The sequence below is a fragment of the Terriglobales bacterium genome, from assembly GCA_035573675.1.
GTDB lineage: Bacteria > Acidobacteriota > Terriglobia > Terriglobales > Acidobacteriaceae > DATMAB01.
The window spans coordinates 1-113,750 of the sequence record DATMAB010000017.1 but is presented as its reverse complement, the minus strand read 5'-3'; the positions used below and the strand labels follow the sequence as shown (position 1 = coordinate 113,750).

Annotated in this window: 102 protein-coding genes, 4 tRNA genes and 1 riboswitch (1 of these 107 running past the window's edge); of the genes, 49 read left to right on the top strand and 57 right to left on the bottom strand. The window is 64.4% G+C overall.

The window, feature by feature from the left end:
• Both VNK82_07850 and VNK82_07845 read right to left on the bottom strand, forming a co-directional pair.
• On the bottom strand, positions 1-335 hold the start of the coding sequence (locus tag VNK82_07850; protein ID HXE90858.1) for a S9 family peptidase. Its footprint begins 1,687 nt before the window's first position; the window shows 335 of its 2,022 coding nt (coding positions 1-335); it begins with the start codon at positions 333-335; its stop codon lies off the left edge, out of view.
• 98 nt (positions 336-433) lie between these two features.
• Positions 434-1,546, bottom strand: a complete 1,113-nt coding sequence (locus VNK82_07845; protein HXE90857.1) for an ABC transporter substrate-binding protein — start codon at positions 1,544-1,546, stop codon at positions 434-436.
• Positions 1,547-1,660: 114 nt separating this feature from the next.
• Here VNK82_07845 and VNK82_07840 point away from each other — a divergent pair, with 114 nt between their 5' ends.
• A complete protein-coding gene (locus tag VNK82_07840; protein HXE90856.1) occupies positions 1,661-2,071 on the top strand; it encodes a PPOX class F420-dependent oxidoreductase in 411 nt (136 codons plus the stop codon).
• Between the two features lie 56 nt (positions 2,072-2,127).
• Here VNK82_07840 and VNK82_07835 read toward each other — a convergent pair whose 3' ends face one another.
• Positions 2,128-2,457, bottom strand: a complete 330-nt coding sequence (locus tag VNK82_07835; GenBank protein ID HXE90855.1) for a 4a-hydroxytetrahydrobiopterin dehydratase — start codon at positions 2,455-2,457, stop codon at positions 2,128-2,130.
• A gap of 41 nt (positions 2,458-2,498) precedes the next feature.
• Complete coding sequence (locus VNK82_07830) at positions 2,499-3,140, bottom strand: hypothetical protein (protein HXE90854.1); 642 nt, start codon at positions 3,138-3,140, stop codon at positions 2,499-2,501.
• Between the two features lie 40 nt (positions 3,141-3,180).
• On the opposite strand from VNK82_07830, the gene amrS reads away from it, so the two are divergent.
• Positions 3,181-4,314, top strand: coding sequence for an AmmeMemoRadiSam system radical SAM enzyme (gene amrS, locus VNK82_07825; protein ID HXE90853.1), 1,134 nt, complete (start codon positions 3,181-3,183; stop codon positions 4,312-4,314).
• Positions 4,315-4,644: 330 nt separating this feature from the next.
• Here the strand turns inward: amrS and VNK82_07820 are convergent, their stop codons facing one another.
• Positions 4,645-5,820, bottom strand: a complete 1,176-nt coding sequence (locus VNK82_07820; protein HXE90852.1) for a sulfite oxidase — start codon at positions 5,818-5,820, stop codon at positions 4,645-4,647.
• A gap of 102 nt (positions 5,821-5,922) precedes the next feature.
• On the opposite strand from VNK82_07820, the gene VNK82_07815 reads away from it, so the two are divergent.
• Positions 5,923-6,411 carry a DinB family protein gene (locus tag VNK82_07815; GenBank protein HXE90851.1) on the top strand — a complete coding sequence of 163 codons (489 nt, stop codon included), beginning with the start codon at positions 5,923-5,925 and terminating at the stop codon, positions 6,409-6,411.
• A gap of 488 nt (positions 6,412-6,899) precedes the next feature.
• Positions 6,900-7,100: a cold-shock protein gene (locus tag VNK82_07810; GenBank protein ID HXE90850.1), complete on the top strand. Its 201-nt coding sequence runs from the start codon at positions 6,900-6,902 to the stop codon at positions 7,098-7,100.
• A 69-nt stretch (positions 7,101-7,169) separates the two neighbouring features.
• Here the strand turns inward: VNK82_07810 and VNK82_07805 are convergent, their stop codons facing one another.
• The 4 genes from VNK82_07805 to VNK82_07790 form a co-directional block, all read right to left on the bottom strand.
• On the bottom strand, positions 7,170-8,117 hold the full coding sequence (locus VNK82_07805) for an MBL fold metallo-hydrolase (GenBank protein ID HXE90849.1): 948 nt from the start codon (positions 8,115-8,117) through the stop codon (positions 7,170-7,172).
• An 88-nt stretch (positions 8,118-8,205) separates the two neighbouring features.
• The gene (locus tag VNK82_07800; protein ID HXE90848.1) at positions 8,206-10,014 is read right to left on the bottom strand and encodes a DUF885 domain-containing protein; all 1,809 of its coding nucleotides are present in this window, start codon (positions 10,012-10,014) and stop codon (positions 8,206-8,208) included.
• Between the two features lie 227 nt (positions 10,015-10,241).
• A tRNA-Leu gene (locus tag VNK82_07795) sits at positions 10,242-10,328 on the bottom strand.
• 70 nt (positions 10,329-10,398) lie between these two features.
• On the bottom strand, positions 10,399-10,842 hold the full coding sequence (locus VNK82_07790; protein ID HXE90847.1) for an ATP-binding protein: 444 nt from the start codon (positions 10,840-10,842) through the stop codon (positions 10,399-10,401).
• 105 nt (positions 10,843-10,947) lie between these two features.
• On the opposite strand from VNK82_07790, the gene VNK82_07785 reads away from it, so the two are divergent.
• The gene (locus VNK82_07785; protein ID HXE90846.1) at positions 10,948-12,600 is read left to right on the top strand and encodes a hypothetical protein; all 1,653 of its coding nucleotides are present in this window, start codon (positions 10,948-10,950) and stop codon (positions 12,598-12,600) included.
• Here VNK82_07785 and VNK82_07780 read toward each other — a convergent pair.
• Complete coding sequence (locus tag VNK82_07780) at positions 12,597-13,799, bottom strand: mechanosensitive ion channel family protein (GenBank protein HXE90845.1); 1,203 nt, start codon at positions 13,797-13,799, stop codon at positions 12,597-12,599. The two genes, VNK82_07785 and VNK82_07780, sit on opposite strands and share 4 nt — an antisense overlap.
• Before the next feature lie 101 nt (positions 13,800-13,900).
• On the opposite strand from VNK82_07780, the gene VNK82_07775 reads away from it, so the two are divergent.
• Positions 13,901-14,461 (top strand): LemA family protein, encoded by a 561-nt coding sequence (locus VNK82_07775; protein HXE90844.1) that lies wholly within the window; start codon positions 13,901-13,903, stop codon positions 14,459-14,461.
• 41 nt (positions 14,462-14,502) lie between these two features.
• On the opposite strand, the gene VNK82_07770 is transcribed toward VNK82_07775, so the two are convergent.
• Both VNK82_07770 and VNK82_07765 read right to left on the bottom strand, forming a co-directional pair.
• The gene (locus tag VNK82_07770) at positions 14,503-15,738 is read right to left on the bottom strand and encodes a tetratricopeptide repeat protein (GenBank protein HXE90843.1); all 1,236 of its coding nucleotides are present in this window, start codon (positions 15,736-15,738) and stop codon (positions 14,503-14,505) included.
• 67 nt (positions 15,739-15,805) lie between these two features.
• Entirely contained in the window at positions 15,806-17,431 is a 1,626-nt protein-coding gene (locus VNK82_07765) for a DUF4331 domain-containing protein (GenBank protein HXE90842.1), read from the bottom strand.
• 284 nt (positions 17,432-17,715) lie between these two features.
• Here VNK82_07765 and VNK82_07760 point away from each other — a divergent pair, with 284 nt between their 5' ends.
• Entirely contained in the window at positions 17,716-18,057 is a 342-nt protein-coding gene (locus VNK82_07760) for a PilZ domain-containing protein (GenBank protein HXE90841.1), read from the top strand.
• Between the two features lie 2 nt (positions 18,058-18,059).
• Positions 18,060-18,707: a response regulator transcription factor gene (locus tag VNK82_07755; protein HXE90840.1), complete on the top strand. Its 648-nt coding sequence runs from the start codon at positions 18,060-18,062 to the stop codon at positions 18,705-18,707.
• A gap of 27 nt (positions 18,708-18,734) precedes the next feature.
• Here VNK82_07755 and VNK82_07750 read toward each other — a convergent pair whose 3' ends face one another.
• Positions 18,735-19,529 (bottom strand): hypothetical protein, encoded by a 795-nt coding sequence (locus VNK82_07750; protein ID HXE90839.1) that lies wholly within the window; start codon positions 19,527-19,529, stop codon positions 18,735-18,737.
• 299 nt (positions 19,530-19,828) lie between these two features.
• Between VNK82_07750 and VNK82_07745 the strand changes: the two genes are divergently transcribed.
• A complete protein-coding gene (locus VNK82_07745) occupies positions 19,829-20,467 on the top strand; it encodes an abortive infection family protein (protein HXE90838.1) in 639 nt (212 codons plus the stop codon).
• Between the two features lie 129 nt (positions 20,468-20,596).
• Here the strand turns inward: VNK82_07745 and pruA are convergent, their stop codons facing one another.
• The 5 genes from pruA to serS form a co-directional block, all read right to left on the bottom strand.
• A complete protein-coding gene (pruA, locus tag VNK82_07740) occupies positions 20,597-22,189 on the bottom strand; it encodes an L-glutamate gamma-semialdehyde dehydrogenase (GenBank protein ID HXE90837.1) in 1,593 nt (530 codons plus the stop codon).
• Between the two features lie 84 nt (positions 22,190-22,273).
• Positions 22,274-22,486, bottom strand: coding sequence for a hypothetical protein (locus tag VNK82_07735; protein HXE90836.1), 213 nt, complete (start codon positions 22,484-22,486; stop codon positions 22,274-22,276).
• 193 nt (positions 22,487-22,679) lie between these two features.
• A complete protein-coding gene (locus tag VNK82_07730; GenBank protein HXE90835.1) occupies positions 22,680-23,375 on the bottom strand; it encodes an outer-membrane lipoprotein carrier protein LolA in 696 nt (231 codons plus the stop codon).
• 18 nt (positions 23,376-23,393) lie between these two features.
• Positions 23,394-23,768 (bottom strand): hypothetical protein, encoded by a 375-nt coding sequence (locus VNK82_07725; protein HXE90834.1) that lies wholly within the window; start codon positions 23,766-23,768, stop codon positions 23,394-23,396.
• An 84-nt stretch (positions 23,769-23,852) separates the two neighbouring features.
• A complete protein-coding gene (gene serS, locus VNK82_07720) occupies positions 23,853-25,139 on the bottom strand; it encodes a serine--tRNA ligase (GenBank protein HXE90833.1) in 1,287 nt (428 codons plus the stop codon).
• A 126-nt stretch (positions 25,140-25,265) separates the two neighbouring features.
• On the opposite strand from serS, the gene VNK82_07715 reads away from it, so the two are divergent.
• From VNK82_07715 to VNK82_07700, 4 genes are read left to right on the top strand one after another with little or no spacing between them, the layout of a single operon-like run.
• Positions 25,266-27,395, top strand: a complete 2,130-nt coding sequence (locus VNK82_07715; GenBank protein ID HXE90832.1) for a metallophosphoesterase — start codon at positions 25,266-25,268, stop codon at positions 27,393-27,395.
• 30 nt (positions 27,396-27,425) lie between these two features.
• Positions 27,426-30,191, top strand: a complete 2,766-nt coding sequence (locus VNK82_07710) for an Npt1/Npt2 family nucleotide transporter (GenBank protein ID HXE90831.1) — start codon at positions 27,426-27,428, stop codon at positions 30,189-30,191.
• A gap of 46 nt (positions 30,192-30,237) precedes the next feature.
• Positions 30,238-31,806, top strand: a complete 1,569-nt coding sequence (locus VNK82_07705) for an alkaline phosphatase family protein (protein ID HXE90830.1) — start codon at positions 30,238-30,240, stop codon at positions 31,804-31,806.
• A complete protein-coding gene (locus VNK82_07700) occupies positions 31,803-32,753 on the top strand; it encodes a dihydroorotate dehydrogenase (protein HXE90829.1) in 951 nt (316 codons plus the stop codon). Before VNK82_07705 ends, VNK82_07700 begins: the two co-directional genes overlap by 4 nt.
• Before the next feature lie 2 nt (positions 32,754-32,755).
• Here the strand turns inward: VNK82_07700 and VNK82_07695 are convergent, their stop codons facing one another.
• The 11 genes from VNK82_07695 to VNK82_07645 all read right to left on the bottom strand — a co-directional run bounded on the left by VNK82_07695 (position 32,756) and on the right by VNK82_07645 (position 43,822).
• Entirely contained in the window at positions 32,756-33,175 is a 420-nt protein-coding gene (locus tag VNK82_07695; GenBank protein ID HXE90828.1) for a hypothetical protein, read from the bottom strand.
• 58 nt (positions 33,176-33,233) lie between these two features.
• The gene (locus VNK82_07690; GenBank protein ID HXE90827.1) at positions 33,234-33,689 is read right to left on the bottom strand and encodes a nuclear transport factor 2 family protein; all 456 of its coding nucleotides are present in this window, start codon (positions 33,687-33,689) and stop codon (positions 33,234-33,236) included.
• 61 nt (positions 33,690-33,750) lie between these two features.
• Positions 33,751-35,166, bottom strand: a complete 1,416-nt coding sequence (locus tag VNK82_07685; GenBank protein ID HXE90826.1) for a TolC family protein — start codon at positions 35,164-35,166, stop codon at positions 33,751-33,753.
• A 79-nt stretch (positions 35,167-35,245) separates the two neighbouring features.
• Positions 35,246-36,649: a copper oxidase gene (locus VNK82_07680; GenBank protein HXE90825.1), complete on the bottom strand. Its 1,404-nt coding sequence runs from the start codon at positions 36,647-36,649 to the stop codon at positions 35,246-35,248.
• Between the two features lie 96 nt (positions 36,650-36,745).
• On the bottom strand, positions 36,746-37,147 hold the full coding sequence (locus VNK82_07675; GenBank protein ID HXE90824.1) for a hypothetical protein: 402 nt from the start codon (positions 37,145-37,147) through the stop codon (positions 36,746-36,748).
• A gap of 85 nt (positions 37,148-37,232) precedes the next feature.
• Positions 37,233-37,670 (bottom strand): hypothetical protein, encoded by a 438-nt coding sequence (locus tag VNK82_07670; GenBank protein HXE90823.1) that lies wholly within the window; start codon positions 37,668-37,670, stop codon positions 37,233-37,235.
• 172 nt (positions 37,671-37,842) lie between these two features.
• Positions 37,843-38,643, bottom strand: a complete 801-nt coding sequence (locus VNK82_07665; protein HXE90822.1) for an MBL fold metallo-hydrolase — start codon at positions 38,641-38,643, stop codon at positions 37,843-37,845.
• 131 nt (positions 38,644-38,774) lie between these two features.
• Complete coding sequence (locus VNK82_07660) at positions 38,775-39,707, bottom strand: hypothetical protein (GenBank protein HXE90821.1); 933 nt, start codon at positions 39,705-39,707, stop codon at positions 38,775-38,777.
• Between the two features lie 1,299 nt (positions 39,708-41,006).
• Complete coding sequence (locus VNK82_07655) at positions 41,007-41,855, bottom strand: 3-hydroxybutyryl-CoA dehydrogenase (protein ID HXE90820.1); 849 nt, start codon at positions 41,853-41,855, stop codon at positions 41,007-41,009.
• 366 nt (positions 41,856-42,221) lie between these two features.
• Positions 42,222-43,019 carry an FHA domain-containing protein gene (locus tag VNK82_07650; GenBank protein HXE90819.1) on the bottom strand — a complete coding sequence of 266 codons (798 nt, stop codon included), beginning with the start codon at positions 43,017-43,019 and terminating at the stop codon, positions 42,222-42,224.
• Positions 43,001-43,822 (bottom strand): Stp1/IreP family PP2C-type Ser/Thr phosphatase, encoded by an 822-nt coding sequence (locus VNK82_07645; protein HXE90818.1) that lies wholly within the window; start codon positions 43,820-43,822, stop codon positions 43,001-43,003. The genes VNK82_07650 and VNK82_07645 overlap by 19 nt, the downstream gene beginning before the upstream one ends.
• 364 nt (positions 43,823-44,186) lie before the next feature.
• On the opposite strand from VNK82_07645, the gene VNK82_07640 reads away from it, so the two are divergent.
• On the top strand, positions 44,187-44,768 hold the full coding sequence (locus tag VNK82_07640) for a hypothetical protein (protein ID HXE90817.1): 582 nt from the start codon (positions 44,187-44,189) through the stop codon (positions 44,766-44,768).
• 78 nt (positions 44,769-44,846) lie between these two features.
• On the opposite strand, the gene VNK82_07635 is transcribed toward VNK82_07640, so the two are convergent.
• The 9 genes from VNK82_07635 to hfq all read right to left on the bottom strand — a co-directional run bounded on the left by VNK82_07635 (position 44,847) and on the right by hfq (position 53,426).
• The gene (locus tag VNK82_07635; protein ID HXE90816.1) at positions 44,847-45,251 is read right to left on the bottom strand and encodes a F0F1 ATP synthase subunit epsilon; all 405 of its coding nucleotides are present in this window, start codon (positions 45,249-45,251) and stop codon (positions 44,847-44,849) included.
• 38 nt (positions 45,252-45,289) lie between these two features.
• Entirely contained in the window at positions 45,290-46,735 is a 1,446-nt protein-coding gene (atpD, locus tag VNK82_07630; GenBank protein HXE90815.1) for a F0F1 ATP synthase subunit beta, read from the bottom strand.
• Positions 46,736-46,919: 184 nt separating this feature from the next.
• Entirely contained in the window at positions 46,920-47,993 is a 1,074-nt protein-coding gene (locus tag VNK82_07625) for a FoF1 ATP synthase subunit gamma (protein HXE90814.1), read from the bottom strand.
• Between the two features lie 62 nt (positions 47,994-48,055).
• Positions 48,056-49,591, bottom strand: a complete 1,536-nt coding sequence (gene atpA / locus VNK82_07620; GenBank protein HXE90813.1) for a F0F1 ATP synthase subunit alpha — start codon at positions 49,589-49,591, stop codon at positions 48,056-48,058.
• A 47-nt stretch (positions 49,592-49,638) separates the two neighbouring features.
• On the bottom strand, positions 49,639-50,178 hold the full coding sequence (gene atpH, locus VNK82_07615; protein HXE90812.1) for an ATP synthase F1 subunit delta: 540 nt from the start codon (positions 50,176-50,178) through the stop codon (positions 49,639-49,641).
• Positions 50,179-50,181: 3 nt separating this feature from the next.
• Complete coding sequence (locus VNK82_07610; protein HXE90811.1) at positions 50,182-50,868, bottom strand: ATP synthase F0 subunit B; 687 nt, start codon at positions 50,866-50,868, stop codon at positions 50,182-50,184.
• Positions 50,865-51,332, bottom strand: coding sequence for a hypothetical protein (locus tag VNK82_07605; protein HXE90810.1), 468 nt, complete (start codon positions 51,330-51,332; stop codon positions 50,865-50,867). Before VNK82_07605 ends, VNK82_07610 begins: the two co-directional genes overlap by 4 nt.
• A gap of 389 nt (positions 51,333-51,721) precedes the next feature.
• Entirely contained in the window at positions 51,722-53,020 is a 1,299-nt protein-coding gene (gene hflX, locus VNK82_07600) for a GTPase HflX (GenBank protein ID HXE90809.1), read from the bottom strand.
• A gap of 109 nt (positions 53,021-53,129) precedes the next feature.
• On the bottom strand, positions 53,130-53,426 hold the full coding sequence (hfq, locus tag VNK82_07595; GenBank protein ID HXE90808.1) for an RNA chaperone Hfq: 297 nt from the start codon (positions 53,424-53,426) through the stop codon (positions 53,130-53,132).
• A 216-nt stretch (positions 53,427-53,642) separates the two neighbouring features.
• Here hfq and VNK82_07590 point away from each other — a divergent pair, with 216 nt between their 5' ends.
• On the top strand, positions 53,643-54,419 hold the full coding sequence (locus VNK82_07590) for a urate hydroxylase PuuD (protein HXE90807.1): 777 nt from the start codon (positions 53,643-53,645) through the stop codon (positions 54,417-54,419).
• Positions 54,420-54,741: 322 nt separating this feature from the next.
• Here the strand turns inward: VNK82_07590 and VNK82_07585 are convergent, their stop codons facing one another.
• Entirely contained in the window at positions 54,742-58,266 is a 3,525-nt protein-coding gene (locus VNK82_07585) for a TonB-dependent receptor (GenBank protein HXE90806.1), read from the bottom strand.
• A gap of 270 nt (positions 58,267-58,536) precedes the next feature.
• On the opposite strand from VNK82_07585, the gene VNK82_07580 reads away from it, so the two are divergent.
• Positions 58,537-60,099 (top strand): aminotransferase class I/II-fold pyridoxal phosphate-dependent enzyme, encoded by a 1,563-nt coding sequence (locus tag VNK82_07580; protein ID HXE90805.1) that lies wholly within the window; start codon positions 58,537-58,539, stop codon positions 60,097-60,099.
• 77 nt (positions 60,100-60,176) lie between these two features.
• Here the strand turns inward: VNK82_07580 and VNK82_07575 are convergent, their stop codons facing one another.
• From VNK82_07575 to VNK82_07565, 3 genes are all read right to left on the bottom strand, one after another.
• Positions 60,177-61,178, bottom strand: coding sequence for an SH3 domain-containing protein (locus VNK82_07575; GenBank protein ID HXE90804.1), 1,002 nt, complete (start codon positions 61,176-61,178; stop codon positions 60,177-60,179).
• A gap of 144 nt (positions 61,179-61,322) precedes the next feature.
• Positions 61,323-62,414, bottom strand: coding sequence for an ATP-dependent 6-phosphofructokinase (locus VNK82_07570; GenBank protein HXE90803.1), 1,092 nt, complete (start codon positions 62,412-62,414; stop codon positions 61,323-61,325).
• 33 nt (positions 62,415-62,447) lie between these two features.
• Entirely contained in the window at positions 62,448-63,551 is a 1,104-nt protein-coding gene (locus VNK82_07565; GenBank protein HXE90802.1) for a beta-propeller fold lactonase family protein, read from the bottom strand.
• A 135-nt stretch (positions 63,552-63,686) separates the two neighbouring features.
• Here VNK82_07565 and VNK82_07560 point away from each other — a divergent pair, with 135 nt between their 5' ends.
• Positions 63,687-65,147 carry a M20/M25/M40 family metallo-hydrolase gene (locus VNK82_07560; GenBank protein ID HXE90801.1) on the top strand — a complete coding sequence of 487 codons (1,461 nt, stop codon included), beginning with the start codon at positions 63,687-63,689 and terminating at the stop codon, positions 65,145-65,147.
• Between the two features lie 22 nt (positions 65,148-65,169).
• Here VNK82_07560 and VNK82_07555 read toward each other — a convergent pair whose 3' ends face one another.
• Positions 65,170-65,613 (bottom strand): DUF2203 domain-containing protein, encoded by a 444-nt coding sequence (locus tag VNK82_07555; protein ID HXE90800.1) that lies wholly within the window; start codon positions 65,611-65,613, stop codon positions 65,170-65,172.
• A gap of 2 nt (positions 65,614-65,615) precedes the next feature.
• A complete protein-coding gene (nadA, locus tag VNK82_07550; GenBank protein HXE90799.1) occupies positions 65,616-66,725 on the bottom strand; it encodes a quinolinate synthase NadA in 1,110 nt (369 codons plus the stop codon).
• Between the two features lie 355 nt (positions 66,726-67,080).
• Between nadA and VNK82_07545 the strand changes: the two genes are divergently transcribed.
• On the top strand, positions 67,081-70,467 hold the full coding sequence (locus tag VNK82_07545; GenBank protein ID HXE90798.1) for a TonB-dependent receptor: 3,387 nt from the start codon (positions 67,081-67,083) through the stop codon (positions 70,465-70,467).
• A 74-nt stretch (positions 70,468-70,541) separates the two neighbouring features.
• Here the strand turns inward: VNK82_07545 and moaA are convergent, their stop codons facing one another.
• The 4 genes from moaA to VNK82_07525 form a co-directional block, all read right to left on the bottom strand.
• Entirely contained in the window at positions 70,542-71,552 is a 1,011-nt protein-coding gene (gene moaA, locus VNK82_07540) for a GTP 3',8-cyclase MoaA (GenBank protein ID HXE90797.1), read from the bottom strand.
• A 69-nt stretch (positions 71,553-71,621) separates the two neighbouring features.
• A riboswitch (molybdenum cofactor riboswitch) is annotated at positions 71,622-71,785 on the bottom strand.
• Between the two features lie 82 nt (positions 71,786-71,867).
• On the bottom strand, positions 71,868-72,395 hold the full coding sequence (locus VNK82_07535) for a hypothetical protein (protein ID HXE90796.1): 528 nt from the start codon (positions 72,393-72,395) through the stop codon (positions 71,868-71,870).
• 100 nt (positions 72,396-72,495) lie between these two features.
• Positions 72,496-73,389, bottom strand: coding sequence for an alpha/beta hydrolase (locus VNK82_07530; GenBank protein ID HXE90795.1), 894 nt, complete (start codon positions 73,387-73,389; stop codon positions 72,496-72,498).
• 4 nt (positions 73,390-73,393) lie between these two features.
• Positions 73,394-74,257, bottom strand: coding sequence for a hypothetical protein (locus tag VNK82_07525; protein HXE90794.1), 864 nt, complete (start codon positions 74,255-74,257; stop codon positions 73,394-73,396).
• 248 nt (positions 74,258-74,505) lie between these two features.
• On the opposite strand from VNK82_07525, the gene VNK82_07520 reads away from it, so the two are divergent.
• Positions 74,506-76,569 (top strand): hypothetical protein, encoded by a 2,064-nt coding sequence (locus tag VNK82_07520; GenBank protein ID HXE90793.1) that lies wholly within the window; start codon positions 74,506-74,508, stop codon positions 76,567-76,569.
• A gap of 9 nt (positions 76,570-76,578) precedes the next feature.
• Complete coding sequence (locus VNK82_07515) at positions 76,579-77,145, top strand: hypothetical protein (protein ID HXE90792.1); 567 nt, start codon at positions 76,579-76,581, stop codon at positions 77,143-77,145.
• Between the two features lie 386 nt (positions 77,146-77,531).
• On the opposite strand, the gene VNK82_07510 is transcribed toward VNK82_07515, so the two are convergent.
• The 5 genes from VNK82_07510 to VNK82_07490 form a co-directional block, all read right to left on the bottom strand.
• Entirely contained in the window at positions 77,532-79,202 is a 1,671-nt protein-coding gene (locus VNK82_07510) for an electron transfer flavoprotein-ubiquinone oxidoreductase (GenBank protein ID HXE90791.1), read from the bottom strand.
• A gap of 256 nt (positions 79,203-79,458) precedes the next feature.
• Complete coding sequence (locus VNK82_07505) at positions 79,459-79,710, bottom strand: type II toxin-antitoxin system HicB family antitoxin (GenBank protein ID HXE90790.1); 252 nt, start codon at positions 79,708-79,710, stop codon at positions 79,459-79,461.
• A 55-nt stretch (positions 79,711-79,765) separates the two neighbouring features.
• The gene (locus VNK82_07500) at positions 79,766-80,755 is read right to left on the bottom strand and encodes an electron transfer flavoprotein subunit alpha/FixB family protein (protein HXE90789.1); all 990 of its coding nucleotides are present in this window, start codon (positions 80,753-80,755) and stop codon (positions 79,766-79,768) included.
• A gap of 44 nt (positions 80,756-80,799) precedes the next feature.
• A complete protein-coding gene (locus tag VNK82_07495; GenBank protein ID HXE90788.1) occupies positions 80,800-81,573 on the bottom strand; it encodes an electron transfer flavoprotein subunit beta/FixA family protein in 774 nt (257 codons plus the stop codon).
• Between the two features lie 130 nt (positions 81,574-81,703).
• Entirely contained in the window at positions 81,704-81,979 is a 276-nt protein-coding gene (locus VNK82_07490) for a hypothetical protein (GenBank protein HXE90787.1), read from the bottom strand.
• Positions 81,980-82,095: 116 nt separating this feature from the next.
• Between VNK82_07490 and VNK82_07485 the strand changes: the two genes are divergently transcribed.
• From VNK82_07485 to VNK82_07450, 8 genes are all read left to right on the top strand, one after another.
• Positions 82,096-82,266: a hypothetical protein gene (locus tag VNK82_07485; GenBank protein ID HXE90786.1), complete on the top strand. Its 171-nt coding sequence runs from the start codon at positions 82,096-82,098 to the stop codon at positions 82,264-82,266.
• Positions 82,263-82,763 (top strand): GNAT family N-acetyltransferase, encoded by a 501-nt coding sequence (locus tag VNK82_07480; protein ID HXE90785.1) that lies wholly within the window; start codon positions 82,263-82,265, stop codon positions 82,761-82,763. Before VNK82_07485 ends, VNK82_07480 begins: the two co-directional genes overlap by 4 nt.
• A complete protein-coding gene (locus VNK82_07475) occupies positions 82,760-83,695 on the top strand; it encodes a carbon-nitrogen hydrolase family protein (GenBank protein ID HXE90784.1) in 936 nt (311 codons plus the stop codon). Before VNK82_07480 ends, VNK82_07475 begins: the two co-directional genes overlap by 4 nt.
• Positions 83,696-84,465: 770 nt before the next feature.
• Positions 84,466-84,912, top strand: coding sequence for an HIT family protein (locus VNK82_07470; GenBank protein HXE90783.1), 447 nt, complete (start codon positions 84,466-84,468; stop codon positions 84,910-84,912).
• 101 nt (positions 84,913-85,013) lie between these two features.
• Positions 85,014-85,841, top strand: a complete 828-nt coding sequence (locus tag VNK82_07465; protein ID HXE90782.1) for a hypothetical protein — start codon at positions 85,014-85,016, stop codon at positions 85,839-85,841.
• 184 nt (positions 85,842-86,025) lie between these two features.
• On the top strand, positions 86,026-86,481 hold the full coding sequence (locus tag VNK82_07460; protein HXE90781.1) for a hemerythrin domain-containing protein: 456 nt from the start codon (positions 86,026-86,028) through the stop codon (positions 86,479-86,481).
• A gap of 10 nt (positions 86,482-86,491) precedes the next feature.
• Positions 86,492-87,211, top strand: a complete 720-nt coding sequence (locus tag VNK82_07455) for a hemerythrin domain-containing protein (protein ID HXE90780.1) — start codon at positions 86,492-86,494, stop codon at positions 87,209-87,211.
• A 100-nt stretch (positions 87,212-87,311) separates the two neighbouring features.
• Entirely contained in the window at positions 87,312-87,599 is a 288-nt protein-coding gene (locus tag VNK82_07450) for a GlsB/YeaQ/YmgE family stress response membrane protein (GenBank protein ID HXE90779.1), read from the top strand.
• A gap of 29 nt (positions 87,600-87,628) precedes the next feature.
• Here VNK82_07450 and VNK82_07445 read toward each other — a convergent pair whose 3' ends face one another.
• From VNK82_07445 to VNK82_07430, 4 genes are all read right to left on the bottom strand, one after another.
• Positions 87,629-88,567, bottom strand: a complete 939-nt coding sequence (locus VNK82_07445; protein ID HXE90778.1) for a DUF4097 family beta strand repeat-containing protein — start codon at positions 88,565-88,567, stop codon at positions 87,629-87,631.
• An 89-nt stretch (positions 88,568-88,656) separates the two neighbouring features.
• A tRNA-Sec gene (locus VNK82_07440) sits at positions 88,657-88,754 on the bottom strand.
• Between the two features lie 162 nt (positions 88,755-88,916).
• Positions 88,917-89,138, bottom strand: coding sequence for a hypothetical protein (locus VNK82_07435; GenBank protein HXE90777.1), 222 nt, complete (start codon positions 89,136-89,138; stop codon positions 88,917-88,919).
• 156 nt (positions 89,139-89,294) lie between these two features.
• Positions 89,295-90,164, bottom strand: a complete 870-nt coding sequence (locus tag VNK82_07430; protein HXE90776.1) for a sulfurtransferase — start codon at positions 90,162-90,164, stop codon at positions 89,295-89,297.
• A gap of 251 nt (positions 90,165-90,415) precedes the next feature.
• Here VNK82_07430 and VNK82_07425 point away from each other — a divergent pair, with 251 nt between their 5' ends.
• From VNK82_07425 to VNK82_07325, 21 genes are all read left to right on the top strand, one after another.
• Positions 90,416-91,060 (top strand): PhzF family phenazine biosynthesis protein, encoded by a 645-nt coding sequence (locus VNK82_07425; GenBank protein HXE90775.1) that lies wholly within the window; start codon positions 90,416-90,418, stop codon positions 91,058-91,060.
• Positions 91,057-91,293: a PhzF family phenazine biosynthesis protein gene (locus VNK82_07420; GenBank protein ID HXE90774.1), complete on the top strand. Its 237-nt coding sequence runs from the start codon at positions 91,057-91,059 to the stop codon at positions 91,291-91,293. The genes VNK82_07425 and VNK82_07420 overlap by 4 nt, the downstream gene beginning before the upstream one ends.
• A gap of 231 nt (positions 91,294-91,524) precedes the next feature.
• On the top strand, positions 91,525-91,950 hold the full coding sequence (locus VNK82_07415; protein HXE90773.1) for a response regulator: 426 nt from the start codon (positions 91,525-91,527) through the stop codon (positions 91,948-91,950).
• A gap of 4 nt (positions 91,951-91,954) precedes the next feature.
• Positions 91,955-92,365, top strand: a complete 411-nt coding sequence (locus VNK82_07410; protein HXE90772.1) for a VOC family protein — start codon at positions 91,955-91,957, stop codon at positions 92,363-92,365.
• 56 nt (positions 92,366-92,421) lie between these two features.
• Positions 92,422-93,129, top strand: coding sequence for an ABC transporter ATP-binding protein (locus VNK82_07405; GenBank protein HXE90771.1), 708 nt, complete (start codon positions 92,422-92,424; stop codon positions 93,127-93,129).
• A 72-nt stretch (positions 93,130-93,201) separates the two neighbouring features.
• Positions 93,202-94,860: a SpoIIE family protein phosphatase gene (locus tag VNK82_07400; protein HXE90770.1), complete on the top strand. Its 1,659-nt coding sequence runs from the start codon at positions 93,202-93,204 to the stop codon at positions 94,858-94,860.
• A 39-nt stretch (positions 94,861-94,899) separates the two neighbouring features.
• Positions 94,900-95,667, top strand: a complete 768-nt coding sequence (locus tag VNK82_07395) for a tryptophan 2,3-dioxygenase family protein (protein HXE90769.1) — start codon at positions 94,900-94,902, stop codon at positions 95,665-95,667.
• Positions 95,668-95,724: 57 nt separating this feature from the next.
• Positions 95,725-96,012 carry a GYD domain-containing protein gene (locus VNK82_07390; protein HXE90768.1) on the top strand — a complete coding sequence of 96 codons (288 nt, stop codon included), beginning with the start codon at positions 95,725-95,727 and terminating at the stop codon, positions 96,010-96,012.
• A gap of 198 nt (positions 96,013-96,210) precedes the next feature.
• On the top strand, positions 96,211-96,585 hold the full coding sequence (locus VNK82_07385) for a hypothetical protein (protein ID HXE90767.1): 375 nt from the start codon (positions 96,211-96,213) through the stop codon (positions 96,583-96,585).
• A gap of 69 nt (positions 96,586-96,654) precedes the next feature.
• Positions 96,655-98,013, top strand: coding sequence for a TolC family protein (locus VNK82_07380; GenBank protein HXE90766.1), 1,359 nt, complete (start codon positions 96,655-96,657; stop codon positions 98,011-98,013).
• The gene (locus VNK82_07375) at positions 98,010-99,587 is read left to right on the top strand and encodes an efflux RND transporter periplasmic adaptor subunit (GenBank protein ID HXE90765.1); all 1,578 of its coding nucleotides are present in this window, start codon (positions 98,010-98,012) and stop codon (positions 99,585-99,587) included. The genes VNK82_07380 and VNK82_07375 overlap by 4 nt, the downstream gene beginning before the upstream one ends.
• 10 nt (positions 99,588-99,597) lie before the next feature.
• Positions 99,598-102,768 (top strand): CusA/CzcA family heavy metal efflux RND transporter, encoded by a 3,171-nt coding sequence (locus VNK82_07370; GenBank protein HXE90764.1) that lies wholly within the window; start codon positions 99,598-99,600, stop codon positions 102,766-102,768.
• 117 nt (positions 102,769-102,885) lie between these two features.
• Positions 102,886-102,960, top strand: a tRNA-Gly gene (locus tag VNK82_07365).
• Positions 102,961-103,081: 121 nt separating this feature from the next.
• A tRNA-Cys gene (locus VNK82_07360) sits at positions 103,082-103,156 on the top strand.
• A 147-nt stretch (positions 103,157-103,303) separates the two neighbouring features.
• Positions 103,304-103,708 carry a GntR family transcriptional regulator gene (locus tag VNK82_07355; GenBank protein ID HXE90763.1) on the top strand — a complete coding sequence of 135 codons (405 nt, stop codon included), beginning with the start codon at positions 103,304-103,306 and terminating at the stop codon, positions 103,706-103,708.
• Between the two features lie 4 nt (positions 103,709-103,712).
• Positions 103,713-104,606 carry an ABC transporter ATP-binding protein gene (locus VNK82_07350; GenBank protein HXE90762.1) on the top strand — a complete coding sequence of 298 codons (894 nt, stop codon included), beginning with the start codon at positions 103,713-103,715 and terminating at the stop codon, positions 104,604-104,606.
• A gap of 11 nt (positions 104,607-104,617) precedes the next feature.
• A complete protein-coding gene (locus VNK82_07345; protein HXE90761.1) occupies positions 104,618-106,567 on the top strand; it encodes a hypothetical protein in 1,950 nt (649 codons plus the stop codon).
• 13 nt (positions 106,568-106,580) lie between these two features.
• The gene (locus tag VNK82_07340) at positions 106,581-108,209 is read left to right on the top strand and encodes a SpoIIE family protein phosphatase (protein ID HXE90760.1); all 1,629 of its coding nucleotides are present in this window, start codon (positions 106,581-106,583) and stop codon (positions 108,207-108,209) included.
• Positions 108,210-108,554: 345 nt separating this feature from the next.
• Positions 108,555-109,304 (top strand): dienelactone hydrolase family protein, encoded by a 750-nt coding sequence (locus VNK82_07335; protein ID HXE90759.1) that lies wholly within the window; start codon positions 108,555-108,557, stop codon positions 109,302-109,304.
• Positions 109,305-109,520: 216 nt separating this feature from the next.
• Entirely contained in the window at positions 109,521-110,348 is an 828-nt protein-coding gene (locus VNK82_07330; GenBank protein ID HXE90758.1) for a hypothetical protein, read from the top strand.
• Positions 110,349-110,413: 65 nt separating this feature from the next.
• A partial coding sequence (locus VNK82_07325) for a hypothetical protein (GenBank protein HXE90757.1) occupies positions 110,414-113,750 on the top strand: 3,337 nt, incomplete at its 3' end.

The following is a 113,750-nucleotide window of genomic DNA, read 5'->3' as shown; positions in this document are numbered from 1 at the left end:
GCTTCCCCGCCGTCGCCGGGCAGGATGCAGGCCTGCGCCGAACCGTTACGCGTGGAGACGAACAGGATCTCGCGGCCGTCTTCGCTCCAGCGCGGGGAACTGTCGGCGCCGGGCAGGAAGGTGAGTTGCCGGAGCCCGCTGCCGTCCGCGCGCACCATCCACAGATTGCTGTCGTAGCCGTCGCGCTTGTCGTTCGAGCGGCTGGTGGTGAACACGACGCGGTCGTCGGCCGGAGACCACTGCGGATCGCCGACCCAGGTGAGCGTATGGAAGCTCTCGGGCGTGACCGGCTTGGGCTCGGCTGCCAGCACCTCGGTCGAGAGAAGTGCGACCAACGCAACGTGGAGACAAACGGCAACTCTGCGGTTGTGCGACATGGAGCCCCTCGAGGTCTCGGAATGAATTGCGGCCGACCGGCGGCAGCGGCGGCATTCTAGCAAACGGCCGCCCGCGGTGCGCCGGCGATGACGGCCTTGGCGCCGCCCCGCCACTCCACCAGCACCACACGATGGCCGATTTGCTGCCCGCGGTCGTCCACGCGGAAGCGGCCGAACAGGGTATGGCAATCGAGCGCGTCCGCCGCTTCGCGCAGCGCCGCGTCCCGGAACGTGCCCGTGCGTGCGACACACTCACCGAAAATGACCGCGGCCGCCAGCGCCGCCGCGGCAGGATAGTCCGGCGGCCGGCGAAACCGGTCTTCAAAGTGGGCCAGGAACCAGTCTGTGTCCGGGCCGAGTGCATCCGGAAAGCGCAGCTCCGGTTCCCACTGGCTGGGGCCGATGATCCCTTCGGTGCTGCGCTCGAGTTCCTCCCGCAGGTCCAGGAAGCCGCCGGCCACCGCCACCACCTTCCTTACCGAATCCGGCCAGTCCGCGCGCGTCCGCAGCAACTGCACTTCGTCGTCGAATGCCGCCGCCAGCACCACGACCTGCGGACGCCGCGTCCCCAGCTCGCGCACCAGAGAGCCGATGTGCTGGGAGAGCGCGCCGGCGGGCATCATGCTGGTCTGATGGCTGGCGCGACCCATGGCCGTCTCCAGCAGCCCGTCGGCGATTTCGAAGGCGTAGGCACCTTGCGCTTCGTACACCACGCAGATGGTGCGCAGCTCCGGCGCTTCCTTCTCCAGCCATGTGGGGAGGTCGGTGAGATAGCGGCTGGCCGGACTCGAGATGCTGACCACGCCGCGGCGACCGTAGCGATAGAGGCTGTCGCAATTGCCGCCGTGACTCCACAGGATGCGGCCGCGCTCCTCGGCCACGGGCGCCACCGCTTCGGTGAGGAAGCTGGAGTACGGGCCGAAGAGGGCGTGCACACGGTCCTTATCCAGAAGGCGCGCGACGTTCTCGCGCGCCAAGTCGGCGCGGTCTTCGTCGTCGTAATAAATGACGCGCACGCGGCGCACCAGGTCGCCCATGCGGAAGCCGCCCTGCTGGTCCATCCACGCCGCCCAAGTGCGCAGCCCGTCGAGCGCCTGCCGTGCCTGCCGCCAATGGCGTCCGGTCAGCGATACCGTCATCCCGATGCGCAACTCCAGGGTGGGGCTCATGGCGGAGTTTCGGAGCACAGCCGCTTGGGCGGCGTCCGGCCCGTGCTAGGTTAGGTGGCTGCATCCACAAACACAAGCCGGTCATCTTATCGGACGGATCCAGAGGAGAACCTGATGCCGCAAGCGATTCCGGAGAAATTCCGCGACTTGTTCGAGAAGCCCGCGTTCGGCCACCTGGCCACTCTCAACGCCGACGGCAGCCCGCAGGTGACACCCGTCTGGCTGGATATCGAAGGCGACCTCATCCTGGTGAACTCGGCCAAGGGGCGCAAGAAGGACCGCAACGTGCGCCGCGATCCGCGCGTAGCCTTGAGCGTCGCCGACCCCGCCAATCCCTATCGTTACCTCGAGGTGCGCGGCCGTGTGGTGGAAATCACGGAGAAGGGCGCCGACGAGCACATCGACAAACAAGCCAAAAAATACCTCGGCGTGGACCGGTATCCCGGCCGCGCCCCGGGCGAAGTGCGCGTGCTTTACAAGATCCAGCCGGAGCACTTCACGTCGATGGATTATCGGCGCGATTGATATGGCTGGCCCCCCCCAGGCGCACCGACGGCGCCGCGCAGTCAACAGGAGCCGGACTACGTTTTCAACTGGTCGATCTTGGCGGCCATGATGAAGTCGCTCTCGGTCAGGCCGTTCACCTTGTGCGTCCACAGGGTGACTTCCACCTTGCCCCAAGCCAGGTAGATATCCGGATGATGCCCCTGCTCCTCGGCCAGAGCGCCGACCTTGTTGGTAAACGCGAGCGCGCTCTTGAAGTCGGGGAAATCGAACTGGCGGGTGATGTGGTGTTCGTTGATGACCGTCCAGCGCGGGACCTCGCGGGTGAGCTGCTTCAGTTCGTCGCCCCGCAGCGGCGGCACTCCACCCTTGCACGGAACGCAGGTCTTGGCGGCGAGATCGGGCATGTGCGGCCTCCGAATGAGCGTCTATTCTACCGCTACGGAAGCTAGCAGCCCGGCACGCACGCCGCGCCCGTCTTCTCCATTACGGTAGAGCGCACACGGTCGCCGATCTCGAGCAATCGCGCCGCGGCGCGCCGGGCGCGCTCCTGGGCCTCAGACGTCTTCGCCAGTTCCGCCAGCACACAGCAGCCGGCGCGGTGATGCCGGTCTTCGTCGGGATTGATGACGTCGCGGTACAACGCCGCCAGATCCTTGTGCCCCGCGCGTTCCAGGAACTTCAGGAACTGGGCATTGCGGCGGCCGCCCATGGCTTCACGCGCCACCAGGGCGGCAGCGATGCGTTCCTCCGTAGTGGAAAGCGTGCGCAGGTACTCCAGCACCGGACTCGGAGGCTCGAGCGGATGGAATCCGGCCAGGCTCACGCCCATCGCCCGGGCTGCATCTTCGAGAAGCTGGTAGTGGCGCGCCTCGTCGCCGGCATGGCGAGCCAGGACCAGCTTGGCGGAAAGCTCGGGCGTCGATGCCACCCACTCCGCCGCGATGGCGAACGCCTCCGCCTCGTTCTTCAGCGCCATCTTGAGCAGCGCGCCCAGGTCGCCGGCTGAACCCTCGGGCTCGGCGTCCAGCTTGTGCAGGATGGTTTCGTTCTCCGCTTTCAGTTGTTCGACGAACGCCGCGCCATCCATCTCCGCACCGGGAGTAGAATACCAGTAAGGAAGTTGCGGTATGCCCACCCTGAAGGACGTCCTGTACGAGCAGGTGCGTGAAGGCGAGCTCTACGAGAAGCTCGACCGCAACCGCGTGCGCTGCTTCGCCTGCGGGCATCGCTGCCCCATCCCCGAAGGCCAGCCGGGCGTCTGCAAAGTGCGCTTCAACCGCGGCGGGACGCTCTACGTCCCCTGGGGCTACGTGGGGGGCGTGCAGTGCGACCCCATCGAGAAGAAGCCCTTCTTTCACGCTTATCCCGGAGCGCTGGCCTACAGCTTCGGCATGCTGGGCTGCGACCTGCACTGCGCCTACTGTCAGAATTGGGTGACGTCGCAGGCGCTGCGCGATCCCACCGCGGTCTCACCGCCGCTCAGCATGACGCCCGACCAGATGGTCGAAGACGCCTTGCAGCAGGGCGCCAAGGTGCTGGTCAGCACCTACAACGAACCGCTCATCACTGCGGAGTGGGCGGTGGCCATCTTCAAGAAGGCGCGCGCCGCGGGACTGAAGACCGGATTCGTCTCCAACGGCAACGGCACGCCCGAAGTCCTGGAATACATCCGGCCATGGGTCGATCTCTACAAGGTCGACCTCAAGAGTTTTGACGACCCGCACTATCGGCAGTTGGGTGGGCGGCTCGAGCCCATCCTCGACACCATCAAGCGGCTCTACCAGATGGGATTCTGGCTGGAGATCGTCACGCTCGTCATCCCCGGCTTCAATGACTCCGATGACGAATTGAAGCGCCTGACGGAATTCGTCGCCGGTGTGTCACCCTTCATCCCCTGGCACTGCACTGCCTTCCACCAGGACTACAAGATGACCGGGCCGGCGAACACCTCGGCGGAAACGCTGCTGCGCGCCGCCGAGATCGGACGCGCCGCCGGGCTGCGCTACATCTATCCCGGCAATCTTCCGGGGCAGGTGGGCGACTGGGAGAACACCCGCTGCCACAACTGCCGTGAGCTGCTCATCGAACGCTACGGCTACATGATCCTCGGTTACCACCTGACGTCCGACGGCGCTTGCCCGAAGTGCCACACCCAGATTCCCGGCCGCTGGGCGTCGGAGTTCCAGGGCCAGATCAGCGCCCATCCCTTCCTGCCGCGCGGGCGGCGAATCGCCGACCTCGTCTCCCTGCTGCGCAGTTGACCTCCCGACACGCTGATCTTGCCGCGGCCAGACTTCCCACCCTTCTGCGGCGCACCGGGCGCCAGGGGTGGAACGGACGGATTGAAATTCTTGAAGAAGTAGTCGGTCAGCGGGTCGACGTCAGCGGGCTCGACCAGCGCGCCCCAGCGCACCATCTTCTCGATTTCCTTGCGCCAGGCGCTGCGGTCCAGACGCTGTTGCAAGATGATGTGCGCGTCGTGGCACTCCAGGCATGCCGTCCGCGCCTTTGCTTGCATGGGTCCAGGCGGCAGATCGGGCGACTGCCCCGCGCTGGCCGCGGCCAGCGCCAGAAGAAGGGCGGCGAGCCGGCTAGCCTTCGACACGGACTTTCACCTCGTCGGCAACGTTCCACAGATAGCCGCCCGGATTCCACGTGGGCGCGAGCGGCTGGGTGCGTCCTGCGCTGTCCGTCGCGCGCGACCGCAGCGCGTACTCCCCGCGCGATTTCGGCTGCCAGGCGAACTCCCACAGCCGCCACGCGTAGCGCGCCTGCTGGCGCCCGAGCTGCGCCGGCTGCCACGTCCTTCCACCGTCGATCGAGACCTCGACGCGCGTGACGTCGTGCTCCCCGGCCCAGGCGGCACCGTGGATGCGCACCGGCGCCAAAGGGAGGATTGCACCTTCGGCCGGCTGCGCGATGATGGACTTGACCGACAACGCCGTCACCGGATCAGTGTCGTTGTGATTCACCGCCTGGCCCGGCTGCACGGGACGCCGCGGAATGCGGTAGCCCGGGTTCATGAAGTTCCCTTCGAATTCGCGGTCGAGCACCTGGATCTCCGCCAGCCACTTCACCGACGCCGCCGCCACCCAGCCCGGGACCACCGCGCGCAGAGGTGCGCCGTGGTGTTTGGTCAGCGGCGTGCCATTCATGCGCGTGGCCAGCAGCGTGTCCGCATGCATTGCCTTCTCGATGGGGATGCTGCGAACGAACGCCGGCACCTTGCCGGGCGGCTCGTCCATGCCGCGAAATGCAACATGACGTGCGTTTCGCTTGAGACCCGCGTGGGTCAGCACATCGCGCAGACGCACGCCGCTCCATCGCGCATTGCCCACTGCGCCGCGCTCCCACTGGACTCCCGGGACCTGCGGCCGGAAGAACCCGCGGCCGTTGCCGGCACACTCCAAAGTGTTGACCACGGTGGCCGGTTCCAGCTTTGCGAGGTCGGCATAGGTGAGGACCAGCGGGCGCTCCACCTCGCCGGCCACACGCAGCCGCCACTCATCGGGATCCAGCCCGTAAGGCTCCGCCATGTGGTTGCGGACAAAGAAAAGCTCCACCGGCGTGATCCACGCTCCCAGGCGGTCCATCGGCATTTCCAGGTCGAGGAAGCGCAGGGAGCGCACCAGCATGTGCCGCTTGCCGGGGAGCGGGGCCGCTTGCAGCCCGCCTGCGCCCAGAGCCAATGCTCCTCCAGCGAGCAGGCTGGTGCGCAAAAACTCCCGGCGCGACACCGGGTCACAGGCGGGAAACGGTCGGCGCATGGCCGTTGCGCACGATAGAAAAGACCGCAAGGAAATGCAAGCCGGTGCGCGCCGCCCATTGCTATAAAGGAGCGACGTAAGATTTGGAAAAGGAGATGCACCATGCGAGATCAAGCCACCCAGGCCTTGCGCCAACACCTTTACGATCTGCTGCGCGGCGGGCACGCGCATCTGCCATTTGACGAAGCTATTGCCCGTTTCCCCGCCCGCCTGCGGGGCGTGAAGGCGAAGGGCGCGCCACACACGGCCTGGCAACTGCTCGAACACCTCCGCATCGCGCAGTGGGACATCCTGGAGTTCAGCCGCAACCGCAAGCACGTCTCGCCCAAGTTTCCCGAAGGATACTGGCCCGCCACGGCCGCGCCGCCCAGTGGCGCCGCTTGGAACCGCTCCGTGGCCGCGTTCCGCAGAGACCTCAAAGCCATGCAAGCGCTGGTGCGCAACCCCAGGACCGATCTGTTCGCCCGCATCCCCTGGGGCGATGGCCAGACCCTCCTGAGGGAGGCGCTGTTGGTGGCGGACCACAACGCCTATCATCTGGGACAGTTGGTACTGCTGCGGCGCTTGTTGGGAACGTGGACCGAAGGCTGAACGGCTGGAAGCCGTCTCACAAATGTCGTGAGTCGAGCTGTCCAGGGCTAAAGCCCATCTAGATGCAGCCTCCAACGCGGGGCTGAAGCCCCGCTCTCCCACCGAAAATCGGTCCAGTGCACATTTATGAGACGGCTTGGCTTGACATCCTCAAGAGCGGTCTTGGCACAAAATGGCGGAAAAACCAAGGTCCCTCGGGCCCGCTCGGTCCGCGTCGCTCCCTCGCGGGCCCTCGGGATGACAATTCATTTGGGGGGCCGCTCCGGCGCGGCTGAAGCCGCGCCCTTTCAAGACAGGATGTCCAACAGAGCCGGACAGATTCTAGACAAGGTCTGCCCGGTAGCCAGAACCGGCAAACCCGTGTATAGTAAATACAACGTCGAATTCGAAACGGTTGTGAAGCAGCACTGCTCAGCAGTTCCTGCCTCTGCAGTATCCTCCGGTTCAGCTCAGCGTAAATCCAATGAAGGAAGTGGTGTAAGAACACAATGGAACAAGGAACAGTGAAGTGGTTCAACGACGCGAAAGGCTATGGCTTCATCAGCCGGCAGAGTGGCGAGGACGTCTTCGTGCACTTTTCGGCCATCCAGGCGAACGGTTTCCGCAGCCTGCAGGAAGGCCAGGCCGTGCAGTTCAACGTCGTGAAGGGACCGAAGGGCTGGCAGGCAGAGAACGTGCAACCTCTCTAATTTCTCAGCCGTAACCGCGAAGGCGGCCTTTGGGTCGCCTTCTGCATTTCCGCACTATTTTTCCGCGCTCTACTTGCTTTGGCCTGAATCCGGGCCCAGCAACAGCGAGAAGTCGCCGAAGTCGTATTCGCGCCTTCCCTCCGTCGTCTTCGCCTGCGCCTGCCCGGACCGGACGTTGCTCACCGCCTCCGCCAGCTGTGTGAGCTGTCCTGGCTTCGCTACCGGGACGTTGTGTGCGGTGAGCACGGCGTCAAGCGCAGGCACAAGCTCCGCCAGCCGCTCCACCGATTTCGCATAGGCTTCGAAATCGGTCTCTTCCGTGAACAGGTAGATGGGCCCCAGGTAGAACGTGTCGCCGGTGAACAGCAGGCGGTTCTTGCGGTCGAGCAGGCAGAGCGAGTCCGGCGTGTGGCCGGGTGTTGCCACCACCTCGACCACACGGTCGCCCAAGTCGATTCTCTCCCCGTCGCGTATGAAGCGAGTGATGTGGAAGGCCCGCGTCGGCACCGGACCCTTGACTCCCTGGGGCAGGTTGCCGCACAGGCGCTCGGGCGCAAGCAGGTCGCGAGCAAACGGATCCAACCCTCCTTCCGCGCTGCGGCGCGTATAGTCGGTGTCCATCCCCAGGATGTTCCGGAACTCGGCGTTCCCGCCGGTATGGTCGAAGTGAGTGTGCGAGTTGAGGACCGTGACCGGCAGCCGGGTCAGCTTGCGCGCGACCTCGGAGATGCGGCCCACGCCCAGCCCGGTGTCGAACAGCAGCGCGCGCTTCGAGCCCACGATGAGATACGAGATGACCTCTTCGAACTGCCTGGGTTCATAGATGGCAAAGACGCCCGGGCGAACGCGATAGACCTCGAACCAGTCATCGGCCGACTTCACGCGTTCCAGCGTCGCGTACTGCGCGCGCGGCAGCTGCCGGCACCATTCCGGGCGCAGGGGTTCGGTCTGGGCGGCCGCCTGCATCGTCAACACGGCGAACAAAGCGAGCAGGCGGAGACAAGCTAAAAGCCTCATGGAGCCGCTATTATGGCCGAACGGCAACCAAAATCGAAAAAAGACGAGGGCGGCTCGCGCCACCCTCTCCCAGCTTTCTTCGACGAGCTTACCTGGGCGCGCCGGCCGAGGTCATCCCCGCCGCCGATTTCTCCTGCGCGATCCAGCGGTGGATTTCCGACTCCAGTACATCCATGGGCAGCGCGCTCGAGCCCAGCACCGCGTCGTGGAACTTGCGGATGTCGAACTTCGGGCCCAGCTCTTTCTTGGCCTCTTCGCGCAGCTTCAGGATGGTCAGTTGCCCGATCTTGTAGCTGAGCGCCTGGCCCGGCCACACGATGTAGCGGTCGGTCTCGCTCTGCACGTTCACTTCGTCGATGGCGGAGTGGTCGTGGAAGAACTGCACCACCTGGTCGCGCGTCCACTTCTTGTAGTGGAAGCCGGTGTCCACCACCAGGCGGATGGCGCGGAGCATCTCGTCCTCCAGGCGGCCGAAGTCGTTGTAGGGGTCCTGGTAGAAGCCCACCTCCTTGCCCAAACGTTCCGAGTACAGCGCCCAGCCCTCGACGAACGCACCGTAGAAGGCCTGCTGGCGGAAGGGCGGCAGCGCCGGCAGCTCCTGCCCGATGGCGACTTGCAGATGGTGGCCCGGCAGACCCTCGTGGTAGGCCGTAGACTCCATGCTGATGGTCTGGCGCTTCTCCGGTTCAAAGGTGTTCACCTGCACCAGGCCGGGACGTGAGCCGTCGGGCGTGCCCTGCTGGTACTGGGCGCCTGGCGCTTCCTTCTCGCGGAACTCCTCCACCGGCATGATCTTCATCCCGCCCTTGGGCAGCCGCCCGAAGAGTTCCGGCAGCTTGGCCTGCATCTGGTCGGTGTACTTCTGGTAGAGGTCGAGGATCTGCTGGCGCGACTTGGCGTACAGGTTGCGGTCGTTCTTCACGTGCTCGCGGAAGCTCTTCAGGTCCGGATAGCCGAGCTTCTTGGCGATAGCGAGCTGTTCACCCTCGATGCGGGCCACTTCGCGCAGGCCGATCTGGTGGATCTCTTCCGGCGTCAGATCGGTCGTCGTGCTGCGTTTCGCACGCCGGGCGTAGCGCTCGGCTCCGTCCGGCAGCGACCACATGCCCGGCTCGGTGCGGCCGCGCGGCGCGTACTCCTCCTTCACGAACTTGGCGAATCGCGCGTAGGCCGGAAGCACCGTGCTACCGATCACCTCCAGGAACTCGGCGCGCAGGCGGGCCTGGTCGGCTTCGGAAAAGTTCTTGGGGAACTTTGAGAGCGGCTGCGCGAAGGGACTTTCCTCCGGCTTCTGGCCGGCCAGGTTCTCCGCCTGCGTCACCACTTTTTCCAACAGGAACTTCGGCGGCATCAGGTTGTCCCGCATGCCGGCCCGCATGTGCTCCATGGTCTGGTCCATGGCCTTGGGAAATTGCCGCATGCGCGCGATGAAGTCCTCGTAGTCCTTCACCGTGTCAAAAGGGAACAAGTGCACCAGTTGCGGCGCCTCCAGGTGGATGCCGGAGATCTGCGTGATGGGCATCTCCCATTCCTTCCACTGGGCGTCCTCCAGCCGGTTGCGGAGGTCGCGCACCATGAGCTGCTTGTTCAGCGCTTCCTGCGGTGGGAAGCCGGTGGTATCGATGGCCTCGAAGCGGGCGAGGAACTTTTTCGTCTCAGCCAGGTCGTCTTCGATGGCCTTCAGCGAGAGGTCGCTGACCTTGTCGTTGTAGCGCTTGTCGCCCAGGATGGAAGCGAATTCCGGGTTGGTGCGCAGCGTGTATTCCCACTGCTCCTGGATCAGGTCGTTGAGCGCCTTGCGCCGCGCTTCCAGGTCGGTCTTGGCATCAGGCGGCGCCGCCACCGCACTCAGCGGCAGCAGACAAACCGCCAGAATCAGCACACAGAAAGAACGCATGGAAATTGACTCCTTGGAATGGGGGTAGAGAGAGTGTGGGACGTTACGTTCCAGGGCACGAGCACGAGTACGCAGCTTTCCTTTGGCTGGTTCCTTGGGGATCGGAGAATTGGACGCTCCACGCTCGGGTCCGTTAGCGGGCGGCGGTCTTCACGCCGTCGCTTGCGACCCTGACCACGGACCACCGACGGCTGGCCACTGCCTCTGCCACCGCCTCTAACTGCTCCTGGTGCCGGGAGGGGGAATCGAACCCCCAAGGGCCGAAGCCCGGCGGATTTTGAGTCCGCTGCGTCTGCCAGTTCCGCCATCCCGGCGCAGTTCCTTTACAGGTTAGCACGGGGGCGGGGAGCGATTGCCTGAAGGCGCCGGATCCTTGCGCCAGGCTCAGCGTTTGACCATGCGGATCTCGGTCCCGTTGGCGGCGAATTCGACTTTGTCCATGAGCTGGTTGATGAGGTAGATGCCGCGGCCGTGGCTGCGGTAGACGTTCTGGCCGACGACGGGGCTGGGGATGGAGGCCGGGTCGAAGCCTTCGCCCGGGTCGCGCACCACGAGGAGCATGCCGCGGGCTTCGTCGCAGGCGACGCAGCACTGGATCTGCTTTGCGGGATCGCCGCCGGCGCCGTGCACGATGGCGTTGGCCAGTGCTTCACGCAGGGCAGTCTCCACCTCGAATTCCTTGCCCTTGGCGCATTCCATCTCCCGCGCCACGGCCATCACGCCCTCGGTGACGCCGTCGATGGCGCTCATCTCCGCCGAGAAGGTCACATTCAGGCGCACCAGCAACTTGCCGGCATCGAACTCGCACGTGGGCATCGGCTCGGTCATCCCGGATCAGATTCTAGCGAATCCTGCGGCGGCTGTTCGCTCCCCGCCGCCTGCGATGCTAGAATTTTTTTCTTCAACGTCGCACGACAATCCCCGAGGTGAGCGATGTCTCTTTTGCGTGCTTTTGCGATTGCACTGCTGTGCTGGCTGGCTGTCTCGGCCCTGGCCCAGCACCAGCACCCGGTGGAGAATCCCAAACGCACCGACCAGCCCGCGCTGCTGTTCGACGCGGTGGGCGACTGGCATCACCGAGTGAGCACGCAGTCGGCGACGGCGCAGCGGTACTTCGACCAGGGACTGAACCTGGTCTATGCCTTCAACCATGCCGAAGCCATTCGCAGCTTCCGCGAGGCGCAGAAGCACGACCCCAAGCTGGCCATGGCTTTCTGGGGCGAGGCGCTGGCCCTGGGCCCGAACATCAACGACCCCGGGGACAGGGAGCGCAATCTGGCCGCCCATCAAGCCCTCGAGAAGGCGCGGGCGCTGACCGCCGGTGCCACGGAAGCGGAGCGCGCCTATATCGAAGCGCTGGCGGTGCGTTTTTCCGCGGACAAGGACGCCGACCAGGCCGAACTCAACAAGAAGTACGCGGAAGTCATGGCCAAGGTGGCGGCGCGCTATCCCGATGATGCCGACGCATTGGTCCTCTACGCCGCCGCGCTTATGGAGGCCATGCCCTGGAACTACTGGTCCAAGGATGGGCAGCCGCACCCCGGAACGGAGGACGCGATTCGCGTGCTCGAGAGTGTGCTTGCCAGGCACCTCGACCATGCTGGCGCCAACCACTACCACATCCACATCCTGGAGGCGAAAGATCCGGACCGCGCCGTACCCAGTGCTGAGCGGCTCGCGCTGCTGGCGCCGGAGGCCGGCCACCTGGTGCACATGCCCGGCCACATATGGATCCGCGTGGGTCGCTACCAGGACGCCGCCACGGCCAACGAATGGGGCACGCTGGCCGATGAAGCCTATTTCGCGCGCAGCGGAGAAAAGGGCCTGTATTTCGTCGGCTACTACCCGCACAACATCCACTTCTTGAACTACGCGACGCTATTCGAGGGACGCAGCCGGCGGGCACTCTCCTCGGCGCGCAAGGGGGCCACTACGCTGCCGGAGGACATGAGCACGGCGCCTTCGTTCGCGCAGAGTATCGCCGTCACGCCGCTTTTCACCATGGTGCGCTTCGGCCTGTGGGACGACATCCTGAAGGAACCGCTTCCCGGCAAGACGCCGTTCCTTGAGGCCATCTGGCACTACGCGCGCGGCATGGCTCATGCCGGTAAGAAGCAGTTGCCGGAAGCGGAAAAGGAGCTGGCGCAGCTCAACGCCCTTTCCGCCAAGGCGGAGCTGAAGAACTTCGCCGTCGGCAACAACAAGGCGGTTCAAGTCGCCGACATCGCCAGCCACTCGCTGGCCGGTGAGATTGCCGCGCGCCAGGGCAAGTGGGATGCCGCTATCGACCACCTGAAAAAGGCGGTGGCCGGCGAAGACGCCCTCACCTACAACGAACCCGCCGACTGGCCTTATCCGGCGCGTCACTGGCTGGGCGCAGCGTTGCTTGAAGCTGGCCGTGCCGCTGAGGCGGAAGCGGTCTACCGCCAAGACTTGCGCATCCACCGCGAGAACGGCTGGTCGCTCTTCGGCCTGATGCAGAGCTTGAAGGCGCAAGGCAAGGCTGCGGAGGCCGCCGAGGCTGAAAAGCGCTTCCAGCAGGCGTGGAAGCGGGCGGATGTCGTGCTGACGGCGTCGCGCTTCTAGTCGGTGCGCTCTGCACTCTTGCTCGCTGGACGTTCCTGCGGCTCGAAGGCGCGCATGCGGTCCGCCATATCCACGGCGAAAGGGCGGCTGGCTTCACCGAAATAGACTGAGACGTGCGGATACGGGATCTCGATGCCCAGCGCGTCGAAGCGGTTCTTGATGCGCCGGCGCAGCTCGCGGCCCACGTTGAACTGCTCCTGCGGCAGCGTCTTGATGCGCATCTTGATGATCACGGCGGAATCGGCGAAGCGATCCACGCCGGCGATCTCCAGCGGCTCGAGGATCTTCTCCCGCCACTCTGCGTCGGTTTCCAACTGGTTGCCAATCTCCCGCAACACCTCCATCACGCGGTCCACGTTCTCCTTGTAGGCCACGCCCAGGTCGAGCACGGCGAAGGAATAGTCCTTGGTAAGGTTGGAGACCTCGGTGATGGCGCCGTTGGGAAAGATGTGCACGGTGCCGTCGAAGCTGCGGATCACGGTGGTGCGCAGGCGGATGGCTTCCACCAGCCCGCCCTTGCCGTTGATGTTCACAATGTCGCCGACGCGGATCTGGTTTTCCAGGATGATGAAGAACCCGGAAATGACATCGCGCACCAGGTGCTGCGCTCCGAAGCCCACAGCCAGACCCACGATGCCCGCGCCGGTGAGGATGGGCATGATGTCTACGCGCAGTTCACGCAGCATCATGAGGCCAGCAATGCCGAACAACAGCGCCGTAACCAGTTTGCCCAAGGTACGGCTCAGGGTTTGCGCCCGCTTCTCCCGCTCCACGATCGCGATTCGTGTTCCCTCCGCCGGAACCATGAGGCTGGACAAGTGTTCGATCGAAAGGCGCAACACGCGGTTCAACGCGTAGGCGCCGACCGCGATCATCAGGATGCGCAGCCCAGGACCGGTCGCCCAGCCCTCCACCTCTTCCCAGCCCAGGCGTTTCAGGCCGTGCAGGCCGAATCCCCGCAGCAGGAGCATGGCCGTAGCCACCATGGCGACGGCCGCGATGGTCCTTCGCAGTACCTTGTTGAGCTGTTTCTCCCACTGCCCGATCGCTTCCCGGTTGGCCAGGTCTTCCCTGCCCATGGCCTGGGCCCAGCGCCGCACGCCGCGCACGGCCAGCCACAGCAGCAGCCAAAGCAGCAGCAACAGGCCGCCGAGCGAGATGAGCGCTGGAAGCAGCTCGCGATAGGAGAGCGGGAGCATCTCTTAGGTTTTACCACGATTCCGGGCTGCGGCCGGAGGCGCGCGGCATTGCGCACCCTGCTTCGCTGTGATACTTTCCGCCCGCCGTGGCGGGAGGCGCGATGACGCTGCTGGTCGTGTTCGGCATGTCGGTGGTGGTGCTGCTGGTGATGGTGGCGGCCGTGTACAACCGGCTGGTCAAGCTCAGCGTGCGCACCGATTCCGCCTGGGCCGATATCGACGTGCAGCTCAAGCGCCGCCACGACCTGATTCCCAACCTGGTTTCGGTGGTGAAGGGATATGCGACGCACGAGTCGGCCACCTTCGAAAACGTCACCCGCATGCGCGCGCAAGCCATGGAGGCCACGGGGCCGGCACAGCGCGCGGTGGCCGAGGGCCAGCTCACCGCCGCCTTGCGCGGACTGTTCGCGGTCGCCGAAGGCTACCCGCAACTGCGCGCCTCAGAGAACTTCCTGTCGCTGCAGAACACGCTCAGTGAAGTGGAGGACGCCCTGCAGAACGCGCGCCGCTACTACAACGCCGTGGTCCGCGACCTGAATACCGCGGTGCAGAGCTTCCCCACCAACCTGGTGGCCGCCGTGTTCAGCTTCCCGACACGGGCCTTTTTCGAAGTCGCGACCACCGCCGAACGCCAGCCCGCGGAGGTCAGATTCCAGGGCTGACCGCGGATTCGCGTGGATGAACGCGGACCGTACCGGGACCTCTAGTGCCCGGCCCTGGCGAGCTCCCGGTTCGGACTCAGCTCCATTGCCTCCCGACGATACCTCACCGCCGCAGATCGATCCCCGGCCGCGCTTGCGATGCTCGCGGCATGCTGGAAGATGCGCAAGTCGCGGATGCCCACCTTGAGCGCTTCCTCGATCTGGCGGCGTGCCTCCCGATGCCGGCCATTGCGATGGAGCGCCCAGGCGCAGGCATCGAGCGTGTGGACGTCCTGCCGCCGCGAAGATTCGAGCCTGGCTACCCGCAACGCCTCGGCCGGCTTCCGCGCATGGTCGGCGTAATAGAAGATGAGCTCGCGGTTGGCGTTGTCCCATTTCTCGCTTTCCTGCAGGGCCTTGGTCTCGAACTCGGCGAACATGCGGCGGGCTTCGGCGAGACGCCCCGCGCGCTCGAGCGCTTCGGCCAGGTCGTAGAGATTTTCCGCGTGCGGCGCGGCTTCATACCGGCGGCGCAGCAACTCGGCTGCCTCGGCATGCTTTCCCTGGGCTGCGCGCACGCGCGCCAGCCCTGCCAGCGCGTAGTGGTAATCGGGGAAGAAGCTCAGGGCCTCGTTGAGGCGGGCTTCGGCGGCGCCCGCGTCTCCGCGCATGAGTTCGAGATGTGCCATCTGCGTGTGGAGCCACGCCAGGTCTTCCGTCTCATTCGGCGGCGTGCTCTGTAGCGCCATCTCCATCAGCTCAAGCGCGCCCTCGATGTCGCCGGTCAGCTCGCGCAGGTAGGCGGCGCGGGTCAGGCCGGGGACGTTCCCCGGACGCAGGTTCAGCATCCATTGCGCAGCGTCAATGGCTTCCTGGTACCTGCCCAGCTCGGCGCTGGCGTCCGCCAGGAAGCCGTAGACCTGCACGTCGTCCGGCGCGCGCCGGTTCAGCGCCTTCGCCTTCTCCAGCGCCTGCGCGAACTCATGCCGCCCGAGCAGCAGCCAGACCTGAAGCTTCAGCGCCTCGAAGTTGTCCGGCTGCAGCTCCAGCGACTTGCCCAGCGCCGCCTCAGCTTTGACGTAGAACGTCGTGTCGGAAGTTTCGCGCGCGCGCCGCGCCAGCCCCAGGGCCAGGTCGTTGTAGGCCTCGTAGTTCGTGGGTTTCGCGGCCAGGGCGCGTTCCGCAGCCGCAATGCGCAGTTCCGCAGGCGTGCGCGCCTCGAGGGCGGGGGCTGGCTGCGCCGCTGCGGCAGTGGAAGCCAGCAGGCCGAGTATCACCAGAGCGAAGAGCCGTGTCATCTCTATCCTCACCAAAAAGAGTTCGCGGCTGCACCGGATGTCCTTCCGGCACAGCCACGAAGCTGGGCTAGTTCACCGTGCAGGCGCCACCGTTGCAGCCATCTTCGCCGGGGTCGACGTGGCGGCTGTTGCGGCCGTCCCACGCGTATCCCAGGTACGGGAAGCTGGGCTGGTAGCTGGTGTCGTTGGCATTCACGCCGTCCCCGATGCGGTTGTACGGGAACGTGTTGAGGCCGAACACCAGGATGCCGGCAACTGCGCGCGCGGAGATATCCGTGACGTCATCTTCCAGACGGCGTCCGTTGGGATACCCGGCCGCGTCGCCCGCCAGCAGGCCCATGCGCTTGATCTGGTTCTGCGGGGTGGGAGGCACGCCGGTGTTCAGGCGCAAAATGTCGGCCACCGGGCCGGCCGGCAGGTTGGGATTGGCGAACCCGCCTACTGCCGCCACCAGCGCTCCGTGATTCGAGTATTGCACCAGGGGCAGCAGGTCCGCGCGCGGAGGCGCCGGGATGGGCACATCCACCCCGAAGGCCGCCGGATACACGGCGTTGATCACTCGCGCCAGCAGCGGATCGAGGGCGAAGGCCGCGAACTGCGCGTCGTTCTTCGGCTGATCCATGCTGAAGCGGTCCTTGGAGCCGGTGCCGATGATCAGCTCGTTGAACAGCGCGTTGCCCATGCGCTGCACCTGGCGCAGCGAAGTGGAAGTAACCGTGCTCCTGACGCGGCCTTTAAGGGGCTTCTGCAGGACGGTGACCTGCGGGCGGGACGTCGTGCCCCAGGAGCCGATGGTGGCCCGCGGATCGCTGGCCGGGTGCTTCTGGCCGTCGCTGGTCAGCATGGTGATGGGCACTTCGATGGCGATGGCGTTCACGTTGAAGCCGGAAACGTCATCGGCGGCGAAGTTGTTCCGGTCGTCGGCTTCCTGCGCGTCGGTCAGCACGCCCGGCAGGATGAAGCCGGAGGCGCGGAAGTTTGCCGAGTCGAAGAACGCGCCCAGATCGATCCAGAAGGGATCATCGGCCGTGCCCGCCCATACTTTGATGCCGTTGCCCAGGGTGTAGATACCCTCCTGGTACAGATCGGCCCAGTTGGGCATGGTGCGCGGGCCGACGTTCGATGGCACCGCGATCAGCTTCTGCCCGCCGTTCAACACGGTGCGCAGGTTGTTCCGCACCATGGTGACGGTGTAGGTCTGGCGCAGGCCCAGGCCGGTGGAGCAGTTACCGGGTTCGCAGCCGTCGAGCGCCGTCACCGCCGGGGGAATCAGCGGCGAGCCGGGAGCTACCGGCGGCGGCGAGCTGGGCCCGGCGGGAATGCCGTCGCCCGCGCCTACATGCGCCGTGAACACGCCGGGGAGCCGGTACTCGGTCTGGAAGCGGAACTCGAAGACGATGTCCTCGATGCCGTCATGGTTGTTGTCTACGCGGATGGCGTAGGTGATGTTGGGATCGAATGGGAAGTAGTTGGGGCCGTTGGAGGGCTCCAGCAGCGGGTCCACGTCCAGGATAAACGTCACCTTGTCCGGATTGTCGTAGCTCACGAACGCGTAGAAATCCGTGATGTCTGCCAGGCGGTCGATCGCGGTGATCGGCGCCTCGCGGTGGTTGGCTGCCAGGAGTCCCTGCGGAACCATCAGGAGCACCGCCAGAAGCAAGGCGGTGAAAGAGCGAACTGCCGGTTTCGTCATGGGAATCCTCACAAGAAGATGGAAGGCGCCGGAGCCACCGGAACCTCCGGCGCGCTCTCCGCCTTCATTCCCTGTACGCTTTGCGGCGGCATTCGGATTTGGTTCCTACCAGGGCACGGCTTCGCCGTGCCGAATGGATTCGGAAAAATCGAGGGGATTTAGCCGCGGAGATAGAGCCGCGCGTACCCGCCGCGTCTCTATGCTCCCCCACGGGCTTCGTGGTATAAGCGTTGGCTCGCGGTCTTTCCTCGCTGCTTTGCAGCGATGCCGCGCAGGAGGCTCGATTGGCAGAATCGCGCACCGGCAAGCGCTTCCCCATCAAGCTGCCCATCACCATCCGCGACGTGAAGTCGTCGCGGCGGCACCGCGCGCTCACCAAGGACCTGAGCGCCGCCGGCGTTTCCATCCAGGGCGGCGCGCCGTTGCGCGTGGGCTCGCGCATCGAGTTCGAAATCAAGCTGCCCGGCAAGGTCATCGGAGTGGCTCGCGATGTGGAGTTGCTGTGCCGCGGGCGCGTGGTGCGCTCTGAGGCCGGTTCCCGCCGCAGCAAAGGAAAGAAGAAAGGAAAAGCAAAGTCCGGACTGGCCTGCGTCATCGATCAATACAGGTTCATCCGGCGGAAGTAACCATGCTGAAAGTCATCCTCGCCGACAACCAGGCTATCTTCCGCACCGGGGCCGCCAAGGTGCTGGCGGTCGAGGACGACCTGCGCATCGTCGCCCAGGCCCAGACCGCCGAGCAGATGCAGATGGCGCTGGAGCGCTTCCGCCCGCAGGTACTGGTCTGCGCCTCGGAGTTCGCCAGCGACCTGGCGGCGCTGGTCAGAGACACCGGCCGTACGCGCACCCGCATCATCCTGGTGATCGAGAATGGCGAAGAGACCAAGCCCTTCCTGGCGCAGGGCGTGCACGGCGTCGTTTACCGCAGCATCACCGGCGAGTCGCTCTCGCAATGCGTGCGCACCGTGGCCAAGGGCGGCACCTGGGTGCAGGACACCAAGGCCGCCGCCATCGCCGCCGAGAATGATATGGTGGGAGCCCGCGTCCGCGACCGCCTGACCCCGCGCGAACTGCACGTGGTCGCGCTCATCGTGCAGGGCTTCAAGAACAAGGAGATCGCCAGCCGCCTGGGCACCACCGAGCAGGTGATCAAAAACTACCTGCGCAACGTCTATGACAAAGTGGGCGTCTCCGACCGCCTGGAGCTGGCCCTGTTCACTATCCACCACCGCATCCTGGCTGAAGCCGCCGCAGCGATTGCCGAAGACAAACAATAGGACCGGCCAAGCTAGGTGTCTTACTTCTTATTGTGATTCGGCACCAATGAGATGCCGAGTTAGCATGCCGCCATCATCCCTTGGAAGCAGCAAGATCTGACTCAACAGAAGCCTGCCTGTCCTGCATACTGTCCGCTGATCGGCGGCACTAAACTCACTCTGGTTCCACACCTGGAAGTCGCTTGCAGCTTCCGTCGGAAGCCGCTCGAGCACTTGGCCCATCAACTTCTCGCCGCGTACCTGGTCCGGCGGCGGTTGAGGCGACTGTATGGCTGTCTCGATTACTTCAGCCATGGCATCAAGCAATTCCGCTTGGGTTTCGGTCTTCACCGCTTGTAGCGCTCGCTGGTTACCGCCCGCCTTCTTCGGCAACAGGAGGGCAAAGCACGAGCCTTCGTCTACCTCGCTAATCGCGCGATTTGTTGCCTCTAGGAATCTCACTGCAGCTCCATTGGAGGTCCGAACCAAGTACTTTGGCAAAACTTCGCTGACAATTGGGCTCACCCGACTGGCTACGATGTCCGGGCTTTCACCTAGGGCTAAGCCATCGCGCACTTTGCGCTGAATCCGTGCGTATGTCTCGGGATCGCTCTCTTTTAGAGCCCGGTAGAACCGAAGGCCTTGCAGCGCTTTCTGTGTCTCCCGATCGATCTGCCACGCTCGCACGTGCGGCATCACAAGGCCTCGAAAACCAAACATCCCTAGAAACACGATTGCGCTGAAGAGCCACTTGTTCTGATCCGGTCTACGGACGACAAGCAAGGCTAGGGCAGCCGCTAGCCCCGCACCAATGCCTGATACTACGATGGCAGCTAAATCCATGGGCCGAAACCTTCTGTAAGGACCGCGGATGCTAGTCACTGCAATGAGTGCAGTGCGCACTCTAGGGCGGGGTCGGCTTCCACTCGACGCCCACACTAGGCCGCTGGTCGTCGCGAGTAACTGTAGCATTGCAGTGCTAGACTCGAAAGGACGATGTTGCTCTTATACTCCGGCGGTGGCTCGGCAGAAGTACAGCTCTTGAGCAGCACGACCCAACCATCTGGGGACTCCTTAAGCGCAATGCTCTGCGGTACCTTCAATTGAATTTCGACACAGATTGCGCACAGATTTTGGAGGACATGCCCTTCGAATTGTGGGAGGGAACGAATAGCTTCGGTGATGCGTTCGAATTGCTCTACGCCACGACGACAGTTGACAAGTACCTTGAGCTCGAGTTGGAAGCTGACACAGAGATCGCCAAATCGCGTTACAAGAGAATTGCTCATGCCATGGAGCAGATTAACAATCCAATCCGCTTCATTGCGGTGGACGTGCTCATGGAGGGCGTTCAAGGTGTACCCACGCCCCAGTTAGAGGTCACTTCAGCGGTTGTCGAGCGTGCCTTGAGCGATTTTGAAGCGCTACTACATTCGAAGGGAGGGGCGGTAAGCGGCGTAGATCGGATACATACAGCATTGCATGGGTATCTTAGAGCAGTCTGTAACCAGGAGGATATCCAATACTCTGATGAGGCGGATGTCACCGCGCTCTTTGGGCTGATTCGACATCAACACCCTAAACTGCAGAAACACCCACCGGGTGTGGAAGCCCAGCGGATGCTACGTGGACTAGCGCGGATTGTTGACGCCCTAAATCCAGTGCGAAACCGGAAGAGCATGGCTCACCCGAATGAAGAGTTGCTGGACGAACCAGAGGCACTGTTGACGGCCCACGCCGTGAGAACACTGCTCCACTATCTGAATAGCAAGCTAAGATGACCGCAGGCGTGTTCCTCGACTCGCCAAAGAAAAAGGATGCTGAACGCGCGGTACGTGCGGAGGTGCCGCGCGCTGGGGGTGTAAGAAACGCGGGCCTTCGCCGCGCGTTCTTCCCTGCCGCGTTCTAGGCTACGTCAGCTTTTCCCCGATCGACTTCCCCTGCGTGAACAGGTACAGGTAGTCGGGGCCGCCGGACTTGGAATCGGTGCCGGACATATTGAAGCCGCCGAAGGGATGCACGCCGCAGATGGCCCCTGTGCACTTGCGGTTGATGTACAGGTTGCCGACGTGGAATTCGTTCTTGGCGCGCTCGATCTTCTCTTTCGACGTGGTGTAGACAGCGCCCGTCAGGCCGAACTCCGTGTTATTGGCGATGGCCAGCGCATCGTCGAAATCCTTCGCCTTGATCACCGCCAGCACCGGCCCGAACACTTCTTCCTGCGCCAGGCGCGCCGTCGGTGCGACGTCGGCAATCACGGTGGGCTGCAGGTAGAACCCTTCGCCGGCCTCGGCGGCGCGGCCGCCGCCGGTGATCAGCCGCCCTTCCTTCTTGCCGATCTCGATGTACTCCTGGATGGACTTCATCGCCGCTTCGTTCACCACCGGGCCCATGGCCTTGTTCTCGGTGGGGTCGCCGACCTGAATCTTTTCGACGCGTTCCTTCAGGCGCTCGAGGAAGACGTCATAGATGCGCTCATCCACAATGGCCCGTGAGCACGCCGAGCACTTCTGCCCCGAGAAGCCGAACGCGGAAACCGCTACGCCTTCGACCGCGGCGTCGAGGTTGGCGTCGGCGTCCACGATGATGGCGTCTTTCCCGCCCATTTCCAGGATGGTGCGCTTGATCCATATCTGCCCGGGCCGCGGTGTTGCGGCGCGCTGATGAATGTCCAACCCCACTTCCTTCGAGCCGGTGAAGGCGATGTAGCGCGTCTTGGGATGCTCCACCAGAGCGTTGCCGAAGCTGGCGCCCGAGCCGGGGCAGAAGTTCACCACGCCGTCCGGCAGCCCGGCCTCCAGCAGGATCTCGTGGAACTTCGCCGCGATGGTGGGCGAATCGCTCGAAGGCTTGAGCACCACCGTGTTGCCGCTGACGATCGAGGCCAGCGTCATCCCCGCCATGATGGCCGAAGGGAAGTTCCAGGGCGGAATCACCGCCCCGACGCCCAACGGGATGTAGCGCAGCACGTCGCGCTCGCCCGGGAGCTGCACCGGCATCACGATCTCGGAGAGGCGCAGCGCCTCGCGGCTGTAGTACTCGCAGAAGTCGATGGTCTCGCCCACGTCGCCGTCGGCTTCGGCAAAGTTCTTGCCCACTTCGAACACCAGCCAGGCCATGTATTCGAACTTGCGCGCGCGCAGGATGTCGCCGGCGCGCAGCACGATGGAGGCGCGCTGTTCCACCGGCGTCCGGCTCCAGCGCTCGAACGCCGCGAGCGCCGCTTCCACCGCGGGGGCGGCATGCTCGCGGCCCGCCTTCTGGTGAATGCCCACGACCTGCGAAGGCCGGGCCGGATTGATGGAAGTGATCTTGTCCTTAGTGCGGATGCGCTGCCCGCCGATCACCAGGTCATACTCGCGGCCCAGTTCGGCGCGCACTTTCTCGACGCCGGCGTGCATCGCGCGTAAGGCTTTTTCATCCTTGGTGAAGTCGATCGGCGGTTCGTTGCGGAATGGTCCCTCCGGCACGCGGAGCGAAGGACGGGCGATTGCGACGGCCATCAGACACCTCTCTATGATTCCCGGGAGCGGGGAATGAGTACCAGAAACTTCATTTTAGCATCTGCCGGCGGGATGCCATCCGGCCTATCGCGGCGGCAGGTCGCTCATGCGGAACTGCGTGCGGAAGTGCTCCGACAGCAGAAAGATAGCGGGCTGGTTCTTGTGCGGATCTGACTGCGCCAGGTAGCGAATGGCCTCCGCGATCATCCTCTGACCTTCGAGAAACCGCGGGTCGGAATTGCGTTGTCGCTTGTGGCGCGGGGAAGGATTCGCGGGAAGCGTAAAAACTCTTGCCATGATTGCCTGCTTCCTGCCAAGGTCGCAGAAGAAAACACTCCGCCCTCCGGCAGATTTTATGAATAAGCCGGAGTATAGCTGTCTCACCTCGCCGCACAAAGAACTTTCTGATGAAATTCGGAAGAATCCCTAACCCCAAGAAAACAAGCTGGATAGCATGCGACTCTCGGGGGAACGCAGGCCGCGCCGAAAGTTAACCCTGAGGATTTACGAACTTGGTCTTGCTGGTGGTCTTCAGGCGGAAAACGTCGTCGGCGACCTGCTGGTTCAGGCGGATATTGGTGTACTGGGCCAGCCGGTAATCGCCGGAGGGCTCGAAGAACTGCTGCTGGAGCGAGACGCCGCGCTCCCAATCGATCCACAGCACGATGCGTTCGAACACGCCCCGCATCTTTAGCGTCTTGGGCTGCAGTTCGAGGCGCGCCGTCTTCACGCCCCCAATGGCTTCGCTGCCGGCATAACGCACCTCGAACGACTTCAGCAGGTCGTGGCCACGGCCGCCGAACCCCAGCACCAGGAAACTCTCCACCTCGCCCTTGTTCTTGCCGGTGGAATACTCGGTGACCTGGTCGATGCGCGGCTGGTACAGGCGCACCTTGCCCTCGGTGAACAGCACGTATTTCTTGTCAGGGACGGCGATCTCGGCGGCCATCTGCGTTTCCTGGCCGCGCCGGCGGAAGAAAACCTTGCCCTTCTGCGTGTCGGTCTCCTGCACCACGCGCTGGTACTGGTCCCACACGAAGTCGGCCTCGGCCGTGCGGAACGATGCCGCGGCCGCGTCCATGCGATCCAGCACCGCCTCCAGTTCGGAAGGCGGCGCGGGCCCAGCCGCTACCTGGGCCGCCAGCGCCATCACCAGAGCAATGGCTGTAATTGGAAAGCGAATCATCGGGGATTCCCTTCTCTTCTACTGCCTTTGCACCCACGCATCGTAAGCCGTCACCTTGCCACTGGCGTCCCTCACGGGTACGTACCGCACGATAGTGACTTCGCCGGCCATCGGCTCGATCACCCGGAGCAGCCCGGCCTCCACCGCCTTGGCATCGCCATGCGGAACGGCGGCCGCCTCCACCCGATACACAAAACCGCCCTGCCCGTCGGGCCGGACGGTCACCTCACTTGGATGCGGGGCGCGCTCCACCGGTTTGTCGTTGAAGTTGATCCAGTACGGCGAAAACAGCACGAACAGGACGATCAGCGTCACCATCACGTCGTACTGCCAGCTTCCGCGCGCATACTCCCACAGGATAAAGCTGCGGATTGTCTGCCAAACACGGCCCATGTTGACGGAAACAGGTCCCTCGGAGCGGAAAAACTGCCGGTGATTTCAGTCTAGATGGCACGGCAGGCTTTGGCAACGATGCCGCTACAGTCTGCGCGGTGCGATGCGTTCCGCGCCCACGTACGGCCGCAGCGCTTCCGGAATCATCACCGAACCGTCGGCCTGCTGGTAGTGCTCGATGAGCGCCACCCAGGTGCGCCCGATGGCCAGTCCGCTCCCGTTCAGCGTGTGCACGAACTCGCTCTTGCCTTTGCCTTCGCGGCGGAAGCGGATGTTGGCGCGCCGCGCCTGAAAAGCTTCGAAGTTCGAGCAGGACGAGATCTCGCGGAACACCTGCTGCCCGGCCAGCCATACCTCGATGTCGTAGGTCTTGGCGGCGGCGAAGCCCATGTCGCCGGTGGACAAGGTCACCACCCGGTAGTGCAGCCCCAGCTTTTCCAGCACCGTGGCTGCGTCGCGCGTCAGCTTCTCCAGCTCGTCATAGGACTTTTCCGGATGCGCGAACTTCACCAGCTCCACCTTCTGGAACTGGTGTTGGCGGATGATGCCCCGCACGTCCTTGCCGTACGACCCGGCCTCGCTGCGGAAGCAGGGCGTGTAGGCGGTGAGCGAGAGCGGAAGCTGCGCCGCCTCCAGGACCTCGTCGCGGTACAGGTTGGTCACCGGGACTTCGGCCGTGGGCACCAGCCACAGGTCGGCGTTCTCGCACTTGAACAGGTCGCCGGCGAACTTGGGCAGTTGGCCCGTCCCGTACAGCGAATCGGAGTTCACCAGGAACGGGGGCAGCACTTCGGTGTAGCCGTGCTCCCGCGTATGCACATCGAGCATGAAGTTGGCCAGGGCCCGTTCCAGCCGCGCGCCCACGTCCCAGTAGACGGCGAAGCGCGCTCCGGAAAGCTTGGCCGCCCGCGGCAGGTCGAGGATGCCCAACTGCTCGCCCAGCTCCCAGTGCGGCCTGGGCGCGAAATCGAACTTGGGCGGAGCGCCCCAGCGGCGCTCTTCGCGGTTCTGCTCGGGCCCCGAGCCCACGGGAACGCTCACGTGCGGCAGGTTCGGGATCGAGGCCAGCAGCGCGCGCAGTGCGGTCTCTTTTTCTTCCGCCCGCTTCTGCTTCTCCTCCGCCCGCTCACGGAGCACCTTGGTTTCGGCGATCAGCGCGGCTGCATCCTGCTTCTCGCGCTTGAGCCGCGCAATCTCTTCCGACTTGCGGTTGCGTTCCGCCTGCAGCGTCTCCGCTTCGGTGATCAGGCGCCGGCGCTCCGCGTCCAGGGCATGGAAGTCGCCCAGCAGCGCGGCGGGATCCAGCCCGCGCTGCCGCAGCTTTTCTTCCACCAGCGCGAGGTTCTCCCGGACGAAGGCAAGGTCGAGCATGGAATCCTTAAATCTACCGGAAAGCCGCCGCCAAAAGAAACCGGCGATGGCGTACACTAAAGCGATTCGGGGCTGGACCCATGGCGGCGCCCGCCGGCGCAGCATCCAAGGGTTCAGGAAGATGCCATGACTTCGGTTTCCAAGATCCGGCGCTGGTCGGCCGTGGCCGCGGTCCTGCTGCTTCTGCCGTCCACTGCCGTCCCGCTCGGCGCCTCCGAGCGCGTGGTGGCGATCGGCGACGCCCACGGCGACATCGAAGCGCTCACCGGCATCTTGCGTGATGCGGGGCTCATCGACGCCAACCGTCGCTGGACCGGCGGCCCGACCACGCTGGTCCAGACCGGCGACATGATCGACCGCGGCCCCGCCGACCGCGCCGTGCTCGACCTGATGATGGCGCTCGAGAAAGAGGCGCCGCGCAAGAAGGGCCGCGTCACGGTTTTGCTGGGCAACCACGAGATCATGAACATGACCGGCGACCTGCGCTACGTACGCAGCTACGCCACCTTCGCCAGCCCGGACTCCGAGAAGCGTCGCCGCAAGGCCTTCGAACAATATCTGGACTGGCGCAAGGACCGCGCCCCGCCGACCGCATCCACGATCTCGGGCGCCGACCTCGAGAAACAATGGATGGACGCCCACCCGCCGGGCTTCCTCGAGCACCGCGAGGCCTTCGCTCCCGACGGCAAGTATGGCCGCTGGCTGCGTGAAAAGCCCGTGATCGCCCGCCTGGACGGTGTGCTGTTCGTGCACGGCGGCATCAATCCGGCCCTGCCCGATACCGATCCCGAGCGCATCAACAAGCGGGTGCGCGACGAACTTCAGGCCATGGACGCCTTTCGCACCTGGCTCGCGCAGGAAAAGATTGCGCTTCCCTTCTTCACTCTGCAGGAGGCCACCGAGGCCGCACAGGCCGAACTGGACCGGCTGAAGGCGGACGCCGCCACCCGAACCGCCGCGGCTCAGGCGGAAGGCAAGTCCTGGAAGCCCTCGGAGACCGACGACCGCCGCCGCAAGACGCTGGAGGAATTCCTCGCCTATAACCGCTGGTACAGCATCCATCCTGACGGACCGGTCTGGTTCCGCGGCTACGCGGAGTGGACCGAGGCGGAAGGCACGCCCAAAGTAGCGGCGCTGCTGGCCTCGCTTGGCGCCACCAACCTGGTGGTGGGCCACACGCCCCAGGCGGATGGACGCGTGCGCGTTCGCTTCGGCGGCCGCGTCTTTCTCATCGACACCGGCATGCTCACCGGCTACCTGCCCCAGGGCCGCGCTTCCGCGCTGGAGATTTCCAGCCCCAAGTTCACCGCCGTCTATCACGATGAACGCATCGTGCTGCTCAACGGTCCGGTAACTCCGGTTCCGTCCCGGCCGGCTGCGGCCCCGGGCGGCGGCTCGCTCGCCGAATATGCAGACGCCGAATCTGAATCGGCCGCGCCTGCGGCATCCACCGAGCCGCTGCCCCACCAGTGGATCGGGCCCGACGGCCAGCCACTCCCCTTCAAGAGCGATGCCGAACTGCTCGAGTTCCTGCGCACGGCGAAGGTGCGCGGCATCAAGGACATCGGCACCGGCATCACCAATCCCAAGAAGATGAAGCTGGTGAAAGACGGCATCGTGGCCAACGCCGTCTACCGCAACGTCGGCGAGGAAAAGACCTACACCACTATGGCCGGCGGGCAAACCGAGATGTTCTTCCGTGACGACGCCACCTTCGAGCCTGCCGCCTACGAACTCAGCCAGTTGCTCGGCCTGCCCTGGGTGCCGCCCGCCATCAAGCGCGGCTACGGCGGAACCGACGGCTCCATGCAGATATGGCTGGAAGGCGTCACCCAGTACACCGATATCCAGAAGAAGAAGATCGAGCCCCCCGACCGCGTCCGCTGGAGCAAGCAGCTCCACGTCATGCGCGTGTTCGACAACCTGGTCTACAACACCGACCGCAACCAGGGGAACATGCTCATCGACAAGCACTGGCGCCTGTGGCTCATCGACCACACCCGCGCCTTCCGCCGCCAGGAGAACCTGCGCACACCCGACCTGCTTGTTCAATGCGACCGCGGTTTTCTGGAGCGCCTGCGCAACCTGGACGAAGGCCTGGTTCGCGAGAAGATGAAAAAGTATTTGCGCTCCGCGGAGATCGATGCCCTGTTCGTACGGCGCCGCAAGATCATCGAGCATTTCGACAAGCTCATCCGCGAGCGCGGCGAAACCATGGTGCTGTTCAACCTGGAGCCCATCGATGCGCAACGCTGACGGCCCCGGTTCCCCACGGCGTGTGCTGCGATGATCGCCTACCTGGAACGGGTCCTGACGCTGCGCCCGGGCGACCTGGGCCGCGGCGTTCTGCTGTACCTCTACCTGTTCCTGGTCATTGCGTCCTACACCATCGGCAAGGTCGCTCGCGACGCTCTTTTCCTCGATCGCTTCGATGCCGTCAAGCTCCCCATGGCCGACCTCGCCAGCGCTCTTCTGGTCGGCGTGGTCGTGGCCGGCTACCTCGCCGTGGCGCGCCGCGTCACTCTCCGCAATCTGCTCGTCGGCTGCTTGTTCCTCTACTCCGCCACCTGCGTCCTGTTCTGGTACCTCGTACACTTCCACCAGCAGCCCTGGCTGTTTCCGGTCTTCTACATCTGGGTGGGCATCTTCGGCGTGCTCGCGCCCATGCAGGTGTGGAAGCTCGCCAACTTCGTCCTCACCACGCGCGAAGCCAAGCGTATTTTCGGCCTGGTCGGCGCCGGCGCCATCTCGGGATGGATTTTCGGAGGCTTCGCCTCCCGGGTGACGGTGAAGGCCTATGGCACGGAAGGCCTGCTGATGGGCATGGCGGTCTGCCTGGCCATCTGTGCCGGCCTGGTGGTGCCCATCTGGCGGCGGAAGCAGCTCAATCCGCTGGAGTCCGGAACCCATGAAGCCGAGGCGCAGCCTACCGTCCTCGAAAGCCTTCGCCAGATCGCGGCTTCGCCCTACTTGATCGCCATCGCCGCCGTGATCTGCATGTCTTCGTTCGTCACCACCTTCGCAGGTTGGCAGTTCAAGGCCATCGCCAAACAGTTCGTCCCGCAGAAGGACGCCCTGGCACTCTTCTTCAGCGACTTCAATTTCATCGCCGGCATCGCCTGTCTCCTCACCCAGATGCTGCTCACTTCCCGCGCCCTGCGCCGCTTCGGCCTGGGGTTCACCTTGTACGTTGTGCCGGTCGCGCTGCTCGGCGGCACCATCGGTGTGCTGGCGTTCGGAACGCTCGTGGCGGCCGTGCTGCTGAAAGGCAGCGACCAGGTCCTGCGCTATTCCATCGACAAGTCCTCTGTCGAGCTGCTCTACCTGCCGCTGGCCGCCGACTTGAAGCTGCGCGTGAAATCCTTCATTGACACCTTCATCTGGAGGCTGGGAGACGGGCTCGCAGCGCTCACCCTGGTGCTGTTTGCCGACCGCCTGCGCTTCGGCGCACGCGAGGTCGGCTGGGTAAATTTGGTCTTCATCGGCGGATGGCTGGTGGCCGCGTTCTTCGCGCGCAAACAGTATGTCCACACCCTGCGCGACAGCATCCGCCGGCACCGCATGGACGTCGAGCACATCGACACCCCCGTGCTCGACCGCTCGACCGCAGAGATTTTCTCCGACCGCTTTGTTTCCACCGACCCCAAGGAGATCCTCTATGCGCTGAGCCTGTTTGAGGCCGAGCGACGCCGCCGCGTGCATCCCGCCGTGCGCGGGCTGCTCTATCACCCGGCTGCCGAGGTGCGGCGCAAGGCCCTGGCCCTGCAGGCCGAGGCCGGCGACCGCCTGGTGGTGCCCGAGGTCGAAGGCCTGTTGCGGGACCCGGACTTCGAGGTCCGCACCGAAGCTTTGCTCTACCTGGCTCATCATGCGCACATCGATCCGCTGCACAAGATCGAAGAGCTGGGCGACTTTCCCGATTTCTCCATCCGCTCGGCCATGGCGGCGTTTCTCGCGCGCCCCGGCGACACCCAGAACCTGGAGGCTGCCACCCGCATTCTCGACGCCATGATCGACGAGCCGGGGACGCAGGGTGCGCGTTCGCGGCGCGAGGCCGCCCGCCTGTTGCAGGTGGTCGAGGGTCCGTTCGACGCGCACCTGGAGCGGCTCGTGAAAGATTCCGACGCCGACGTCCGGCGCCACGCGCTGCGCGCGATCGGGCGCCAGCGTTGCCGCCGGTTGCTTCCCACCGTGATCGAACGCCTGACGGATCCGGCTCTCTCCAACGATGCCGCCGAAGCTCTCGCCCTGTTCGGCGACAGCATCGTCGGAACCCTGCGCGATTACCTCGGAGATCCCGCGCAAAGCACCGAGCTGCGCGCCTCCATCGCGCATGCCCTGGCGCGCATCGGTACGCCCGCCGCCGGCCGCGCCCTGATGGAAAACCTGCTCGAACGCGAAACCAACCTGCGCTTCCTCATCCTCAGCTCCTTGAACAAGCTGCGCGACGCTCATCCCGGCCTGGAGCTGGATACGCTCCTGCTGGAGAGCGTCCTCGCCGCCGAGATCATGGGTCACTATCGCTCCTACCAGATTCTGAACACGCTGGGCGAAAACCTGGATGACCGCGACGCCGTCTCCAGCGCTCTGCGCGAATCCATGCGCCAGGAAGTGGAGCGCATCTTCCGCCTTCTGACCCTGCTGCATCCCGGTTACGACTTCCACAGCGCCTACGTTGGCCTTCAGTCTTCGAACGCCGTGGTGCATGACAACGCCCTCGAATTCCTGGACAACGTGCTCAAGCCCGCCCTGCGGAACACCCTGGTGCCGTTGCTCGACAGCGAGGTCTCCGTCGCCGAGCGCGCCAGCCTGGGCGCCCGCTTGTGTCACGCAGGGGTGGAAACCCGCGAAGCCGCGGTCGCCGAGCTGGTTTCCAGCGATGACCCATGGCTCAAGGCCTGCGGCGCTTACGCCATCGGCACGCTCCGCCTCACTTCGCTGGTGGCGCAGCTTGAAAGCTGCCTGAACCATCCCGATCCGCTGCTGCGCGAGACCGCGCGCCAGGCCAAGGTCCGCCTTTCAGCGCAGAGCGGCGCCCCCGCCGCGGACTGACCGGAAGCCACTGACCGCCGCCCGCCCTGTCGTACACTAGAAACGAATGAGAATCCGCTTCCTGCGCGCGGCCGGACTGCTGTCGCTGTTGTGTTTCTCTTCGCTCGCCTTCGCTTCCGCCTACGATGCCCGGCCTCGGCTGGTCGTCATCATCATCGCGGACGGGTTCCGCGCCGACTTTCTGGAGCGCCACCGCGCCGGTTTCGGCGCCGGCGGCTTCAACACCTTTCTTGAGCGCGGCGCCGTGTTCGCAGACTGTCGCTACGACCACGCCGTTTCTCTGACCGCGCCCAGCTACACTACCCTGCTGACCGGCGCCTACGCCGACGGACACGGCATCCAGAGCAACAATCTTTGGGACCCGAAACTGAAGCAGATGGTGCCTGCCGAGCAGGATGACGCCACCACGGGCGTCGGTACCCGGGCCGGCGGCTCGCCCTGGCGCATGCTCGCCTCTACGCTCGGCGACGAATTGAAACTGGCCACCGGTGGCAAGTCACGCGTCTTCGCCGTATCGCTTAAGCGACGTGCCGCCATCCTTCCCGCCGGACGCGCTGCGGACGCGGCCTATTGGGCCGCAGATTCCGAGGGTTCTTTCGTCACCTCGTCCTACTACATGAAGGATCCGCCCGAGTGGGTGAAAACCTTCAATGCCGGCGGCCGGCTGGACAAATATCGCAGCCTGGAATGGAAGGATGGTGCCGGAAACGTCCTTCGCCCGCCCTCCGCATCCGGCAAGTTCAAGGATTCCATCGGCGAAACCCCGTTCGCCACCGAGTACCAGCTCGAGTTCACCCGCCAGCTCATCCAGGAAGAGAAACTCGGCTCCGGCCCCGCCACCGACCTGCTTATCCTTTCCCTGTCCGCGCCCGACTACCTGGGACATGATGCCGGTCCGGATTCGCCGGAAATGGCGGCCATGATCCTCGCGCTCGATCGCCAGCTCAGCGAGTTCTTCGCCTATCTGGCACGGCAGTTCGGCCTGGCCAATCTGTGGCTGGTCTTCACCTCTGACCATGGCACGGCTCCGCTGCCCGCCACCGCTGCCGGATTGCGTCTACCGGGACGCAACGTGGATGTCAGCGCCTTCCGCAACCAGGCCAATGCCGCGCTCGCCGCCCGCTTCGGTGTCCGCGCCGACTTCATTGCCGGCATCGACTGGCCCGTCGCCTACCTCTCGCCGGATGCCTTTGCCGCAACCCACCTCAGCGAAGCTGAAGCCGAGAAAGCGGCCGGCGAGGCGCTGCAGAAAGCAGGCGGCTGGACCGGCTTCTTCACCCGATATCAGATCGAGAACGGCGTCCTGCCACCGACCGCGCTCGGCCGCCGCGTGGCTCACAGCTTCTCGCCCTACGGTGGCTGGTATGTGATCGGACTGCCGGAACGCTACGCCGCCGGGATGTCGCGCGGCACTCACCACGGCTCCCCGTGGTCTTACGACACTCACGTTCCTCTGTTGTTCTACGGTTTGCCGTTCCGCCCTGGCGTCTACCGCCAGAGCGTCGAGCCCGTGGACCTCGCGCCGACCCTGGCTTCGCTGCTCGGCATCACGCCGCCGTCGCACAGCGTGGGGCGCGTGCTCAGTGAAGCCCTGGCCGACGGAGGCAAACCGTGAGCACCACGCATCCTGCCGGGCCGCCGCAGCCGCCCGACCTGAGCGTCACCTTCTGCGGCATCCGTTTCAAGAACCCGGTCATCGCCGCCAGCGGCACCTTCGGCTACGGCCTGGAATTCGAGGACATCGTGTCGCTGCCCCGGCTGGGCGGCTTCGTGGTGAAAGGGCTCTCGCGCGAACCCATGGCCGGCAATCCGCCGCCGCGCATCTTCGAGAGTGCAGCGGGCATGCTCAACTCCATCGGGCTGCAGAACATCGGGGCGCCCGCCTTCGTCGAAGAAAAGCTCCCGCTGCTGCGCAAGAAAAAAGACATCGTCGTTATCGCCAACGTCTTCGGCTTCACGGTCGAGGACTACGAAGCCACCATCCGCATTCTGAACCAGGGCGAAGGCATCGCGGCCTACGAGCTGAATGTCTCCTGCCCCAACACGAAGCGCGGAGGCATCAGCTTCGGCAGCGACCCGGTGCTGCTCGAGGAAGTGGTGGCGTCGGCGAAGGGCGCGGCCACGCGCCCGCTGATCGTCAAGCTCTCGCCCAACGTCACCAGCATCCCGCAGATGGCGCGCGCGGCGGAAAACGCCGGCGCCGACGCTCTTTCCCTGGTCAACACCTTCGTGGCCATGGCCATCGACGCCGAAACCCGCCGCCCGCGCATCTCCAACATCACCGCCGGGCTCTCTGGTCCTGCCATCAAGCCCATCGCTCTGCGCATGGTCTACGAAGCCGCGCATGCGGTGGACATCCCGGTGATCGGCATCGGCGGCATCACGACCGCCGCCGACGTGGTCGAATTCCTGCTCGCGGGCGCCGCCGCCGTCCAGGTGGGCACGGCCAATTACTGGGATCCCTGCGCTACGGAGAACATCGTCAACGCGCTCGAACGCTGGTGCATGGAGCACCGCGTGGCTCGACTCAACGACCTAATCGGCGGGCTCATCACGGACTGACTTTATCCGACCTCGGGCGCGCCCTTGATGGCGGACTGGATATGCTGCGACTGCTCGTAAAGAAAGCGCACGATCTTTTCTGCTTCGCCGGACGGACGCAGGTCGTCGCGCGTGAGCAGGAGTTGCAGGTTCGCGTGCATTAACACGGCAGGCGCGCCGACTTCCCGCCGCAAGCGCTTCAGCAGCTCGGACAAGTTCCGGAACTCACGTTCGCGCTGGCTCTTCTTCCACAGCAGCCAGCCCACTGCCAGCCCGAACACGATGAACATCCCGCGGTACGCCAGCGTGATCCAGGCGTGCGGGCCCGTGACTTCTTCCTGAACCGAATGGCTCTCAAGGTGAACGTGCATGGCGATGTCGATGGCCGAAGCACCCAGGCCGAAGGCGAGGCCATAGAGCACTTCCCGATACTGGCCGATCATGTCGGTCCTCCTGCGTCGCGCGGCATCGTGCCCGGCCATCTCTCGCGCCGCGCTTCCGCTACTTGGAAGAGGACGGTCGCGGCGCCCAGAAGCTCCAGTCGAGCGCGACGATCTTCCATCCGCCTCCTCTCTTTTCGAGCACATATACGGACCACAGCGTTGCCTCGACCTTCTCCCCCGACTTGCGTGTGAGCGTCATCGTGGTCCTGGTATAGCCCCATCCCATCTGCGGCGTCCCCGCCAGACGCACGAGTTCGCTTTTCATCGGCGGCGCCGGCTCCTTCATCTCCGGCACCAAATGATGGTCGCGGAAGTCCGCCCAGCCGTCATTACGGTGGCCGTTCTCAAACGCCACCAGATCCTCCGCCATCAACGGCTCGATCTTCGCCAGGTCGCGCTCGGCCAGTCCGCGCTCGAACTGCTCGATGACCGCGCGGACTTCCGGCTCAGGCGTTTTCTCCGCCCACGCCAACCCATTCAGGGTCAGAACTGCCAGCAACAGTACTTTTCGCATTCTCCCTCTCCTCCTGAGTTCCTCTGCTGACTGCCGACTGCTGAACGCTGCGTGCTGATTGCTACTTTTCCATCGGCCTTGCCATCGGGATGTTGATCTCGCGTACCGGCAGGTCCATCTCGCCCGCCCGCGCCGGAGCTTCCAGTCCGTCGGTCAGCAGATACCCGCGCAGCGCGATCGAGCTGGTCTGCAGCGCCTCCAGCGCCTCGATGTAATCGGTCTGCAACTGGAAGAGCGTCCGTTGCGCGATCAGCACCTGCGGATACGCCGCTGCCACCTCCTGGTACTTGGCCAGGTACAGCTCGTACGCTCGCTGCGCCCGCGGGATCATCTGCGCCCGGTAGCGCTCCGCCATCGCGCGGGCATCTCGGTAGCTGCGCAGCAGTGCGGCCGAGCGTTCGCGCAGCACCAGCTCCACGCGCCGCGCTTCGGCCTGCGCGCGTTCCAGTTCCGCGCGCGCCGACTCCACGCCGCCCTGGTTGCGGTCGAACAGCTTCAACTGCACGCCGATCTCCGCGAATCCCTGCAGGCCGACCGGACGTCCCGTAGCCTCCAGCAACTCGCGGTTCTGCTGCAGCCCGCCGCGCAGGACCAGGTCCGGTACCGCCTCCCGTCGCGCGCGCCCCACCGCCAGCTCCGCGCGCCTCACGCCCGCCTCCGCGATGCGCACCGCCGGGCTGTTGCGCACCAGGTCTTCGATGTACTGCTCGGGCGCGATGTCCGGCAGGTTTTCCTCCAGCCGTCCGGCCAGCCGCGCAAGCGGAAGCTGCGGATTGCCCGCCACCGCGGCCAGCGCCGTCCACGCATGCTGGCGCCGGTTTTCCGTCTCGATCAGCATCAGTTCGGCCCGCTGCGCCTCAATCTCCGCCTGCAGGACGTCCGGCTGGTCGGCCTGGCCCACGTTATGCAGTTGCCGCGAGACCTCTACCGCCTCCGCCGCCAGCCGCGCCAGCTTGCGGCGCACGGCCACGGACTCCTGCGCCGCCAGCGAGTGGAAATACAGCATGCGCACCGCGTTCATCACTCGCAGACGCTGTTCTTCCGACTCAGCCTCCGCCTGCACGCGCTCCTGCTCGAAGACCTGGCGACTCCGCTTCAGCTTGCCGCCCAGCACGATAGGCTGCTCGATGAAGAATCCCTGCTGGCCGCCACGCGAGCGCCCGCCGCGAATCTCCTCCCCGAGATATCCCACGGTCGGGTTGGGATACAGGCCCGCCTGTTTCGCGCGTCCCGCAGCCACGCGCACTTCAGCACTCGCCTGCTTGAGCGTGGGATTGTTGGCCAGCGCCATGCGCTCCAGTTCTTCCAGCGTCAGCGCCGGACCGCTTTCTTCCGCCTCCGGCGCCTGCGTCGCCTTCGGCGCGCTGGGCTGATGCCGTGCATGCTGTCCCGCCGGAGCGGGTTCCTGGGCGCGAACTCCGGCGGGCAAGGCCATCACCGCCACCAGCAGGACTCGAAACAAAGTGTTCTCTCTCATGGCTTCCTCTTCTCGTAGCGCCGGCGTCCTCGCCGGCTGTCGCGGAGGCGTCTCGCCTCCGTTTGCTGGAAACGCCGCCTCATCCGTGCTTGTGTTCTTCACGCGCCGGTTCGCGCTTGAGCGCCTGGATCTTGTCGTACATTTCCGGCTCGAGCACGCGCAGCAGCGTCATCATGCCCATCATGGCGCCCGACCACCCTTTCGCCAGCCCGTAGGTTTCGGGCTTGGCCACCAGCTCGTCGAGCACCGGAAAGTGGTCCTGCGGGAATCCCGGCACCTGGTTCGCGCCCGGCGCCACCTTCCACAGTCCGCCGCCGTGATGCGCGTGCGCCTGCTGCAAGGGCAGGTCGGTAGTGGCGCGCTCGTGGTCCGAGCCGAAGCCCATGCCGCGTCCCAGGCTGGGACCGAAGCTCTCCGACGTAGCATGTCCCTGGCGCAGCAGGCCCATGCCGTCTTCCATGCTCAGCCCCGCGGCCATGCCGTTGAACGTCCACAGCGGCCCGGTCATGGACGCCATCTGGTTCATCATGTGGTGCGGCAGGTGGCAGTGCACCATCCAGTCGCCGGGATTGTCCGCGACGAACTCCACGTCGGTGGCTTCGGCCACGCCCACCAGCGTGGTGTTCTTCGGGCCCCAGAGCGATTCCGGCTGCCGGCCCGCTTCCGAGCCCGTCACCACGAACGTGTGTCCGTGCACGTGGATGGGGTGATGGTCCATGCCCAGGTTCACGAAACGCAGCCGCACGCGCTCTCCGCGCTTCACCAGGATAGGCGTGGTCGCCGGCGCCGCCTTGCCGTTCATGGTCAGCCAGTTGAACTCCATCGACAGCGAGTTGGGCACGGTCGCGTTGGGCAGGATGGCGAACTCCTGCAGCACGAAGCCGAAGTCGCGGTCCACCCGCGGCCGCCACGCCTCCTTCGGATGCATGATGAACAGCCCGATCATGCCCATCATTTCCTGCATGCTCATGTGCGAGTGGTAGAAGAAGGTTCCCGCCTGGCGCAGCGTGAACTCGTACACGAACGTCTCTCCGGGATGGATCAGCGGCTGGCTGATGCCAGGCATGCCGTCCATTTCCACCGGGATCTCGAACCCGTGCCAGTGCATCGAGGTGGGCTCGGGCAAGCGGTTTTCCACCACGAGCCGCACGCGGTCGCCCTCGGTCACCTGGATGGTGGGACCGGGCACGCTGCCGTTGTAGCCCCACAGGTCCACCACTTTCCCGGGATAGATCTCACGCTTCACCACTTCGGCGACGAGATGGAAGACCTTCACACCGTTCTCGAGCTTCCACTCGAGCTGCGGCACGTCCGGCGTCTCGACCGGCAACGGCACGCCCGCGGCACGCCGCGACGGTGGCGTGCCCCACGGCTGCGCTTTCGAATCCTCACGTTGATGTTGCTGCCCGAATGCTTGGGCGGTGGCAGCGGCTCCGGCGCCCAGCGCCAGTGCCGCGCGCAGGAAATTGCGTCGGCTGTTCATATCCACGCTCCTTGGATCGCTGAAACTGAAAAGCAACTCAGAACCGCGGACGCTCACCGTCCACGGCTCGAGCGGCAAGAAAGGAGAAAAACCGGACTAGATGCGCAGAGGAATAGCGGTGGAAGAACCTTCGAGGTCAGGTGGACTGGCGGCGACCGCCACCCGTTGGGCGCTCGCCGCAGGAGTGGACTGGGGAATGGCTGCCGCCGCAAGGGCGGCCGAAACCGCGCGCGGCTCGGGCAGGCTGGTACCGCGGCGCTGCAGCCGCGCGTCCATCTGCGCCGCGCACTCCCCGGCGGACATGCCCGCGCACCTCGCCAGATCTGCCGACATCGTGTCGTGCTGATGGTCCATGCCGCCGTGATGCATCGCAGCGGGGGGCTGCGCCGCCCGTGCGCACCACGCCTGGCATGCGGCCGCGGTCGCCATCGTCCCGCTCAGCAGGACCATGGCCGCCGCGAAAACCGCCACCGTGGGAAGAGCCGCGCGACCAATCATTTGTTCCTCTGCTTCGTATCAGGGCACGGCTTTAGCCGTGCCGTTGGGCACGTACAAGGAGCGGCTTTAGCCGCTGCAGAAACCTTCACCCCTTCAGCTTCATCTCCAGTTCTTCCGGCAGCCGGCTGCGGATCTCTTCCGGCAGGCGCTCGTGTAGGCGGCGCGCGCCCAGCTTGGCCGCGTCCACCATCACCAGCGGCGCCGGCGTAGTAACGGCCACCGCCACCCACATGATGCCCGAGAAGGCGAAGCCCGCCAAGGCCGCGATCTCCAGCAGCATGGCATGCCGCGGCGAAAAATACCGGATGGCCCCGAAGGCCGCCAGGAACATCACCGCCGAGACCGTGGCCACCACGATCAGCCCCACGTCAATCATGCGGTGCAGCTTCTGACGCTTGCGGCAGCGCGCGCATTCGGCCAGGTGCTGCTCGTAGTCGCCGCGCATCTCCGCCGCCAGGCCGGAGATGTCATACCTCCAGCCTGCCAGGATCTCGCCGATCACCCGGTCCGTGCATTGGCTCATACGTCCACAGCCACGTCCACCACTGGTGTTGCTTCATTCCGAGCGCAGCGAGGAATCCCTGCCCCGGAATGAACCGCCTGGGCATAGGGGTGCTTCGCTTCGCTCAGCATGACAATCGGCTTCCGTGACACCGGCGTCGGCAAGTACCCATCGCTCCCAAGGGCGACAATCTCTACAACCGTATCGGCTCCATCGCCCGGTCCTGCTGCGCCAGCAGCACCCGGTTCAGCAACAGGTTACGACGGGGACCCAACGCCTGTTCCGCCGCCCCGCGGGCGATTTCCGGGTGGTTGTTCTGCTCCGAAAGATGCGCCAGCACCAGGAAGGCGGCGCTTCCATCATAGTCGCCGGCAAAGAATTCCGCGAGGGCGTCATTCGACAGGTGCCCCACCCGGCTCATCACCCGCTGCTTCACGCTCCAGGGATAGGGCCCCGTGCGCAGCATCTCCAGGTCGTGATTGGACTCCATCAGCAGCACGTCGCACCCCTTTAGATGCTGCCGGACGCTGGAAGGGACATATCCCAGATCGGTCACCAGCCCGACTTTTATACCTTCCATACGAAACGTGAAGCCCACTGGATCGGCGGCGTCATGGGGCGTGGTGAAGGCGGTGACGGCGATATCGCCGATGTGGAAGGTCGCGCCCGCCGGGAACGGCTCCCAGCGCTCCAGTTCCGTCTCTCCTCCGCGCGCGCGTTGCTCCCTCCGCCACGCCGAGCGCGTCATCTCGGTCATGAACACCGGCGCCTTGAGCTTCCGCGCCAGCACCTCCAGGCCCGCCACGTGGTCGCAGTGTTCGTGCGAGATCAGGATGGCGTCCAGCTTCTCCGGCTCTTCGCCTATGGAGCGCAGGCGCTTGCAGGTCTCGCGGCAGGAGAGGCCCGCGTCCACCAGGATAGTGGTCCGGGCGCTGGCCACCACCGCCGCATTCCCCCGGCTCCCGCTGGCCAGCACCGCGACCCGCACGCCCATGGGGCGAGGATAGCCGGAAACCTGCCATTGGTGGGAGTAATAAGTCGATTAAGGGTCGGCCGACCCCGGAACTGCGAGGCCGCGGACTCGACCTTTTTCTCTTCTCGAAGCCTGAAACCTGACACCTGAATTCAGCGCGGCTCGGCGTGATCGAGCGATAGATGTCCTTTGCGGGTACTCAAGAAGGTGAACCGTTGCCCGCCGGAATAGCAGGCAAGCGTAGGCCCTAGCGAGTTTGCATCGTAGGTAACTAGCTCCTCTCCACTCTGTGAATCCACAACCTTGACGATTTGCTCTTTCGTTGCATCGCTCCGGAACAGAATAGCCACCCGCCCCTTTGACAACTGCATGATGGACGGCATCATCCCGGGGTCTCCGGGATCCACGGCCAGCTTCCGAACCACCTCCCCCGCTGAAGACACTGCATAGATCACTGCTGGCACCGTCCGCCGCATCACGTAAACGTTGCCATCCTCACCTGTAACCGCCATTCCCATGGAGATTGCCCTATTGGTGCCCGGGATCAGTGGGTTTACAAAGTTACTGTCGCCTCGCTCCACTGCCTTCTGAATTTCCTGGTCGTCCTGGAACGTGAGTCGCTTGATCAGCTTCCCGCTGCTGTCGAAAATGCCCGTAAAGGGCTCGATGAGATTCGTTCCATCCTCTCTCTTCCCTTCATATTTGCGACCGGTAATCAGGAATTCTCCCGATGCAAATTCGGCGACTTGAGCCGGTATGATCAGAGGCTCGATCTTTGCCCTTCGCTTGTAGCTGCCATCCTTGTTGAACGTAAGCACGTACAAGTCTTCCGACCATGCAATCTGATGCAGCTCGCCTCTGGCGTTCACGGAAAAGTACATCGCCGTAAGTTCGCTCGCATCCCATTCGGTAACAGCTTCAAGCGAAAAGGTCGCCTGCCGATTCCCTTGGGTGTCGAATTTCTTGATGGGCGCGCGTCGCTCGCCCTCCTGATAAAAGCGAATGTAGATATTCCCGTCACCGTCACATTGAAGCGGGTCCATCATGATCCCCCCGAGTTGCGACTCGACCAGGCTGGTCTCCACGATCTCCAGCTTCAGTGGCGCAGCCTGAGAGGCAATTGGGACCACAGGCGAAACCGGTGACTGTGCTCTGGAGAGCAAGACTCCGGCCAAGCAAGAGACTCCCAGCAATCCAGCCATGTACCGCATACGACTCCACCTCAGCTCCCTACGCCGATTGGATCCGTGCCTCGTTGCCTCACGGCAACGGAGCTTGGCTTGAACGCGTCTTGCAGAAAGAGCATAGGCACTTCTACTACATCAAACCGTCCCTGGCAGCCAGGCGCATACACCACGACGGTTATCACAGGTTCTTCGAAGAGCAGTTTCCCCTGCGGTGGCCTGGGTCCTACGTTCCTCTCGCAGTCGCCGAACAGCCCATCAGATGAGTATTGAACGGAGTTGCAGCACAGCCCCCAAGCTTGATTGCCCCAGCAATAGCTCGAACCTCCGATTACACAGGTGCTTCGCGGGATCTGGTCCGAACATCCCGTGTCAGGATCGGCGCACCGTATCCACGTGTCCTCAACGGTGAAACAAGCGCCAAAACCTGATTTGCTGCCGAGCAGAACCAGGATCACCATAAACACGACACCCAATACGGAATTCATGTCGTGGCTCCTTGTGAAGCGTTGAACTGTTCTTGCACGTCCCCCACTTACCACGGCCACTGCCAAACGCCCTTTCGGGGCCGGACTTGTTCCGGAAACGGAACTCGCAGAAACCCGTGGCCTCCATCTCATTGATACTGTGAAACTTACGCCCATCCCCGCGAGGGGCCCTGTTCCTAGACTCACCAATTCTTGTTCCAAGACCAGAAATCGTCATCCGGAAAATATTTTTCTCTTGACAACATCTCCTAGTTTGCTATAATTACTGAGGATGTGATTGACAGGAGGTAATAACTCCTTTGTGCCCAAAGACCGGGGCCTTAACCCCTTTGGGCCCAAAGACTTCCCCGGAGCCCGTCCGGTAAGTCCTTTCCGGCCTGCTCGCCTATATCCTTCAGACCGCCTCATACAACCTCAAGCCGGTCAACTTCAGCCCCTGGTGGGAAACCGTGGTCCGTGAACTCCCCCGCCAGCCTCGCTCCAGGAGGCACAACTCCGAAGATCATGCTGGCCCCGAAAACGAAGCGATCGAAACTCCAGAAGGGCAACCCCAAGATCCTTCGCTCGGGTTTCCCACGCTGGAGAAAAGCGCTTGGGACCCCTCCCTCGCTCAGGATGACGGCCAAGGAGGAGGAATGAGAACTGAGAACTGAGAACTGAGAACTGAGAACTGACAACTGAGAACTGACAACTGAGAACTGACCACTGCCTCTCAGTACTTGTAAAACCCCTGCCCCGTCTTCCGGCCCAGACGTCCGGCGTGGACCATCTTGATGAGCAGCGGGCAGGGACGGTACTTGGGGTCGCCGAGGCCTTCCTGCAGGACGCGCATGATGTCCAGGCAGACGTCCAAGCCGATGAAGTCGGCCAGTTCGAGCGGACCCATGGGATGGGCCATGCCCAGGCGGAAGACTTCGTCCACGGCGGCGGGCGTGGCCACGCCTTCCATCACCGCGTACATGGCTTCGTTCAATAGCGGCATCAACACGCGGTTGGAGACGAAGCCGGGAGCATCGTTCACTTCCACCGGCGTCTTCTCCAGCTTCTCGGCCAGCGCCTTGACGGTCTGAAAGGTTTCATCCGACGTGGCCAGGCCGCGGATGACCTCCACCAGCTTCATCACCGGTACGGGGTTAAAAAAGTGCATGCCGATGACCCGGTCGGGACGCTGGGTCAGGGCCGCCAGGCGCGTGATGGAGATGGACGAAGTGTTCGAGGCGAGGATGACCTCAGGCCGGCAGACCTGATCGAGTTCGCGGAAGAGATCGGCCTTGATCTCGAGTTTCTCGGTAGCGGCCTCCACCACAAAGTCGCAACCGGCAAGCACGGCGCGCTCGACGGTGGGCTCGATGCGGCTCAGCGCGGCCTTGCTTTCGTCGGCACTGAGCTTGTTCTTGGCGACTTCGCGGTCGAGGTTCCTAGCGATGGTCTCGAGCGCGCGGTCGAGGAAGCGGCGCTCCACGTCGCACAGCAGGACGCTATAGCCGTGGCGCGCGAACACGTGCGCGATGCCGTTGCCCATGGTCCCGGCGCCGATGACGCCGACAGTGTGAATAGCCATGATTGCCTCTCGTGGAAGCTCAGGAGTGTATCAAAAGCACTCACCGCTGAGAGCGCCGAGAGCGCCCAGGAAGGCAAGGTCAAGAATCAAAGGAAGAAAGAGGAATTTGCAGTAACAGCGTTTCACCGCCGAGAACGCGGAGAACGCAGAGATTACGAGAGTGATTCGTAGCAGGGCACGACGTCAGCCGTGCCGTCACATCTCGCATGGCACGGGCTTGAGCCGCTGATTGGCAGCCTGCAGTCGCTGTCAGCAGCAAGTGAGGAAACGTAGAGCCCATGGCGGGAAGCGCAAAGCAGCCGAAGAGACGATGCAATGCAACCCGAGTTTCTCGGCGCTCTCTGCGCTCTCGGCGGTGAAATGCGGTTACTGCAGGTCGAAGCTCATTTTCACGCCCTTGACCTCGATCATGGAGCCCTCGGTCAGCTCGGTGGGGCCGACGATGTGGGCGCCGTTGACGGTGACGTGGATGGAGCGTTCGGCGGGCGCGATGATGTACTTGTTGTCGCGCTTGGTGATGGTGGCCGCGACGTTGGGCGCGAACCAGCCTTTCAGGCGCACCGTGGCCATGTCGCTCTTGCCGATGACGGTGAGCTTGCTGGAGAGGATGTACTGCGACTGGTCGGTCTTGCCCGCCAGGATGGTGAGCGTGGCAGTGCGCTCGCGCGGCGGAGGAGCCGCCGGCGGCATGGTGGCCGTCTTGTGGCCCGGGGGAGTGGGAGCGGCGGCGGGCGGCGGCGCGCCCGGCGCCTTGCCGGCCAGGGCCGCAGCCATCATCTCCTTGGCTTTCTTGGTATCGAGGACGACCGTGGCCTCGAGCTTGGGCAGAGGCGGAATGGCCTGCACGGTATCGGCGGCGGTCTCATCCTCGTGCCACGTGTCCTTGAACTGGATGGTGTGCTTGCCGATCAGCACCTCGTCGCCGTCGTTGAGCGAGGCTTTGGTGATGCGCTGCTTGTTGACGAAGGTGCCGTTGAGGCTTTCGTTGTCCTCGACGACGTAATGATCGTCTTCCCAGTAGATCTTGGCATGGTGGCCGCTGACGGCGAGGTTATCCACCTGGATGAGGTTATCGGGCAGGCGGCCGATGGTGGCCGTGCCGCCCTGGGCCAGCGTGAACTCTTTCAGGGTGGCGCCTTCGAACATCAGATAGAGTTTTGCCATTTGTGGCCTCCTCCGAACCAGCGGCGATACCAGGGTTCCTTGATGATCTTGATGAGTACGCAGGTGATGTTGTCGTCGCCGCCGGCTTCCTTGGCGGCCTGGATCAGGCGGTCGCAGCCCTGCTGCAGCGAGGACGAGGACTGGATAATTTCCAGCAGACGCGGCTCCTTGATGTACTTGGTAAGCCCGTCGGTGGTGAGCAGCAGGATGTCGCCGGGCTGCGCCACCAGGTCCTCGAGGTCGGGCTCGACGGTGGCATCGGCCCCGAGGGCGCGGAAGATGATGTTCTGGATGTCGGAGCGGTCGGCCTCTTCCTGGCTGATGAGGCCGCGGCGAACCTGCTCCGCCACCAGGGAATGGTCCTCGGTCAATTGCTCGATCTGCCCGTGGCGGATGCGGTAGATGCGGCTGTCGCCCACGTGCGCAATGGAGAGGAAATTGCCTTTCAGCATGGCCGCTACGATGGTGGAGCCCATGCCGTGATGGGAAGCGTCGGAGGATGCCGCCTGGTAGATGACGTCGTTAGCCAGCTGGATGGCACTGGCCAGAGCGTTGGCCATCTGCGAAAGGTCCTCGTAGGTGCGGCCGTGGGAGGGATAGTTGCCGTTGGCGGCCGCCTTGCGGAAGTATTCCATCACCGTGTCGACGCCCATCTTGCTGGCGACCTCGCCGGCGGCCATGCCGCCCATGCCGTCACAGACCAGGAAGATGCCGTAGCGGGTGTCGTAGCCGAAGTTGTCCTCGTTGTTGGTGCGCACGCAGCCAACATCGCTCTTGCCGACGACTTCGACCGAAACATTCATGGAATGGGACGACTGCCGCGCAATCCTACCCCAACTTCGCCTCTCTGCGCGCTCTGCGCAGGCCTGCCCTCTCGCGTGCAAGCGTGCGAAGGCCAGCCCTTCCGGGGAACTTCCCGGGAGATGTTGGGCGGATTGTATCGGGTGTGCAGAGACGAAACAAGAGCGTTGTTTACCGAAGCGTTATCAGAGCAAGGACTTGCGGACGCGGCAGATATGGGAAAGGTTGCCCGACTGTGGCTTTTTGGCCACAGTCAGCAAGGCGGAGTAGGGGCAGCGGCGATCTCCGGTCAGGGCATCTCACTTAGAGTGGGCGCAGAAAGTGCCCGCACGAAGGGCAAATCTTACCTGCGTCCCGGAGGTGAACATGGTGGTCAAGACGAAAGCGGCAATCCTCGCGCTTGCAATCGTGCTGGCACTGGCGGGCACGACGCTGGCGCACGACCCGCCCGGCCGCCAACCGTATCAGGCCCAGCAGTACGGGTACGATCGCGGCTACCACGACGGCTTCCGCCACGGCGTGGCGGACCGCAGTGACGGCGCAAGCTACGACTACCGCGACGCCAACTTCCAACAGGCCGACCGGGGCTACGCAAGCTGGATGGGCCCCCTCGGACAGTTCCGCCAGGGCTACCGCGACGGCTATCGGGTGGGCTATGACGACGCCTTTTTCGGACGCTCCGCAAGCGTGACCAGCACTTATGACGACGCCGTCATCGTACGGACGCCCGCATCGGGAGACGTAGCGTATGCCAACGGCTTCCGGGATGGCGTGATCGCGGGCCGCGATGAGGTGCAGGAAGGCAAGAGCTACAGCCCGTATAACAATAGCTGGTACCGCGATGCGGATCGCGGCTATTACGGCGATTACGGCAGCCGCGATACCTACCGGCACATGTACCGGCAAGGCTACCTGGAGGGCTATCGACAGGGCTACTCCAGCCACTAGCGCTGAGCAGCGTCCGAAGTGGACGGGCCGCCTCCACGGCGGCCCCTCACTTTCCCCGGCAGTCTGCCGGGAACGGCGCTATTGCTTGCCGGCTACCTGCAGCCGGATGAGGGCGCGCTTGAGGGCGACCTCAGCGCGGCGGAAGTCGACATCAGGATCAGTGCGGCGAAGATGCTGCTCGGCCTTCTCAACGGCCCGGCGGGCGCGCTCCACATCGATCTCCTCGGCGCGCTCGGCGGTTTCCGCCAGGATGATGACGCGGTCGGGCAACACCTCGGCGAAGCCCCAGGCCACGGCCAGGTAGCGGGTCTTCTGGCCGTGCCGGTAGCTGATCTCGCCGACCTCCAGTTCGGTGATCAGGGGAGCGTGGCCGGGCAGGATGCCCAGGTAGCCGTTGCGACCGGGAATCTGCATCTCTTCGGCGCGGTCGTCGACGACCTGGCGATCGGGAGTGACGATCTCGAGTTTGAAAGTGGCAGACACGACCTAGTTCTCAGTTCTCGGTTCTCAGTTCTCAGTGACTACGCTGCCGCCTGTTGTTTGAGCTTTTCGGCGTGTTCGAGGACCTCCTCGATGCCGCCTTTCATGAAGAAAGCCTGCTCGGGGATGTCGTCGTACTTGCCTTCGATGATGCCGCGGAAGCCCTTCACGGTGTCGGCGATCTTGACGTAACGGCCGGGCACGTTCAGGAACTGCTCGGCGACGTGGAAGGGCTGCGACAGGAACTTCTGGATCTTGCGGGCGCGAGCGACGGTGAGCTTGTCGTCTTCGCTCAACTCGTCGATGCCCAGGATGGCGATGATGTCCTGCAGGTCCTTGTAGCGCTGCAGGATCTTCTTCACGCCCTGGGCGACGTCATAATGCTCCTGGCCGACGATGCGCGGGTCGAGAATGCGCGATGTGGAGGCCAGCGGATCCACGGCGGGGTAGATGCCGATTTCGACGATCTGGCGGGAAAGCACGGTGGTGGCGTCGAGATGGGCGAAGGTGGTCGCCGGGGCGGGATCGGTGAGGTCGTCCGCCGGCACGTAAATCGCCTGGACGGAGGTGACCGAACCCTTCTTGGTGGAGGTAATGCGTTCCTGAAGCTCGCCCATTTCGGTGGCGAGGTTGGGCTGGTAGCCGACGGCGGAAGGCATGCGGCCGAGGAGCGTGGAGACCTCGGAGCCCGCCTGGGTGAAGCGGAAGATGTTGTCAATGAACAGCAGGGTGTCCGCGCCTTCGACGTCGCGGAAGTATTCGGCGACGGTCAGGCCGGTGAGGGCGACGCGCAGGCGCGCGCCGGGCGGCTCGGTCATCTGGCCGTAGATGAGCGCGGCCTTGGAGTTGGCCGGGTCGCCGGGCTTGATGACGCCGGACTCGGACATCTCCAGCCACAGGTCATTGCCCTCGCGGGTGCGCTCGCCCACGCCGGCAAAGACGGAGAAGCCGCCGTGCTGCTTGGCGACGTTGTTGATGAGTTCCATGATGATCACGGTCTTGCCCACGCCCGCGCCGCCGAATAAACCGATCTTGCCGCCTTTGAGGAAGGGCTGGACGAGGTCGATGACCTTGACCCCGGTCTCAAACATCTCCGCGGTGGTGGCCTGCTCCTCGAAGCTGGGCGCAGGGCGGTGGATGGGGTGACGCTCCTTGGCAGTGATGGGCCCCAGGTTGTCCACAGGCTCACCAATGACGTTCATGACGCGGCCCAGCGTGCCTTCGCCCACGGGCACGGTGATGGGCCCGCCCAAGTCGATGGCTTTCATGCCCCGCACCATGCCATCGGTGGGCTGCATGGCTACACAACGCACGCGGCCCTCGCCCAGGTGCTGCTGCACTTCGAGAGTGACGTTGATGGGCACGGGGACATCGAAGCCGTCGCTGACCACGCGGACGGCCTGATAGATGGGAGGCAGATGGGCCTCGGCGAACTGCACGTCGACGGCGGGGCCGGCGACTTGGATGACGCGACCGACGTTTTCCATAATCAGTTCTCAGTTCTCGGTTCTCAGTTCAAAAACCGCTCTTGGCTATTGGCCTTTGGCTCTTGGCTGGAGCTTCTAGCCCCTAGCTGCTAGCTGCTAGCTCCCAGCTTCTAGCTTCGTAACCTCAACTGCAGATCCCAGGCAACTTCGCAAGCCCAGGGCGACTACGACAATCCCCAGATGACTACAAAGCTGCAGCTCCGGAAACGATCTCGATGATCTCCTTGGTGATACGGGCCTGGCGGGCGCGGTTCATGGCCAGGGTCAGGTCGTCGATCATCTCCGAAGCGTTGTTGGTGGCCGAGTCCATGGCGGTCATGCGGGCGGCATGCTCCGCGGCCACCGACTCCAGCAGGGCGTGAAAAATCTGCACGCTGACGTAGCGCGGCAGCAGGCTGTGGAAGAGCTCCAGCGCCGGCTGCTCGTAGATGTAGTCCACGCCGGCGACGAAGGCGGCGGCGCGGCGGTCGATTTCGGCTGTATCGGCGGCGTGAACGCTGACGCCGGCGGCGCGCGCCGCCTCGACCAGGCGCTTCTTCTGCTCGTCGGTCATCTCCTCGGCCATACGGATATCGGCGGCGCCGATCTCCTCGATGGGCAGGATCTCATCCACCACGAGGCGCTGCGAGACGACCGACTTGAACTCGTTGTAAACCAGATACACGGCATCGGCCTGGCCGCGGGTGTAGGCGGCGATGACCTCTTCGGCCAGATCGCGGGCGTGAGTGAACTCCAGGCGGCTGAAGATGTTGGTGTGTTCGCCGACCACCTGAATCCTTGCGGCGCGAGCAGGAGGCTCGGCTTCGGGATGCTGCATGCCGGCGGCGACCCGAAGCTGCAGCTCGCCGGCGGGATAGCGGCGGCGCAGGAAGTCGCGCCCCTTGCGACCCACGGCGATGATGTCCACATTCTTGTCCGGCTTGGATTCGAGGAAGCGCTGCGCGGCCTTGAGGATATTGGTGTTGAACGCGCCGGCCAAGCCCTTGTCGCCGGTGACCACGACCAGCAGGATGTCCTTTTCTTCGCGGCGGGCGAGCAGGGGATGGCGGGCTTCGCCGGTCTCCGGGTCGTAGATCTCGGCGCGGGTGACCAGCGACTGCAGCACGCTGGTGAGCATGCGGGCGTAAGGCCGCGCGGAAAGGGCGCGGTCCTGGGCGCGGCGCAGCTTGGCCGCCGAGACCATCTTCATGGCCTTGGTGATCTGCCGCGTGTTGCGCACGCTGCGGATACGGCGGCGAATGTCCAGGACGTTTGCCATTGCTCAGTTGCCAGTTGCCGGTGCCGGTTAGTTCTCCGTTCTCGGTTCTCAGTTCTCAGAGATCAGCTCGCGCCGGCGAGCTGGCGGTCTTTCACGAACTTATCCCTGAAATCACTGACAATCTTGTTCAACTCGCCGCGGAGGGCGTCGTCGAGCGCCTTCTTCTCCGCGATCTTCTTGAGGACATCGGGATACATCGAATCCACGTACTTGAAGAGCTCGGCCTCGAATTCGCGCACCTGCTCGACGGGCAGAGTGTCGAGGAAGCCGCTTGTGCCGGCGAAAATCTCCACGATCTGCTTGGGGACGGAGAGGGGCGCGTACTGGTCCTGCTTGAGAGCTTCGGTGAGGCGGCGGCCGCGGTTGAGCTGCGCCTGGGTGGCCTTATCGAGGTCGGAGCCGAACTGCGCGAAGGCGGCCAGCTCGCGGAACTGGGCCAGTTCCAGGCGCAGAGTGCCGGCCACCTGGCGCATGGCCTTGATCTGGGCGTTGCCGCCCACGCGGCTCACCGAAAGGCCGACGTTGACCGCGGGGCGGACGCCGCTGTTGAACAGGTCGGTCTCCAAGTAGATCTGGCCGTCGGTGATGGAGATGACGTTGGTGGGAATGTAGGCGGAGACGTCGCCGGCCTGGGTCTCAATGATGGGCAGGGCGGTGAGCGAACCGCCGCCGAGCTTGTCGTTGAGCTTGGCCGCGCGCTCCAGCAGGCGGGAGTGCAGATAGAAAACGTCGCCGGGGTAAGCTTCGCGGCCCGGCGGACGGCGCAGCAGGAGCGAGATCTCACGGTAGGCTGCGGCGTGCTTGGAGAGATCGTCGTAGATGCACAGGGCGTGGCGGCCGGTGTCGCGGAAATACTCGCCCATGGCGCAGGCGGCGTAGGGCGCGATGTATTGCATGGGCGCGGGCTCCGACGCCGAAGCGGCCACGACGATGGTGTACTCCATGGCGCCGTAGTCTTCCAGAATCTTCACCACCTGGGCGATGGAGCTGCGCTTCTGGCCGATGGCGCAGTAGATGCAGATAAGGTTCTTGCCCTTGTTGTGGATGATGGTATCGATGGCGACGGCGGTCTTACCGGTCTGGCGGTCGCCGATAATGAGCTCGCGCTGGCCGCGACCGATGGGAATCATGCTGTCGATGGCCTTGAGCCCGGTCTCCATGGGCTCGCGCACCGGCTGGCGGTCCACGACGCCGGGCGCCAGGCGCTCGAGCGGGATGTACTTATCGGTGGTGATGGGGCCCTTGTCGTCGATGGCCTGGCCGAGCGCGTTGACGACGCGGCCGATCATGACTTCGCCCACGGGGACGCTCATGATGCGGCGGGTGCGCTTGACCTGGTCGCCTTCCTTGAGTTCGGTGTACTCGCCCAGGAGCACGCAGCCGACCTGGTCTTCCTCCAGGTTCATGGCGATGCCGGAAACGCCGTGGGGAAAGGCGAGCATTTCGCCGGCCATGACCTTGTCGAGGCCGTGGATGCGGGCGATGCCGTCGCCGAGCGAGATGATGGTGCCCACCTCGTCGACCGAGACGCGGGACTCGTAGTTCTCGATCTGCTCGCGGATGATCTGCGTGATTTCGTCAGCTTTGATCTGTGCCATGGGGTCAGTTGTCAGTTAGTTCTCAGTTCTCGGTTCTCAGTTCTCAGTCAGGTGCCGGCGAGTTGCTCTTTGAGGCGCTGGAGCTGGCCGCGCACGGTACCGTCATAGACGGTAGAGCCGATGCGGATGACCGCGCCGCCCAGCACCTGCGGATCCTGGCGGTAGCGCGGGCGGATCTTTTTGCCGGTGAGCTTCTCCAGGCGCGCAGTGAGATCACGTTTTTCGTCTTCTGCGAGCTCGCGGGCGGAGGTGATCTCCGCCTCGGCGAAGCCCAGGCGCGAATCCAGCTCGAGCGCGAACTGGCGGGCGATCTCCGGCAGCGCCGCGATGCGGCGGTGATCCATCACCACGGCGGCGAAATTGCGCAAGTAGCGGGAGACGCCGAGACGGGCCACAATGGCGTCGAGCACGGCCAGCTTCTGGCGCGCGGGCACGGAGGGATTCTCCAGCACGGTGCGCAGTTCGTGGTGCTGGGCGATGACTTCGGCCAGCGCGTTGAGCTCGGCGACGGTGCGGGCGGGATCGAGATGCTTCTCGATCGCCAGGTCGGCGAGGGCGCGAGCGTAGCGGCTGACGACGGCGGCCATCGGCTACCTCCCGTCCCGGGAAAGCTGTTCCAGGAAGCTGCGCACCATCTGCTGGTCCGCCTGCTCGCTGACCTGGATGCGTTTTTCCGCGAGAGACACCGCAAGCTCGGCCGCGTAAGCCTTCAGGTCCTTGCGCGCCAGGCGGGCAGCGGCGCTGATCTCTTCCTCGGCAGCGCGCAGGATGGCGGCCTTGTCTTCTTCGGCGGCGGCGCGCAGGCGGGCCTCCTCGGCGGCGACGTCGGCTTCCGCAGCGGAGCGCAGATCGGCGATCTCGGTGCTGATGCGGGCGAGGCGGGCTTCGATATCGGCCAGACGTTTTTGCGCTTCCTCGCTGGCCTTGCGCGCCTCGTCGATGGACTGGCGGATGGCGACGTTGCGGTCTGCGAAGGCTTTGCCGATGACCGGCCGGAGCACGACCCACAACACCACCACGACCGCCACGAAATTCAGGATGACGCTGACCCAGTAGGCGCTCTCGACGCTCATCCCGGTCCATTCGGCGATCTTCCTGACCGAGGGCGAATACTTGAATTCTGCGTGCGCGTCGCCCTCGTGCTCGCCGGCGGCCTGACTGCTGTCGGAGGCTTCGTGGCCGGGTTGTGCGGCGGGCTGGTGTTCCTGGGCGAACGCGGCCGCGGCCAGGACCAGACCGGCGAACAGCACCGCGAGAAGAGCGAGGCGGGCGGTCATGCCTGCCTTTCTGCAGCCACGGCGGCGGGCCGGAGGATGGTCTGGATAATCTGATCGGCGAGGCGCTCGGATTCGGCCTCGAGGGTGCGGCGGGCGCTGACGGCTTCCGATTCCAGCGTCATGCGGGCCTGGTGGACCAGGTCTTCGGCGCGGGCGCGGGCCTCGGCGATGGCGGCGGCGCGGGCCTCCAGCGACTTCTTGCGGCGTTCTTCCGCCGCCTTGAAGATGGCCAAACGGGCGTCGCGAATCTTCTGCTCGTACTCGGCGGTGCGGGCGTCGGCCCGGGCGATATCAGCGCGCGCCTTCTCGATGGCGCCCTCGCCGCGGGCGTGGCGCTCCTCCAGCACGCGGGTGAGCGGGCGGTGCACCAGGGTCAGGTAGGAGAGGAAAACAATCAGGAACAGGACCACCGTGGGGATGGCCGCGAGCAGTAATCCGCCCACTTGCTTGAGGGTTTCTTCCATGCCTGAAGCTTACGAACAGGAGGTTCGGAGCGCGCCCAACCTTACAAACTAACATCCGGCACAGGGAACGGTCAACGCAACGAAAAACCGCCCGTCTGAAGGGGCACGACTGACGCCGCACCCGCGGAAGCCTGTTCCGCGAAGGGTTTTCCGGGCCAAACAATCCTTGACTTTGGGGCGGACAGGGTTAACATAAAAGCATCACCTCCGATCCGTTTCAGGATCGAATGGGCCTGTAGCCAAGGAATTGTCACCGCTTCTTGGCCGCGGGCCCATTTAACTGCAGTGGCCAGTAGCTAGCGGTCAGTCTGACTTCCAGGGCTAAAGCCCAGGGTGCGCGGCGCTTGGCGCGGGGCTGAAGCTCCGCTCTCCCACCGTAAAGTCCGGTGTTAATCAACGACGTACGGGCGGAGTTTGCGCAAGAGGGAGGCTGGTGCCTGGGCGTCGAGTTCGACGAAGCCGTCGCGGTAGCGGCGGGCGAAGACGCGGGCGCGGGCTTCCACCATGGCCAGCGCCTTGCCTTCGGCCTGCGGCATGCGCAGGTGGACGCGGCTGAGCGGGTCTTCCTCGAGCCTCTGGTCGATGCGGTCGAGCAGCGTCGAGATGCCGATGCCGCGGGCGGCGGAGATGTGCACGGTACGTTCGTCGTCGCGCCGGGCGTCCCGGTCGGCGGGCGGGAGCAGGTCGATCTTGTTGACCACGCGCAAGCGGGGCTTGGAGGCCGCGCCCAGCTCGCCCAGCACTTTTTCGACCTGGGCTTCGTGGTCGGCGGCCACCGGACTGGTGACGTCCATGACGTGCAGCAGCAGTGCGGCGCGCTCCACTTCCTCGAGCGTGGCGCGGAAGGAGGTTACCAGCGTGTGGGGCAGATTGCGGATGAAACCGACCGTGTCGGAAAGCAGGATCCTGCGCCGCGAAGGGAGCGTGACGGCGCGCAGGGTGGGATCGACGGTGGCGAACAGGCGCGGAGATTCCTCAACGCCGGCTCGGGTGAGAGCGTTGAACAGCGTGGACTTGCCGGCGTTGGTGTAGCCCACCAGCGCGACGGTCGCGACCGGGACGGATTCGCGGCGCTGGCGCTGCTGTGCGCGGGTGCGCCGCACTTTTTCGAGCTGCTGCTGGATGTGACGGATGCGGCGGTAGATGCGGCGGCGGTCGGTTTCGAGCTGCGTTTCGCCCGGGCCACGGGTGCCGATGCCGCCGGCAAGCTGCGACATCTCCACGCCGCGGCCGGTGAGGCGGGGTAGCAGGTACTCGAGCTGGGCCAGTTCCACCTGGAGCTGGCCTTCGCGCGTGCGGGCGTGGCGGGCAAAGATATCGAGGATGAGCTGGGTGCGGTCGACCACGCGCGTGCCCACAGCCTGCTCGATGTTGCGCTGCTGCGACGGTGAGAGGTCGTGGTCGAAGATGAGCAGGTCAGCGCCGCTGGAGGCGAGGGCGCCGGAAATTTCCTGGAGCTTGCCGCGGCCCACGAGAGTCGCCGGGTCGGGGCGGTCGCGGCGCTGCAGGAACTCGCCCACCACCTGCGCGCCGGCGCTGGTGGCCAGCTCGCGCAACTCGGCGAGGGATTCCTCCACCGAGACGGCGGGAACGGCGGCCTCACTCTCCGGTCCGCGCGCGGAAGCGGCAGCACGCCGCGCCTGGTCAGGGATGGAACCGGGCCGAGTCCGGCGCGGTCCCCATTCCAAGCCAGCCAGAAAAGCGCGCTCGGGAGTCTGCGTGAAACCGCGCCGGCGGCGCGCCTGCTCGGCTGCGGTGACGAGGTGAGAGCCGGAGTCGCGTGAGCTTCCGCGAATATCAGGCCTCCGGAGAGTCGGCGGAGGGAGGCTCGGGAGCGGCAGCGTGGGCCGCCGCGCTCCTCTCAGCGCCGTGACCGGGGCGCGGCAGCACCACGGTCGAGATGGCGTGCTTGAAGATGAGCTGCTCCTGGTGGTTCGATTCCAGGATGACCGAATACTTGTCGAAGGAGCGGATGCGGCCGGTGAGCTTCACGCCGCTGACCAGGTAGATGGTCACCACGGACTTGTCCCGGCGCGCGTTGTTCAGGAACGCGTCCTGGATGTTCTGGGCCGGCTTGGGATCCGCAGGCAACATGGTCCCGCCCTGAGGGCCTTCTGCGCACACGCGAGCGCGTTCAGCGGTCCTGTCAATTCCTACCATACGGTTCTGCGCGGGGATTTTCAACACCCCGAGCGGGTGCGCTTGTGGCTATCCACTTTTGTGATCTGAGCTTTCCGCTTCCCCAATGGCAAAGTTTTTGTATACTCGTCCGCTGACTGCAGCAGTCGAACTATTCGCAAGGAGCCAACCATGGACTTCCTGAGTTCTGTGTTGCCCGCTCTCTTCCAGGTGAAGATCCTGCCCCCGGGAGACGGGCCGCTGTATGAAGTGACGCTGCGCTGGATCCACTTTCTGGCCGGAATCACATGGATCGGGCTGCTGTACTTCTTCAACCTGGTGAATGTGCCCTTCCAGAAAGAGCTGGAGGCCGGCTACAAGGGCAAGGTGGTGCTGGCCCTGATGCCGCGGGCGCTGTGGTGGTTCCGCTGGGGCGCCATGATGACGGTGCTGGCCGGCTTCATGTACTGGATGATCATCGTGGCCGCCGACGCCCGCAACGCCGCCGTGCATGGGCTGAGCGCGAGCTCGATGAACTCGGTGCTGAACTTCCTGGGCATCTGGATCGGGACCTGGGTGCTGGTGATGCTGCTGGTGACGCACGGCAAAGGCGCGCTCAACAAGGGCCCGTTCCTGGCGGTTTTCGTAGCAGCGCTGATCTTCGGCGCCACCATGATCTACCTGAAGCTGAACGCCCACGGCTGGGAGAGCAGCCGCATGCTCTCCATCGGCGTGGGGGGCGGCTACGGGTTCATCATGCTGTTCAACGTGTGGGGCATCATCTGGCGCAACCAGAAGAAGATCCTGGCCTGGACGCGGGCAAACGTCACTGACGGCACGCCAGTGCCGGAACAGTCGGCCAAGCTGGCGCGGGCGGCGTTTTTGGCCTCGCGCACCAATGCCTGGCTCTCCGTTCCTATGTTGTTCTTCATGGCTTCAGCCAGCCACTACACGTTCCTGGTGCAGTAGCGCCCTGTTCGGTCGCAGAAGAGAAGCCCCGCTCGCAGCGGGGCTTTTTTTTAGCACGTTTGGCTTTTGGCTTGTCCCTCAGCGGCCAAAGCCGCTGCCAATGCAGCCTGTGACGGAGCGGTCGCTGCGCGAGTCGGGCCTGAAGGCCCGACCTACCGAGCCGCGCCCTGATACGAACCACCCCTATGTTGCCCTGTGACGCTCTCGCCGGCCGCAGGGGGTTCGCCAAAGGCCCAGAGCCAACGGCCAGGGGCGGCTTTCAAAAAAATTCAGGCCGGCCTTGCGGCCGGCCTGAAGAAAGTCGGCGTCGCCGACGTTTCGGTTAGAAGATGAGCTTCAGACCGAAGGTCATGCGACGACGGTTGCTGGAGTTGAAGGCCACGTTCATCCACGAACCCGGGGTACCTCCACAGTACGCAGTGGCGCTCTGCGCGCCTCCGCTGAGCGGGCAGTCGTCAATGATCGGGTCGGGAACACCACGGAACATGCGGTTGAGCAGGTTGGTGGCTTCCGCACGGAACTGGAGCGTGAAGCGCTCGTTGATCTTGGTGTTCTTGAAGATACCGAGATCCACGTTGTTCACGGTCTCTCCGCGCAGAGTATTGCGGCCGACGCCCTGGTATGGACCACCGCCGCTGGTGAAGGAGAAGTTGTCATCGTTGATGATCCAGTGGACATCGCTGGGCGAGACGAACGGGCAGCCCGCGGTTCCCGTTCCCGTCGTGGCGCCAAAGGGGTCATCGCAATCAAACAGGTTGATGAGGTTCCCGGAGCCGAACGGGTCGAGCAATCCCACCGAGTCGAGCGGGGCGCTCGAGTTGGAGAGTACCGGTCGGCAGTTGTCCACGAACCCGAAGAACTGCGCGTAGAACGCCGAGTCGCAGTAGCCCGTGTTCCAAAAGACGTGCAGCGGGTTGAACGGCTGGCCGCTGCGGTAGCGGTGGATGCCGTTGATCTGCCAGCCGCCCAGCAACCGTCCCACGAAACCCTGCTGGTTCTTGAACATGGGGAGGTCGTAGATCCAGTATACGGAGAAGGCGTGCGGGAAGGAGATACCGCTGACCCCACGCTCGCCCTGATTGATGTCGAACGGGTTCTGCGCCAGGGCGTTGCTGTTGCCGCCAGCAAACGTGGCGAAAATCTCGCTGACGTTGTCAATCGTGCGGCTGAAGGTGTAGCTGACGCCTGCGGTCAAGCCGTGCCAGTTCTGCACGTCCAGCCGAGACTGCAAGCCGTGGTAAATGGACCAAGCGGTGTTGGTCCGCCGACGGAGCAGGCGCTTCTCGCAATTGGGCCGGAACTGAGCAAAGCCCGGCATGGTGGGATCCGAACAGGGAGCGACGCCCGACGGAACCAAGTCGGGGAAGTCGGCCAGCAGAGCATCCAGCCGCGGATTGGCGTTGATGGTCTGGAACAGGCCCACGGCGTGGTTGCCCACGTAGCGAACCTCAAAGCCGATTTTCGAGGTGACCTCCCGCTGCAAGCCCAGCGACCACTGCTGCACATAGGGATTGTGGAAGTTGGGCGAGACGTCGGTCTGGGCGCGAATCCCTGGATCGACACCGAGCGGCAGGAAGGGCAGTTTCGCGGCGCGGAGTTCGGCTCCGTTATAAGCCGTGCCGGCCGGAATGGGACGGTTGGCCGCCGCGATGGCCCCCAGGTTTACGACCGGGGCGGCGGTGGCCGAGTTGGCGAAGATGTTGTAGAAGGCCGGGTCATAGGCGACGCGATAGCCGCCGCGGATGACCGTCTTGTCCTTGCCGAAGAAGCCCTCCCAGAAGCGGGGGGTCCAGGCAAAACCAATGTTCGGCCCGAAGTTGTTGGTATCGGCGGGAATGAGCGGGAACGTGGTCCGGCTCAACGGCAGGGTCGTATCCCAGAACGCCGTGGAGGGATCGGACTCGCGAGCCACGGTCAGGTCATGCAACAGGTTGACCGCCTGCTGGGTGTACTCCCAGCGCAGACCGAGCTGCAAGGTCAGGTTGTCCTTGATCCTCCAGTCATCCTGGAAGTAGAGAGCGGCATCCTGTTCCTTGAAGTTGAAGAGCACCGGGCCATCGGCCAGTGTCAGCGCCGAAGCGATGTTGCGAACGAAGTTGTTGAAACTGGTGAAGCTGTAGGAGCCATTCACCGAGGGGAGGAAGTTGTTCGGCGAGCGCTGGCGAGCATATTCACCACCAAACTTGAGGGTGTGCTTGCCAATCACCCAACTGGCATTGTCCTGCCACTGCGAGTTATTGACCAAACGGTCCTGGGGCAGGTTAGTGGCATGTCCCATCGAGGGACGGCCCGTGATAGCCACGCTGAACGGGCACTGGTTGATGGTTTCGACCGTGCAGTTCGGATCGGAACCTCCGGTGAAGCCGAAGAAGGCGCGGCTGTAGCTGAAGCGGAACTGGTTGACGAAGGTGTTGGTCCAGTTGCGCACCCAGTCCACGCCGATCTGCTGTGTGCGACCCGGTCCAGCTACCCAGTAGCCAGCCGCCGAACGACCACCGGAGGCGGCGAAATCAAAGAACAGGTCCTGGAACAGGTAGCGGGCAAAGAAGCGGTCCTTTGAGGTTACCTGGATATCCGCGCGGCCCGAGGCCTCCCAATCGTTGAAGCCGTTCGGCACCGTGCGAGTGATGGTACCGAACTCAACGGGAACCGTGGTGACACCGTCACTAACGCTCACGGTGGTCAGGTTCCCAGCGGTTGGGTTACCAGCGGAGATGGTCCACGGCCCCCGGGTAAGCAAGTAACCGATTCCTGGATGGCTGGGACAGCTCGGGGTGACGCCCGCACAGAACGCGGTTGCCAAGGTTGCGTTACCGGCCGGCGTGGGCAGTCCCGTACTGGTGCTGGAGGTGAAGTTCTCCCGCTGGCGGTCGGCCCAGCCGGACATGAAGAACCAAGCCTTGTCCTTGATGATAGGGCCGCCAAACGTACCGCCGCCGCGGTTGCGAACGTGCTTCGGCTTCAGCACTGGGCTGCAACCCGTTACCGCCGGATCCTCACCCTCCTTGCAGAAGCCCAAGACCGGGTTCTTATCCAGGTTGGTGAGCGAGTCGGTGAAGGCGCCCTCATGGAAGTAGGTCAAGGTGCCATGGTAGGCGTTGGTACCCGACTTGGTGACGTAGTTGATGATGGTGCCGGAGTTCCGGCCATACTCGGCGGAGAAGTTGTTGGTGACGATCTGGAACTCGCCGATCAGGTCGTTGTTGCCCAAGAAGAGCGAGGGCCCGGCCACGGAGTTATCGTTGTTGGACTGCCCATCGATCTGGAAGTTGTTGGAGCGGCCGCGCTGCCCGTTGCTCGAGATGCCGGTGCCGTTGGAGTTGGAGAACTGGGCATCGGCGGTATCCACCACGCCGGGAACCAACAGCGCCAGGACGTCGGCGCCGCCGAACACGCCCGGCAGCTCATCGACCTTGCGGGCCTCAAAACTGGTGGAGACCTGCGCCGTGGTCGACTCCACAACTGGCGGGGTGCTTTCCACGTTGACTACCTCCGCCGCGCCGATGCTGAGAGTCTTTGCTCCGAGCAGGAAATCTTTGCCAGCACTGACAGCAACGTTGCGGATGCGCAACTGCTGGAAGCCGGTGGCCTCAATGGACACGTTGTAGGTGCCCACGGGGAGCGCGCGGATTGTGAAGGCGCCGGTGTTGTCGGTCGTCGTGGAATACTTCTGGCTTGTGCCCACGTCTTCCGCTGTCACCTTGGCGCCGCTGATGACTGCCTGCTGCTGGTCCACGACCGTGCCGGAAATCGACCCGGTAACGATGCCCTGGCCGAAGGCCAAACTCGCGGTCAGCAGCAGGAGAACAAACAGAGAGCCGACTTTTCTGCTAAAGTCGCCTTCCATTCATGCCTCCTGAGTTGAGGTTCTAGTTGGGAGAAAGCATGCCGATAGGGTCCTGCCGGACACAGCTACGGCACCCTCTCAGGTGCACTTCCGGAGCCAAACCGTAGTCTGACCTAATGTTATATTTTTCAATCAGTTAGCCGCAAATAAGCGGAGCCTTTTACGCATTGTAATAGCCCGTCAATCAAACGAATATGAAATTACGTATTCGTCGGTGCGAAACGGCCCATGCCAGGGATTAATGGGCCTCTTGTGATGTCAAAGTGACGAATGGGCGAGCCGGACCTAACTCGCGGTTTAGAGCTCTTCGACCAGCGCCGTTTCTTTGACGCCCACGAAGCCCTGGAAGACCTGTGGCGGGAGGCGGTGGGGCCGGAGCGGCGCTTCCTGCAGGGCCTGATACAGGTCGCCGTGGGGCTGCATCACTACTCGACTGGAAACATCGCGGGAGCACGGTCTCTGGTGAAGCGAGGCGAGGCCAAGCTGGCCGAGTACCCGGAAGTGTTTCTGGGTTTGGACGTACACGAGTTGCGCCAGGCGATTCACACCTGGTTGGCGGCCGTGGAACGGGGCCAGCCGCCTTCCCCCCTGCCCCGGTTGGCGCGCAAAAGCGGTACAATGCCAGCCCTTGTGACGCGTTCCACCACGGCCCAGGAAAGCGCGCGCGCGGCGGTCGAGCAGGTGCCGCTGCTCGATCTGACGCGGCAGTACGCGCACATCCGCACAGAAGTAATGGCGGCCATCGAACGGGTGTGCAGCTCGCAGCATTTCATCCTGGGGGAGGAAGTGCGCAGCCTGGAGCGCGAGCTCGCCTCTTACTGCGCGGCTTCTTCGGCGGTGGGCTGCGCCTCCGGCACCGACGCCCTGTGGCTGATGCTGTTGGCGGCCGGCGTGGAACCCGGCGACGAAGTGATCACCACTCCCTTCAGTTTTTTCGCCTCGACCAGCGCCATCCTGCGGGCGGGGGCGCGGCCGGTCTATGCCGATATCGATCCGCGAACCCTGAACCTGGACCCGGAGGCGGTGGAACAGCGCATCCAGCGGCAGCCTTCGGCCAAGCTCAAGTGCGTTCTGATCGTGCACTTGTACGGACAGTGCGCCAACATGGACCAGTTCCTGCGGCTGGGGACGCAATATAAGCTGACGGTGCTGGAGGATGCGGCGCAGGCCATCGGCGCGGGCTGGCGCGGCCGGCGCGCGGGCTCGCTGGGAGCGGCCGCAGCCTTCAGCTTCTATCCCACCAAGAACCTGGGTGCGTACGGAGATGCCGGCTGCGTCACCACGGTCGATCCGGGGGTGGCGGAGCAGGTCCGCCTGCTGCGGCATCACGGCAGCCGCGAGCGCTATTTCCACGAAGCGCTGGGCTGGAACAGCCGGCTCGACGCTCTGCAGGCCGCCATCCTGCGGGTGAAGCTGAAGCACCTGGAAAAGTGGAACGCGGAGCGCCGCCAGCGCGCCGCGACCTACGACCGGCTGTTCCAGGAAGCGGGGCTGGGGATGCCGGGCGCAGCGCCGGGCGAATCGCCTTCGCACCCGGTCGCGTTGCCGTACACCCAGCCGGAGGCCCACCATGTCTTCCATCAGTATGTGATCCGTGCCAAGCGCCGCGATGAATTGCGCGCCTACCTGGCCAAGCGCGGCGTAGGCACGGAGATCTACTACCCGTTACCGCTGCATTTGCAGAAATGCCTAACCTACCTGGGCCATGGCGACGGCAACTTCCCGGAGGCGGAGCGAGCGGCCAAGGAAGTGCTGGCCCTGCCCATGTTCCCCGAACTCACCGAGGCCGAGCAGGCCTACGTAGTAGACACCATCGCCGACTTCTTCTCGTAGGACAGCAATTGGCAATTAGCAATTAGCATTTGGCCAGCGGCGGAATGGCAGCCCTCCGGGCGACTTAGCCCTTCGGGCTAGCGCCGGCTGCGGCCTGATGGAGCTGCGGGGACGATCTCACCCGGCGCAGGAACGCGGCGGACCATGACGCCGCCCATCTTGTACTTGCGCTCGACCACCGAACCGTCTTCCTGGCGCAGGCGCAGCGTGAACACGGGCAGGTTTCCTTCCTTGTCGAAATCTTCCCGGCCAACTCGCACGGGGAGCACGCCCTCGAGGCTGCGTTCGCGATAGGCGGTTTCATAGCGGTCGCGGGCGGTGTTCCAAGTAAAGACGCGGATCTGCTCGAAATCATCGGGCAGGCCGTCGCGCGGCTCGGTGAGGACCATGAGGTACTGCGGCACTTTCCTGCCCTCGTCTTCGACCTCGTTCAGAACCAGACAAGCGACGATGCGCCGGCCCTCGGCGTACTGGGCGACGTCGAGCGGGCACTCGATGTCCACCATGCGGCCCAGCACCCAGCCGACGCGGGCTCGGCGGTCGCGCACCAACCACCAGTCTTCAAGGATCGGAGGACGCGGAGGCGCGCCGGGCTGCGGCGCCGCCACCGCCTGGGCGACCGGCCGGGGCTGCGTCGCGCGCTGGAGGATCTCCACTTCCTCGCCGGCCTTGAGCTGGTACAGGCGGGGCGAATCGCGGCCGGGAGTGGAATGCATGTTGACTTCGGCACGGGTGTGGGCGCGCGAGGCCGCGGGGTCGCGCTGATGGCGGAAGCGGAGTTCGGTGAACGCGCGGAAGACCTCTTCGCCTGCCAGGTGGCGCATCTCGATCCAGCCCACGGCGCCGGTCGCGGTGCGCACCCGGGCCATGCGCTTCTGCGTCTCCAGAATCTCGACACGCTCGCCGTTCTGGACGGTGGCGACTTTGTTGTACACGTTGGCCAGCCGGTCGCGCAGCGTGGCCTGCGGCGCCACCACGTAGCCGGCTTGCGCGGGCTTCTCCTCGGCATCACGCCCGCAGCCGGCAAGCAGAAGGCCGGCCAGGACGCAGGTAACAAGACTGCAGCGGAGGGCACACATGGCAGCTGTTCCAACTATATCGCCGGAGCAGCGGAGGCAATGGTCGCAAGGGGTGCCGAAAGCGATTCGTCCGTTGATCGAGCCAGGGCTAAAGCCCCTTGGTCACAACACCTTTACGCGGGCCTGAAAGGCCCGCTCTCCCACCTAATCGCCGAAGCTGATGCCGATGGCGCGGGCGGCGGCGACGAGCTCGCTCCTGGGGTCGACGCCCTTCATGGAGCCGACGGCCTCGGCGATGGCCACGCTTTCGATGCGGTCGCCGCGCAGGCAGACCATCTTGCCGAATTCGCCGCGGGCGATGAGGTCGACGGCGGCAACACCAAAGCGCGTGGAAAGGACGCGGTCGAAAGGCGAGGGCGAACCGCCGCGCTGGATGTGCCCCAGCACGGTAACCCGGGTTTCCCGGCGAGTGCAGCGGGCGATGGCTTCCCCCAGCAGGTTGCCGACCGCACCCGGGCGCTTCACGGCGCGGCGCTCGTGGGCGTGGAACTTCTCCAGGTCGTCGGGGATGGAGACGCCTTCGGCCACCACCACAATGGTGAAGCGCTTGCCGTAGCCTTCGCGCTCGTGAATGTACTCGCAGACGCGGGAGATGCTGAACGGAATCTCGGGAATGAGGATGACGTGGGCGCCGCCGGCGAGGCCGGCCTGGAGCGCGATCCAGCCGGCATCGCGTCCCATGACTTCGACCAGCATGATGCGGTGGTGCGATTCGGCAGTGGTGTGGATCTTGTCGATGGCGTCGGTAGCGGTGTGCAGGGCGGTGTCAAACCCGAAGGTCACGTCGGTTGCGCTCAGGTCGTTGTCGATGGTCTTGGGCACGCCCACCACGTTGACGCCGCGGCGGTAGAGGTCAAGAGCGATCTTCTGCGTGCCGTCGCCGCCGATGACGATGATGGCGTCGATGCCCAGCGCCTGCGCGTTCTTGATGACCTCCCCGGAATAATCCTTGAGTACCTCCTGGCCGCCCTCGATGGTTTTGTACTGAAAGGGATTGCCGCGGTTGGTGGTGCCCAGGATGGTGCCGCCGCGGGGCAGGATGCCGCTGACATCCCGGAGCGTGAGTTCGCGGCACTTGTCGCGCGGCCAGATAAGGCCATCGAAGCCGTCCTGGATGCCCATGACGCGCCAGTTGTGCTTGAGGATGGCGCTCTTGACGGCGGCGCGAATGACCGCGTTCAGGCCGGGACAATCGCCGCCCCCGGTGGAGATGCCGATGGTGCGGATCTGGGCCATGGCGCGCGATTCTACAACAATCGCGGGTGCGGACTAGGGCGTGACTACGATCGATTCGGGGCTGGTGCCGGCACTCGCCGTGCCGGCGGAGCTGAGCGCGCCACTGGTGGCATTGATGGTGTAGAGCGAGATGTTGTCGCTTCCTTCGTTGGCTACGTAAAGGAAGCGTCCGGAAGGGTCGACGGCCAGGGAGACGGGGTTGGAACCGGCCCCGACCGGCGTGCCAGCCGTCAGCGCGCCATTGCTGCCGATGCTGAAGACCGAAACCGTGTTGGAGCCGCGGTTGGCAACATAGAGAAAGTCACCGTCGGGATCGACGGCCAGGCCCACCGGCTCGGAGCCGGCGGCGAACGGCGAGCCGGAAATCACCGTCAGCGCGCCCGTCGAAGCGTTCACCGAGTAGGCCGCCACGCCACCGACGCCATCGGCGACATAGGCGAAGCTCCCCCTGGGCTCCACAATCACCTCGCGGGCTTCGCGGCCGACGGTGGGAAGCTCGTTCTCCACAAAAGTCAGCGAGCCGTCGCTGTTGATGCGAAACACGTCCGTGCCGTCGGCGCCCAACGCGACGAATACAAAACGGCCCGCGGGATCCACGGAGAGCCGGACGGGCGTGCCCGACAGCGCGACCGGCGAACCGGGAACCGCGTTCAGCACACCCGTGCTGGCCGTAACGCTAAAGCCGAAGACCGCTGCCACGCCATCTTGTGCGGCGTACACGAAGCGCGCCGCCGGATCCACGGCTACAGCTACGAAATCAAAGGCCGAGGCGAACGGCGAGCCGGCGGCCTGGGCCAGGCCGCCGTTGGAACGATTGATGACGTAGCCGGAGACGCCGCCGCCTTGATTGGCTGCATAAAGGAAAGTTCCATCCGCATCTGCGCCGACCGAGTTCGGGCTGACGCCGGCGCCAAACGGCGAGCCCGTGGCCGCCGTCAGGCTGCCGGTCGAGGTGTCCACCGTGAAGCCGGAGACGTTGTCGGAGCCGGAGTTGGCCGTATAGACGAAGCGCGGCTGGACGGTTCCATCGCCACCGTCGCCGTTCTCATCGGTAAAGAAGCCGTTACAGCCCGCCCCGAGAGCGGCCAGAAGAAGGAAGGAGCACAGTCCGAGCCAGAGTTTCCGCCGGTCGTGCAAGAAGGCCTCGCAAAGCGGCCCGGAAGAGGCCACCGACCAAATTCTAGCAGAAGTAAAACGGCGAACCGGGAGGCGCGTCCAATCGTCTATGTATACTGCGGCGCCGGTCCCTTGCGCCGGTATGAGGAGAATCTGTTGCGACGGAACCTTCGGCTCTACCCCCTGTTGATCCTGCTGTCCCTGCTGGCAACGTTGCATTCCGAAGCGGTAGCTCAAACCAGGGCAGCCGCGGTGCGCGGCACTGCTCCCAGGGCGGCGGAGGTGGAACGACGCCTGCGCGCCGACCTGGAGTTCCTGGCGAGTGACGCGTTGCGGGGCCGCGGCAGCGCCACGCACGACGAACAGGTTTCCGCCACTTATATCGCGGCCCAACTGCGGGCGGCGGGGTTGGAGCCGGCCGGGGACGCGGGTGGATATCTTCAGCGCGTGGAGTTGCAGCAGCCGGTCCTCGGCAGCGCGCCCACACTCACCACCACCGAGGGCGCAGAATCGCCGCGCTGGACCCATGGGCGCGAGATGCTGGTACTGGCCATGCAGCGCCCGGTCACAGCAGGCCCCTTGCAGAAGATCGACGCAAGCGGTGGCGCGGCCCCGCACCCGCGGCGCGGAGCCGTCGTTTTCCTGACGCCCAGAATGGAAGCGGGCGCGCCGTCACCCACCCTGCAGGCTTTCGAGTTGGTCGGCCAGGGCGCCGCGGCGGTACTGCTGCCGGAATGGCCCCGCGTGCGAGAGCGCTGGGAAGCGATCGGTGAACGCGTGCCGGAAATCAGTCAACAAGTGGCGGGCCTGGAACAAGTTTCAGCACCCAGCGGCTGGACGGCGGTGGTCCTGAACCACGAGGCGAGCCGGCAGCTCAGTGCGATGCCGGACGGCACCCTGCTGCGCCTGCAAGCGGACGTCCAGGAAGAAAAGAAATCGGTCACCTGGAACGTGCTGGGACGGCTGCCGGGACGCGACCCGGCCTTGCGGGAGCAGGTGGTGCTACTTTCCGCGCATCACGATCACGTGGGCGTAGGCAAGGAGGTGAACGGCGACGGCATCTACAACGGCGCCGATGACGACGCCTCGGGGGTGGCGGCGGTGCTGGAGCTGGCGCGCCAACTGGCCGCCGGGCCGCGGCCGCGGCGCACCGTGCTGTTCGCCCTGTTCGGCAGCGAAGAGTCCGGAGGCTTGGGTTCGCTGTATTTCCGCGAGCGTCCTCCGGTCCCGCTGGAGAAGGTCATAGCCAACCTGGGATTCGAGATGCTCGGCCGGCCCGACGGCAAGGTTCCGGAGAAGACCTTGTGGCTGACTGGCTATGAGCGCTCAAGTCTGGGGCCGCGGCTGGCGGTCCAGGGCGCGCGCCTGGTGGCTGATCCTCACCCCGACCAGGATTTCTTTCGCCGCTCGGACAACTACGTCCTGGCCAGGCGCGGCGTGGTGGCCCACACCATTTCCAGTTACGGATTGCACAAGGACTATCACCAGCCGAGCGATGAAGTAACGCGCATCGACTTCGCGCACATGACGGAAGCGGTTCAATCGCTGGTCGCGCCCGTGCGCTGGCTGGCCAACTCCTCGTTTACACCGAAATGGAATCCCGGAAAGCAACCGTGAAGGCAGGGCGAGGGGTGAGTGGTTAGTTGGGCTTCTCGGGATGGCCGGCGCGGGCGATGGAGTCGTCAATCGGCTTGCGGCCGATGAAGCCCTCGGTGGGCCCGTGCCAGTGCGCGATTTTCTTCTCACCCAGCTTCCAGCAGAGCAGGATGACGTTTTCGCCGACCTGGCAGGGGAAATCGAGCAGCCCGGTGTCGAGGTCCTTCACCTGCACGCCGAGGGCGTCCAGTTCGGCCAGAGTCTCCTGCACGCTGTGGAGGGCGGCGTCGCGCTGCGCGCTGCGCTCCGCCCAATGGCTGATCTGGAGAAGCATTCCGCCGGAATTGGAGATGCGCTGGCTCAGCTCCTGCAGTTCGGCGTCGACCGCTTCCACCAGCTTCTTGTTGCGGATGGCGGCATCGAGCAAGGGCTCGAGCATGGGCAAAAGTTGCTGCGCTTCGGCGAGGGTGAAGGTGCGTTCAGCCATGCTCAGCGGATCTCCAGCATACGGTCCAGCGCCAGGCGCGCCCAGCGCTTCACGTCCGCCGGAACCACGATCCGATTGACCACGTTGCCCTCGTTCAGGTTGTCCAGCGCCCACAGCAGATGCTGCGGCGAGATGCGGAACATGGTGGTACAGAGACAACCGGAATCGTCCAGCGTAATCACTATCTTATCCGGGTTCTGCTTCGCCAGCCTGTTTACTAGATGGATTTCCGTACCCACGGCGAAACTGGAACCCGCCGGGGCCTCGGTGATGGTCTTGCGGATCTTTTCGGTCGAGCCCATGGAGTCGGCCTTCTGGCAGACCTCCCAGCGGCACTCGGGGTGGACGATGACGTGAATGCCGGGGTACTTCCGGCGCACCGCGTCCACGTGTTCCGGCAGGAAGCGCTGGTGCACCGAACAATGTCCCTTCCACAGGATGACGCGGGCCTGGCGCAGGCGCTCGGGTGTGTTGCCGCCCAGGAGCTGGTAGGGGTCCCAGACCGCCATTTCCTCCAAGGGGATGCCCATGGCGTAGGCGGTGTTGCGTCCCAGGTGCTGGTCGGGAAGGAAGAAGGCGCGGGGCGTCTTGGCAAAGCCCCAGCGCAGCGCCGCAGCAGCGTTCGAGGAAGTACAGACCAGGCCGCCGCGCTCGCCGCAGAAGGCTTTGATGGCCGCCGAGGAATTGATGTAGGTGATGGGTGTGATGCCGCTGCCCGAGTCGTCGGTGAGGCCGAGGCGGACGAACTGCTCCCACGCCTCCTCCACCTGGCCGATCTCGGCCATGTCGGCCATGGAGCAGCCGGCGTTCAGATCCGGCAGGATGACCTGCTGGTCCTCGCGGCTCAGGATGTCCGCGCTTTCCGCCATGAAGTGCACGCCGCAGAAGACAATGGTGCGTGCCTCGGAGCGGGCCGCCTCCTGCGCCAGCTTGTAGGAGTCGCCGGTGTGATCGGCGAACTGGATGACTTCGTCGCGCTGGTAGTGGTGGCCGAGGATGACGGCCTGCTTGCCCAGGGCTTCCTTGGCGGCGGCAAGGCGGCCGTCCAGGGAATGGTCCGGGAGAAGAAGATAATTGTCCAGGGAGCAGACAATCGGGGCTGCAATCGACATGTCTCGTTCCGCCTTCAGTCCCGCGCCGGCCAGCGTGCGCCGCGTGGAACGGGGATGTTGAAAGCATCCGCTGGCTCCAGTAGATCCGCTGCCCGCCGTGGCGGGCCCGACCTACGGGGTTGTTGAAGCCGGCAGTCGTTCCTTCCTGATACTTTCGATGCCGCCCGCGGCAGGAAAGAAGCACCTCCCGGGCCGCACACACTTCATTGTCCCACCCGGCGGCGGCCGGCGCAAGCCGGGCTGCTGCGTGTAACCCTCACGTATCTCTGTGATTATCTTCCCGCGGATTTTTCAGCGGACTATAATCGCGCCCACAGCGGCTGCCGGCAGAGGCCGCAAGGCAAGGAGAATCTCCATGAAGTTCCGATTGATCCTTTTCATGCTGTTGCTTACCGCCAGCACTCTGGTGGCGCAAACGTTCCGCGGAAGCATTTTGGGTACGGTGACAGATTCCAGCGGAGCCGTGGTCGTGGAAGCGAAGGTCACCATACGCAATACGGACACGGGGCTGGAGCGTTCCACGGCCACGGATGCGACGGGATTCTTCGTCGTCCCCGAGTTGCCCATCGGGAACTACAGCGTAACCGTGGAAAAGGCAGGATTCCAGAAGTCGGTGGCCAGCGGCATTCGCGTGGACGTTGCCGCAGAGCGCCGGGTGGATGTGACACTTCAGCCCGGACAGGTGGAACAGGTGACCGAAGTCACGGCGGAGGTTCCTCTGGTGGACACCAGCAGCAACGTGCTGGGAGGGAGCTTTGAAGAAAAGCAGGTGCTCGACCTTCCCATCAATGGCCGTGACTTCACCAAGCTGCTGATCATGGTGCCGGGTGCGGCGGGCGAACCGAACGGAGGCGGGGACTCGCCGGGATCGTTCGGGCTCTTCAGCGTGAACGGCAACCGCGGGCGGTCCAACAACTTCCTGCTCGATGGCACGGACATGAACGACGGGTATCGAAATCTGCCCGCCATCAACCAAGGTGGGGTATTCGGTACGCCGGGCACGGTGCTGCCCATCGAGGTAATCGCCGAGTTGCGAGTGCTTTCCAATTTCGAACCCGAGTATGGGCGGAACTCCGGCTCGGTCGTCAACATCGTCACCAAGAGCGGGACCAACGAATTCCACGGCAGCGTGTTCGAGTATTTTCGAAACGACAATCTGAACGCCCGCAACTTTTTCAACACGGTAGGCTCAAAGAACAAGTTCCACAACAACCAGTTCGGAGCCTCCATCGGCGGTCCTATCGTCAAGGACAAGACGTTTTTTTACGGGGCTTATGAAGGTCAGCGGGAACGGCTGGGTATCGACTCGCTGAACAACGTGCCCACGCTGGCCGATTTCGCCGATGCCTTCGGCGCGATTCGGGGCCTGGGCGGCCCGGCGCCCGAGTGTGCCACAGGCAGCATCTTCGACTGTGTCACCGCACAGCCGGGAGGCGTGGTCAATCCCGTGATACTGAACCTTTTCAACTTTTGCCAAAGCACTGGCGGTTGCTCCGGAGGTCAGGATGTCTGGCCCGCAGCCAACCTGGCGGGCAGCCCCAATTCGGTTTCCACGGCGGCCGCCTCCAACGATGCCGACAGCTTCATCATCAAGCTAGACCACACTTTCAATGAGAACAATCATCTGAGCGGGCGGTATTTCTTCGGCAACAGCAACCAGAGCTTTCCGCTGGGCCTGGCCGGCGGCAACAATCTGCCGGGAACGAACACGGTGTCGCCCATCCGCGCGCAACTGGTTTCCATCAGCTTTGTGCACGTCTTCTCCTCCACCCAGGTGAATGAGGCGCGGTTCGGCTGGAACCGATACTCACAGGACTTCCTGGCGGAAGACGCGGCGGTTTTCGGCAATCCGAACGACAGCATCGGATTGAACAATGGCGTCACCGACCCGCGCGATTTCGGCTTTCCGACTATGCAGTTCGGCGACGGGTTCGCCTCCCTCGGATCGTCCGGATTCTCCAACCCGCGCGGACGCAAGGACACGAACTGGCAGTTCATTGACAACTTTTCCTGGAAGTTCAATCGGCACGACATCAAGTTCGGCTACGAGTTCCGCCGCACAACGGTGGATTCGTTCAACGACTTCCATTTCCGCGGACGCATCAGCTTCGGTTCACTCCAGGATTTTCTGGCCGGCATGCCCACGGGTTTCAGCTTTCTGCCGTCCGGCAACACCGACCGCGAGGCACACCAGAACTCCCACGCACTTTACGTGCAGGACAGCATCCGGGTGCGGCGCGACTTCACAGTCAATCTGGGTCTGCGCTGGGACTATTTCGGCGTGATCGGAGAAGACCAGAACCGCTTCAGCATCTATGACCCTGCCGTCGGCTTGGTCCAGGTGGGTGAGCTCTACGAAAAGGATCACAACAACTTCAGCCCCCGCGTCAGCTTCGCCTGGGATATCGGAGGCAAGGCCAAGACTGTGCTGCGCGGCGGCTTCGGCGTCGCCTACGACATCTTCTCGCAGGACTTCTTTACCGGACAGATCCCGTTCAACTCGTTCAACGCCGGCCCGGCATACAACGCCATCGGTCCCGACCCGGTCTTCTTCTCCTTCACTCCGACCGCGGTGCTGGCTCCCGGCGTGGCGGTGTTCGATCCGGCGACCTTTTCGACCGACACTACGGATGCCTTTACCGTCGATCGCGGCCTTCGGACGCCATATGTCTACAACTACAACCTGAACCTCGAACAGGAGCTGTTCCCCAGCACCGTGCTGCAGGTGGCGTACGTGGGGTCGGCGGGACGCAAGCTGTTCCGCTTCCGCGATATCAACCAGCCGGACCAAGCCACCATCACGGCCACGGACCTGGCGAACGGATTCATCGATATCGTGCCGCGCAATTTTTCTACGCCGCTGAGCGCGCTGGCGCCCAACGCGCCGTTCTACGTCAATCAACTGGAAACTTCGGCCAGTTCAAGCTACAACGCGCTGCAGGTGAGTTTGAGGCAGCAGAATTGGCATGGATTGACGCAGCAAGTCTCCTACACGTGGTCGCACTCCATCGACACCGCCAGCGACGGACAGGACTTCGTCCCCAACGCCGCCCAACCCAATGACAGCAACAATCCGCGCGCCGACCGCGGCAACTCCAACTTTGATACCCGCCACCGCTTCGTGTGGTCCGCTATCTACTCTCTGCCGAAGATGGGGCTCGGGCGGCTGGGTGAAGGCTGGCAGATCAGTGGGGTACTGACGCTCCTGAGCGGACACCCCTTCCACGTGAACTACAACTTCCTGGACGACTACGACGGCAGCGGCGAATTCTTCGGCCGGCCTGACCTCGTGGGCCCGGTCACCTACAACCCCGACAACCCACTCCAGTACCTAAACCTGACTTCCTTCCAGGTGCCCTGCACGCTCGATCCGCTGGGAGACGGCAGCGCGGCGTTCTGTGTGCCGGGAACGCGCCATTTCGGAAGCCTGGGCCGGAACTCCCTGATCGGTCCGGACTATCGCAATTTCGACCTCGCCGTCAGCAAGGATACGCGGCTGACCGAGCGGCTCCATCTGCTGCTGCGGGCGGACTTCTACAATTTCACCAACCATCCAAACTTCGCCAATCCTCTGCTGCCCGCGTTCATTGCCGACGCGGCACCGAACGGGCTCGACCCTACGAACGGGCGCAGCCTGGGCTTCCTTCCCATTCTCGCGACGTCCGATGTCGGGCTGGGAAATCCCGTGCTAGGAGGCGGTGGACAGCGCAGCATACAGTTCTCGGCCAAGTTCACGTTCTAAGACCAGTCGCCAAGGAAAGAAAGGGCGCGGTGACAGCCGCGCCCTTCTTTCTTGGCTGAATGCTGAGTGCCTCTTCACCCGCCGATGTGAACCATGCTGCGCGAGGGCTTCTCGAAGCCGGGCTCGCCAATATGGTGGCGAGCTTCCTTCTTCTCCACGACAGAGACAATGTAATCAGTAAGCTCGGTGTCGCTCGCGCCGGCACGCATGCGCGCGGCGAGGTCGTGGTCGAAGAGGGAGAACAGGCAGGTGCGGATCTTGCCGTCGGAGGTGATGCGCACGCGCGAGCAGTGCCCGCAGAAGGGCTCCGAGACCGGGGCGATGATGCCGATCTCGCCCACGCCGTCGTCGAAGGTGAAGCGGCGCGCGGTTTCGCTGTAGGCGCGGGGCATCTCCACCAGCGGCCGGAACGCACGGATGCGCTCCAGCACCTCGCGCAACGTGACCACGATTTCCGGCGACCAGACGCGGTCCTCTTCCAGCGGCATGAACTCGATGAAGCGGACGATGACGCCCTCGTCGCGGGCGAAGCGCGCAAAGGGCACGATCTGGTCGTCGTTGAAGCCGCGCAGCAGCACACAGTTGACCTTGACGGGATCGAGCCCCGCGCGGCGCGCGGCACGCACGCCCTCGAGCACGCTGGAATAGCCGTTGGAGACGCGGGTGATGCGCGCGAACTTCTCGCCATCGACGGCGTCCATGCTCACGGTGACGCGGCGCAAGCCGGCCCGCTTCAGCGGCTCCGCCATCTCCGCCAAAAGATGTCCGTTGGTGGTGATGGCCAGGTCGAGCGGATGGCAGTCGAGGGTGTGCAAGGACGCCAACTCGCGGACGAACTCGACCACGTCGCGGCGCAGCAGCGGCTCGCCGCCCGTGATACGCACCTTCTCGATGCCCAGCCCGACGAACAAGCGCACCATGCGCAGGTAGTCGGCCAGCGGCAATTCTTCGTAGAGCGCGCCTTCATTGCCGGTGCGGCAATAGACGCAACGGTAGTTGCAGCGGTCGGTGACGGAGATCCGCAGGTCGGTGATGGCGCGTCCGAATTTGTCGCGCAGGCGCATGGGAAAAACAGCCTTCAGCATTCAGCCATCAGCATTCAGCCAAAACCTTTGCTTCTGGGATGCTTTGGGAGGGGAAAAGACTCGCGCGGAGAGAAGCGGCGAGCGTTTCCTTTCCAAGCGCATCCGGTGATATCGCCGGAAGCACGGGAGGCGCAGGCGTTTCCACCCGCACCCTCGTGTCCGCCACGGCGGACAACCGTCGGCGGGCCATGGCGCACGCCGCAGGCCCGGCCGATCGGAAACCTCGCGACGATTATACGTCATGTGCCCGGGCGCTCACATGGAAAAGAAAGACGGAGGCCCGGCCGCAGCCGGGCCTGGCGCAAGTGGACGGACTTACGAGGACTTCTTGCGGTTGGCCGCCTTCATTTCCTGGTTGGCCTTCTTGATCTCGGCGTTGGCCGTCTGTTCGGCGACGCCCAAGTCTTTGAGCGTCTTGCCCAGCGACTTGGTCTTCATGCCTTCGAGCACGGCATTGGTGTCGAGGTTGAGATTCTTCGACACGACCACGGCAGAAACGAACTGGCCGTAATTCCTGGCCCCGCTGGAAGCATAGAGCTGCTGGAGTTGCTCGGAGGACATGCCGGTCTTCTCCTGCAACATTTTGAAAGAGCCGCTGTTGATCTGTGCGTCGGTCAGGGCGCGCTGCTGATGCGCCTGGGAACTCACGGTGCCGGGCGACGTCGAGGGCTGGCCTGCAGTGGACGGCTTTCCAACCTCCGCGGGACGGCCCACGTCGGTGGAGTGCCCCATGCTGTGCGACGGAGCGCCGGCACCCGCCGGGCGGCCGCCACTGGCGCCCTTTCCCTGACCAAAGGCAGCCAGCGAACTCACGAGAAACAAAGCAAGGATTGCGCGTTTCACAACTCCTACCTCCTGAAGAGAATGCGAATCAGTGCACTCAAACTTAGATGCGGCCATCGAGCGTGGAGTGGCCAGACGCAAAGCCGCGCAGCCGAACCGGTTACGTTCCTTTGAAGGGCGCGGCAATCCCGGCCGCCACCACGTCCGGAACCTCAAGCTGCGGATAGTGTCCCACGCCTTCCAGAGGGACGAACTCGGCTCGCGGCAGTCGCTGGCGAATGACCGCGGCCATGTGCGCGCCGGAGATGGGATCCTCCATGCCCCAGAGGAAGCGCAGCGGAACGCGGGTCTGTTCCAGCGCCCCGACCCAGCGGTCGCGGTAGCGGCGGCGCTCGTGCCAGTACTGCATGAGGCGGTGGTAGTTGCGCAGGCCATCGCGGCGGACGATAGCCTGCCAGTGCTGCCTGAGTTCTTCTTCGCCGACCGGATGCTGCCGCGTGAAAATCGAGGCGAAGTTCCGGCGGAAGGTGGACTCATTGACGAACCTGTTCATCAGCGGTCCCAGCAGCCGATCGGCCAATAGCTTCTGGATGCGCAATGGACGATGCACCTCAGGATAGAGGCCTCCGTTCATCAGCACCAGTCCTTCGAGACGAACGGCAAGGCGTCCCTCGGCAAGGCGGGCCAGCAGTTCCTGCGCGACGGTGACGCCGTAATCGTGGGCGACGAGGACGGCGCCGGGAACATCGAAGCGACGCCACAGTTGTTCCGTGATGGAAGCCTGGTCGAAGAGGCTGTAGGCATGGCGCGCGGGCTTGTCGGAATCGCCGAAGCCGAGGAAATCGAACAGCAGCAGGCGGTGACGCGACTGGAGCCGCTCCGCCACCGGCGCCCAGTCCCAGGAACAGGTGGGAAAGCCGTGCAGAAAAGTGATCCACGGACCGGAACCCTGGCGCAGACAAAAAACTTCATAGCCGCGGGTGCCGCCGCTGCCGGCTGGAAACCACACGGGAATGCGGCTGCCGGAAGCGAACCACTGGTCGAGCGAGACCATCGCGCTATTTCTTGGGCCGGTTGATCTCGCTGAGGATGCCGGCGGTGCGGGCCTTGAGGATCATCTGGCGGATGCGGGGCTTATCCAGCGGCGGCCACATTTCGTCGAGCGCTTTCCAGGCCTCCTGACCGCGGCCTCCGTACAAGTAGGCGAGCACGATGCCCAGCGCTTCGGCTTTGACCTCCGTCACTGCCTCCTTTTCGTGCGGGCTGAGTTCCTTGGGCTTCTGGTCGTCGTCAGAAGCGGCGGTGGGCGAGCCGATGAACTTTTCCAGGACATCCCGGGAGATGCGTCCCTTGGCCTGGGCGATCTCCTGCTCGTAATCGGGCCAGAAGGCCTGGCTCACCATGTGCAGCGTCTCGCCTTTCAGGCGGAAGATAATGAGCGGCTGAGGCGTGAGCGCGGCCGGCAGGTCGTCGAAGCGGAGAAAAGCGAAGTCGCGGGCCCAGATTTCGATGCGGCCGTCGCCATCACGGTCTTCGAAATGCAACGGGACGGAGGTGGTGAACTGGGCCACGACGCGCGGCGGATCAGCCAGCGTCAGGACGTGGTAGGAATAGGACGACTGGGTCGTGGTGCTGACCACGACATCCGGAGCGCCGTCCTCGTTGACGTCATGCTGACTCGCGCGCTCGAGCGCCGCTTGCGTGCCGTAGGCCTCGAACACGAGCGTGCCAGTTGCGGAAACGACGATGGCGCGGCACTGGCCGGCGTGCTCACCGTCGGCGACCGGACCGAGCGAAATGCGGTAGCCGTCCCAGAGGTCCTGCACGACTTCGTGACGGCCGGGAGCGCAGCTCACGTCGGCGGCGAATAGCGGCAGTCTGAGAGCAGCGAGCAAAGCAGAAGCCAGAAGGATGCGTCTCATGGCGGGCGGTAGACCGCTCCAGAATAACAGACGACTCAGTGTCAGGAGCGGGAACCCCTCCCCCCCCCCGGGTATTTCGCGCAAAATCGTCATAACAAACGACTTGCCGAATCGCGACTGGTCAAAATCGTGATTTCAAAGAACTTAGGGGCAAAATCGTGATAAGAAATGACTTAGCCCGGCGCATTGTGCACAGCGTATAGATTAGCATTGTGGAATTATGTTGTCAAGAGTTTATTGCTGGACTCTTGAGAGAATTGCTGAGAGCCCGGAGGAAGGTCCGCGGCTTCCTGGGTGACCGCAGCGGCGAGGCCGACCTGAAGGTCATTTTCCTGGCTGCAGGGGAGTCGCTGCCAGCCGGAACGGTCAGGTGGGCGGCACCGCCTCTGGGCGACAAGTACGTGAACAAGATCGTGCAGTCGCGCAAGGTGGACGACGCCACGCCGGATTTCTTTGTGGAGGAACTGCCCAACTCGGGCGGCGTCCGGGGCGTGGTGCGCGCGTTCACCGCCGATGGGCAGCAGAAGTGGGTCTGGCCCAACGACGGCCGGAACATCGCGACGGCCGCCGCAGACAACAGTGGTGGTGTGCTGGTCTTCAACACCTTCACCAGCGACACCCAGAACTACCTGTCTTCGGTCAGCAAGGATGGCACCGAAACCTGGCGTACGGCGACTCCTAGCGCGGTCACGACCAAGTACGCCGTGCACCCCGATGGCACGGTGTTCGTTCTGCAGGTGCCGTCCGGTGTGAACCCAGCTCCCGCGCAGGTTGTGGCGCTTGATCCCACCAACGGCCAGCCCTCGTTCACGGTCACGCTTCCGGCCAGCAGCACCACTACCTCCGGCATCCGCAACAATTACGTGAACCCGACGACGGGCCAGTCCTACACCATCTGCGACCCGCTGAATTCCACCACCAGCAATCAGGTGAGCCGCTTCGGAGGACTGGTGATCGACGGCGGCGGCCTGCTGTGGGTGCCGGTGGTGGCCAATGTCACCAACCGCAGCGTCTCCTGCACGCCGCAGGTGGACAACGACGGGAACGCAGTGCCGTGGGACGGCAGCGGAACGTCCTATACGTACACCTCGACCGTGTACCTGGTGTCGGTTACCTCGGGCGGCGCCTCGACGACGGCGCAGGTGAATTCCATCACGGGCAGCGGCACGAACTGGAACGCGGCGATGCCGAAATTCAGCCTGCGCAATGCCATCATTCCCGACGGCACGGGCGGCGTGCTGTTCGCGGGGGTGACGCCGAGTGCGGCGGAAGTCATCTTTGGCTCCAGCGGTGTCCAATACAACAGCCCGGTAGGCTCGGTGGGCCAGATGCTGCTGGGGGAGAACGACACGGTCTTTGTCGCAGGGGCCTTCAGTGGCGTGGCCGCCTTGAATCTTCAGACGGGGTCAACAGTGTGGCAAAGGGTGGAGGCATTTGATCTAGTTGCCGCCCCTGTAGATGGAAGCTTGTTCGTGGAAAACGGAACGCTTCAGCGGATCGACTCAGTTGGGCAAGTCGGCGATCTAGTGGCTGGGTCTGTCACCTACGCATCTACGCACTTTGGTGGAAATCTGTGGGCCCTGTCCGGTGGCGTCGGGGACGTGAGAACACTCGCCGCTGCACTTGAAGTTTTCGACTCGGACCTGATCGGCGATGGCAGATATCGAGGTGGTAACAAACAGTCTCAATCGTCACCGCCAACAGAGCTCGCTCCGCTGCCGACCTGCGGCGGCGACCCCGATTGCGCGGGACCGAGAGAGGCGATCTATGCCGCTCTGGACGCGCTGATTTCCAAGATGAGAAACGATTGCGTACCCTGCCAGTCTTATGTCTTCGATAAGGTGACAGACGCGAACAATTTCCCGATCACCCAAAACCACTTCGCTGATTGGCTGAGTTCCCCCCGGCCCGGCTTCTATGACGGCACGAGATCGACCGGAAAGGTAGTCGGGAACCTTGAGCCTTGGAAGTGGTACAACGCCCTACTCGACGGGCGGACTGTCGATCGTCACTTCGCCCTCAGCCCCACAACTGTGGCTGCAACTTGCACGGGGCGCCCGGAGGGATGCGGGCCCCTTAAGACCTTCTTCCGCCCCAGCGCTATTGATCTGTCGCAAGGCGGGGTCAACGACGCCAATCTAAGCCTCCTGTTTCACGAGGCTTTACATGGAAGCACCGGTCTCACGGACATTCAATTACAGCAGGCTTTTGGCTGCGCAAATCAGTCTGGAGACAACACGTACAACATCACCTTCTATCTACAGCAGTTCGTTTCGGCCAACCCACCGCAGACGATTGAGGCGTGCCAGTGAAGGCTTTCTATGAACAATAAGTGGCGGAAATCGCTTTCAATCTCAATGCTGGTGATAAGCCTCTTCCTTTTTGCGTCTCGCGCCTACCGTCTCTCGCGCGATACTGCGGCATCGCATGATGTCCACGGAGGTGTGTTCCGCGAGCGGGGAATGATCGAGACGAAGCTGATTCACTGCGTTAACCTGCCCGCATTGGTTCTTTCTGCCCCCGTGAGACTTCCGCTGTCCAACGCCGCTATTGGGCCGGAGACGCTTTACATAGGGCAAGGATTTTTCTTTTCATATGGAGATCTCACCTACCTGATTGTCATCTTCTTATTCTGGTGGTGGGTGGGTAAGCAGATTGACGAGAGAGCGCGCAAGCCGCTCCGTGGTTCTGTACGATGGCTTTATGGACTCTTCACGGTGCTGTCACTGGCGCTGACGGCCATCGGAATCCTCTCCCTCACACCCCTCGCGCCTCGTCTCTACCTCTCTGCAAGCCCTGACTGGGAATACCCGATAGCAGCTCTTCTCTGGGGTACGCTGCTTTCGGCGTACTTCATTGCAGAGGTGCGCCGAAGCTCTCGGGGATAATGCGAGAGTGGACTACGTTACTCCCTTACCTGTGTGCTTTCCGCACACAATTGTTTTCCTTTTGAACCTGCCCTACTCTCCGCAACGTGGCAGGCATCACTCTCACTCAAGCGCAGGCTGAGCTCGACCGCTGGCGTGCGACCTACGCCAAGCTCACGGACGTAGCTGCCCACAGCGTCCAGGGCGGCGGGGGCGCACGCCAGCTCCCTTGCGCTCTCCACCCTGGGCTAAGGATGGTTTCGCCCGCCTGCGGCGGGCTGCGGCGATAGGCAAATCATGCAGCACGGCAGCGCACGCCCGATCTGAGAACGGGAAAATCTCACTTCATCTATTTCGGAGGAATCTTGCGGCGCGGGAGTTCGCGGAACTGGCCGGCTTCGCTGAGGTCACATCCCATCGTAGTTCGGTCCGCCGCCGCCCTCGGGCGGGACCCAGGTGATGATCTGGTAGGGGTCCATGATGTCGCAGGTCTTGCAATGAACGCAGTTGGAGGCGTTCAGGTGGATCTGCTTGCCGCGCGGGGCGGCGGAGTCTTCGACCATCTCGTAGACGCTGGCGGGGCAGAAGTTCTGGCAGGGATTGCCGAATTCTTCCACGCAGCGCGTGTTGCAGACATTGGTGTCATGGATGACGAGGTGCGCGGGCTGGTCTTCTTCGTGCCTGGTGCCGGAGTGATACAGGTCGGTGAGCTTGTCGAAGGTGAGGACCTTGTCGCCTTTGGCGGGGCCGAGCAGATGCGCGCGTGCGCCGCCGCCGGCGGGAAGCTCGGAGAGCTTTTTCATCTGCGAGTGCCCGGCGCGGGCTTTGTAGCGCGCGTGGAGGCCGCGTCCGAAGGTGACCTGCTGGAGAGCGGCGTGGAACATGCCGCGCCAGAAGCCGTGCTCGAAACCCTGATGGAAGTTGCGGACCCGCCATAGCTCGTCGCGAATCCAGCTCTCGTCGACGCGCTGCTGGAAGCGGCCGAGCGCGGCGGCGGAGAAATCGGCGCTGCGCAGGCTGTCAAAGGCGGTCTCGGCGGCCAGCATGCCGCTTTTGATGGCGAGGTGGATGCCCTTGAGGCGCTGCGAATTCAGGAAGCCGGCGGAGTCCCCCAGCACCATCCAGCCGTCCCCGGCGACCGGCGGGATGGCAAACCAGCCGCCGTAAGGGAATGTTTTTGCGCCGTAGCGGATCATCTTGCCGCCGGCCAGGAGCTTCGCGACGAATGGATGGCGCTTGAATTCCTGCAGGACGCGCTGCGGATCGAGGCGCGGGTCGGCGTAATCGAGCGCGGTGACGAAGCCGAGCGAGATGACGTTGTCTTTGGAACCGTAGATCCAGGCGCCTCCGTACTCCCGGGTGGTGAGCGGCCAGCCCATGGTGTAGATGACTTCGCCGGGAGCGACGCGGCCGGGAGGCAGCTCCCACAACTCCTTCACACCCACGCCATAGACTTGCGGGTTGGTGTCGCGGTCGAGGGAGAAGCGCGCCACGAGCTGCTTGGTGAGAGAGCCGCGAGGTCCTTCGGCCAGGATGACGACCTTGGCCTTGAGGTCATAGCCGGGCTCGAAATTGCCTTTGGGCTGGCCGGTCTTATCGACGCCCTTGTCGTCGGTGCGGACGCCGGCGACGCGATCGCCGTCATAGAGCAGTTCGGAACCGGCGAAACCGGTGAAGATGGTGATGCCCGCGGCTTCGACCTTTTCGCCCAGCCACTTGACGAAGCGGTTGAGCGAGATGACGTAGTTGCCGTGGTCGCGCAGCGGCGGCGGCGTGATGGGCAGCTTGAACTGCGACTTCTCGGTGAAGAAATACACCGCCTCTTTGGTGACCTCGGCGTCGAGCGGAGCTTCCTTCTCGAAGCCGGGCAGCAGCTCGCGCATGGAGCGGGGATCGAGCAGGGCGCCGGAAAGGCAGTGCTGGCCGACCTCGCGGGCCTTTTCGAGGACGTAGATGTTCTCTTTCGTGAGCTGGACGTCGGGATGGGCGGCGTTGTGCTGGTCGATAAGCTGTGAGAGTCGCAGGGCGCACGCCATGCCAGCCGGTCCGCCGCCGACAATGACGACGTCGGCGTCCATTTGGGGGCGCTCAATGCCGGGAAGAGGCGTTCTGAAAGTGATGGTCATCTCTTCGGGGGAGGCGGAATCTCCAGCTGCTTGCAGATGGCCGCGCGACCGGCGTGCCGATCTCGTTTTGCCGAGGCACTGCGGCAGCGAGGTTCTTGGCTGGGTTGTGGTACAGAGTGTGTCGGGAGCCTTCCCGGTAAAGCTGGCAGCCGCTTTCTTCCAAATGCCTGATCAGCTCGCGTCGTTTCAAATTCACCCCGGAACGGCGCTACGCGGGCACGCGGATTTTTTCGCGAATGGTTCGCTTTGCGTTCGGGTCGAGGCTTTCCTTGGCACGCTCTCTCTGATACTCCAGAATCAGGCCAATGGCCTCTTGGAGGTTCTCACGGGTTTCCTCCAGGGTCTGGCCCTGGGTAATTGCACCAGGCAGTTCTTCCACAAACGCCCAGTATCCCCCGCCTTCCGAGTCAGGGAGTTCCTGAATCACGGCAGTGAGAACGACTTCTTCCATGCGGTTCATAGTCTAACCCAGTCATTCCGGGTTTCACACCTGCGCTTACGGAACTAGCGGCCACTCAGGCGGAAGCCTTGGCCTTCTTGATTTCCTCAATCAATGGCGGCACCACGTCGAACAGGTTGGCGACGATGCCCACGTCGGCGATCTCGAAGATAGGGGCTTCGGAATCCTTGTTGATGGCGACGATGGCGCGCGAGCCCTTCATGCCCACGATATGCTGGATGGCGCCGGAAATGCCGAGCGCGAGGTAGAGCTTGGGGGCCACGGTCTGGCCGGAGGAGCCGATCTGGCGGTCCATGGGCAGCCAGCCGGAATCGCAGATGGGACGCGAGGCCGCCAGTTCACCGCCCAGGGCGTCCGCCAGTTGTTTGGCGAGTTCGAGGTTCTTCTGCTCCTTGATGCCGCGGCCCACGGCCACGATGATCTCCGCCTGCGTCAGGTCGACGGCTTGCTTGGCTTCTTTGAAGACCTCCTGCGGCTTGTTCCGGATGACGCTGTCGGCGATCTCCACATTCACGGTCTCGATGGGAGCGGCAGCCGCGCCGGCTTCTACCTGGTCGCCGCGGAAGGAACCTGTTTGGAAGGTGACGAACCAGGGGGGGGCGCCGGTGAAGCCGACGTCGGCGGCGAACTTGCCCTGGAACATCTGGCGGGTGAACAGCAGCCGGTCGCCCTCCTTGCGGTAGCCGACGGCGTCGCTGATCAGCGCGCGGCCGAGCGCCGTGGCCAGCTTGGGCGCGAAGTCGCGCACTTGGTAGGTGTGCGGCATCAGCACCAGCCGCGGCTGCTTCTGCGCCACCAGTTGCCGGACGGCGGCGGCGAAGCCGTCGGGCGTGTAGGGCTCAAGCCGCGGCGATTCGACGGCGTAGACCCTGGCCACTTTCTTGGCCGCAACTTCCTGGGCAATCGGACCGACGCCCGAGCCGAGGACCGCAGCCTCCAGCATCCAGCCGGTTTCGGCGGCGATGCGCTGCGCGCCGGTGAGCGTCTCCCAGGAGACGCGGTTCAGCTTGCCTTCACGTTGCTCGACGATGACGAGAATGTCCATGGGTTCAGTGGTCGGTGGTCAGTGCCAGTTGGCCAGTCCCTTGTTCACAGGACGCGCACCTCGTTGCGCAGCTTCTCCACCAGCTTCCTGGCGACTTCGGCGGGCGGGCCCTGCAGCATCTCCGTTTGCTTGGTCTTCTGCGGCACGTAGAGGCGCTCGATCTTCTGCTGGTTGGGACCGAGGGCGCTTTCGATCTCCGCGCGCGTCACCTTGCGCAGCGGCTTGTTCTTGGCCTGCTTGATGCCGATGAGCGTGGCGTAGCGCAGCTTGTTCAGCCCGGACTGGATGGTCAGCACGGCGGGCAGGGGCATGTCCACGTACTGGAAGTAGCCGGCTTCGAGTTCGCGCTTCACGCGGATGCCGGTTTCGTTCTTCCTGATCTCCATGATGATGGTGGCGTGCGGCCAGCCCAACAATTCGGCCAGGATGACGCCGGTCTGCGCGAAGCCGTAATCGTCGGACTGCAGGCCGGTGAAGATCATGTCGAACTTTTCGTCCTTGATGGCGGCGGCGAAGGCGCGCGCGGTGTTGAGCGCGTCGAGGGTGACGAAGCTGTCGTCTTCCAGGTGGATGGCACGGTCGGCGCCCTTGGCCAGCGCCTCGCGCAGCACCTGCTGGGCGCGTGCCGGACCGGCGGTGATCACCACGACTTCGCCGCCTCCGGCTTTTTCTTTCTGCTGCAGCGCCTCTTCGAGCGCGAAGGCATCGGGCTCGTTCACTTCATAGCTGGTGTCCTCGCGGATCCAGTTGCCCGCTTCGTTGAGCTTGAGGGGCGCGTCTTTCTGCGGGACCTGCTTCATGCAGACCAGAATTCTCATGGGCGAGTTCTCAGTTCTCGGTTCTCAGTTCTCAGACAGGAAACGAAGGGCCAGCTCAGAGCGAAGGGGAAGTATAAATGAATGGTGATTCAGGCGTCAGTAAGGGGGCTCTCCGTGTCTGTGCGGCGAGCTACTCCAGGAACACGATGGACTGCACTCCGGAGACCTCGATGCGCTTGCGGCAGCGCATGTTCTTGCACATGACCAGGTCGTCCTTACGGACCATGTAGGAGCGGAGTTTCGCGAACCTGGCGCGGTCGCGCTCGTCGGCGCGCCCGGGCAGGCTCTTTTTCTTATGGCGCACCAGCCAGATCAGGTCGTACTCGGCGCTCTGGCGGCAACTGGGGCAGTAGAGCGTGGCCGGTTTCTTTTCTTCCTTCTCGTCGAAAAATTCGCGTTCTTCCATAAGGCAGCGATAAGCAATAAGCAGTAAGCGATTAGCAACAGCACCCGGCGCCGCGGCCATCGAGGACTTGGCTATGCGGCGGGCCGGAGGATTATTGCATAATCGGTGGAGTCCGGATGGCAAAGAAACGCAAGAAGTTCGAGGCGGTGAAAGCGGTGAAGGAGATGGCCCGGGAGCGCGTCGGAGCGCCGCCGCCGACCCGGCGCGCTCCCGACGTCAAAAAGCAGCGCAGGCACCAGCAGAAGCACAAGCCCACCCTGGGCAAGATGCTCTCCGAGGTGGAATGACGCTCTCTGCCATCCACATCCGGGAAGCTACGCTCGACGATGCGCCGGAGATCATGCGCCAACGGCGGCTGATGTTCCGGGACATGGGGTTCACGGACGAAGCCGCGCTCGACGCCATGCATGCCACCAGCCAGCCTTACATCCTGGCAGGCTTAAACAACGGCGGCTACCGCGGCTGGCTGGCGGTCGCGCCCGACGGACGGGTGATGGGCGGCGGCGGAGTCGTGCTGCATGATTGGCTGACGCACCCGCTCAATCTCAATCCTCAGCGGGCCTACGTGCTCAACGTGTACGTGTATCCCGAGTTCCGCCGCCAAGGTGTGGCACGAAGATTGATGGCGGCGATCGTCGAGTGGTGCCGCGGCCAGGGCTTCCCTGTGATCTGGCTGCACGCCAGCGATGAAGGCCGCCCGCTGTACGAATCCATGGGCTTCGAGCCGACCAACGAAATGAAACTGATGCTGTCGCCCAACCGGCAGTCGGGAGAAATGGCATGAAGCGCAACCAGCTCAAACCCGTCCGGGTGGCGGTGATCCAGTCTGCGCCGGTGTATCTGGACCTGGCGGCGAGCGTGGCCAAGGCGCAGCGCCTGATGCGCGAGGCCGCGCGCAAGGGAGCAAAGCTGGTAGCGTTCGGCGAAACCTGGCTGCCGGGCTACCCGGCGTGGCTGGATTCGTGTCCCGACGCGGCGCTGTGGAACTACAAGCCGGTCAAGCAGGTGTTTGCGCGCCTGCGGCAGAACAGCTTCCGCCTGGAAAGCAACGAGGCGCAGGCGCTGGGACGCACCGCGCGCGAACTCGGCCTGACCGTGGTTATGGGTGTGAACGAGCGCGTGGATTCGGGACCCGGCAACGGCACGCTGTACAACTCGCTAGTCACCTGGGGTCCTGACGGCAGGGTGCGGAACGTGCATCGCAAGCTCATGCCCACCTACACCGAGCGCATGGTGTGGGGCACGGGCGACGGCGGCGGGCTGGAAGCCGTGGATACACCGGCTGGGCGCGTCGGCGGCCTGATCTGCTGGGAGCACTGGATGCCGCTGGCCCGGCAGGCCATGCACAACTCCGGCGAGCACATCCACGTGGCGGTGTGGCCCACGGCGCACGACCTGCACCATCTGGCCAGCCGGCACTACGCCTTCGAAGGCCGCTGCTACGTCCTCTGCGTGGGGCTGATGATGCCGGCGCGCGACCTGCCCCGGGAGCTTGCGCGTCCGCGCGGCATGAAACCGACTTCCCTGCTCTGCCGCGGCGGCAGCGCCATCTTCGCCCCCGACGGACGAACGGTCGCCGGACCGGTATTCGACCGCGAAATCATCCTCACCGCCGACCTCGATTTCTCCGTGATCGATGAAGAGAAAATGACGCTGGACGTCAGCGGGCACTACGCGCGGCCGGATGTGTTCCAGTTCGCGGTGCGGAGCCGTTAGCCACTGTCTCGGAACGGCCGCCGCAGGAACGGCGCAGTTGCGGCGCGCCATCTCCGGATGGCGGTGTTCGTATTCCGCCACGCTGCGAGCGTAGACGAGCTGGGCGCGCTTGCGGTCGCTCTCATCACCGAGGTATGCCGCTGAGCCGCGAAGCATCATGAGCCGGGCGCGCAGCCGCCGGGCGGCGGCCTGGACCCGGGACAGCAGTGTCCGATCCAGATCCACGACGTACACCACGACCTCCGAGCCACGCGGCGCCAGGGTGCGAAAGGCGATGCCGCTGTCGTCGAGCGCTCGGGCCGCGGCCTCCAGGCTGGTGCGGCCGGCAAACAGCACATAGAGGCTGGCCTTGCCTCCCCCTCCTTGCCGGAAATTCAGCACGGTCTTCTGCTGCGCAAAGCCGCCCAGCCATGCCGCCGCGTAGGTGACGGCAGGCTCTTCGGCCTTGAAGCGAATCGCCAGGGCGTGTTCGGCGCCGTCGCGCCAGCTTCCGAGGGCGGGCCAGACGCTCCCTTCCTTCCCCAGCCGGCAGAGCAGGTAGCGAGCCTGGCTTGCCAGCCTATGTTCCTCCGGAGAGCGCAGGCGTTCCTTGGCCTGCTCGAAGGTGAGGTTCTCTTCCGTGCTGGGGCTGACGAAGATGTAGCTGGTTCGGGCCGCGGACTGAGCCCAAACCGGCGCCAGGGGCGCGACCACCAGGAGGATGGCCAGCAGGCGGGTGCGGGCTCGGCTCGTTGCAACCATGCGGATGCTGTGATAAGGCTGGCGCTCCCATGTCTGCCCGGCATCCAGCCTCGCGCTGCGTATTCTGCGACATCGTGGCCGGCAACGAGAAGGCCGCCGTCGTCCACCGCAGCCAGGCCACGCTAACCTTCCTGGACCAGCGCCCGCTCTTTCCCGGCCACTGCTTGCTGGTTCCGCTGGAACACCACGAAACGCTGCCCGACCTGCCGGCCCACCTCATCGAGCCGGTTTTTGCCGACGTACACCTGCTCGCCCGCGCCGTCCAGGAGGCCATGCAAGCTGAGGGGACGCTGGTGGCGATCAACAACCGGGTGAGCCAGAGCGTGCCCCATCTGCATGTGCACATCGTGCCCCGCCGGCGCAAGGACGGCCTGCGCGGATTCTTCTGGCCGCGGCAGCCCTACCCCGACGAGGCCGCGCGGGAGGCGGTGCGGCTGGCCATCGAGCAGGCCATCCGGCGTCTCGGCAAGGCGTAACCGCCTGCTCCCTTTGCTGCGCACGGCAACCCCGCAGCCCACTCCGGCAACTAAGAGTGTGTATCGGGCCCATCCAGCCCATTTCATCCGGAGGTGTCATCATGTTGGAAAGTGAATCGTCGGCAAAGCCGGCCCGGAGCGAGTCTTCCGGTTCGGGCACGAAGATCCTGCTCATCGCCATCGCAGGCATCTACGTACTCGCTTCGCTGTACGTCATGTTCGATCTGCAGGCGCGCGTGGCGTCGCTCGAAACCGGGCAGAAGACGCTGACTACGGCGCAGGAAGAGGCGAAGCAGCAGCTCGCCTCCACGCGTACCGACCTGCGCGCGGAAACCGAAGCCATCGCCGAGAAGGTCGGCGTGACGCAGCAGGAACTGCAGTCGCGCACGGAGACGTTGCGGCGCCAGCAGCGTGCCGCCCTCGCGCGCATCCAGAAACAGCAGGAGGAACAGTTCGGGGCCGTCACCGGCCAGGTGGAGGAAGTGCGCACCGCGGTAGGCGGCGTCCGGACGGACGTGGACGCCAACCGCTCTGACTTGGTCGCTACCCGCGAAAAACTGGATCGCACCGTGGGCGACCTGGGCGTGCAGAGCGGCCTGATCGCGCGCACGCGGGAGGAACTGGAGATCCTGCGGCGCAAGGGCGAGAAGGACTACCACGAGTTTGCCCTGGTCAAGGGACGACCCGTGCAGGTGGCCGACATCAGCCTGCAGCTCAGAAGGGTGGATCCCAAGAAGAGCAAGTTCACGGTCGACGTGATCGCCGACGACCGCACCATCGAGAAGAAGGACCGGACCATGTTCGAGCCCATGCAGTTCTACACCAGCAAAGACCGCAAGCTGTACGAGGTGGTGGTGTTCGGCGTGGACAAGAACAAGGTGACCGGCTACCTGGCGACTCCGAAGGCGCTGGTCGCACAAGCCCAATAGCCCCGGCGGGAGCCTGAAGAGCGACGGGCCGATCCCGTCCGCCGCTCTTCCCCCACTCCGGCATTCTTCCGGGCGAGGGTCGCCGCGTGTGGCGCCTACCCAGGCCGCCTGCGCGCGCTCCCCCAGGCGGAAACCCGATACGAGGCTACGCACGCCACCCGCATCCCGGGAGGGAGGAGGAATCATGCCGAAAGCCGACCCAAGATGGAACGCTGTCCTGGAGTGTAACAACGTGTTGCGGAGCCGCTTGTTGACCTGGGAACTGTTGCTGTTCCAGTTGGCGAACGAGAACTTCCGCTCTGATACCCGGCTCATCACCATTTTGCAGTTCGTTCGCCAGTTGCTGGAGCAGGATGTCAGCCGCAGCTTCGCCACCGAAGAACTGGGCCTGTACTCCGATGCCGAGGAGCACCAGCCCGACACGCGCACCCTGGTGCAGGAGCTGCGGGAGGAACACGATGACTTGCGCGAACGCCTGGAGAGCATGCACCGGCACCTGAGCGAAGCGACGTTTGAGAGCTCGGAACGCGTGCGCGCCGCCGGCATGGAGCTGGCGGAAGCCGTGCGTGCGCACATGCGACGGGAAGAGGAGGAGCTTATCCCAGCCCTGGTCGAGGGACGTTACCGGATGGCCCGCTGACCATTGCCAGGTGGAACTGGAGGAGCGAGAAAGCGACGAGGCGGAACCGAAGGCCATGACGTTTCGGCAATGTGTCGTGTTCTTGCTTGGCCTGGATCCGCCGGGCGTGGATCAGTTGCGGGATTTGCCTGAGGGGAGAAGCTGCACGCCGGCAGTGTGCCTGATTGTGCCATCAGGAGCAGCGGGGCTGCCTTGCATCGTTGAGCGTCAATTTTTCGAGGAGGGACTCATGAGCAGGAACGGTGAGCAGTGGAGTGCAGTCTTGGAGTGCAACAACATCGTGCGCCAGCGCCTGATGACCTGGGAGCTTCTGCTGTACCAGCTTGTAGATGGAAACTGCCGTTCAGACAAACGTCTGCTGGCCATTTTGGCTCGGGTCCTCGACGTAATCGAGGACGACGTCGAGCGCATTTGCGCGATCGAAGAGACCGGGCCCTTCCGCTACGGCGAGGAGAAGTTTCCCAGGGTACGCCTTCTGGTGGAGGAATTGTGGCGGGAACACAGCGGGCTGCGTGCGCAGGTACAGCGGGTGAGGATGGAACTGGGCGCCGCGCCGCTGCCAAAAGCGGAGCTGGTCGGACGTGCGTTGCACTCCGCGGGCATGGAACTCGCCCAGTCGATTCGCAAGCACATCCGACGCAACGAGGAAGAACTCATTCCGGCGCTGGTGAGCCCGCCCCCTCCAATCGCAGAAACCGCGGAGCCCGGAGGCCCCCTGGCGGCCGGATAGGCAGGGGGCAGATCTCCGACGTGCCGTCTCGATACGCGCGGGTGAGAAACAGCGCATCCCTGGCCCGTGGCATCCAAGCGGAGTAGGGCTGATCGAAGCGATGAGGGCCTACATCATCACCCTGACGGCGAGTCCCATGTTCTGGTTCGTCGTGTGGTGGATCGTGGTCGGCCTGATCGCCGGCTGGGCCACCGGGAAGATCATGCGTGGCGCGGGCTACGGCGTGCTCATGGATATTGTCGTGGGCATCGTGGGCGCGATCTTCGGCGGCTACGTCATGAGCAGCCTGGGCTTCTCCTCCGGCGGCGGTTTCTTCTACACCCTCTTTGTGGCCATCCTCGGAGCGGTCGTGCTCACCTGCCTGATTCGGATCGTCAAAGAAGCCTGATCGAACGCGGCCGGCCAGTTCCCGGCCCGCTACTCCTGCTTGAGCTTGACGCCGGCGGCGACCTCGACGGCCCCACCGATATTGCGGACTTTGACCTCGCCGGATTCTTTGGACAGCACCCGCAATCCCGCCGCGTTCGCCACCGTGACGTCACCGGAGGTATCCGAGATCTCGACCTGGCCGGCGCGGGTCACGCGGATCTGCCCGGACTGATCGCGCAGCACAACCCGACCACCGACGTCGGTGACCACGATCTCGCCGGAATCGTCGTCAATCTCCAGGTCGCCGCGGACGTGCGCGACATTAAGGTTGCCACCGCGGTTATGGATGCCGGCGCTGGCCGCCTGAGCCAGGTCAATATTTCCGTCCGAGCCGGCCACGCTCACTTCGCCCAGGCGGCGGAGTTTCATCTGCCCGGAGCGGCTTTCGATGGTGGACTTGCCCGCAACCTCCTCGATCACGACGTCGCCGGATTCCTTGCGCACCTGGAGCGGGCCGCCGATGCCACGTACGGTTAACGTTCCACTACCGTCGTTGATCTCGACTCCGCGCCCCATTCCGGAGACCTCGATCACGCCGGAAGTGTCGCGCAGGATCAGGAGCGTGTCTGCGGGCACGACCACTTCGAAATCGATCGGGTACTGCGCGCGGCCCCAATTGGAGATGGCTCGCGGGATGTCGGTGCGAATCGTCAGCTCCGGCGTGCCTTCGCCCGAAATCTTGATCAGCCGCTTCAGGATGCCTTCCTCGCCCAGCTTGAAGATCCAGGTGCGGTCGATGGAGACGTTCATGCGGACTTCCGTCGCCGCCGGGTCGCCGCGCAGGACGAAGTCGCCTTCCTCCACGTCGAACACGATGGTCTGCGCGCCTCGTGCCGAGACATTCATGGGGTAGGTCTTGCGACGCGGGGCGGCCCAGGCCGTGAAGCTGGAGGCCAGCAGCAGGCAAATCAGCAGGTGTCGAGACACACAGGCCTCCTCAGGGGGGCGCGTCAGCTTAGAACCGGGCGCAGTGCGCGGGGTTGTACCAATGGAGAGGGTGGCACCGGGAAAGAGTATGGCGGAAGCGAGTGCGAGTCGAACGCACCGGAGACGGGTTGACCCGCCTCCCGCCGGTTTTGAAGACCGGGAGGATCACCGGACCCCATGCGCTTCCGTTGTAGCGCTGAGCACTCAGCTATCAGCGATCAGTCAACATTAAGGGGCTAAAGCCCCTAGTCCATTTGCGGGAGGAGTGCGGCACGACTGAAGTCGTGCCCTTCCACCCCATGCGCTTCCGCGGTAAACCAGTGGCCCGTGGCCAGTCGTCAGCAAAATCTCACACCTTGTTGCGCCTTGTGGCGGCCAGGCGCTCCCTGGCCTTGGCCAGCGCTTTCTCCTCGGCCTCCTGCTTGCTCGCGCCCTGGGCGCGGGCAATCTGCGCCCCGGGCGAGACGTTGTCCGCCTTGCAATAATAGACGTCGCCCAGGCGGTACGAGGTCAGGTTGACCGGCCAGCCGTGCAGTTCAATCTTGCGCTCGGAGTAATCGGTCGGTTTCATCGCGTCACGCTCCAGTTCCCTCATGCACACGCAACCCAAGGGCCCTCGACTCGGGTTTCCCGGCCTGGTGAAAACGGCCGGGAGCCCTCCCTCGCTCGGGATGACGGCGCGAGGAAGGATGAGCCACCGCGACCAAGGCTACACAACCTCAGCAGCTCACGCCGCCTTGCTGGCCGTGGCCGGACCTTTCTCGACGGGCGCGCCCACCAGGTTGCCCCACTCGGTCCAGGAGCCGTCATAGTTGACGACATTCTTGTAGCCGAGCAGGTACTTGAGCACGAACCAGGTGTGGCTGGAGCGCTCGCCGATGCGGCAGTAGGCGATCACGGGCTTGGAGCCGTCGATGCCTTCGGCGCCGTACAGCGCTTTGAGTTCGTCCGCGGACTTGAAGGTACCATCCTCGTTGCAGGCCTTGCCCCAGGGGATGCTGCGCGCGCCGGGGATGTGGCCGCCGCGCTGGCAGGTTTCCGGCAGTCCCGGCGGAGCCAGGATCTCGCCGGTGAACTCCTGCGGGCTGCGCACGTCCACCAGCGCCGCAGTCCTCTTGGCCTGGGCTTCCTGCACCTGCGGCAGGAAGGCGCGCAGGGAAAGGTCGGGAGCCGAGGCCTTGTATTGCGTGCGCGCGGCCTTGGTGGGGACGTCGGTGGAAAGCTCGCGCCCTTCGGCCAGCCACTTCTTGCGGCCGCCGTTCATCAGCCGGACGTCCTTGTGACCGTAGATCTTGGCCTGCCACAGCGCCCAGGCGGCGAACCAGTTGTTGTTGTCGCCGTAGAGGATGACGGTGGTGTCGTTGCCGATGCCGGAAGTGGCCATCAGTTCTTCGAACGCTTCCTTGGAAAGGATGTCGCGGCGCACGGTGTCGCACAGTTGCGTGTTCCACGCCCAGGCGATCGCGCCGGGCACGTGGCCCTCGTTGTAGGCGTTGGTATCCACGTCCACTTCCACGATTGCAACTTTAGGATCCTTGCTGTGCTGGGCCACCCAGTCGGTGCTCACCAGGACCTCGGGATGCGCATAGTCAGCCATGGGGAAACTCCTCCAATCTCGAGATGGACGTTGCTTCGGCCCGGCGTTCTCCGGACCGTGATTCCCTACCAGATGCGGGGACCGGCAACAAGGACTCCGCAAACGCGCGCGGGAAGCCTCGAGAGCAGGGGCGAACCGAAGGACGGGACGCCATCAACAGCAACAACAGCGGCCGCGAAGCACTGGCAGGTTCCGCATCCGGCCCCTAGAATATGCGCGGCCAAAAACCACTGTCAAACCCGGGAGGCAGTGTGCGCCGATATCCGTTCGTGCAGTTTGACGTTTTCACCTCGACCCCGCTGGAAGGCAACCCGCTGGCCGTCTTTCCCGACGGGCGCGGCCTCTCCGATGGCGAAATGCAGGCCCTGGCGCGGGAGATGAACCTCTCGGAAACAACCTTCCTTCTGCCGCGCGACCCGGCGATCGAGCGCGAGCGCGGCGTGCGCATGCGCATCTTCACCCCGGAGGAAGAGCTTCCTTTCGCCGGCCATCCTACGCTGGGCACGGCGTACTATCTGCACCGGCAGTCGGGCGCGGCCGAAGTGCGCCTGGAAGTGAACGCCGGCACCATCCCGGTCACCTTCCGCTCCGGCGAAGACGGCGTGTTCGGTGAAATGCGTCAGAACGACCCGGTGTTCGGCATGCTGCATCCCCGCGAGCCCATCGCCCACGTGGCCGGACTGGCCGTGGATGACCTCGACGCTTCCCTCCCCATCCAGACGGTCTCGACGGGCCTGATCTTCGCCATCGTGCCGGTGCGTTCGCGCGCGGCCCTGGAGGGCATGCATTTCGATCTGCACCGTGCGGCGGAATACCTGGAGAAGACCGACGCCAAGTTTCTGTATTTCGTCAGCCGGGACGTTCGCAACCCCAGGCGCGTCTGGAGGCCCGCATGATCTTCTCCAACGGCGAAGACCCGGCTACCGGTTCGGCGGCGGGCTGCGCGGCCGCGTGGATGGTGGCCAGCGGCGTCGCCCAGCCCGACGAGTCGGTCCTCATCGAGCAGGGCCGCCACGTGCACCGGCTCAGCCGCATCCATGTGCGCGCCGGCCGCCAAGGTGACCGTGTGGTCAACGTGCGCGTCGGTGGAAACACTGTGGAAGTGCTGCGTGGTGAAGTGACGTGGTGACCGCAACCAGCCCTGCAACGCGAGCAATGACGCGGGAGAACACCGGCAGGGCTCGCCCGGAATAGCACTTTGGTGCTACTGACGCCCGCGGCACTTTACACTGGCCGCCCGCTCCCGTAGGATTCGCGACGCTTTTTCTCGCCAGCCCGAGATAAGAAAAAATCCGAACCGGGAAGCGCACGGGACAGCCGCGCGGCGCCCGCGTCCCGGTCGCGGAATATACGAGGCGACATGAAAGGCAAGAAAACCATTCTCTGTGTGGACAGCAACGAACAGGCCCTTTCGATCCGCAAAGTCATCCTGGAAACCCACGGCTACCGGGTACAGACCGCCACCAACGCTGCCGCCGCGCTGCCGCTCTTTCAGGCGGGGGGCGTGGACCTGGTGCTGGCCGATCTGACGCTCACCGATACCGACGGCGCCCGGCTGATTGAGCAGATCAAGGCGCAATCGCCGCACACTCCCGCCATCCTGTTCTCCAATCGCGTGCGCATCTACGAGCGCGAGACCTGCGCCGATGTGTTTCTGCCCAAAGGCGCGTACTCGCCGGCCGAGGTGCTGGAGCGCATCCGGCACCTGCTGGCGCGCAAACGCGGCCCGCGGCGCATTCCGGCGTCGCAAGCGGCGCCGGGCGCGGCGCGGATCGGCGTCGCCTGATCCCATGCCGCCGAAAGTCGGTTATTCCACTCCCCTGCTCCACGTCGCGGAGATCGAGAGGTCGATCCGTTTCTACGGGCTTCTGGGATTCGTGACTGTAGATACCGACCGCTGCGACCCGCTGGGGTGGGCGCGCGTGCATTGTGAGGGCGGTGCGGTGATGTTCCTGAGAGCCGAAGAGGAGGTGGATCCTTCCGCGCAAGCCGTGTTCCTCTACATGTATACCCCCGACCTGGCTGGACTGCGCGAACACTTGCTGGCCATCGGAGTTAGAGTACCGCCAATCAAGCACCCACCGTACATGCCCAGCGGCGAGATCACCATCGCCGACCCCGATGGCTACACCATCTTTGTCGGCCACTGGGGAGCATCGGAACAAGAAGCCTGGGAGAAGCGTATCGGCGCGAAAACGTAGAGTCCCCCGTTCCGGATGAAGCTGCCCGTGAGGGTCGTGTATCATCAACGATTGCGATGGCGCCCATCATCCAGGCCGAGCAGGTAACCAAGGTCTATCGCGTAGGCAAGGTGGAGGTCCCGGCGCTCACCGGCATCTCCCTCAGCATCCAGAAAGGGGAGTTTGTCAGCATCGTAGGACCGTCGGGCAGCGGCAAATCCACGCTGTTCTATATCCTCGGCGGACTCACGCGGGCCACCTCCGGCCGGGTCCTGATCGACGGCGACGACTTCAGCCGGCTTTCCGACGCCGAGCTCACGCAGGCGCGCAAGCACAAGATCGGCTTTGTCTTCCAGAAGTTCAACCTGCTGCCCACGCTGGACGCGCGCTCGAACATCACTATCGCGCAGGATATCGCCGGACGCACCAACGGCTCGGCCGACCGGGAGCATTTCGATAGAGTGGTGAAGATGCTGGGCGTGGAGGGCCGCATGCAGCACCGGCCTTCAGAACTGAGCGGCGGCGAGCAGCAGCGCATCGCGCTGGCCCGCGCGCTCATCAACAAGCCGGCCATCGTGCTGGCCGACGAGCCCACCGGCAACCTCGACTCCCGCAACTCCGATATCGTCCTCAAGCTGCTGCGGCAGTCCAACCAGGAGCTGGGCCAGACGGTGCTGATGATCACCCACAACCCGGAAGCCGCCACCATCGGCGACCGCATCCTGCACATGCGCGACGGCCACCTCGTCACCCCGGACGAGGATCCGCAGTGGACCCACCACTAGCGGCCCGGGGGCGGCTGGCGTCCCAGGGCGCTTCGGTGTAGGATTTTCTTCCTGTCGAGGTTTTCGGGGACCATGTCTTCGGCTGCGCCCATTCTGACGCCCACGCCTACGCCTTCCGGCCGCTCCGGCGCGTTCCCCGTGCTGGTGTTCGTGCAGGGCGGCGAGCAGCGGCAGATCACGCTCGATCACACTCCGTTCACCGTGGGCCGCAAGACGGATAAGAACCTGGTCATCGCGGACGCGCGCGTTTCCCGCGACCACGCCGAGATCATCGCCGAGGGCGGCGACTTCTTCGTAGTCGACGTCGGCTCCAAGCACGGCACCTTCGTCAACGGCCAGCGCGTGGAGCGCCGCAAGCTCATGCCCGACGACCGCATCGAGTTCGGCATGCGCGACGGCGCGTTCGTGCTCTTCAATCCCGCCGGCACGCAGGCCTCCACCGCCCGCGAGTTCCTGAGCCAGATCCACGGCTTGCAGGTGCGCGCCGACGCCAGCGACCTGGAAAAGCTCACGCTCTTCCTCAACGCCGCTCGCAAGCTCAACACCTCGGGCGTGCTGGAAGAAGTGCTGATCACGCTCATCGAGACCACGTTGCGCGTCACCGGCGCCGAGCGCGGCTACGTCTTCCTGCGCCAGCCCGACGGTTCGCTGAAGCTGGCCGCGGGCCGCAACGCCAAGGGCCAGACGCTGGTGGATGACAGCACCATCTCGCACTCCATCGTCGAGGAGGCCGCCCATTCAGCTTCCTCCTTCCTGGTGACCGATACCACCAAGAACAGCGCGCTGGCCGGCCGCCAGAGCATCGTGGCCTACGACCTGCGCACTGTCATCTGTATCCCCTTGCGGCGCGGCTCCATGCAGCAGCAGGCCGGCGGCGACGCGACCACTCTCGGCGTCCTTTACATGGACAGCCGCTTCACCTCCAAGGACATCTCCAACGTCAGCCAGGACATTCTGGGCGCGATCGCGACCGAAGCCGCGTCGCTGGTGGAGAACGCCAACCTGGCCGCCGCCGAGGAGCAGGCCCGCCGCCTGCAACAGGAGATGGCCATCGCCGCCGCCATCCAGCAGCGGCTGATGTCGGTCACCATCCCGGAGGTCCCGTTCGCCAGCCTGAACGCGCGCAATCTTCCCTGCCGCGATATCGGCGGCGACTTCTTCGACGTGGTGATGACCAAAGACGGACTGACCGTGGTCATCACCGACGTCTGCGGCAAAGGCGTCTCGGCCGCCATCCTGGCTTCCATTCTTCAGGGCATGATCTACGCTCAGGCCGTGGCCGGCGTGCCGCTGCACGAGATCGTCACCGGCGCCAACCGTTTTCTGTGCGAAAAGTCGATCGGCGAAAAGTACGCCACCGTTTTCGTCGCCCGTCTCAGTCCGTCCGGCGAGCTGGAGTTTGTGAATTGTGGACACGTTCCGCCGGTGCTGGTTTCCAACGGCAGTGTCGCGCGCATCGAAGAGTCTAATCTGCCGGTGGGCCTGCTGCACGAAGCGTCCTATCAAGCCGGGCAGCGCAAGCTCGCGCCCGGCGACCGTCTCGTCCTGGTCACCGATGGAGTCACGGAAGCTGAGAACAGCCAGGGCGAATTCTTCGGCGATGAGCGCCTGGAGCGCGCTGCCGCCAGCGAGAACGCATTCGACAACCTCTTCTCCTCCATCCGCGAATTCTGTCGCGAGACGCCTCTGGGCGACGACTGCACGGTCGTCGAGCTGATCTATCGTGCGTAGCCGGCCGCCCCGCCGAATCCGTCGCACCTGAGAACGCCCATGGCCCAGCCTTCCAAGCCCACCGACGCCGAGGACCTGCGCAAGCCCATCCTGCCCGGCCAAGGCGCTTCCGACTACGAACGCTACCTGCGCACGGACGAACTCCTGGCTCTGCAGAAGCCGGCGTCGGACATGCTGCATCCCGACGAACTCACTTTCCAGGTGACGCACCAGAGCTCCGAGCTCCTGCTGAAGGCCGTGGCCTGGGAGATGGAGCGCGCCCGGCAGGCTCTCGCGCAGGGCGACTACGGCAATGCCGCCCGCCTGATGCGCCGCGCCAACTTCATCCTCGATTTCCCCGTCGGCCAGCTCCACATCCTGGAGACCATCACGCCTTACGAGTACCAGGTGATCCGCGCCGGCCTGGGACACGGCAGCGGGCTGGATTCGCCCGGCTTCTCCGCGCTGCTGCACATCGGGCCGCGCCTGGGCGAGGCGTTCTTCGCCGAACTCGACCGCCTCGGGCTCTCGGTCGAGCAGCTTTACAAACGGCACGCCGAGTTCTTCGGCCTGCACGAGGTCGCTGAATGCATGCTCGATTTCGACGAGCGCGTCCAGCTCTTCCGCTATCACCACTTGAAGCTCGCCCAGCGCATCATTGGCGGCGGCGTCATCGGCACCATGGGCACGCCCGTCGAAGTTCTCCGCCAGCGCATGGAGCACATCTTCTTCAAGCCGCTCTGGGACGTGCGCAACGAGATCACCGCCCGCGTCAATGCCGAACGCCAGAAGGAAACCTCCGGCCACGGCGAAGCGCCCCGCTACTGACCCGCTTGTTTCCCGCTGGTTCGCGGCGGAGAATAATGGTTTTCCGGGAGGTGTGCTATGGCCACCTATGTCATCCTCAGCCGTTTTTCTCCGGAAGCGTTCCGCGAGCCCAAGGATTTCAGGAAGCTGGCCGATGCAGTCTCGTCAAAAATCCGGAAGGACTGCAAGGGCGTGAGCTGGAAGGCCAGCTATGCCACTCTCGGCCGCTTCGACGTCGTGGACGTGGTCGAAGCCGATGATCCCCGGCAGATCGAGAAGGCGGCCATGATCATCCGCGCCTACGGCCACTCCACCACCGAGACCCTGTTGGCTACGCCCTGGAAAGAGTTCCTGGGCATGCTGTAGGTAGTCGACGAACCCTGCTGCTGATGTCTTGTCGGCTTGGCTTGGTGAGCCACAAGACCCTGCAAGTGGTTTCTTTTTCTTGGCGTTACGAGATTACCCGGCCTCGCCTTCGCGCCCTCACGCGAACCCAGGAGCTGACCTTTGCCCGTGACGTACGTCACATCCATAGCCATGCGCGAGCGTTGTAGAATCTCGAACATGCATTGGTTGCGCAAAGCCGCGGTTCTTTCCCTGGCGCTGAGCCTGGCGCCGGCCGCGGTTGCCGCCTGCTTGTTTCCGCTCGCGGAACTGACCGCCGCCGAGCAGGAATGCTGCCGCGTCATGCCTGCCGATTGCGGTGAGAGCAGCATGCCGGAGACGCACTCCTGCTGCCGGACCACCGCGAAGTCCAATACGGTTGTCTTCGCGCCGGCCAAGTCGTTCACGGTGCCTCCTCCGCTGGAGTTGGCCAGCCCCGTGGCTGCTGCCGCGGTCACGCCCCGGATGTTCCCCGCTGCGGCGCACGACATCTTTTCCTCTATCCACGCGCCGCCTGAGTCGCCGCCCGGCTCCATCACCGTCCTGAGGATCTAGCCCGCTCTCGTTTTTCCCGGAGACGCACGCGTGTGTCTCCACGACCGTTGGTCTTTGTCGGAGGGAGAAATGAAAGCGATCCGTGTCCTTGTGTACCTGCTCGCGGCTACCGCCTTGTGTCGCGCCCAGGCGGATGACCCCTATGCCCCGGTGGCGGCCCTGCTGCCGCAGCCGCATGCGGAGCGCCAGCCCGCAGCTCGGCCTATGACGCTCGAGGAGCTGGAAGCGGCGGCGCTCGTCAACAATCCCGAGGTCCGGGCCGCGGCCCGTCGCGTGGCTGTGCTGGAGGCGCGCCAGCCCGCTGCCGGCGCGCTCGACGACCCCTGGTTCATGTATCGCGGCTGGGGCGTCCCGCTCGAGCGTCCGTGGGACTTCAACCAGGCGCAGAACATGTTCATGCTCGGGCGCACCTTGCCCGGGCCCGGCAAGCGCGACCTGCGCTCTCAGGTGGCCTCCCGCGACGTTGAAGTCGCCCGCGCCGAGCTCGAAGCAGTCCGGCGCGCAGTCGCGGCCGAAGTCCGCAAGGCCTTCTACGAACTGCTCCTTAATGCGGACCAGTTGCGTCTGCACGACCAGCAGGTGGCGCTGGCACGGCAGGGCATCGAGTCGGCCCGCATCAAGTACGTGGTCGGACGTGTGCCTCAGCAGGACGTCCTCAAGGCGCAGATTGCTCTCACCCGCCTGGTGGACCACCTGGTGATGCTCGAGCAGGAGGGCTCCCTCGCCCGCGTCCGGCTGAACGCGCTGCTCGGCCGCGACCCGGCGGCTCCGCTCGAGGTCGCGGGCTCCTACGCGCCGCTCGCCGGGCTTCCCTCCGTTGCCGAACTGCAACGGCGGGCCCTCGAACGCCGGCCGGAGCTGGTGGCCGCGCGCGCCGCTGTTCAGCGCAGCCAGGCAGCACGCAGGCTGGCCGATAAAGCCTATTCCCCGGACTACAACCTCTCCGCCGGATACATGCTCCAACCGGATGGCTCCCGCTTCCGCAACTCGTACATGGCGGAACTCTCCATCAACCTGCCCTGGCTCAACCGCCGCAAACATGATGCCGAGATCGCCACCGCGCAGGCCGAACTGAGCTTGCAGGAGACGGAGTACGAAAGCCGGCGGGTCACAGTCTTCCGCGAGATCCAGGAAGCCCTGGTTCGAGCGCGCTCCGCCGAAAAACTTGTCCGGCTCTACCGCGACACCCTGCGGCCGCAGGCGCGCGCCGTGCTCCAGGCCACGGCCGCCGCCTACGAGACCGACCGCACAGACTTCCTCAACCTGCTCGACGGCCAGAACACCACCATCGATGTGGAGGTCTCCTACTTCCGCGCGCTGGCCGAGTTCGAAGCCCGCATCGCCGACCTGGAGCGAGCCGTGGGCGCGCCGCTGCCCCGCGGCACGAGCGCCCGTGTCGCTGAGTCCGAGCCGGAGGTGAACCCATGACTGCGCGTGAAACGAGATTCCTGTTTGCCGGAACGGTGCTGGGCGGCGTCTTGGCTGCCGGAGCCTTTCTGGCCTTGTGGCGCGATTCGACAACGCCCGCTCCGGCTGAACCGGCGCCAACCGGCTCCATGTCCGCGCACGGCGCGCATGCGGCCGAAACTGCCGCCACCGCGAACGCTCCCGCTGCGAAGAATGAAAAGCCAGCGCCCGGTCCGGTCGGCATGCTTGAGCTGACTCCGGAAGAGCTCGCCTCGATTGGCGTGGAAACGGTCGAGGTGCGCCGGCGCATCCTCGAGCAGGCCGTGACCGCCGTCGGCCGCATCGAGGAGGCCGAGACTCGTTTGGCCACCATCAGCGCGCGCGTCGGCGGCCGCATCGACAAGCTGCACCTGGACTTCACCGGCGAGAGTGTCCGCCGCGGCCAGCCGATCGCCGAGATCTACAGCCCCGAAGTCGTCTCCAGCGCCGAGGAGTACAGGCTGGCCCTCGAGAACCTGGAGCGGATGGGCGCGGCCGCACCGCAGGCCGTTGAGCAAGCGCGGGAGCTCGTTGCTGCCAGCCGGCGACGCCTCGAGCTCTGGGGTCTGACGCCAGAGCAGATCCGCTCCATCGAAAAATCGGAGCAGCCCTCCCTCCACATCACGCTCCATGCGCCCGTCAGCGGCATTGTGACCGAGCGGCGCGTCACCGAAGGCCAGTATGTCCGCGAGGGCGACGTGCTCTACACGCTCAGCGATCTCAGCACAGTGTGGGTCAAGGCCGATGTCTACGAGGCCGACATGCCGCGCGTTCGCCCGGGACAGGCGGCGGAGATCACCTCCGAGGCCCTTCCCGGCGAAACGCTTCGCGGCCGCGTCGGTTTTGTCGAGCCCATGGTGAACCCGCAGACGCGCACCGTGGCGGTGCGCATCGAGGTACGCAACCCGGCGCTGCGACTGCGTCCCGGCATGTACGTCATGGCCATGCTGCGCGGGGCGGCCGCCCGCAGCGTGCTTGCCGTGCCGCGCTCGGCCGTGCTCGATACCGGCATGCGCAAGGTCGCCTACGTGGCCAAGGGCGAAGGTGTCTTCGAAGGCCGCCAGCTCGAACTGGGCCCCGCGGCCGGCGACTACTTCCCCGTGCTTGCCGGCCTGAATGAGGGCGAGCGTGTCGTGGCCCGCGGCGGCTTCCTCATTGATTCCCAGACCCGCCTCGCCGGAGGCTTGTCGGGGATGTTCGGGGGCTCCAAGGAGTTCCAGCCCCCGGCCAAGGGAGAAGCCAAGGCCTGGAAGATCACTTTCCAGGTGGACCCTTCTCCTCCCCGCGGCTCCCAGGAAAACACGGTTCGGGTGCAGGTGCTTGACGCCGCCGGCAAGCCTGCAACGGACGCATCCGTACGCGTCGAGTTCTGGATGCCTGCCATGCCCGAGATGGGCATGGGCGAGATGCGTGCCGGAGCCGACCTGAAGTGGGATGGCTCCGCCTACTCGGGCAGCATCCGCTTGCCGTCGGCCGGTTCCTGGAACGTGACCGTCCAGGCCCGGCGCGGCACCGAGCGCCTGGCCGCCTACCGCACACGCGTGGACGCTATCTAAGGAGGCCGCGATGATCAACTGGCTGATTGAAGCTTCCCTGCGCAACCGCCTGCTGGTGATCCTGGCCTACGCTGCGCTCGCGGTCTGGGGCTACTGGGCCCTGCTTCGCACGCCCATCGATGCCATTCCAGACCTGAGTGAAAACCAGGTGATTGTGTTCACCGATTGGCCCGGCCGCAGCCCGCAGGAGGTCGAGGACCAGATCACCTACCCGCTCACCGTCAACCTGCAGGGGCTGGCGGGTGTGCGCACCGTGCGCTCCTCCTCCGCCTTCGGCTTTTCCATGATCAACATCATCTTCCGCGATGACGTGGACGTGTACTTCGCCCGCACGCGCGTCCTCGAGCGCCTGAACCTCGCCGCCGGCTTCCTGCCCCAGGGCGTGGTGCCGACACTCGGCCCGGACGCCACCGGTGTCGGCCAGGTGTTCTGGTACACCGTCGAAGGACCCTACGACCTTGGCACGCTCCGTTCCATTCAGGATTGGTTCGTGCGTTACCAGCTCAACGCCGTGCCCGGCGTGGCGGAAGTGGCCTCGGTCGGCGGCTTCGTGCGCCAGTACCAGATCGACGTCGATCCCATCCGCTTGCGCGCCTACAACGTCCCCATCAGCACTCTCTTCGAGGCCGTCCAGCGCAGCAACAACAACGTCGGCGCCAAGGTAGTGGAGTCGAACGACATGGAGCTGGTCGTCCGCGGCCTGGGCCTGATCCGCTCCACCGACGATATCGAGAACATCGTCGTGGCCTCAGCCAACGGCACTCCTGTTTACGTGCGCAACCTGGCCTCTGTTCAGCTCGGCCCGGAGTTCCGCCGCGGCGTGCTCGATAAAGGCGGCCGGGAAGCGGTCGGCGGCGTGGTCGTCATTCGCTACGGCGCCAACGCCCAGGAGGCGATCGACGCAGTAAAGCAGAAGATCCGCGCCATCGAGCCCGGCTTGCCCGAAGGCGTGCGCATCGTGCCCTTTTATGACCGCAGCAGCCTCATCCGGCGCACCGTGGATACGCTGCGTTGGGCGCTCATCGAGGAGATCATCCTCGTCACCCTCGCGCACGTGGTTTTCCTCTGGCATTTCCGCAGCATCCTCATCGTCACCCTGCCGCTGCCGCTGGCCGTGCTGACTTCGTTCCTGCTGATGCACTACGTCGGTATCTCTTCGAACATCATGTCGCTGGGCGGCATCGCTATCGCCATCGGCGTGCTCGTGGACGCCGGCATCGTCATGACCGAGAACGTCATCCGCCACGCCCAACGCTTCTCTGAAGAACATGGTGACTACGTCCCGCACATCATGGAGATTACGCTCGCTGCCGCCAGGCTCGTGGGCCGCCCCATCTTCTTCTCCATGGCCATCATCATCCTGGCCTTCGTGCCCGTCTTCGCCCTCACCGGCATGGAAGGCAAGATGTTCCATCCCCTGGCCTTCACCAAGACTTTCGCCATGGTGGGCTCCACCATCCTGGCGGTCACGCTGGTGCCGGTGTTGTGCACGCTTCTCATCCGCGGCCGCCTGCACCCCGAGGAGCAGAACCCTGTGATGCACCGGCTCCAGGCGGTGTACCGCCCCGTGCTGCGCTGGGCATTGACGCATCGCCTGGCCACGCTTGCCGTCGCCGCCGCCATCTTCGCCTCTGCCTTGCTGGCCACCACCTCCATCGGCTCCGAGTTCATGCCGCCGCTCGACGAGGAGAGCGCCTTGTTCATGCCCATCGCCGATCCCGGCATCTCTCTCACCAAGGCCGCCGAAATCCTGCGCCAGCAGACGCGCATCATCTCCGAAGATCCTGCCGTCGAGATGGCCGTCGGAAAGATCGGCCGCGCCGAGACGTCCACCGATCCCGCTCCCATCAACATGACCGAAACCATCGTCACGCTGAAGCCCAAAGACCAGTGGCCGGCGGGCACGACCAAGGATGACATCCTGCGCCGCCTGGACGAGAGGACCCGCATGCCGGGCGTTACCAATATCTGGACCCAGCCCATTCGCAACCGCATCGACATGCTCTCCACCGGCATTCGCACCCAGGTAGGCGTCAAGGTGTTCGGCGCCGACCTGGAGACCATTGAGCGCACCTCGCGCGAGATCGAGGCGGCGTTGCGCACCGTTCGTGGCGCCGTCGACCTGTACGCCGAGCGCATCACCGGCGCGCCCTATCTGGAGATCGAGATCGACCGCCAGGCCGCCGCCCGTTACGGCATCAACGTGGGCGACGTGCAGGACGTCATCGAGACCGCCATCGGCGGCAAGAACCTCACCGTCACCATCGAGGGCCGCCAGCGCTTCCCCGTGCGGGTACGTTATGCACGCGATTTCCGTGAAGACATCGAGGAGCTGCGCAGCGTCCTAGTCTCCGCCCGCATGGGCACGCAGATCCCGCTGGGGCAACTGGCGCGGATCCGCACCGTCATGGGCCCATCCATGATCTCCAGCGAGAACGGCCTGCTGCGCGGTTCCGTTCTGCTCAACGTCCGTGGTCGCGACGTGGGCACGTTCGTCGAGGAGGCGCGTCGCGTCGTGGCCGAAAGAGTCAAGCTGCCTCCCGGCTACTTCATCGAGTGGAGCGGCCAGTATGAGAACCAGTTGCGCGCCCGCCGCCGCCTGCAGCTCGTCATCCCCGGCGTGCTGCTGGTCATCTCCGTTCTGCTCTACATGATCTACCGCTCCTGGAAGGAAGCTCTGCACGTCATGCTGGCCGTGCCCTTTGCCCTGAGCGGCGGCGTCTTCCTGGTGAAGCTGCTGGGCTACAACTTCTCCGTCGCCGTCTGGGTGGGCTTCATCGCCCTGTTCGGCACCGCCGTGCAGACGGGCGTGGTCATGGTCATCTACCTCGAGGAGGCCGTGAAGCGCCGCATCGCCGCCCAGGGCGCCTTGACCCGCGAGGCCTTGCACGAAAGCGTGATGGAAGGCGCCTTGCTGCGGCTGCGTCCCAAAGTGATGACCGTCGCTACCGTCGTCGCCGGCCTGCTGCCCATTCTGTGGTCCACGCGCACCGGCGCCGAAGTCATGAAGCCGCTGGCTGCACCCGTCCTCGGCGGCATGGTGAGTTCGCTCCTGCACGTGCTCATCGTCACCCCGGTCATCTTCACCTGGCTGCGCGAACGCGAACTCGCCGCGCCCTCCGGGCCGCCTCGGACTCAGCCGTCGGAGAGCGCTGGCCTGCCGCCCATGGTGACGGGTTAAGAAAGCGAGGAACAGATAATGACTGCCCATACGCCTCGCGCCGAGGATCACGGGCGCACGCTGCCCACCTTCCCCGGTTGGCTAGAAGCCGCCCCCGAGGTAAAATTGCAACAGCGAGCGGGAGTAACTCAGCGGTAGAGTGCGACCTTGCCAAGGTCGAAGTCGCGGGTTCAAATCCCGTCTCCCGCTCCAGATTCGGTTTTTGGCGGCGGGGCTCTCGCAGGCCTGGCCGGCTCTGAGCTAGTGGCTGCGAGTGTCACGGCCCTCGCCACCGGCGAGGGTTTCGAGCCTCCGGCCTTGTTCTTTCCCAAAAGGCGCGGTACCCAAGTGGTAAGGGAGAGGTCTGCAAAACCTTTATACGTGAGTTCGATTCTCACCCGCGCCTCCAAGCCCTCCCAATAGTTCGAGAACGTCCACAATCCACCCGCGCCCTCGAGCTTTCGCCCGCGCCCAACCACCCATCCCCAAGAGCGCCGAAAATTTCTCTTGACATGCGCAGGCAACTGTCATACTGTCCTATGACAGTAGGCCGCCGATGATATTCCAGATCAATTACAAGTCGGGCAAGCCGATTTATTTGCAATTGGTGGACCAGATCAAGGCCGCAGCCGCCTCAGGTGCCTTGCAAGCCGGTGAGGCCCTGCCTTCTATCCGGCCGCTGGCCGAGGAACTGCGGGTGAACCGCAACACCATCGCCAAGGCCTATTCCGAACTGGAGAACCTGGGAGTGGTAGAAACGCGGCCGGGCCGAGGCTGCTTCTTGAAGGAAAACCACGCGTCCCTGCGCAAGGAGGTGCGGCGCAGGCTGCTGATGGAGGAGATTGACCAGGCCATCGTGCAAGCGCACCACTTGCAGGTGCCGCGCGATGAGTTCCTGGAACTGATCCATGAAAGAATGGCGGCCCTAGAGGACAAGCGGCGCGCCAATCAGGAGGGCTGAGGCGATGAACGACTCCATTCCCGCCATCGAAATCCAGGACCTTACGTATGCCTACGGGCGCGCCGAGGCGGTGCGCAACCTGAGCCTGACCGTGCTGCCGGGCCGCTGTTATGGCCTGTTCGGACGTAACGGCGCGGGCAAGACCACCACCATGAAGTGCCTGCTGAACCTGTTGCGTCCGCAGAGCGGGCAGGTGCGCGTGTTCGGCATGGACCCGGCCAAGCACGAAGTGGCGGTGAAGCGTCGCCTTGCCTATGTGCCGGACCAGGTGGCGTTTTATCCCTGGATGACAGTTAGCGAGACGCTCGACTACCTGGCCAGCTTCCGCGAACAGTGGAACCGGAAAACGGAGCAGGAGCTACTGGAGCGGTTCCGGCTGGACGCGGGGCAGCGGACGGGCGATCTCTCCAAGGGCCAGCGTACGCAGGTAGCGCTGATCGCGGCCGTCTGCCCGGAGACGGACCTGCTGGTGCTGGATGAGCCGACCTCGGGCCTGGACCCAATCGTGCGCCGCGAATTCATCGAGACGGTGATCGGCGCCTATCAGGAGGGTGACCCGGGTAACCGCACCATCTTTGTCTCCACCCACCTGATCACGGAGTTCGAAGGCCTGATCGACGAATTCACCCTGGTGGACGCCGGCCGGGCGGTGCTGACGCTGGAAGCTGACGCGGCGCGCGAGCGCTACCAGAGGATTCGCGCCCGCTTCGCGCAGGCGGCGCCACAACTGGAGCTGAAGGGCGCGATGCGGGTGCGGCGCAACGGGCGCGAATTGGAGGTCATCGCCGATGGCGCCGCCCATGATATTGAACAGATCTTGCAGCAGCACCAGCCGGAGGCAGTCAGCCGCGAATGCCTGACGCTGGAAGAGATCTTCGTGACCACGCTTAAGGCGTAGGGAGGGCGCGAATGAAACCGAGGTCTGTGCAAGTTGCCAAGGAAGCGCGCCAACTGGCGTGGCCGTGGGCAATGGTGATGCTGCCCGGACTGTTGTTCCTAGCGTCTCCGTGGGCGAGCACTTTCCTGGCCGTGCAAATCAGAGGCGCACTGTGGCGGCGGATGGATTGGGAGTTGATTCTGGTAGAGGCCGGCGCCTTTCTTGGCACTGCACTGCTGGCGGCGTTGACGCTGGGCGCCGAATTTCAGTACCGCACACTGGCGCTGCGCCTGGCCCAGCCGGTGGAGCGGCACGAGCTGTGGCGGCAAAAATTCCTAGTTACCATCGCTGCGGTGGCGCCGCCCGCAATGATTTATGTGCTGGTGTTCGATATGCGCTTCGGGCGGCCGTTCGCAGTCATGGCCGCAGTCTGGATCGTGGTCATTACTGCCAGCGCTATACCTGCCACGTTATTGGCCCGCTCCACTTTGGGCGCTTTGGCGCTGATGTGCTTCCCTCAGGGGGCCGTGCAGGCCGGCTGGGCGTTGTCCGAGAAGTACGGCCCGTTCCCACAGGCGTTCTGGTGGGCGGTCGCAGTCGTGGTGGTGGCCTACGTCGCCGCCATGATCTGGCTGGGCCGGCGCATGCTGGTGCGCTTCCAGGCAGTGGAAGGCATGCAGGCGGGTGAGGCATTCGTGCCGGGCGCACACTTGGTGCCCGAGTTTGTCGCGGCTTGGTTCCGCTGCCGCCCCACACAACCGCTCGCCAATCTGGTGCGGCGCGAGCTTCGCTTGCTGCGCACTCTCTGGATGCTCAGTCTGTTATCGGTGGTCGCCTGGATTTTCGTTGTGGCTTTTCGCCTGATGCCGCTCGGTCCGGGCCGACAATCCTGGAGGGCCGAGGTGGTCTTCGGCCTGACTGTGATTTTCAGCTTCCTGATCGCCGTCCTGGCTGGCGTGCTTTCGTTGGGCGAAGACAAGAGCTGGGGCACGCACTCCTGGCACATGACGTTGCCGGTTTCCATCTCGGTGCAGTGGCTGGTGAAGCTGGGGACAGCGGCCTTCACCAGCGTGATGTGTGCGTTCGCCCTACCCATGAGCGTGCTGCTCGTGGGCGGCTGGCTGCGCGGCTCGCCCTGGCTGTACGTGCATCACGAGCTCCTGTGGACCTGGCCGCTGGAAGTTGCGCTCAGTACGTTCACCGCCTTCTGGTGCGCGTGCGCGGTGAAAGGTGCGGTTCGGGCAACGCTCTGGCTGGCTCCAGTGGTCATCGGGGTCCTGTTCGCGGGCGAGGCCGGCGCGTGGCTCGCAGACTTCATCGGTTCGCATGGCGGGTTGGTAGAAGGCGCGGTGGCCAAGCTCGATCCGATTACCCTGAACCGTGTCTTTGCGTACATCTGGAGCAGCCTTACGCCGGCCGGGCTGCTCGCTCTGGCCTTGGTGCCCCTGTTTGCCCTGGGGTTGATGCAGAGTCGTCGGCTGTTTCGCGCCGAGGGGGACGATACCAAGCTGCACGTGGTTCGCTGTGCGACGCCACTGCTTGCCCTCAACCTGGCGGGAGCCTTTGCCGGGTCGCTGTTCATGGCGTTCTCGATTGAGGCTGTGCGTCAGGAGGACGCAATCCTGCGCGAGACGCACGTCGCCATCGAGATCCTACATTCTGCGAACACCCGTCCCGCAGCGGCTCCCCAACAGCTCACGGTGAATGACTTGGCCAGGGTTGCGCCGCTCTCCGACCAGACGCGGCGCTGGCTGGGGGACGCCAGCATCATCGCGGTGCCGGAACCGTTTGCGGCGAACACCAACACGGCGCTCGGTTGCGGGTGGTGGTGCTACTGGCAATTCCTCCCGGGCGCCCCGGGCAGGACGGCGGTGCCCTATTCCGCGGTGATCCGCATGGCCGGCGGCGGACACAATTGCTCCATGAGATTCACCCCGGTGGGGGACGCCCGGTACGGCACCCTGGGGGCCATGTGCGACTAGACGCAAAGGCAATATGCTCTTGCGAGTTGATTACAAGTCCGGCCAGCCGGTCTATGCGCAACTGCTAGCGCAGATCAAGACGGCGGCTGCGTCGGGAGCGCTGCATCCCGGGGAGTCGTTGCCGGCTATCGGTCCGCTGGCGGAGGAGCTGCGCGTCGGCCGCAACAGCGTGGCCAAGGCGTACGCCGAACTGGAAAACCTGGGCATCATCGAGCTGCTTCCGGACACCGGCTACCGCCTTAAGGAGCCTCATCGGCCGCTGCGGAAGGAAGTGGCACGCGCGGCCGACGCCGGCGCCAGTAGCCAACGCCGCGCCCGGCGTGCGATCCGCACCACGGTCACCTACGCGCTGCTCAGCTTGCTGGCGGCGGCGCTGTACTTTGGGCTCGTGGGCCTCTTCGGTGCGCTGCTCGTGCGGGCCGGGCTGCTGCGCGGCGAAGTGGTGGCTCTGGGGACGGCGCTGTTCCTTGCGGCGGTGTTTCTGCCGCTGCGCAATCGTTTGCAACGGGCGGTGGAGCGCAGGGTCTTCCGCAAGCGCCATAACGTGCCGCGCGCGCTGGAGACGCTGAAAGCCGAGTCCTGGTCGCCGCCCAGCCTGGACGCCTTCCTCGAAAAAGTTATCGAGACGTCGGAGAGCATCGTCGGCGTGCGGCCCATACTCATCCGCGATCACGGCGAGGTGCTGGCGCTGGTGAATGCGTTTCCGGCGCTGCGCTCGGCGCGTGAACCCGTGGCGGCGGGCAATCACTTCCTGATGCCGCTGTTTTCGCAGGATGAAGTGCTGGGCGTACTGCACCTGGAGGCCAAGCCCGCCGGCGGAACCTACGATGCGGAAGATTGGGAATTTCTGAGGGCGGCGGCCGAGCAGGTGACGAGCGCAGCCAACCAGTTCCGGCTGCGCAACGAGCGTCGGGAGTCGGAGTACGCGTTCGACATTCAACGCGCGTTGCTGCCCCGTGAGACGCCGCAGCCGCCGGGCTTTTCGATTGCCGGCGCATGGCAACCGGCGCGTACTGTAGGCGGCGATTACTACGACGTGTTCTGGCTCAACGAGACGCAGCTGGCGCTGATTGTGGCCGACGTTGCCGGCAAAGGCGCGCCGGCTGCGCTGCTGATGGCCAACGTCCAGGCCGCCACCAGGGCGTACGCGACCATGACGCCCTCGCCGCGGGAGCTGTGTAGCCGCGTGAATCGGGCGATTTGCGCCAGCAGCGCCGAGAGATTCGTGACGTTTTTCTACGCCGTGCTCGACCCCGCCGAGCGACGCCTGACCTACACCAACGCCGGGCACAATCCGCCGCTGGTGGTCTCGCGCGACGGCGCCTGCCGCAAGTTGGCAACCGGCGGCCCCGTTCTCGGCCTATTGGCGCAAGCCGAGTTCGAGCAGGATGCCCTCGAGCTGCGCGCGGGCGACCGGCTGTTGATCTTTACCGACGGCCTGGTGGAAGCCGAAGGCGGCGACGGCGAGGAATTCGGCGACGAGCGCCTCTTTACCGCCATGACTGCTAGCGCGGACGTCACCGCACCCGCCTTGCGCGACTCCATCATGCAGGCCGTGACGCATTTCTGCGGCGCCGACTTCGCCGACGACGCGACCTTGCTGACGGTGGTGGTCAAGGGAGGACCCTCGGGGCAAACGTGAGCCTTGTAACTAACGTCTCCGCCCAGACAGGCCGGGTTGGAATTCACGAAGGATCTTCCCGGGGCTCCCAGGAACTTGAGCAAGATTTGAGCAAGGACCTCACCGAACACCGGGTAAAATGGCCCAGTTGGAGGGAGGGTACAAGCAAGACGGGTCAAGGAGATAGAGAACCCGCACAAGTCGGCAAAACCTTTATACGTGAGTTCGATTCTCACCCGCGCATCCAGTTCCCTTCCCAGAGTTCCGAGCCGTGGCGTTCAAGTGGCGCGAGCCATCCCCCTCATTCTGGTTGCACTTTGGGCACTGCCTGCACCGTCACAGCATGCGGAGGTGTCTCTCACACCGATGGCCGCAGCGTCGGCGCAAGATTGGGCGAAGCAAGCGCTGGAGAAGTCGCCACGGCACCAGGAGTGGGTGGCCATCAAGGACGGCACGCGCGTGATCCACGCGTTCGTGGTGTATCCCGAGGTCAGGCAGAAAGCACCGGCCGTAGTGGTGATCCACGAGATCATGGGCCTGACGGACTGGGTGCGCAGCGTGGCCGACCAACTGGCCGCGGCGGGATACATCGCCATCGCGCCCGATCTGCTGAGCGGCAAGGGCCCGAACGGCGGCAAGACCAGTGACTTTGCGGACGTGAACGCGGTGCGGGAGGCGATCCGAGCGCTGGATCCGGCGGCGGTCATCGCCGACCTGAACGCCGTGACCGACTACGTCCAGAAGCTGCCCGCGGCCAGCGGCAAGGTGGCGGTGGCCGGATTCTGCTGGGGCGGAGGCAAGTCGTTCCGTTTCGCCACGTTCCGACCGGACCTGACGGCGGCGTTCGTCTTCTACGGGCCGGGTCCGGAGAAAGTGGACGCCATCCGCGCGCCGGTCCACGGCTTCTACGCCGAGAACGACGCCCGCATCAACGCTGCGCTGCCTGCAACCGAGGCCGCGATGAAAGCCGCCGGAAAGAAGTTCGAAGCGGTGACCTACGCGGGCGCAGGCCACGGCTTCATGCGCGCGGGCGAAGCTCCTGACGCCACTCCGGAAAATCGCAAGGCCCGCGAAGACGCCTGGAAGCGCTGGCTGGAGCTGCTGAAGGCGATGTGACTTCACGGCCTCTTTCCCCACGTCTGCGCCAAAAAGGCGTGGCGCAGACATGGGGCACCGGGCAGTAGAGCATAACCCGACGCTTCGCCCTTTCTTCGCCCAGCCAATCGAATGTTCCGATTCCGGAACAAAAATCACGCCTCCAGCTTACGCCCTGCTGAACCGTGGTAGGTTCGCACGCTTCACCCGAACGAATCTCTGGGTCCGGAGGTAGAGATGCGTCGCCTGTTCGCTGCGGTTCTGTTTGCCGTGAGTATCTCAAGCGCTCTTGCGCAAGACACAGGCACTGAGCCCGACTCGGCCGCCACTGCGACGGAGCCAACCAAGGTGACGGAGCCCGCTCGTGATCCTGCGGCACTTGCAGCGCTGGAGGCCGCGGTTGCAGCTACGGGCGGGAGGATCGCGCTGAGTCAGGTTCGAGACTGCGTAGCAGTTGGCCGCATGCAGGCGGCGGACGGGAGCGGGCTCGGCAGCGGCAGCTTCGTCTGGAAGGATGCAGGCCGGGAATTCCGCTACGAGAATCCGCGGCCTGATGGTCCACAGGTCGTCGTTAGCGGGCGTGGTCGCCCCGCGTTAGCACATGGCGGTAGGACAGAACGACTGCGGGGCCAGACCACGCTCAATCACGTAGCGCCACATCTGGCCGGTGTGGCCTTGTACAACCGGCTGGCGGATACCCGGTATTCGTTGCGCGTGCTGGGACCGGGAACGGTCAACGGAAGGCCTGCGGTTGTGGTGCGGACGTATCTAGCCTCGGCGGAGCCCGTGCTGGCGGAGGCGACACAGCAGGACTGGTTTCTGGATGCAGGCATGGGCCTTCCGCTACGTGTCGAAATTCAGGTTCCAAGTCCGGACGGAACGGGTTGGCAAGTTGCGGCGATGGAGCTTTCGGACTTTCGGGTCGTCTCTGGAATCGTGGTCCCGTTTCAGATCGTGACTTGGTTTGGCGAACAGCCCCAGGCGTTGATGGTTCTGGATACCTTCTCATTCAACACGGGGCTAAGTCCAACGGAGTTCGAGGCACCAACGGGAGGTGGGCAGTGAATTGCCCTTCCTTGCGGTGCCTAGCGGTCATTCTCCTGCTCTGCACATTGCGCTCCAGCGCTCAGATGGAAGCCAACCTGGAACAAGGGCTTAAGCCCTACGGCCAGTATCAGGGTGGCGATATCGACTCCGTGAGCCTGACAAGCGGCAACTTGGTGCTGCATATTCCGCTCGTCTCGTATCCGCAGCGCGGTCAGAATCTGACGCTCGACTTTCAGATCGTCTACAACAACAAGAGCTGGGAAGTGAAGTTCTATCCCATTCCGCCAGAGAACGGCTACCTCAAATGGACATGGCGGGGAAGCGGGCCAACTGTTGTCAAGGATCAGCACCTACGAATCAAGTGGGTGGTTGAGGTCTTCGACGATGGTTCAGGCAATCCCATCACCTTCAATCATCACTCCGCTGTATCCCCTGACGGCGCCGAGCACGAGCTCAACACCATATCTTCGAGCACTTATCTGTCGCTAGATGGAACGGGCATCCGCTATGAAGCCGGTTCTTCGCCCCAGGTCGCCATCGACCGCAACGGCGTGCGTTACCTCCTCAACGGATTCTCCGGCTCCTTTACGAAGTACGCCAACCCCAGCAGTGCTGAGGACCCCAACGGCAACAAGATCACAACTGGTTCGAGCTATACAGACACGCTCGGACGGGTCATTCCTGCCCGAGTATCAACCACGAACCTGACGAACTGTCCATCAGGAACTTTGGATGCGGAGTTGTGGAACCTGCCCGCCCCCTCTGGCGGTACTGCAACCCTCAAATTCTGCTTCAAGAGCTTTTCGCTCCAGACCAGCTTCGGGGCCTCCGGCGTCCAGGAAGGAACCGCCTCTCCAAGGTTGCTGTGGGCTGTAGTGTTACCGGACCTGACCAAGTGGCTCTTTAACTACAACACCTACGGAGACCTCACCAGCATCACGCTGCCGACAGGCGGCACCATCACCTATAGCTGGGGCAACGCGAGCTTTAGTTCCTGCGTGGAGCCCGCGACACCGAAAAGCCGGGTCGTGCTATCGCGCACACTCAACGCCAACGACGGGTCGGGCGCCAAGACCTGGTCCTACACCTGGGGATCTGCAATAGGTGGAGACGATGTGAACGTGGTGACTGATCCGGATGGGAACGATACCGCACACACGATCGGTGCTCTGAACTGCGCGCCGCTCGTGACCCGCACCCAGTATTTCCAGGGTTCACGGGCGAGTGGAGTTGTCCTCAGGACCGTAGAAACCACCTATGTCGCCCCGGCCCCGTCGAGCTATGCCGGAGGGATGCCAACCGCGATCAAGACCACGTTGGAGGATGGCAAGGTCAGCAAGGTCGTGAACACCTATGACATCGACCATGGTCTCGGCTTCTCGTGGTACGACCAGAACGACCCTGGCATCTTCTACACCGGCAGCTACGGGAATGTCATCCGCAGATCGGAGTACGACTTCGGCCAAGGGGCTCCGGGGCCATTCGTTCGGAGAACGCTGACGGACTACCGAGCCTTCGAAGCGACCGGTACTTCCTACAAGACCGCCAACCTGCTCGACCTGGTATCGGCCACCACGGTCTTCTCCGACGCCGGGGAAACCCAGCAGAAGGCCCGGACAGAATACAAGTACGACGAATCCAGCCTGCAGCCCTCGGGCATCACTACCCAGCGCAACGCCAGCCCGCCGGGGCCGCGAGGCAACCTGACGACAGTCCGGCGCTGGCTGAATCCCGGCGGAACGTACCTCTCCAGCCCCACTACCTACTTCGACACGGGCATGGTCTATCAGGCTAAAGACCCGCTGCTGCACACGACGACCTACACCTATTCTTCGGCCTTTGCCGGCGCCTACCCCACGCAGATTCAGTACCCGACCACCGGCTCAACCACACACATCGTCTCGCGCAACTACGACTTCAACACCGGCCTTCTAACCAGCGCGACCGACGAGAACAACCAAACCATGACTTTTGTCTACGACAACATGTTCCGGCAGACACAGGAGAACCGTCCGGACAGCGGGCAGACCACTTGGGCGTACACCAATTCCGCGCCGTTCAAAGTCACCGCAACCGCCAAGATCACCTCGACCATGAACCTGGTGAGCGAGGCGGAAGTGGACGGCCTGGGGCGCGTTAAACAGACGCGTCTGACTTCCGATCCCGAGGGCACGGTCTACGTTGATACCACTTATGACAACGTGGGCCGGAAAAAGACCGTGAGCAACCCGTATCGCTCAACTGGCGAATCGACCTACGGCATCACCGAATATCAGTACGACGCCCTGGGCCGGGTGACCAAGGTCATCCCGCCCGACGGCTCGCCGACAGCGAACAACGTAACTACCACTTATGCCGGGCCGACGGTCACGGTCACCGACCAGGCGGGGAAGGTCCGCAAGAGCGAGACCGACGCTTTGGGGCGGCTGATCCGTGTCTGGGAGCCCAACGCCTCCGGTTCGCTGGTCAACAAGACACGCTACTTCTACGACACGCTCGACAACCTCGCCTGCGTGCTGCAACTTGGCACTGACGCCGAGCCTACGAACTGCGCTTCGCCCAACGCCAACTGGCGCCCGCGGACGTTTGTCTACGACTCGCTTTCACGGCTGACCTCGGCCACCAACCCCGAGTCCGGCACCATCACCTACACCTACGACAACGATGGCAACGTCCTGACCAAGGTCGCTCCCAAGCCCAACCAGCAGGGCACGCTGACAGTTACGACGACCTACACTTACGACGCGCTGCACCGGCTGACGCAGAATTCCTACAACGACGGTGCGACGGCTACCGTGAAATACGGCTATGACGGGGTGGCGCTCACCGGCTGCACTACCGCTCCGCCTGCGCTGACCATCGCGAACGGCAAGGGCCGGCGCACGGCCATGTGCGACGCCTCGGGGGCCACGTCGTGGAGTTACGACCCGCTGGGCAGAACACTGACCGAGAAGCGCACCATTATGGGTTCCAGCGCCGTCACCAAGACCATCGGCTACGATTACAACTTCGACGGGTCGTTGAAGACTCTGACCTATCCCAGCGGGCGGGTCATCACCTACACGCCCAGCGCCGCAGGGCGGACGGTTTCGGCGGTGGATACGGCCAACGGCATCAACTACGCGACCGGGGCGCTGTACGCGCCGCACGGCGCGCTGCGCTCGCTCGCCAACGGCGCCAGTCTGGTCTCGACCTTCTACTACAACAACCGCTTGCAGCCTTGCCGCATCTCGGTGAAGAGCAGCGGCACGGCGCCCACCGACTGCGCCAACGCCAGCATCGGCAACGTGATGGACTTCACGTACAATTTCGATCAGGACTGGGGCGCGGGGGTGAAGAACAACGGCAACGTGGCCTCCATCAACAACAACCGCAATCTGAACCGGGGCCAGCGCTTCACCTATGACGAGCTGAACCGGG

What these genes read in the sequence shown, in the direction of transcription:
- VNK82_07670 (HXE90823.1), bottom strand. Translation starts at nt 37,670, where the DNA reads ATGAGCCAATGCACGGACCGGGTGATCGGCGAGATCCTGGCAGGCTGG.
- VNK82_07395 (HXE90769.1), top strand. Translation starts at nt 94,900, where the DNA reads ATGGCCCAGCCTTCCAAGCCCACCGACGCCGAGGACCTGCGCAAGCCC.
- VNK82_07785 (HXE90846.1), top strand. Translation starts at nt 10,948, where the DNA reads ATGTCTCTTTTGCGTGCTTTTGCGATTGCACTGCTGTGCTGGCTGGCT.
- VNK82_07555 (HXE90800.1), bottom strand. Translation starts at nt 65,613, where the DNA reads ATGGCTGAACGCACCTTCACCCTCGCCGAAGCGCAGCAACTTTTGCCC.
- VNK82_07545 (HXE90798.1), top strand. Translation starts at nt 67,081, where the DNA reads ATGAAGTTCCGATTGATCCTTTTCATGCTGTTGCTTACCGCCAGCACT.
- VNK82_07665 (HXE90822.1), bottom strand. Translation starts at nt 38,643, where the DNA reads ATGGGCGTGCGGGTCGCGGTGCTGGCCAGCGGGAGCCGGGGGAATGCG.
- VNK82_07495 (HXE90788.1), bottom strand. Translation starts at nt 81,573, where the DNA reads ATGAGAATTCTGGTCTGCATGAAGCAGGTCCCGCAGAAAGACGCGCCC.
- VNK82_07340 (HXE90760.1), top strand. Translation starts at nt 106,581, where the DNA reads ATGCTCTTGCGAGTTGATTACAAGTCCGGCCAGCCGGTCTATGCGCAA.
- VNK82_07385 (HXE90767.1), top strand. Translation starts at nt 96,211, where the DNA reads ATGCATTGGTTGCGCAAAGCCGCGGTTCTTTCCCTGGCGCTGAGCCTG.
- VNK82_07585 (HXE90806.1), bottom strand. Translation starts at nt 58,266, where the DNA reads ATGGAAGGCGACTTTAGCAGAAAAGTCGGCTCTCTGTTTGTTCTCCTG.
- VNK82_07680 (HXE90825.1), bottom strand. Translation starts at nt 36,649, where the DNA reads ATGAACAGCCGACGCAATTTCCTGCGCGCGGCACTGGCGCTGGGCGCC.
- VNK82_07570 (HXE90803.1), bottom strand. Translation starts at nt 62,414, where the DNA reads ATGGCCCAGATCCGCACCATCGGCATCTCCACCGGGGGCGGCGATTGT.
- VNK82_07830 (HXE90854.1), bottom strand. Translation starts at nt 3,140, where the DNA reads ATGGATGGCGCGGCGTTCGTCGAACAACTGAAAGCGGAGAACGAAACC.
- VNK82_07355 (HXE90763.1), top strand. Translation starts at nt 103,304, where the DNA reads ATGATATTCCAGATCAATTACAAGTCGGGCAAGCCGATTTATTTGCAA.
- VNK82_07640 (HXE90817.1), top strand. Translation starts at nt 44,187, where the DNA reads ATGGTGGTCAAGACGAAAGCGGCAATCCTCGCGCTTGCAATCGTGCTG.
- VNK82_07525 (HXE90794.1), bottom strand. Translation starts at nt 74,257, where the DNA reads ATGAGACGCATCCTTCTGGCTTCTGCTTTGCTCGCTGCTCTCAGACTG.
- VNK82_07410 (HXE90772.1), top strand. Translation starts at nt 91,955, where the DNA reads ATGCCGCCGAAAGTCGGTTATTCCACTCCCCTGCTCCACGTCGCGGAG.
- VNK82_07780 (HXE90845.1), bottom strand. Translation starts at nt 13,799, where the DNA reads ATGCTCCCGCTCTCCTATCGCGAGCTGCTTCCAGCGCTCATCTCGCTC.
- VNK82_07650 (HXE90819.1), bottom strand. Translation starts at nt 43,019, where the DNA reads ATGGCAAAACTCTATCTGATGTTCGAAGGCGCCACCCTGAAAGAGTTC.
- VNK82_07485 (HXE90786.1), top strand. Translation starts at nt 82,096, where the DNA reads ATGGCAAAGAAACGCAAGAAGTTCGAGGCGGTGAAAGCGGTGAAGGAG.
- VNK82_07805 (HXE90849.1), bottom strand. Translation starts at nt 8,117, where the DNA reads ATGAGGCTTTTAGCTTGTCTCCGCCTGCTCGCTTTGTTCGCCGTGTTG.
- VNK82_07405 (HXE90771.1), top strand. Translation starts at nt 92,422, where the DNA reads ATGGCGCCCATCATCCAGGCCGAGCAGGTAACCAAGGTCTATCGCGTA.
- VNK82_07420 (HXE90774.1), top strand. Translation starts at nt 91,057, where the DNA reads ATGATCTTCTCCAACGGCGAAGACCCGGCTACCGGTTCGGCGGCGGGC.
- moaA (HXE90797.1), bottom strand. Translation starts at nt 71,552, where the DNA reads ATGCTGAAGGCTGTTTTTCCCATGCGCCTGCGCGACAAATTCGGACGC.
- VNK82_07460 (HXE90781.1), top strand. Translation starts at nt 86,026, where the DNA reads ATGCCGAAAGCCGACCCAAGATGGAACGCTGTCCTGGAGTGTAACAAC.
- nadA (HXE90799.1), bottom strand. Translation starts at nt 66,725, where the DNA reads ATGTCGATTGCAGCCCCGATTGTCTGCTCCCTGGACAATTATCTTCTT.
- VNK82_07605 (HXE90810.1), bottom strand. Translation starts at nt 51,332, where the DNA reads ATGGAAGAAACCCTCAAGCAAGTGGGCGGATTACTGCTCGCGGCCATC.
- VNK82_07330 (HXE90758.1), top strand. Translation starts at nt 109,521, where the DNA reads ATGCGTCGCCTGTTCGCTGCGGTTCTGTTTGCCGTGAGTATCTCAAGC.
- VNK82_07625 (HXE90814.1), bottom strand. Translation starts at nt 47,993, where the DNA reads ATGGCAAACGTCCTGGACATTCGCCGCCGTATCCGCAGCGTGCGCAAC.
- VNK82_07480 (HXE90785.1), top strand. Translation starts at nt 82,263, where the DNA reads ATGACGCTCTCTGCCATCCACATCCGGGAAGCTACGCTCGACGATGCG.
- VNK82_07500 (HXE90789.1), bottom strand. Translation starts at nt 80,755, where the DNA reads ATGGACATTCTCGTCATCGTCGAGCAACGTGAAGGCAAGCTGAACCGC.
- VNK82_07515 (HXE90792.1), top strand. Translation starts at nt 76,579, where the DNA reads ATGAACAATAAGTGGCGGAAATCGCTTTCAATCTCAATGCTGGTGATA.
- VNK82_07800 (HXE90848.1), bottom strand. Translation starts at nt 10,014, where the DNA reads ATGCGTTCTTTCTGTGTGCTGATTCTGGCGGTTTGTCTGCTGCCGCTG.
- hfq (HXE90808.1), bottom strand. Translation starts at nt 53,426, where the DNA reads ATGTTGCCTGCGGATCCCAAGCCGGCCCAGAACATCCAGGACGCGTTC.
- VNK82_07345 (HXE90761.1), top strand. Translation starts at nt 104,618, where the DNA reads ATGAAACCGAGGTCTGTGCAAGTTGCCAAGGAAGCGCGCCAACTGGCG.
- atpA (HXE90813.1), bottom strand. Translation starts at nt 49,591, where the DNA reads ATGGCACAGATCAAAGCTGACGAAATCACGCAGATCATCCGCGAGCAG.
- VNK82_07400 (HXE90770.1), top strand. Translation starts at nt 93,202, where the DNA reads ATGTCTTCGGCTGCGCCCATTCTGACGCCCACGCCTACGCCTTCCGGC.
- VNK82_07510 (HXE90791.1), bottom strand. Translation starts at nt 79,202, where the DNA reads ATGGACGCCGACGTCGTCATTGTCGGCGGCGGACCGGCTGGCATGGCG.
- atpH (HXE90812.1), bottom strand. Translation starts at nt 50,178, where the DNA reads ATGGCCGCCGTCGTCAGCCGCTACGCTCGCGCCCTCGCCGACCTGGCG.
- amrS (HXE90853.1), top strand. Translation starts at nt 3,181, where the DNA reads ATGCCCACCCTGAAGGACGTCCTGTACGAGCAGGTGCGTGAAGGCGAG.
- VNK82_07475 (HXE90784.1), top strand. Translation starts at nt 82,760, where the DNA reads ATGAAGCGCAACCAGCTCAAACCCGTCCGGGTGGCGGTGATCCAGTCT.
- VNK82_07375 (HXE90765.1), top strand. Translation starts at nt 98,010, where the DNA reads ATGACTGCGCGTGAAACGAGATTCCTGTTTGCCGGAACGGTGCTGGGC.
- VNK82_07490 (HXE90787.1), bottom strand. Translation starts at nt 81,979, where the DNA reads ATGGAAGAACGCGAATTTTTCGACGAGAAGGAAGAAAAGAAACCGGCC.
- VNK82_07335 (HXE90759.1), top strand. Translation starts at nt 108,555, where the DNA reads ATGGCCGCAGCGTCGGCGCAAGATTGGGCGAAGCAAGCGCTGGAGAAG.
- VNK82_07770 (HXE90843.1), bottom strand. Translation starts at nt 15,738, where the DNA reads ATGACACGGCTCTTCGCTCTGGTGATACTCGGCCTGCTGGCTTCCACT.
- VNK82_07575 (HXE90804.1), bottom strand. Translation starts at nt 61,178, where the DNA reads ATGTGTGCCCTCCGCTGCAGTCTTGTTACCTGCGTCCTGGCCGGCCTT.
- VNK82_07470 (HXE90783.1), top strand. Translation starts at nt 84,466, where the DNA reads ATGTCTGCCCGGCATCCAGCCTCGCGCTGCGTATTCTGCGACATCGTG.
- VNK82_07350 (HXE90762.1), top strand. Translation starts at nt 103,713, where the DNA reads ATGAACGACTCCATTCCCGCCATCGAAATCCAGGACCTTACGTATGCC.
- VNK82_07745 (HXE90838.1), top strand. Translation starts at nt 19,829, where the DNA reads ATGCCCTTCGAATTGTGGGAGGGAACGAATAGCTTCGGTGATGCGTTC.
- VNK82_07810 (HXE90850.1), top strand. Translation starts at nt 6,900, where the DNA reads ATGGAACAAGGAACAGTGAAGTGGTTCAACGACGCGAAAGGCTATGGC.
- VNK82_07765 (HXE90842.1), bottom strand. Translation starts at nt 17,431, where the DNA reads ATGACGAAACCGGCAGTTCGCTCTTTCACCGCCTTGCTTCTGGCGGTG.
- VNK82_07775 (HXE90844.1), top strand. Translation starts at nt 13,901, where the DNA reads ATGACGCTGCTGGTCGTGTTCGGCATGTCGGTGGTGGTGCTGCTGGTG.
- VNK82_07530 (HXE90795.1), bottom strand. Translation starts at nt 73,389, where the DNA reads ATGGTCTCGCTCGACCAGTGGTTCGCTTCCGGCAGCCGCATTCCCGTG.
- VNK82_07450 (HXE90779.1), top strand. Translation starts at nt 87,312, where the DNA reads ATGAGGGCCTACATCATCACCCTGACGGCGAGTCCCATGTTCTGGTTC.
- VNK82_07380 (HXE90766.1), top strand. Translation starts at nt 96,655, where the DNA reads ATGAAAGCGATCCGTGTCCTTGTGTACCTGCTCGCGGCTACCGCCTTG.
- VNK82_07790 (HXE90847.1), bottom strand. Translation starts at nt 10,842, where the DNA reads ATGACCGAGCCGATGCCCACGTGCGAGTTCGATGCCGGCAAGTTGCTG.
- VNK82_07725 (HXE90834.1), bottom strand. Translation starts at nt 23,768, where the DNA reads ATGGGCCGTGTTTGGCAGACAATCCGCAGCTTTATCCTGTGGGAGTAT.
- VNK82_07715 (HXE90832.1), top strand. Translation starts at nt 25,266, where the DNA reads ATGACTTCGGTTTCCAAGATCCGGCGCTGGTCGGCCGTGGCCGCGGTC.
- VNK82_07735 (HXE90836.1), bottom strand. Translation starts at nt 22,486, where the DNA reads ATGGCAAGAGTTTTTACGCTTCCCGCGAATCCTTCCCCGCGCCACAAG.
- VNK82_07710 (HXE90831.1), top strand. Translation starts at nt 27,426, where the DNA reads ATGATCGCCTACCTGGAACGGGTCCTGACGCTGCGCCCGGGCGACCTG.
- VNK82_07610 (HXE90811.1), bottom strand. Translation starts at nt 50,868, where the DNA reads ATGACCGCCCGCCTCGCTCTTCTCGCGGTGCTGTTCGCCGGTCTGGTC.
- VNK82_07820 (HXE90852.1), bottom strand. Translation starts at nt 5,820, where the DNA reads ATGCGCCGACCGTTTCCCGCCTGTGACCCGGTGTCGCGCCGGGAGTTT.
- VNK82_07685 (HXE90826.1), bottom strand. Translation starts at nt 35,166, where the DNA reads ATGAGAGAGAACACTTTGTTTCGAGTCCTGCTGGTGGCGGTGATGGCC.
- VNK82_07835 (HXE90855.1), bottom strand. Translation starts at nt 2,457, where the DNA reads ATGCCCGATCTCGCCGCCAAGACCTGCGTTCCGTGCAAGGGTGGAGTG.
- VNK82_07655 (HXE90820.1), bottom strand. Translation starts at nt 41,855, where the DNA reads ATGGCTATTCACACTGTCGGCGTCATCGGCGCCGGGACCATGGGCAAC.
- VNK82_07505 (HXE90790.1), bottom strand. Translation starts at nt 79,710, where the DNA reads ATGAACCGCATGGAAGAAGTCGTTCTCACTGCCGTGATTCAGGAACTC.
- VNK82_07750 (HXE90839.1), bottom strand. Translation starts at nt 19,529, where the DNA reads ATGGATTTAGCTGCCATCGTAGTATCAGGCATTGGTGCGGGGCTAGCG.
- VNK82_07730 (HXE90835.1), bottom strand. Translation starts at nt 23,375, where the DNA reads ATGATTCGCTTTCCAATTACAGCCATTGCTCTGGTGATGGCGCTGGCG.
- VNK82_07370 (HXE90764.1), top strand. Translation starts at nt 99,598, where the DNA reads ATGATCAACTGGCTGATTGAAGCTTCCCTGCGCAACCGCCTGCTGGTG.
- VNK82_07705 (HXE90830.1), top strand. Translation starts at nt 30,238, where the DNA reads ATGAGAATCCGCTTCCTGCGCGCGGCCGGACTGCTGTCGCTGTTGTGT.
- serS (HXE90833.1), bottom strand. Translation starts at nt 25,139, where the DNA reads ATGCTCGACCTTGCCTTCGTCCGGGAGAACCTCGCGCTGGTGGAAGAA.
- VNK82_07675 (HXE90824.1), bottom strand. Translation starts at nt 37,147, where the DNA reads ATGATTGGTCGCGCGGCTCTTCCCACGGTGGCGGTTTTCGCGGCGGCC.
- VNK82_07755 (HXE90840.1), top strand. Translation starts at nt 18,060, where the DNA reads ATGCTGAAAGTCATCCTCGCCGACAACCAGGCTATCTTCCGCACCGGG.
- VNK82_07695 (HXE90828.1), bottom strand. Translation starts at nt 33,175, where the DNA reads ATGATCGGCCAGTATCGGGAAGTGCTCTATGGCCTCGCCTTCGGCCTG.
- VNK82_07645 (HXE90818.1), bottom strand. Translation starts at nt 43,822, where the DNA reads ATGAATGTTTCGGTCGAAGTCGTCGGCAAGAGCGATGTTGGCTGCGTG.
- VNK82_07815 (HXE90851.1), top strand. Translation starts at nt 5,923, where the DNA reads ATGCGAGATCAAGCCACCCAGGCCTTGCGCCAACACCTTTACGATCTG.
- VNK82_07430 (HXE90776.1), bottom strand. Translation starts at nt 90,164, where the DNA reads ATGGCTGACTATGCGCATCCCGAGGTCCTGGTGAGCACCGACTGGGTG.
- VNK82_07465 (HXE90782.1), top strand. Translation starts at nt 85,014, where the DNA reads ATGTTGGAAAGTGAATCGTCGGCAAAGCCGGCCCGGAGCGAGTCTTCC.
- VNK82_07580 (HXE90805.1), top strand. Translation starts at nt 58,537, where the DNA reads ATGGGCGAGCCGGACCTAACTCGCGGTTTAGAGCTCTTCGACCAGCGC.
- pruA (HXE90837.1), bottom strand. Translation starts at nt 22,189, where the DNA reads ATGGCCGTCGCAATCGCCCGTCCTTCGCTCCGCGTGCCGGAGGGACCA.
- atpD (HXE90815.1), bottom strand. Translation starts at nt 46,735, where the DNA reads ATGGAAAACGTCGGTCGCGTCATCCAAGTCGCCGGCCCCGCCGTCGAC.
- VNK82_07435 (HXE90777.1), bottom strand. Translation starts at nt 89,138, where the DNA reads ATGAAACCGACCGATTACTCCGAGCGCAAGATTGAACTGCACGGCTGG.
- VNK82_07415 (HXE90773.1), top strand. Translation starts at nt 91,525, where the DNA reads ATGAAAGGCAAGAAAACCATTCTCTGTGTGGACAGCAACGAACAGGCC.
- VNK82_07840 (HXE90856.1), top strand. Translation starts at nt 1,661, where the DNA reads ATGCCGCAAGCGATTCCGGAGAAATTCCGCGACTTGTTCGAGAAGCCC.
- VNK82_07590 (HXE90807.1), top strand. Translation starts at nt 53,643, where the DNA reads ATGGACTTCCTGAGTTCTGTGTTGCCCGCTCTCTTCCAGGTGAAGATC.
- VNK82_07390 (HXE90768.1), top strand. Translation starts at nt 95,725, where the DNA reads ATGGCCACCTATGTCATCCTCAGCCGTTTTTCTCCGGAAGCGTTCCGC.
- VNK82_07690 (HXE90827.1), bottom strand. Translation starts at nt 33,689, where the DNA reads ATGCGAAAAGTACTGTTGCTGGCAGTTCTGACCCTGAATGGGTTGGCG.
- VNK82_07845 (HXE90857.1), bottom strand. Translation starts at nt 1,546, where the DNA reads ATGAGCCCCACCCTGGAGTTGCGCATCGGGATGACGGTATCGCTGACC.